Consider the following 102,140-nt stretch of genomic DNA (forward strand, 5'->3'; position numbering starts at 1 on the left):
GTCGACGACACGGCGGCCCGGGAGGTGCCCGGCGTCGTCGAGATCCTCACCCACGTGAACGCGCCTCGCCTGGAGAAGCCGGACGACGCGACGCTCGGCGTGCTGCAGGACGCGCGGGTGCCGCACCGCGGCTGGTACGTCGCGCTGGTCGTCGCCGACAGCCTGGAGGCGGCGCGCGAAGGCGCGGCGGCCGTCCGCGTCACCTACACCGAGGAACCGCACGACGTCACCCTCAAGGCCGACCACCCCGAGGCCTACGTGCCCGAGGACGAGGACGGCACATCGGGAGAGCACGTCCGCGGCGACGCGGAAGGCGCCTTCGACTCCGCGCCCTCCCGCGTCGACGTCACCTACCGGGTGCCGCCGCTGCACAACCACCCCATGGAGCCGCACGCGGCCACCGCGCAGTGGCGTGAGGGGCGGCTGACGGTGCACGACAGCAGCCAGGGCGCCACCACCGTCCGCGATACCCTCGCGTCCCTGTTCGCGCTGCCCAAGGAACAGATCACCGTCATCTCCGAGCACGTCGGCGGCGGTTTCGGCTCCAAGGGCACGCCGCGCCCGCACGTGGTCCTTGCCTCCATGGCCGCCCGCGCGACCGGACGGCCCGTCAAACTCGTCCTGCCGCGGCGCCAGATGGCGGCCGTGGTCGGCCACCGCGCGCCGACCCTGCACCGGCTGCGGCTGGGCGCGGAGCGGGACGGCAGGCTGACGTCCGTGATCCACGAGGTGACCGCGCACACCTCCCGCATCAAGGAGTTCATGGAGACGGCGGCCGCCGCCACGCGCGTCATGTATCCCTCGCCGCACGCCCGCACCACCCACCGCGTGGTGCCCCTGGACGTGCCGAGCCCCTCCTGGATGCGCGCCCCCGGCGAGGCGCCCGGCATGTACGCCCTGGAGTCGGCGATGGACGAACTCGCCGCGACCCTCGACATGGACCCCGTCGAACTGCGCCTGCGCAACGACACCGACACCGAGCCCGACTCCGGCAAGCCCTTCAGCAGCCGCCACCTCGCCGAATGCCTGCGCGAGGGCGCCCGCCGCTTCGGCTGGTCCGAGCGCGACCCGCGCCCCCGCTCACGCACGGAGGGCCCCGTCCTCATGGGCAGCGGGGTCGCCGCGGCCACCTACCCGGTGGTCGTCGCACCGAGCCGGGCGAGCGCGCACGCCTACCCCGACGGCAGCTTCGTGATCCGCGTCAACGCGACCGACATCGGCACAGGTGCCCGCACCGTGCTCGCCCAGGTCGCCGCCGACGTGCTCGGCGTCCCGCTGGACTCCGTACGCACCGACATCGGCAACAGCGACCTTCCCAACGCGCCGCTGGCGGGCGGCTCCTCCGGAACGGCCTCCTGGGGCTGGGCCGTCCACGAGGCCTGTACGCGACTGGCCGCACGCCTGGCCGGACAGCGGGACCAGCAACTGCCCCCGGAGGGCGTCGGCGCCACCGCCGACACCAAGGGCGAGGCCGACGCGGACAGCGACTACGCCCGGCACGCCTTCGGCGCCCACTTCGCCGAGGTCGGCGTGGACACGGTGACCGGGGAGGTCAGGGTGCGCCGCCTCCTCGGGGTCTACGCGGCCGGGCACATCCTCAACTCCCGTACCGCGCGCTCGCAGTTCATCGGGGCGATGACGATGGGTCTCGGCATGGCGCTGACCGAGGGCAGCACCATGGACGCGGCCTTCGGCGACTTCACCGAGGCCGACCTCGCCGCCTACCACGTACCGGCCCACGCGGACGTGCCCGCCATCGAGGCGCACTGGATCGACGAGGACGACCCCCACCTCAACCCCATGGGCAGCAAGGGGATCGGGGAGATCGGCATCGTCGGCACGGCCGCCGCCATCGGCAACGCGGTGCACCACGCGACGGGCCTACGCCTGCGAGAACTGCCCCTCACCCCGGACCGGCTGCTGGCGGGCGGTCTGTAAACCGAAGGCGCCGGGGCCCTCGCGCCCTGCCTCGGCCTACAAGACACCGGGGCCAGCACGCCTGCCTCGGCCTCCAGGACACCGCGGACGACGCGTCCGCCTCGGTCCCCACACACCGGGCCCGACGCGCCCTGCCTCAGCCTCCAACACACCAGGTCCGGCACACCCGCCTCAGCCTCCAAGGCCCCCGGGGAGGCACGCCCCGCTCAGGCCGCCGACCGCTTCTCCCTCGTCCAGGTCAGCAGTTTCTCCGCCGTCCAGGTCGTCACCACGCGTTCGGCGGGCACCCCGCACTCCTCGGCCCGTTCGCAGCCGATCACCTGCCAGTCCAGCTGGCCGGGCGCGTGTGCGTCGGTGTCCACCGCGAACAGCGCTCCGGCGTCCACGGCCCGGCGCAGCAGCCTGCGCGGCGGGTCGAGCCGTTCCGGGCGGCTGTTGATCTCCACCGCCGTGCCCGCGGCCGCGCACGCGGCGAACACCTCGTCCGCGTCGAACTGGGACTCCGGTCTGCCGCGCCCGGTGACCAGGCGGCCGGTGCAGTGACCGAGCACGTCGGCCCGGGGGTTGCTGACGGCGGCGACCATGCGCCGCGTCATCGCGGCGGCGTCCATCCGCAGCTTGGAGTGCACGGAGACGACCACCACGTCGAGGCGGTCGAGCAGCTCCGGCTCCTGGTCGAGCGACCCGTCGTCCAAGATGTCGCACTCGATGCCCGTGAGCAGCCGGAAGGGCGCCCAGCGCTCGTTCAGGTCCGCCACCACCGCAAGCTGCTCGCGCAGCCGCTCCGGCGAGAGACCGCGCGCGATGGTCAGCCGTGGCGAGTGGTCGGTGAGCACGGCCCACTCATGGCCGATCTCCTGGGCCGCACGGCCCATCTCCTCGATCGGGCTGCCGCCGTCGGACCAGTCGGAGTGCAGGTGACAGTCACCGCGCAGGAGGGCCCGCAGCTCGGCGCCACCCCCGGTGAGCGGGGCCTCCGCCTCACCTTCGAGCCGCTGCAGGTACCCCGGCACGTCGCCGCCCAGCGCCTCGCTGATCACACCGGCGGTCTTGGGGCCGATCCCCTTGAGCGACTCGAGGGATCCGTCGGCGACGCGCCGCACGGCCTCGCCGTCGGCAAGACCGCCCACCACGGCGGCCGCGGTGCGAAAGGCCCGCACCCGGTAGGTCGGGGCACGGCCGCGCTCCAGCAGGAAGGCGATCCGTTCCAGCGCCTCGACGGGATCCATCAGCACCTCCGGCCGTCAGGGACCACGACGGCATACGTGTGCTTCCAGCGTCGCCCACAAAGGGCGGCGGGGCATGTGAAGACCCGGGGCCCTGCCCGCCCCGGAGCGACGCCTACGCCGCGGGCTCGGCGGACTGCTCGTCGGGTACGACCGTGACCGGCCCCCGGAAGTCAAGGACGGCCTCGGCTCTCTGCTGGGTCTCCTCGGCGGCCTTGCGGGCTGTCGCGAGGACGTCGCCGTGCTCCTGGACGAGGGTTTCGTAGATCGGCGCCTCAGCGGCGTCATGGGCTGGCATGACCAGCGGCTCCTTGCTCGGGTGGCGGTATGGGTTCAGATCGGCCGCATGCGGCCGGTCCGCGACCTTACGCTGCGCCTGCGGGCCTCCGCGGACCGGGGTCGACCGCTGAGACGGCCTCCCCGGGACACCGGCAAAAGCCCGGGAAGGCCGGAAAATTGGCGGGTGTAGGCGAGATGGGCGCCCCGCACGCCCGAGGCCGGGCGGGATCAGCGGGCCGATGTGAGACTGCTGGTGAGGCGGTGATCACACATGGCGAGCCATTCCAGGGAGCCCGGACCCGGGGACCCGGATGCCGGAAGTCCCGGGCCGGGAAGCCCCGGCCCCGGAGCCCCCGGCTCAGGGAATCCAGGCCCCCGTCAGCCAGGCCCCGGGGAGCAGCTGTTCGAGCAGTTGCTCGCCTCGGCCCATGCGGCGGCGCCCATGGAGCTCCCCGCCCTGGCGCGGCGCTTCGCCGACGCCGTCGGGCTCGACCGGATCGACATCTACCTCGTGGACATCCAGCAGCGGGACCTGGTGCCGCTGGCCGACGGGCCGCCCACGCTCGGCGTGGACGCCTCTGTCGCCGGTTCGGCCTACCGGGCGCACGCGCTGCGCGTCGAGGAACTCGCCCACGGCAGGATCGTCGCCTGGCTGCCGCTGATCGACGGCGCCGAGCGCCTCGGCGTGATCGGCGCCACGGCCTCGGCGCTCGATGTCGCGCTGCTGCGCCGCTGCCGCATGCTGGCTTCCGTCCTGGCCATGACGATCACCTCGAAGCGGGCGTCGAGCGACAGCTTCGCGCGCCGGACCCGGTCCGAGACCATGCAGCTTCCCGCCGAGATGCTCCGCGCCTTCCTGCCGCCGAGGACCATCGGCAACTCCCATGTGATCTCGACGGCCGTCCTCGAGCCGGCGTACGAGATCGGCGGCGACGCCTTCGATCACTCGCTGACCCCGTCGACCCTGCACGTGGCGATCCTGGACGCCATGGGCCACAACCTCGCCTCGGGCCTGACGACCGCCGTGGCCATGGCGGGCTGCCGCAACGCCCGGCGCGCGGGCGTCGAACTGCCCCAGCTCGTCGACACCGTTCAGCACGCCCTTGCCGAGTGGCTGCCCGAGCAGTTCTGCACGGGGATCCTCGCCCAGGTCGACCTGGCCCACGGCATCCTGCGCTGGTGCAACTGCGGCCACCCGCCGCCCCTGCTGATCCGGGACCACCGTGTGCTCGACCGGGCGCTCGAGCGGCCGTCACAGCCGCCCATGGGGACGCCCGCTCAACTGGCCGGCGTGGAGTGGGAGGTCCACGAGCAGGCGCTCGAGCCGGGCGACCGGGTGCTGATGTACACCGACGGCGTCACCGAGCTGCGGGTCGGTGGCGGGTCCCAGTTCGGCCTGGAGCGGTTCACGGACAGCATCATCCGCGCGACCGCGGCGGGGGAACCGGCGCCCGAGGCACTGCGTCAGCTCATCCACTCCATCCTCGACCGGCAGGACAACCAGTTGCGCGACGACGCGACGCTGTTGCTCCTTGAGTGGCGTCCACCGGAAGCGCGCTGACCTGCCGCTCACCCCGCTGTTCTCCCGCGTGCCGGAACGTGTGTTCTGGATCAGGGTGGATACACGGCAGAACACCAGCGACAGTCGCGCATGAAGGAGGACGAGCACCGTGGGAAACGACGAGGTCATGGGCGACGAGGTCTACCAGCCCGACACGGACGAGGCCGAGGTCCGCGAGGACGAGGGCATCCTCGACGCGGAGGACACGCTCAGCGATCGGGCGGCGGATCCCTACGACGAGGGCTGGTCGCCGCCCGAGCGGCCTCTCGGGGTGGGCCACACGGGTACCACCGCTCAGGAGCAGCAGGAGGGCGAGAGCCTGGACGAGCGCCTCTCCGAGGAGCGGCCCGATCCCGCGCTGCAGGTTCCCGACCCCGCCGAGGAGGACGACGGCATCGGTGACACCACCGACACCGACGGCGAGCCGGTCGAGGACGCGGAGGTGGGAGACGCCCGCGCCGGACGCCTCTTCGCCCCGGACGACGGGGCCAGCGTGGACGCGGAGGACGACGCCGAGCAGGACATGATCGGCGAGGACATGGGCGTCGACGGCGGGGCGGCGTCCGCCGAGGAGGCCGCGGTGCACGTCATCGACGAGGACACCGACACGGCGAGGTGACCGCGTCCCGCACGGCTGACCGGCGGGGCGGTCCGGGCACTCAACTGCCCCTCCCCGCCGCAGCCGGTGATGGTTGCCGGCCTCAGCGCAGGTCGAGCCGCATCAGTACGCGGGGGTGACCGGCCAGCACGGAGGTGGTGTCGGCGGCGTGGGTGAACCCGGCACGCTCGAAGTTCTTGCGGAGCCCCGCGTACGCCATCGTCAGGTCGACCTTGGCCTCACCGTTGTCGAGTGGGTACGCCTCGATCGCCGGTGCGCCGTGGGAGCGGGCGAAGTCGACGGCGCCGGCGATGAGGGCGTGCGAGATCCCCTGCTTGCGATGGCCCGGACGGACCCGAATGCACCACAGGGACCAGACCGGCAGTTCGTCGACGTGGGGGATCTTTCGACTGCGCGCGAAGGACGTCTCGGAGCGCGGCGCCACGGCAGCCCACCCCACGGGTTCGTCCCCGTGGTACGCGAGCACTCCCGGCGAGGGCTCCGCCCGGCACAACCCGGCGACGTACTCCCCCCGCTCCGGCCCGCGCAGCGCGTTGTTGAGCTTGGACGGAACGCGATAGCTCAGACACCAGCACACATTGGCGCCGGGCGACTTGGGCCCCACCACGGCACGAACATCCTCGAAGACCGAGGCGGGACGCACTAGAACGACCATGACGCCAGAGTGCCACGCGTGCTGGCGGAGCCGGGGTCATGACGGGCGGCGAAAAAGCGTCGCCCCTCCCTACATCCCCGCCTGCACGCGCAGCCACGGCCCGAGGGCGCCGAAGTCCGCCTGGCGCTTTCACCGCCTAGCCGAGCTCCACCGCGTGCGCGACAGTGGGCGCCGCCAGGCCGGTTCGGTCCTCGGGCGGCTCACCCCTCAGCAAGAACGGGCTCGGCAGCAGGGGTGCCATACAGCTTCATCCATTCGATGGTGCGAATGTGCACACTTCCTTAAACTGGTGTGCATGACCGAGACCACTTATTCCATTGTGGAAGCACGTGCCCGCCTGGGCGCCATCGCACGCGAGGTCAGCGCCACTCGTGAGCCGGTCGCCATCACCGATCACGGACAAACCATCGCAATTTTGGTCAGCCCCGCCGACGCCCTGGAACTGCGGGAAATGCGGGCACTTGCTGCGTACCGCGCCCGGCAGGCCCGGGGTGAAAGTGCCGGCATCCCGCATGAGGAAGCATTCCGCCGTGTTTTCGGCGGAGCTGAGGCGTGAGCTACGAGGTCATCTGGGAGCCCGAGGCCCTCGCCCAGGCTGAGCAGTTCGCCAAGGATGACCCCACCGGGGTGCGTCAGGTTTTTGCCGCCGTCGACCATCTCGCCGTAGACCCTCGCCCCGACGGCGCCTTCGGCGGCACTGACGTGCTGCGCATTCACGTCGGAATCTACCGCGTGATGTACGAGATCAGCGAGCACCAGGTCCGCGTCGCCGTGATCCACCTCGGGCGCGTTCGCTGAACCGGTTCAACTGCTGGTCGTCGTCGGAACCCAAAGTCTTCTCGCCTCCTGCTTCTGCCCGCGCCGGCTGCGAGCGCGCTGGTCTCGAGCTCGTGTACGCCATCCCTAGCAACAGCAGCGACACCGGTACGCGTAGTGGCCATCCACGTCCGAGGATGACTTGAGGGCCTCGTACGTAGGACACCGTCCGGATAGTTCCCCCACGTAGCGCCTGCAACGGAACGTGAACGGAACCAGCGCACGGGCTCCACATGATCTCCACGTGAATCCTTGACCAACGGTTGAGGTTTCGACTAACTCGCAGCTCAGGGGCGCTTATTACTCAATCTTTGGCAGAATTTTGCTCTGTCATCCGAGGTTAATGCGATGGCAAAGTGAGAGACACAGCTGCCGTACAGGCTGTTACCGGGGCGACGTGGTGCCCGCTGTTCTTCAGCGGTCCGCGCCGCCTCACTGTCACCATCGACCCGACCACACCGCGTCCCGGCTCCGCCGCAGCGACGCAGGAGGCAGGCCAGCATGAAGTCCCTGATCGACAACGCCCGTTCCTTCGCCACGACACACGTCGCGGCCCCTCAGAACGCCGCGGCCTTCGAGGCCCTCGGCACCGGGCAGTCGCCCGAAGTCCTGTTCGTCACGTGCTCCGACTCACGCGTCGTACCGTCCCTGATCACCGGCGCACGCCCCGGCGAACTCTTCGAACTCCGTACGGCGGGCAACGTCGTACCGCTCTACCCCTCCGGCAACGGCGCCGGCCGGGACAACCACCCCCTGAGCGAGGCCGCCACGATCGAGTACGCGGTCTGCGTGCTCGGAGTCCGCGACATCGTCGTCTGCGGACACTCGCACTGCGGCGCGGTAGGCGCCCTGGTGCGGGACGAGGACCTGTCGGCCGTACCCGCGGTACGCGACTGGCTCAACCACTCCGTCGCCCCCGACGCCGCCCTGCGCTCCCTCGACGAGGCCTCCCGGGCCGCCGCCGACGTGGCCGAAGCCGTGCAGACCCACGTGCTCGCCCAGGTCCAGAGGCTGCGCGCCTACCCCTGCGTGAGCGAGCGCCTCGCCGACGGCTCACTGAACCTGCACGCCTGGTACTACGAAGTACACACCGGCGCCGTCACCGCGCACGGCCAGTCGTTCGACGACCGGCCGGCATTCGGTCCCTTGTGAGAGCCGCCACGCCCCACCATCCGGCCCGCTCCCACGACAGGACCCCCCACCCTCATGTCCTTTTCTCGTTCCTCCCTCTCTCCCCTCTCCTCCCTCCGCTCCTCCTTCAGCCCGCTACGTGAACCCGGCGTCCGGCGCAAGGACTTCCTCGCCTCGCTCGTCGTCTTCCTCGTCGCCCTGCCGCTGTGCGTCGGCGTGGCCGTCGCCTCCGGAGTGCCCGCCGAACTGGGCCTGGTCACCGGCATCGTCGGCGGCCTGGTCGTCGGCTTCCTGCCGGGCAGTGCCCTGCAGGTGAGCGGGCCCGCCGCCGGACTGACCGTGCTCGTCTTCGAGGCGGTCCAGGAGTTCGGGCTCGGCATGCTCGGCGCCATCGTGCTCCTCACCGGCGCCCTGCAGATCATCCTCGGCCTGCTGCGCTGCGGCCGGTGGTTCCGCGCCATCTCCGTGTCCGTCGTGCAGGGCATGCTGGCAGGCATCGGACTCGTGCTGATCCTCGGCCAGCTCTACACCATGGCCGGGGCCGAACAGCCACGCTCCGGCATCGACAAGATCGCCGGCCTGCCCGGACTGCTCGTCGACGTGCTCGGCGACACCGCAGCACTCACCGCCGCGGCCCTGGGCATCGGCACCATCGCCGTGCTCATGCTCTGGCCGAAGCTGCCCGCCGCTGTACGCGTGGTGCCCGCCCCGCTGGCCGCCGTCGCCCTGGCCACGGCCGTGGCCGCCGGACTGCGTCTGGACGTCGCCAACGTGACCGTACGCGGCCTGGTCGACGCCATTCAGCCGCCGGGGCTCGGTGACCTGGCGGCCCTGGGCAGCGTGGCCGTGCTCGGCACGGTCCTCGCGTTCACCCTCATCGCGTCGGCCGAATCGCTGTTCAGCGCCGCGGCCGTCGACCGCATGCACGACGGGCCCCGCACGCAGTACGACAAGGAGCTCGTCGCCCAGGGCATCGGCAACGCCACGTGCGGCGTCCTCGGCGCGCTGCCGATGACGGCCGTCATCGTCCGCAGCTCCGCCAACGTCGAGGCAGGCGCACGCACTCCGCTCTCCCGCATCCTGCACGGTGCGTGGCTGCTGCTGTTCGCCGTCCTGTTCCCGGCCGCGCTCGGCATCATCCCGCTGGCGGCGCTCGCCGGCGTCCTGGTCCACGCAGGCTTCAAGCTGATACCCGTCAAGGAGATCGTCCCGCTCGCCCGTGCCCACCGGGGCGAAGCCCTGGTCCTTGCCACCACGGCCATCGCCATCGTGGTGACCAACATGTTCGAGGGCGTGGTGCTCGGCCTGGTGCTCGCGGTGGTCAAGTCCGCCTGGGACACCTCGCATGTCAACCTGGACGTACGGGAGTTGACCGGCGGCCGGTTGGTTGTCACCCTCACCGGCAACGCCACGTTCCTGCGGCTGCCGCGCATCCTGGAGACGCTGGAGGCCCTGCCCAAGGACCAGCCCATCGAGCTGGACCTGACGGCCGTACGGCATCTGGACCACGCCTGCCGTACGACGCTGGAGAACTGGGCGATGCGGCACAACGACAGCGGCACGGAGGCGGTCCGCATGAAGACGCCCCCGGTGGCCTCTTCCGGGACCGATGCGGTGGCCGATGCCGGGGCCGAGAGCTCCGACGCACGGGCCCGCACGCGCCTTTGATGCCGGGAGTCCGCCGGCACTGACGCCGGACGCCCACCCCTGAACGCCGTCTGCCGCCCGCCCCGGCGGCAGACGGTGCGGGCCGGTGGGCCCGTCGGCGTGCCCACCACCGCTCAACAGCCGGTCCCGGCATGCCGTTACGCCATCCAGCCACCCCCATTGACACTCCCTTGACCATCTCTTTACGTTCAAGGGGATGGGGCGAAGGCTCATAAACCCATCGATTCGTCAGCTACCGCCAAATAGCCACCACACATGGAGGTTTCACCATGGAGCAGCTCATCAAGCGCATGACCGAGGAGTCCGTGTGGCAGAAGTGGGTCGCCGCCAACTCCGCCCAGGCAGGCTCCGGGCAGGGCTCCAAGGACGGCTGCATCAGCTCGGCGCCCAAGAGCGGCTGCATCAGCGCCACCGGCAAGAGCGGCTGTATCTCCTGAGCCACTGAGGCCGCGGGGCCGCCGCCGCACCCTTCTCGGCGGCGGCCCCGCACCACGCTCCCCCACCCGCACGCCCACCTGCACCGGAGCCGCCGTGAACCGCCTGCCGAGCGCCGACGTCCTGGACCGCGTACGCGACATCCCCCTCTACCGCGCGCACGCCGAGCGCGGTGACTTCCCCGTCCTGGAGAAGCCGGACATCGCCCGGGGTTTCCCCGACAACTGGATGACTCCTGAGCTGGCCCGAGCCCTGGAGACCGGCGAGGCCGAGTTCGTGCTCTCCACCGGGACCAACCACGCCCGCATGCAGATCATCCGGCCGCCGTACTTCCTGCTCCGCTCCTACTACCGTCTGTGGAGCGAGCACCCCGACCTCGGCGCCTCCTGGCACACCGGCGCCCGGCGGGTGTCGCTGACCACCGTCCTCGCCACCGAGCACGTCGCGCGCGTCAACGCCCGCAAGCCGGGAGCGACTTCGGGCGAACGCTGGCTCGACGACCGCACCCTGTACCTCAACCAGCGGCTCGACCCGGCCGGTTGGAAGCGTCCGGAGGTCGAGGCGATGCTCGCCGAGATCCGTGAGGTCAGCGCCGCGCACCCCGACGGTTCGTACCTCCTGGACTGCTCCGGCTACCACCTGGCGCATCTGGTCCGCAAAGTGACCGACTGGGACCTGTGGGACGGCTTTCCGCAGCCGAGCGGCATCGTCCATGCCTACGAGTACACGCCGTTGAACGTCCGCGCCTACCTGCGCGCCCACTTCGACTGCCCCGTGGTCGACCTCTTCGGAAGCACGGAACTCGGTTACCTCTTCTACAGCGATGCCGAGGGCCGCTATCAGCCCTATCTGCACGACATGAGCGTGGAGTTGATCCCGGTGGAGGAGGGCAGCGGCATCCACAGCCTCATCGTCACCAGCGTCCGCAACCCCTACATGCCGCTGGTGCGCTACCGGTCCGGTGACTGCGTCCGCACCCGCGACGGCGGCACCGACCCCCGGCAGATCGTCTCCTTCTGCGGCCGCGAGAAGGAACTCCTGCCCTCGCCCCACGGCCTTGTCGCCCAGGCCGATCTGGACACCCGCATCGCGGCGGTCTGCCCCCGTGTCTTCCTGCACCAACTGCGGCTGATCGGCGAGGACCGGTGCCGGCTGTGGTGCACCACGTTCGACGGCAAGCCCCTGACTCCCGGCGAGGAGAGCGAGTTGGCGGCCTCCGTCAGTGCTCTGACCGGCCGCACCTGTCACGTCGAGCACCGCACCCACGTACCGATCGGCCGCTCGGGCAAGTACGCCTGGCTGGCCACGCCCGACCCCGCCTGACTCTCCTGCTCCCTCACGCCCGCCCGCCCGCAGCGCCACCGCCGACAGGACCACGCCATGCACCCACCTGCCGCCGTACCCTCTTCATCCCCTACCGGCACCGAAGCAGCCCCCACCGCCCGTGAGTTGCTCGGCAGCGTTCTGCACGAGGAGGTGGTGGCGCACTTCGCCGCGAAGCCCGGCGCTCCGGCCGCCTCCGTCGTCACCCACCAGGTGCGCGAGTGTCTGCGGTATCTCTACCTGGTCTCGCGCCATCCCGACCGGCTCGGCGGCCTCTTCCTGCCCGTCGAGCAGGACATCGACGAGATCTGGCACTACCTCATCCTGCAGACCCGCGAGTACCGGCAGCTGTGCGAACAGCGGCTGCCCGGCGGCCACTTCATCGACCATCGCAGCATCTCGTACGACGCCTACCAGGCGGACCCGGGGCGCGAGACGGCCGCCGAGGAGGCCCTGCGGTGGATCCCCCTCTACACCGCCGCGTTCGGGCCTTTCGACGAGGCCGCGCTGCCGCACTGGACGGTCGTACGGTTCCTGCACGAAGAGCTGGAGCTGTCCCTGGCGCAGATCGCGGACCTCGACGCCGGCGAACAGGCGCCCGCCTCCGGCCGTCACCCCCTCAGCACACCGTGACGACCGCCCCGGAAGGGGGAACGCCGGTGCGGGGAACGGCATGACCGCCACCGTGACGCGGACCGGCGACGAGGCCTCGCCCCGCGTGCTGCGGCGCCTGTTGGCCGTACTCGTCCTCTCGCAGGCACTGGGCGGCGCGGGCATGGCGGCCGGCATCACCGTCGGCGCGCTGCTCGCCGAGGATCTGCTCGGCTCCACCGGCCTGGCGGGGCTTCCGGTCGCCTTGTTCACTGCGGGCGCCGCTCTGGGAGCGGCGGTGATCGGGCGTGTCTCGCAGCGCCTGGGCCGACGCCCCGGTCTGGCGCTCGGTCACGCCATCGCCGCGCTGGGCAGCATCGGAGTGGTGGCGGCCGCCGCGGGCGAGTGGGCGGGGCTGCTGCTGTTCTCGCTCTTCGTGTACGGCGCGGGCACGGCCACCGGTCTGCTCGCCCGGTACGCGGGCGCCGACCTCGCCCAGCCCGAGCGGCGGGGCCGCGCCACCGGCACGGTGCTCCTGGCGACGACGCTGGGCGCGGTCGCGGGACCCAACCTCGTCGGCCCGACCGGCGCACTCGCGCAGGCTTACGGCATTCCGCGGCTGGCCGGTCCCTTCCTCCTTGCGGCATGCGCGTACGCGGCGGCGGGACTCGTGCTGCTGGTGTGGCTGCGCCCCGATCCCTTGCACCTGGCCCGCCACCGGTCGGCGCACGGCGCCCCGGTCGCTGCAAGGGAGCCAAAGGAGCGGGAGCGCTTCTCCCCCGGCGTCGTCACCGGCGCCACCGTGATGATCACGGCCCAGCTGGTGATGATCGCCGTGATGACGATGACGCCCCCGCACATGACCGGGCACGGCCACAGCACGCAGGCCGCGGGGTTCGTCATCGCGCTGCACGTGGGCGCGATGTTCCTGCCCTCACCGCTCAGCGGTCTGCTCGCCGACCGGGTCGGACGGCTGCCCGTGGCGGCCGCCTCCGGGGCCGTCCTGCTGAGCGCGGGCGTGCTCGCCGGCCTCGCCCCGCCGGACAGCGTGCCGCTGCTGTCCTGCGCCCTGGTCCTGCTCGGCCTGGGCTGGAACCTCGCGCTGGTCAGCGGCACCGCCCTGATCACGGACGCCGCCCCCGCCGACAGGCGTGCCGCGGTGCAGGGACTGGCCGACGTGGGCATGTCCCTGGCGGGCGCGACGGGCGGCATGGCCTCGGGCCTGGTCGTGGCGGGCGGCGGTTATCCGCTCCTGGCGGTGGCCGCGGGCACGCTGGCCGTCGCGGTGATCCCCGCGGTGGCCCATTGGGAGAATCGGGCAACCATGCGACGATGCCCGCGAGTTGACCTCGATCACAGCGACAGACCGCGAGACGTGTGACGCACATCCGGGCCCTCACGCATGGAGACGTAAATGCCGACCATGGTTGTCATCGGATACAGACCGGATCTCGACCAGGCGCTGCGACGCCGGGGCCTGAGCCCCTATTACCTCGCGCAGGCACCGTCGATTCCGCCCGCGGACCGAAGATGCACGCTCGTCGCCGACATGGAGAACGCCCAGGAGATAGCGCGCGCCGTCCTCGCCGCGCGCATCGATGATGTGGCGGGTGTTCTCACCGTCCACGAGATGGGTGTCTTCGGGGCGGCCTACCTGCGCAAGGAACTCGGCCTTCCCGGGAACGCGGACTCGACGTCCACGCTCTGCTTCCGGGACAAGTTCCTGCAGAAGAGCCGGCTGCCTCCACATGTGCGGCGCGCCCGCTGCAGGTACGCGTCACACGACACGTCCTTCGCGGAGCTCGCCGGTGATCTGGGCGAGGTCTTCGTCGTCAAGCCGGCGACCGGAGCGGGATCCCTGCGCACGAACATCGTCCGTTCCGCGGAGGAGTACGCGCGAGCACTGGAGGTGTTCTCCGGCCGGTCGGATGTCGAGGTCGTCGCCGAGTCCTTCGTCGATGCCCCCGAGGTCTACATGGACGGCATCTGGCAGAACGGCTCGCTTCGATGGTCGTCCATGACCCGCTACCACCTGTCGCCGCTCAGCGCGGCGCATGGCGGCGTCCTGGCCGCGCACTTGCTGGACAGGAGACGCGATCCGGGCCTCTTCGCACGCATGGAGACGCTCACCGGTGAGGTGCTCGCAGGCCTCGGCGCACCCGACTGTGTCTTCCACCTCGAGGCCTTCGTGGAAGAAGCGGGGCTGACCTTCGGCGAGTGCGCCATCCGCCTCCCCGGCGCGCTGTCCCCGCAGATCAATCAACTGACCTTCGGTGTGGACCTGTTCGACGCCGAGATCAGCCTGGCGCTCGGGGAGGAGCTCACCCAGCCCCTGGAGCACGTACCGCCGGAGCGCCTGCACGGCTACATACTTCTGCGCAGGCCTGCGGGCGGGAGGCTGACGCGGGAGGACTTCGAACGCCGCTTCTCCTTCGACGACCTCGCGTACTCCTCGTCGCCCCACACGCTGCCCGGGCCGTACGGCAAGGTGGGGCACGCGATCGTCTCCGACCCGGACGAGCTGGAACTTCAGAAGACGATCGAGGAGATCGTGCGCTTCAACGAGCTGGGCGGCTGATCGTCGGCGAACGCGGCGGAATCCGGATGCGTGACACCCGTTTTCCGGGGCACCCGCCTTCTAGGCCCCGCCGCGTCCCCCCGTCGCGGCGGGGCCGCTGTCCGTCATCGGCGGCTGCGCACCAGCAAGTACACGAAGTACGGCGTGCCGACGGCCGCTGTCATGAGTCCCGCGCCCAGTTGCGCCGGGGCGATCACGGTGCGGCCCAGCAGGTCCGCGAGGCAGACGAGCGTCGCGCCCAGCATCATCGCCACCGGGACCACCCGCAGATGCCGCCTGCCCACCAGCGCACGGGCCGCGTGCGGCGCCACGAGTCCCACGAAGCCGATCGTGCCGGCCGCGGCCACCGCGGTGGCGCTGAGCAACACGCTCAGGACGAGGAAGCCGAGGCGTCCACGGGCCAGATTCAGGCCCAGCAGCCGCGGGGTGTCCTCGTCGAGCGACACCAGGTCGAGTTCCTTGCGGCGCGAGAGCGCCACGACCGTCGCGGCCACGAGCACGGCCGCGACCGGCAGGACGTCGGTGGCGGTGCGTCCGTAGGTGGAGCCCGAGAGCCAGATCAGGGCCTTGGTCGCGCTGAACCGGTCGGTGAGCACGATGACCAGGCTGATCAGCGCCAGGGAGCCCGAGGACACGCCCATGCCGACGAGGACGAGCCTGCTGTTCCGGAAGCCGCCCCTCGCCGCGAGCCCGAAGACGATCAGGGAGCTGACCACGGCGCCGGCGAACGCGGCGCCCGCGATGCCCCACGATCCGGCGCCCGGTGCCGAGGTGACGAGGAGGATGGCGCCGAGTCCCGCCCCTCCGGACACGCCGAGGGTGCCGGGTTCCGCGAGCGGATTGCGGGTCACCGACTGCACGAGTGTGCCGGACAGCGCGAGCGCGGCGCCCGCGAGGAGCGCGGCGTACACGCGTGGCACGCGGGTGTCGAGGACGAAGGTGATGGCCTGACCCGACTGGCCTCGGACCCAGTTGACGACGTCGCCGAGCAGGAACGTGCTGTCGCCGACGAGCACCGCGGCGATCGTGACGCCGACCAGCGTGGCGGCCAGCAGTGTCACGGTGATGACGTAGGCCCTGCGGCTCGGGATGCGCAGCCGGTCGGGCGCGGTGGCGTTGGCGCCGTCGCGGGTGCGCATCGCCATGACGACGAGGAACACGGCGCCGACGACGCTCGTGATGACGCCCGTGGGCACGGTGACTGCGGTCTGGGCGGACGTCACCGTGCGCAGGAGCACGTCCGAACCGAGCACGAGGGCGGCGCCCACGAGACCCGCGACCGGGATGCGGACGCGGTGGCGTACCAGGGCGCGGAAACGGCCGGCCAGCGGCCGCACGAGGGCCGGGGCACACAGTCCCACGAAGGCGATCGGCCCCGCGAGCGTCACCGTCGCGGCAGCGAGCAACGACGCGAGGACGACGGACGTGACGCGCGTTCCGCGGACCGGGACACCGAGTCCGTGCGCGGCGTCGTCGCCGAGGGCCAGGGCGTCGATGCGGCGGGCGATCAGCAGGAGGCCGGCGAGTGCGGCCACGATGACGGGCCCCATCTGGACGACGCCGTCGAAGCCGTTCTGGCTGATGCTTCCCTGGCCCCACTGGTAGAGGCCCTCGGTCCGTTCGGGGAAGAGCAGGAGCAACGCCTCGGTGATGGCGTTGAGTCCGAGGGCGAGCGCGCTGCCGGCCAGGACAAGGCGTACGGTTCCGGCGCCCCGTCCCGACACCGCGAGGACGACGGCGGCCGCCGCGAGACCGCCGAGGAACGCCACTCCCGATGAGGCGAGCAGTGGGGCCGTGGCCCCGCTGGCGACCAGGATGGTCACCGCGAGGTAGGCACCGGTGTTGACGGCGAGGGTGTCCGGTGCGGCGAGCACATTGCGGGTGACGGCCTGCAGGGTGGCGCCCGCCGCGCCGAGCGCGACGCCGATGAGGATCCCGGCGACCATGCGCGGCATGCGTGAGGCGATGACGACGGAGGAGTCGCCCTGATCGGCCTGGCCGGTGAAGGCCTTCCACACCTCGCCGGGGCCGACGGACGCGGTGCCTTGCGTGATGTCGACGACCGCGAGAGCGGCGACCAGAAGAACCAGACCGGCCGTCACCGCGACCGCGCCCGTCGAAGACGACGTGAGGGCGCGCTCGGGTGTGGCTGAGGGTGTTGCGGTGACGGCCACGGTCTCCTACTTCTTCAGGCTGTCGATGAGGGCGTCGATGTACGCCTCCATCGCCTGGGGGCCGCCGAACATCCAGATGCCGTCGGGCAAACGGTGGACCTCGTCGTCCTTGACGAACGGCAGGGACTTCCAGACGGAGTTGTCGGCGAGTTCGTCGGTGAACACGTCGGAGCTGTCGTCGCCCTTGTTGCCGATGTAGACGAACTTCACGTCGTCGTCGAGGGCGGTGAGGCCCTCGACGTCGGTGGTGGCCAGCCCGTAGTCCTTGTCGCCCTTGATCTTCCAGGCGTTCTTCAGGCCCAGGTCCTCGTTGACGGCGCCGAGCAGGGAGTTGCTGGTGTAGCCGCGCAGGGAGACCTGGTTGGAGGCGGCGTAGCCGTCGGCCATGGCGATCTTCGAGCCGTCGAGCTTGGCCTCCTTCAGCGCCTTCTTGCCTTCGGCGACCTTCGCCTCGTACGACTCCTTGGCCTTCTTGGCCTCGGCGGTCGTGCCGGTGGCCTTGGCGATGACGTCGAGCGTGTCCATCATCTGGCCGACCTGGTCGGCGCCGTCGGCGGCCTTGACCTGGAGGACGGGGCCGACCTTCTTCATCTGCTTCACCGCGGAGGCCGACATGTCGGTCGTGGTGACGATGAGGTCCGGGGTGAGGCCGGCGAGCGTGTCCATGCTCGGCTCACCGCGGGTGCCGATGTCCTTGGGGTCGTTCTTGAGCGGAACGGCGGAGTCCCACGCCTTGTAGCCCTTGACGTCGGCGACGCCGACCGGGTCCACGCCGAGCGTGACCATGGACTCGACGACGTTCCACTCGGTGCCGACGACCTTCTTGGCCGGTCCGTCGAGCTTCACCTCGGCGCCGTTGGCGTCGGTGACGGTGATCGGTTCGGCCTTCTTGCCCGAGCTGGTCTTGGCGGGCTCGGAGGTACCGCAGCCGGACAGGACGAGGGCTACGGCGCCGGCGGCCGCCGCGGCGATGAGGGGGCGTCTCATGAGGAGTGGAGCCTTTCACTTCTGCTGTGGTGGCGGCCTATCGCGCGGGTGCGCAGCCGGCCGGTGAGGGGGTCTGTGTCGACCTCGATGCGGATGCCGTACGTCTCGGTGAGGCGCTCGGGACGCAGGACGTCCTCGGGGGCGCCGTCGGCGACGATGCGCCCGGCGTCGAGCAGGGCGATCCGGTCGGCGACGGCTGCCGCCTGGTCGAGGTCGTGCAGGACGACGCCGACGGCGATGCCGCCGTCGTCCGCGAGGTCACGCATGAGGTCGAGGAGTTCGATCTGGTAGCGCAGGTCGAGGTAGGTGGTCGGCTCGTCGAGGAGGAGCACGCCGGTCTCCTGGGCGAGACAGCTGGCGAGCCAGACCCGCTGCAGCTGTCCGCCGGAGAGCTGGTCGACGGCGCGCTCGGCGAGGCCTTCGACGCCGGTCATGGTGAGCACGCGCTCCACCACGGCCGCGCCCCCGGCGTCGGCCTGACCCCAGCGCCCCCGGTAGGGGTAGCGGCCGAACTCCACGACGTCACGGACGGTCAGACCGCCGGGCGTGGGACGTCCTTGGGTCAGGAGCGCGACGCGCCGGGCGAACTGGCGCGCGGTGAGGTCGAAGCCGTCGGCGGCCTCGGTCGTGCCGGAGTCGAGGGTCAGCGTGCCGAGCCGGGCGTCCTGCAGACGGGCGACGCTGCGCAGCAGTGTCGACTTGCCGCTCCCGTTCGGGCCGACGAGCGCGGTCACTTCGCCGGGCCTGAGCTGGAGGGCGGCGTCGTGCACGACATCGACGCCGTCGTACGACACGGTCATGTGCTCGGCGGACAATTCGTGACCGCGCGGACGTGTGGCGCTACCTGCGCGTTCACCTGATCTCACGGCGTGCAGGTTAGCCTAACCTTAGTCTGGCTGGAAGTAGGGGGTCCCAACCCGGGCGAAAAGCACCCGCGGACCTTCTCCGGTGGCGGCCGCGACCCTCGCCCTCATCCGCCCTCAACCGCCTTGCGCAGCAACCCTGTTGCATGGCGATGCCGCCCATCGGTGGAGCTGATGGACGGCATCTTCCGGTGGCGCCGAGGCGCCCTCGCTCGGTCAGTAGAGCTTCGCGACGGCCTTGATGGTCGTGGTCTTGAAGTCGCCCACCTGCGCGTGGGCGAAATTGCCCATCTGTCCCCACTGGACGACCGTCACCGTGTTGCCGTCACGGCCGACCGAGAACATGTTGATGTCGGAGGAGCCCGTCGTGGCCTCGGTGTGGACGCCGTAGACGTGGGCGCCCTCCTCGATGTTCAGCTTTCCGTAGTACTTCTGGGTCGCCGTGACATCGGGGTTCTCCTTCATCACCTTCGCCGAGCAGTCCTGGAGGTTCTTGCGCAGCAGGGCCGCGAAGTCCTTGGCGCGCTGCTCGCTGCGCTCGACCACCGTCACCTGGAGGGCACCGGTGTCGTACTCCGTGCGGAAGGCGCGGTGCACGGAGATCGACGGCAGGGCCTCCCCCACACACATCGGCAGCGGGTCGGGCTGCCCCGCCGTCACCGGCCCCGCGGTCCACGCCGACGACGCGTGCGGCGGCAGTTCGGCCGGAGCCAGAAACCGGGGCGAGCCGGCGGCGGCCGCCGGACTCGTGCCGGCCACCACACCCGCCACGGCCACCGCGGCACCCAGCGCACACAGTCCTCGGTTCATGCGAACACCCATCATCGTCAACTCCCCGTTTCGAGAGGGTCAGCTTGCCTGCCCTCACACCCCATACGACCCGCGACACCCCGTGCTCGTTGCCCCCGCCCACGTCACAGCCCTGTCCGCGATGTCACCGAACGGCTACCTCCGCTAACGGCCCGGCGCGCCCGGACCCGCGGACCCGCCGTGAGCCACGGGTGACGGAAAGGGGAAGATTGCTTTCCGCCCGCTTCCGCGTGACGGACCCGGGCAGCACGTGTCCAAGGGGTCGAACCGGGAAGACGGCGCAGTGCGCCGCCCGCAGGACACAACGAGGAGTAGCCCCATGGACAGTTCCGCTGCGCCCGAAGGCGCGGGGCACACCCCCATATCGGGCGCGCTCGCCGCCCCCACCGGGCCGGCCGGGGCCACCTCGGCGTGGGCGCGGCGGGGTGAGGCGCTGCGGCGCACCCCGGTGGCGATGTGGAACGACGACGTCTCGGACTGGGCCGCGGCCCTGACGTACTACGCGATCCTCGCCCTGCTGCCCGCGCTCCTCGTCACGGTCAGCCTGATCAGTCTGGTCAGCCCCGACACCACGCAGGAGCTCATCGCCGAGGTCACCGACTGGGCGCCCGCGCAGTCGGGCAGCGCCCTGAACGAGGCGCTCACCGAGATGGCCGACGCCCACGCGGCCGCCGTGACGGTGGTGATCGGTGGTGGGGTCAGCGCCCTGTGGTCCGCCTCCAGTTACGCGGCCGTCTTCCGGCGGGCGCTGCACGCGATGCACGGCGTGAAGGACACCCGGCCCGTGTGGCGCAAGGCGCACCGGGTCCTGATGACCGCCCTGGCGCTGCTCGCGCTGCTGGCCGCCAGCGCGCTCCTGCTCGTGGTGAGCGGTCCGCTGGTCCAGGCGGTCGGGCAGCGCATCGGGGTCGGCGACGCGGGACAAACCGCGTGGAGCGTCATGAAATGGCCCGCTCTGGTCTGCCTGGTGGTCCTGCTCGTCCTCGTGCTCTTCCGCAACGCGCCCCCCTCGGAGCGCGGGTGGCGCCGCAGCCTGCCGGGCGGCCTGCTCGCCGCACTCCTGTGGCTCCTGTCCTCGGGCCTCTTCACCTTGTACGCCACGGGGTTCGGCACCTACGGCAAGCTCTACGGCTCACTGGCCGGAGTGGTCGTCTTCCTGGTGTGGCTCTGGGTGTCCAATCTGGCGCTGCTGGCCGGAGCCCAGTTCACGGTGGAGATGGCCCGCGCCCCGGCCACGGTGACCCGGGCCTGAGGCCGCCCGTCCGGCCCGCTACCAGGGCACGATCGGTTCCGGTCGGGGGCCGGCGGGAAGCGGCCGGGGCGGGGCCGCGTTGTGCGCCCCCGGGCGGAAAACCGGGGCGCCGCGCCCGCGTTCATTCTTCCCTGCGCGCCGCGTGCGCTCCCCCCTCGGGGGTTCGGCCACGCCATGCACCGGTGATACGCCTGAAGGACGAACTACTCGTGTGCGTGTCCCCCCACGCGACATCGAAGAGGAGTCAACCCATGGCCTCGTTCGACACGGGACGGTTGTGCGCGATCGTCAAAATCCTGGACCAGGCAAGCACCCACCTCCGACTGGCCGCCCGCGAGCACTCTCTCGCAGGCGCCGCGCCCGGCATCGCGTCGGCCCATCTGACCGAGTCCGGCATCACCGCGCTCCTGAGCGTCTCGGAGCAGGCTTCGGGCAGCGTCCGGCGCGCGCTCGTCCACATCCGCAACGGCGAGGATCAGCGCGCCCAGCACGAACTGGACTGGGCCAGGACCCAGCCCCCGTGCGTGGCAGCCCTCGCCACCCCCGCGGGACTGCCGCGTCCCCTCCCCCGGCGCGTGAGCACGGCGCTGCGCCTGATGCAGGGCATCACGAACTTCTTCCCCTCCGAGACGGAGCAGGTCCTGGTACGGGCGGCCCTGCCGTAGCGAGTCCACGTACCCACAGAGGGGTCACCCGAATGGGCTAGCGCGGGGAGCAGTGGGCCAAATCGCCTCGATCGCCCCAAACAGCCCGTTCAAGGGCCTCGATCGAGCTCTCCGCACACGCTCAGTGACTCTCCTGGTTGCGTCACCCACCGGTCCGGAGCGGGATGGAGGGGACGCGTGCGGCGTCCGTGGCGAGATTCGATTCTGCCCGTCGCGCGCTGCGAGGGAGTGATCACCCATGACTCAGGGCGAGGCCTTCACCAGCGCCGACGGGCTCGCGGGCCTTACGGCCTACGACCGTACCGGCGAGAAGATCGGCAGCGTCGAGCAGGTGTATCTCGACGACCGAACTGGGCGTCCCGAGTGGGTGACCGTCAAGACCGGTCTCTTCGGCATGAAGCAGAGCTTCGTGCCGCTCGCCGGAGCCCGCCGCCAGCAGGACGAGCTGCACGTGACGGCCACCAAGGAGTCCGTCAAGGACGCTCCGCGCGTGGACGCCGACCAGCACCTCGAGCCGGGCGAGGAGCAGGAGCTCTACACCCACTACGGGCTCACCCGGCCCACCGGAACGCCCCGCTCCGCCCCGGCGGCCGGTGGCCGTGCCGGTGCCGCGGGCATGGCCGGAGCCGGCGCGGGTGCCGGCATGGGCGCCGGCGAGGGACGCAACGCGGGCGCACGTGAGTTCGCCACACGCTCCGGCATGGGCGACGACAGCAAGCACGACGAGATGATCCGCTCGGAGGAGCGGCTTCGCGTCGGGACGGAAGAGCAGGAGGTCGGGCACGCCCGACTGCGCAAGGTGGTCGTCAGCGAAGACGTGAAGACCTCCGTCCCCATCTCCCACGAGGAGGTGCGCGTCGTACGCGAGCCCATCCGCGAGGGTGACCGCACGCGGGCCAACATCGGTGAAGAGCAGACCGAGGTGACCCTGCACGCCGAGAAGGCGGTGGTCAGCAAGGAGTCCGTGCCGGTCGAGCGGGTCCGCCTGGAGACCGAGAAGGTCACCGAGACCCAGGAGGTCTCCGACACGGTCCGCAAGGAGCAGATCGAGTTCGACGACGCCAAGGGCGAGCGCGGCGCGAAGGGCGAGAACTGGCGTGACCGGAAGCAGGGTCCGCGCCACTGACACCCCTCAGGGCGCCCCGTTCGCGGGCAACTGACGGTGGAGGGAGGGAGCACTCACCCCGAGTGCTCCCTCCCTCCACATCTGCTTGCGTACCCGACCAGGACGAAGCCCTTGAGTTCTACGTCGGCAAGCTCGGCCTCGAGGTCAGCACCGACGTCGTGGGCCAGATCAGGTCGGAAGGCCCTGACCGCGCCCGGCGCTCTCAACCGCGGTCGGCGTCCTCGCACGCGGGGCAGGCTGGCTTGCCGTCGATCAGTACCCCGTTCTCCGACGCCGCTTCGCAGATGCCGGGGCGGTCGGGGTGGTTGGCCTGGCAGTGACAGGTGCACGTGTCGGTGACGGCGGCCAGGGAGGAGTCACGTTGGGGGGCCAGGCCCATGCGGATGTCGTGGCAGTTGCGGCACATCGGTACGTGCCGGGGTTCGCCGGTGGGCGAGTTGAGAACGCCGGTGAAGCCTGGCTCGGCCTGACCCCCGCATGTCCCGGGGAACTCGGGGTGCGCGTCGCACGGACAGTGGCAGGCGCCGGGCCGGGGGTCTCGGGCGGAGGCGGGGAACTGCTCTGCGTTCGTGGCGGGTGCGGGCTTGGTCATACGTCCATTGTCCGGCCAAGCCGCGACCGATCATCAGGCGAACGTGTGGTGATCCCCCGAAGGGGCTGGCGGTGCGCAATCCCGGCCGGCCCCGTGCGGTGCCCCCGTTCGTTCGGCCGACGAGGGCACCGCACCGGTCAGGCGCCGGTTCCGGACAGGGTGGTGACGCCCGTCCGGCACGCCGCCGCCGCGGTCGTGATGACCTCCTCGTACAACTCGTCGTCGAGCAGGACGGTGAGCCCGCAGGCGATGCCCCACGCGACGTGCGCGGCGTCCTCGCCGAGGGTCTGTTCCCGCTCGTGGAGCTCCCGACCGAGGTAGTGGCTGTGGAGGTCCTTCGGGCCCTGGCCTTCCGCGCGCCGTCGCACGGCTTCGACGGCGCTGTCCGTGAACGTCTCGTAGTCCGCGTCGCCGAGCAGCCTGCGTAGTTGCTCGAGCTGGGCGTGCGCGGCACGCAGCCGCAGCGGCCAGTCCCGGCTGATGCCGAACCGCTCTTCCATGGCCTGCGTCAGATCGATGCGCCGGAACATCTCGTCGAGTGGGTCGTAGGTCATGATCTCTCGGTAGCGGTTGCCGGGTCCCGCGCAGCGAAGGCTCGCGGCGGGCTCCCCCGTGTGGCTGCACATCGACCGGCGGGGAGCCGCGCGCCCGCGGCGCGATCTCCACTTGTTCTCGTCCATGACTAAGAATCATGTACATGACCATTGACGCGTTCGCGGCACGGCAATAGCTTCCACGAAAGCGCTTTCCCCCAGCAGATGCAAGGGCCGGTCGTCCGGCTGATTCATCATGCCGAACCGCCGCATCCTCACTTGATCCGGTCAGACGAGCCAATCAACCTGGAGACCCTCGATGCGAACAAGACCCCTCACCGCGTGCGTCGGCTTACTCGCCGGCACGCTCGTGGCTCTGTCCGGCCACACCGCACAGGCCGCGCCCGTCCTCTACGAGGCCGAGGACTCCCCCGCGGTCTGCACCGGCAGCGTCGACTCCGACTGGTCCGGCTACTCCGGCAGCGGCTTCTGCAACGCCACCAACGCGACAGGCGCCTACGTGCAGTTCACCGTGAACGCACCCGCCGCCGGCACCGCGACACTCAAGGTCCGCTTCGCCAACGGAACAACCGCGGCACGGCCCGCGGACATCACGGTGAACGGATCGGCCGCCGCCTCGGCGTCGTTCGAGAGCACCGGCACGTGGGGGACGTGGGCGACGAAGGCGTTCACCGTGCCGGTGAAGGCCGGCGCCAACACCGTCCGGCTCAACCCCACCTCCTCCGCGGGGCTGCCCAACATCGACCACCTCGACGCCGACGCGGGCGACGACACCACGCCCCCGCCCTCGGCCTCCGCGCTGTACGTGGCGCCGAACGGAACCGACGGCGCGAGCGGCACGCAGGCCGATCCCACCACGCTCACCTCCGCCATCGGCCGCATCACCCCCGGCGGGACCATCTACCTGCGCGGCGGGACCTACAGACACTCGCAGACGGTCACCATCCCGCAGGGCAACAACGGCACCGCGAGCGACCGCACCGAGCTGTCCGCCTACCCGGGTGAGACACCGGTCCTGAACTTCTCGGCCCAGAGCGAGGACCCGGCGAACCGCGGCCTCGCGGTCAACGGGTCGTACTGGCACGTCAAGGGCATCGTCGTCGAGCGGGCCGGTGACAACGGCATCTTCGTCGGCGGCAGCAACAACATCTTCGAGCGCACGGTGACCCGCTACAACCGTGACACCGGGCTGCAGCTCTCCCGCATGCTCTCCAGCACCCCCAGCAGCCAGTGGCCGTCCAACAACCTCGTTCTGAGCGCGGAGTCACACGACAACGCCGACTCCGACGGGGAGGACGCCGACGGCTTCGCCGCGAAGCTCACGTCGGGACCCGGGAACGTCTTCCGCTACGCCGTGGCCCACAACAACATCGACGACGGCTGGGACCTCTACACCAAGTCGGACACCGGACCCATCGGCGCGGTGACCATCGAGGACTCGCTGGCCCACAACAACGGCACCCTGAGCGACGGCTCCCAGGCCGGAAACGGCGACCGCAACGGCTACAAGCTCGGCGGCGAGGACATCAAGGTCAACCACGTCATCCGGCGCAACATCGCCTACGACAACGGCAAGCACGGGTTCACGTACAACAGGAACCTCGGGTCGATGGCGGTGTCGGACAACGTCAGCATCGACAACGACGAACGCAACTACTCGTTCGACGGGGGCACTTCGGTGTTCCGGAACAACACGTCCTGCCGCAGTAGCAGCGGGACGAACGACAAGATCGTCGGCAACACCGACAGCTCGAACCAGTTCTGGTCCGGCTCGAACGGGTCGCGCTGCTCCGCGTACGCCGGGGCGCTCAAGTGGTCCTACGCGGCGGACGGGCGCCTCGTCGTGACCTTCGGCGGCAACGCCATCACCCCGTAACGACGGACGGGTGCCCCGCGTGTGCGACGTGGTCATCGCGCACCCGCGGGGCACCTGCGTGCTCAGGCGCCCGGTACCGCACCGGTGGCGAAGTACGGCTTGCAGACCGAGCCGGACCAGTCCGTCGCGATTTCCAGGAGCCTGTTGCCGTCGGCCGACGGCAGCAGGCTCGAGCTGTAGTTGGGGCAGTAGTCGACGGTCGTCGACTCGACGGCCACCGGCGCCGGGATCTCCCGCCACCTCCCCGCACCGCCCGCGCTGTTGACCCAGACGGTGCGTCCGCTTGCGGCCGCCTTGCTGCCGTCGCGGTTGTACATGACCTGGCCGACGAGGAAGAGCCTGCCCTTGGGGTTGCCCGCCTCCGGCGCCCACGCCAGGTTCGGCGCGTGCTTGAAGTACTTGCCGTCGGCGGTCTCCGGGCGGATGCCCAGGTAGGTGGGAGAGCCCCAGTTCCAGCCGTCGGACGAGGTCCGGTAGTGCACGACGCACTGGAACTGGCCCGCGGCCGCGCAGATCTCGAACGACATGAAGTAGGTCCCGTCGCCCATCTTGCGCACCACGGCCATGCCGGGCCGGTCTGAGGCGAGCGTGCTGGCGACGGTGTCGTGGTGGCCCGACCAGGTCAAGCCGTTCGCGGTGCGGGCGGCCACCAGTTTCTGACTGTGTCCGGCGTCGGTCTCGTCGGAGTAGTGCGCCACGAGCTGACCTGAGGCATCGACGGAGAACTCCGGCTCCCACAGGCCCTTGTCGTTCGACGCCGTGGCGATCGTGGAGAGGTGGCTCCAACTGCGGCCCACGTCCGTGCTCTTGAAGACCCGCAGGGCCATCCGCCGGTTCGGCTCGTCCTGCCCGACCGACGCCGCCCACAGCAGGGTCCCCGCGGGCAGTTTGCCGATGCGCCGCGGGAGTTCGTACAGCGTCGAGCAGCACAGCCCCTGTCCGCCCGCGGCCTCGGGGTCGCGCACCGTGCCGACCTCACGGAACGAAGCGCCCCCGTCCGTGCTCTCGTGGATGGCGCCGAGTCCGTTGTTCGCGTCGAACGTGACCACGGAGGCCAGGATGCGGCCGTTGGCGTCGCCGCTGTGGGCGAGCCTTACGGCGCGTGGGTACAGACCGGTGCCCTCGCGCAGCAAGGTGCCGGTCGCGGCGTCGGCCGGCGTCCCGGACTGCGTGACGAACAGGGCCGCCACGAGGGCGAGCAGCAGGGGGATGAGGGCGGTGGGACGGAGGAGACGTGGTCGTGCGGGGTGGTGCGCTGACATGGGCCTCTCCTGACTCTGCGGGGTGGGGAGCGAACGGCGTGCTGTCGTCAGTGCTGTCGGGGGGCGAGCCGGATGACGTTCCAGGAGACCGGCGGCAGCTCGGCCGTCAGAGCGCCCTCGGCGGTGATGTGTGTTCCGGACGCGGGGCGCGGCACCACGCGGTCCGGCTCCGCCTCGGTGTTGACGGCGTCCGGGTCCTGGTCGGCAAGGACCAGGTGCTCCACGACGCGGTATCCGGCGGCTTCCCCGCGCAGCGCGGCCTCCAGGAGCAGCGGCTGTTCCTGGTCGCGGTTGACGGCCAGGACGGTGAGCGCGCCGGTCTCCTCGTCGTGCGTCACCACGGTGTCGAGGGCGGACACGTCCCCGTACTGGGGTGTGTCGATGCGCGGACCGGTGGCGTCGGTGCGCAGGACGCGGCCGGTCGCGAAGCGGGCCGCCTGGGCGAAGGGGTGGAAGATGGTCTGGCGCCAGCTGGCGCCGCCGGGCTCGGTGCGGATGGGCGCGATGACGTTGACCAGCTGGGCCAGGCAGGCGATGGCCACCCGGTCGGCGTTGCGCAGCAGCGTGATGAGCAGCGAGCCGACCACGGCGGCGTCCGTCACGCTGTACGTGTCCTCGATGAGGCGGGGCGTCTCGTCGGTCTCCAGGTTGCGCTCACCGACGAAGCGGGCGGCGTACCAGACGTTCCACTCGTCGAAGGAGAGCTTGATGTGCTTCTTGGCGCCCCGCACCGCCCGCACGTGGTCGGCGGTCGACACCACGTCGCGGATGTACTGGTCCATGTGCGCGCCCGAGGCGAGGAAGCTGGCGCGGTCGCCGTCGAACTCCTCGTAGTAGGCGTGCAGGGAGAGGTAGTCGACCTCGTCGTAGGTCTGCTCCAGGACCTCGCGCTCCCAGGTGCCGAAGGTCGGCATCCGCGAGTTGGAGCTGCCGCACGCGACGAGCTCGATGGACGGGTCGACCTGGCGCATCGCCTTGCCGGCTTCGGCCGCGAGCCGACCGTACTCGGTGGCCGACTTGTGGCCCGTCTGCCAGGGTCCGTCCATCTCGTTGCCCAGGCACCACAGCTTCACGCCGTGCGGGTCGCTCACGCCGTGCTTGATGCGCAGGTCCGACCAGGCGGTGCCGCCCGGGTGGTTGCAGTACTCGACCAGGGCGCGGGCGGCGTCGATGCCGCGCGTCCCGAGGTTCACCGCCATCATCGGGTCGAGGCCCAACTGGCGTGCCCAGCCGAGGAATTCGTTGGTCCCGACGCGGTTGGTCTCGATGGAGCGCCAGGCCAGGTCCAGGCGGCGCGGACGGTCGGCGACCGGACCGACGCCGTCCTCCCAGTGGTAGCCGGAGACGAAGTTGCCGCCGGGGTAGCGCACCAGGCCGGTGCCCAGTTCGCGGACCAGCTCGGCGACGTCGCCGCGGAATCCGTCGGCGTCGGCGGTGGGGTGCTCGGGGTCGTGGATGCCGGTGTAGACGCAGCGTCCCATGTGCTCGACGAAGGTTCCGTACAGGCGCGGGTCGACGTCTCCGACGCTGAACTCCGGGTCGATGACGAACCGTGCGGTGTGCGGCATGTTCGGGTGCCTCTCTGTGGTGCGGTCTGCTGACTTGGCGGTTGGGAGTGGGGCTATTTGAGGCCGGTGCCTGCGATGCCCTCGACGATGCGGCGCTGGAACAGCGCGAAGACGGCGAGCAGGGGGATCGCGCCGAGCACGGCGGACGCCATGAGCTGGGCGTAGGGCACGCCGAACACGTCCTGGACGGAGGTGAGTCCGACGGGCAGCGTCATCATCTCGGGGTCGGTCACCACGAGCAGGGGCCACAGGAAGTTGTTCCAGACGCCGACGAACACGAAGATCGTGACGGCGGAGACGGCCGGGCGGGAGATCGGCATCACGATCTGCCAGTAGGTGCGCAGCCACCCGGCGCCGTCCGCACGCGCCGCGTCGATCAGCTCCCTCGGAATCCCGTCGAAGAACTGCTTGAAGACGAACACGGCCACCACGTTGGGGACTTGGGGCAGCACGACGCCCCAGTAGGTGTTCAGCAGGCCCGCCGACTGGAGCGCGAGGAACTGCGGGATCATCAGGACCTGGTTCGGAATCATGATCCCGGCGAGCAGCATCACGAACGCGACGCGTCGCAGCCGGAACCGGGTCTGCGACAGCGCGAACGCCGCGAGCGACGCCATGATCACCGTGAGGACCGTGGTGAGGGTCGAGGTGATGAAGCTGTTGGCGTACCAGTAGGGCAGCTTGCCCGCGTCGAAGATCTCTCCGTACGCGTCCAGGGTCGGATGCGCGGTGAACCATCCGGTGGGGTTGGTGACGACCTCCTGTGCGGGGCGCACCGAGGTGGCCAACGCCCACGCGAGCGGCACCAGCCACAGCAGCGCGAGGGCGACGAGCGTGCCGAGCGCCACCCGGTTGAACAGGCGCTCCGAGTCGCGGCGCCGGCCCTGCGGGGCGGTGGTGTCGCGGTGTTCGGTCTCCGGGCGTGTGGCGATCGCGGTCATGGTCAGCTCTCCTTCTCGGCGCGGCGTACGAGGGCGAACCAGACGAGGGAGACGAACAGGATCACCAGGAACAGCAGCAGCGACACGGTCGAGGCGTAACCCACGCGGCCCTCGACGAAGCCGGTGTCGTAGATGAGCTGCAGCGAGGGGCGGGTGCTGCCGTCGGGGCCGCCGCTGGTCATCATGTAGATCTGGTCGAAGACCTTCAGCGAGGCGATGACCTGCAACACCGTCACCAGCGTCGTCGTACGGCCCAGCATCGGCACGACCACGTGCCGGATGCGCTGCCAGGGCCCGGCCCCGTCGATGGCGGCCGCCTCGTGCACCTCGCGCGGCACGTCCTGCAGTCCGGCCAGGTAGAGCACGAAGTTGAAGCCGATCGTCCACCACACCGTGGCCGCCGCGATGGAGATCATCGCCCAGTCCGGGTCGCCGAGCCAGGACGGCGGGGTGTCGACGCCGAACCACGTCACCACCTCCTGGGCCAGGCCCAGTTGGTCGGCGTAGATGAACATGAAGAGCAGCGAGACGACCGCGGACGGCAGGACGAACGGCGCGAAGAACGCGAACCGGAAGAACCAGCGGCCGCGCACGAACCGGTCGGCGAGCAGGGCGAGCGCCAGGCTGAGCAGGACCAGGGGCACGGTCGTCAGGACCGTGAACCACAGGGTGTTGCGCAGGGTCCGCCAGAACTCCGCGTCGCCGAGCACCGCCGTGTAGTTCGACAGGCCGGCGAAGTCACCGAGTCCGCTCTTGAGCAGGCTCGTCTCGAAGAACCCGGCGACCACGGTGTAGATGAGCGGCCCCACCAGGAACACCAGATAGAAGAGGGCGAAGGGCAGCAGCATCCCCGGTCCTGCCCAGCGGTCGCCTCTGCTGGACGTCGGGGTGGGAGCGGTCGTCGTGGCCACGGTTCGGCCTTTCGGTCAAGGCGTACGGGATCCAGGGGCAGGTGGAGCGGGCGGAGCCGAGCGGCGGGCAGGGGCGGGGCGGGTCACACCGGAGCGGGGCGCGAGGCCAGGGTCCGCAGGTCGCGGCGCAGCCGCGCGGCGCCCGCGGTGGGGCTGGTGTCTCCGGTGAAGACGGAGGTCACGGCGTCGCCCACCACGTTCTGCAGGGTGCTTCCCGCGCCGCCGTACCAGGCGGCCGGGTCATAGACCGCGCCGTCGGCGGCCGTGGCGTAGTGCGATTGCGGGACCAGTTCCTTGTACGCGCGTGAACGCTGGGTCGGCAGCCAGGCCGGGACATGGCCGCCCTCCGACCACAGCTTGCTGGAGTGCAGCATCGACGCGACGAACCCGAGCGAGAGGTCGAGACGCCGGGCGCTCTCGGTGGGAGCCTTCGGCAGCACCAGGGCGTGTGAGTCGGCGGCGCAGGCGTAGGGCGCGTCCTTGAAGACGCGCGGCAGCGGCCGCATGTCGAACTTCACCTTCGCCGACTGGACCGCCAGGACCTGCCAGACACCGTCCATCAGGAAGCCGGCCTTGCCGGTGGTCAGCAGCGTGATGGCGCCCTTCCCGTCGGTGTTCGCCGGGATCACCTTCTCCGCGCTGAGCCGGCGGATGTAGGCGAGCGCCTCGGCCGCGGCGGCGGTGTCGATGACCACCCGCTTGCCCTGGTCGGCGACGAGATCCCCGCCGCCGATCTGCCGGTAGAACGACCAGAAGAGACGGAACTGCATCGAGGCCTCCTTCACCGAGGCGACCGAACCGCCCCAGGCGCCGGTGACCTCCTTCGCCGCACGCAGCGCGTCGATGAACGCGTCGGGCCCGTCCACGTCCACCAACTGGCCCTGCCCGTCGAGCAGTCCGGCCTTCTCGGCGATGTCCGTGCGGAAGAAGAGCACGAAGGGGTGCGTGTCCAGCGGCACGGCGTGCGGCGCGCCGCCGAACTGGGACTTCCGCCACGGCCGTGCGTCGAACTTGTCCTCGGTCAGTCCGTGCCGGGCCAGGTCCTCGGTGCGCAACTCGCTGAGCAGGCCCGCCTCGGCGAGCGTGGGCAGCTTCGACAGATGGATGACCGCGACCTGCGGCGGCCGGTCGCCGAGCGTGGCCAGGGTGAGCTTCGTGTAGTACGGGTTGCCCCACAGGAAGGTCGCCGATTTCAGCTCGGTCGAGCGGTGCGCGGCCCGGTAGACGTCCTGCATCGCCAGCATCCGCTCGCCGTCGCCGCCGGTGAACGGATTCCAGAAGTTCAGCCGCGACGGCGAGGGCGCACCGCCGGTGAACCCCTGCGCGAGGGTGCTGCCGCAGCCGCCGACGGTGAGTGCGGCGGCGCCGGTCGCACCGAGCGCGAGCCCTCCGCGCAGCAGACGGCGGCGGGAGGGGGCGGGCGGCGACGGGGTCGGTATGCGGTCCCGCATGGGCATGCGTCCTTCCACGGCGAACAAGGCGAACACGACTGGTACAAGTCCAACGTTGGAATCCACACCGGCAACAACCACGCTTCGTGGCTGCCCGCTGCGTTTACAACGTTGTACTCAGCTGGCAATACGGCGTCAACACCTAGGCACGCATTACCTGTTCACACAGTCGATCTCGTACGCCGCCGACGTCCATCGACACCCCGGGGTTACAACGTTGGACCATGACGTACGCTGCTGCTGTCGGGGGAGGTCAGGGGGAGGGAGAAACACGGTGGCAGGCACTCGCCTGAAGGACGTCGCGGAGCGCGCCGGGGTATCGATCAAGACGGTGTCCAACGTCGTCCGGGGCGAGACCAGAGTCGCCGACCGGACACGCGAGCGCGTCCTGCGCGCCATCGCCGACCTCGACTACCAACCCAATGCCTCCGCACGCCACTTGCGCACGGGACGCAGCGGCATCATCGCCCTCGCCGTGCCCGAACTCGTCGCCCCGTACTTCGCCGAACTGGCCGCTCAGGTCATCGCCGCCGCGAAGAAACGCGGCTGCACGGTCCTCATCGAGGACACCGGCGGCAGCGCGGACGAGGAGCTGCGGATCGCCTCCGGGCTCAGCGATCCGCTCATCGACGGCGTCCTGCTCAGCCCGCTCCGCCTCGACGAACAGGTCCTGGCCGCCCGCGAACGCCGCGTGCCCCTCGTCCTCCTGGGCGAGCAGTCGTACGAGATCCCCGCCGACCACGTCCTGATCGACAACTCGGCTGCGGCACGCGAGGCCACCGACCACCTCCTGTCCCTCGGCCGGCGCCGCGTCGCCGTCATCGGCCAGCCCTCGGGCCCCTCCCACGCGACGACGGTCCAGCGCATGCACGGCTATCTGACCGCGCTGCACGCGGCAGGCGTTCCACATGACCCGCAACTCGCCCCGGACACACGGTCGTTCACCCGCGCCGCGGGAGCCGACGCGATGCGTGCGCTGCTCACCCTGGACGACCCGCCGGACGCCGTCTTCTGCTTCAACGACCTGCTGGCCTCCGGCGCACTGCGGGTGGCGCACGAGCACGGGCTGCGGGTCCCGCACGACCTGGCCGTCGCCGGCTTCGACGACGTGGAGGAATCCCGCTACAGCGTGCCCAGCCTCACCACCGTCGCCCCCGACAAACGAGGCATCGCGGAACTGGCCGTGGACGCGCTGCTCCGCAGGATCGACGCGGGCGCGATGGCCCCGCACACGCGGCTCACCGCGGGATACGAACTGGTGGTGCGGGAGAGCACGCGGGCACGGGAGAGCACGCGTTCACTGGAGAGCACGCGCACGACCGACTGAATCCGCCGACCAGGACTACCGCAGGACGTCCGCAGGACTGCCGCCGCACACCGGTGGCCAGATCCTTGCACCTCCTGGCCATCTGGCCACTCGTCCCCCGTCCGAACGCGGCGGAGGATCGATGGCATGAAGATTCTTTGGGTATTCGCACACCCCGAACCGCAGTCCCTCAACGGCTCCCTGCGCGCCGACGGGATCCAGGAACTGCGCGATCTCGGGCACGAGGTCCGCGAGTCCGATCTCTACGCGATGGACTGGAAACCCGTGGTGGACTCAGCCGACTTCCACCGCGAGACGGTCGGCCGACTGCTGGTTGGAGCCGCACAGGAACATGCCTACGGCGCCGCCAAGCTGACGGACGACATCGCCGCCGAGCAGGAGAAGATCGCCTGGGCCGACGCATTGGTGTTCCAGTTCCCGCTGTGGTGGTTCGGGCCGCCCGCCATCCTCAAGGGCTGGTTCGACCGGGTGCTCGTGCAGGGCTTCGCCTTCGGCCTCCAGGACCAAGAGGGGCGGACCCTGCGCTACGGCGACGGTGGACTCGCCGGCAAGCGCGCCATGGTCATCACCACCGTCGGCGCGAGGGAGTCGGGCTTCGGGCCGCGCGGCATCCACGGACAACTGGACGAGGTGCTGTTCCCCGTACTCCACGGCACCTTCTGGTACACGGGGATGGACGCGCTCCCGCCGTACGTCGTCTACGGAGCCGACCGCCTGGACGAGGCCGGCTACGGCGACCGCGCGGCCGAACTCCGCGAGCGCCTGCGCACACTGCCGGTCACCGAGCCGCTCCCCTACCGCCACGAGCACCGCGGCGACTACGACGACGCACTCGTCCTGCACCCCGATATCGAACCCGGCCTCACCGGAATCGCGGCCCACCGCACACGAACCCAGGAACGCTGACCCCGCCGTCTCATACCCGGATGCGTTCGATCATCTGCCGCATGACGTCAACGGGAAGGGCCGGATGCAGGGCAGCGTCCTGTGCGGTGTCCGTGTCACCGAGGAGCCGAACAAGCACCTGCGCGGGCAGCCCTGGGTGCCGGACGGCAGCGTGCCGTACGGAAGCCTCCGGGTCGTCGAGCAGCCGTATCGCCGACGCCGCCGTCAGCCGGGGGTCGGTGGCCGCTCGGCGGCGCACTTCCTCGCTGGGGTCGCGGGTGAACCGCTCCACCAGCTCAGGCGTCGACTCCGGGTCGTCCAGAGCGAGCTGACGCATGCGGGGGTTCGTGTCATCGGCGTGGCGCAGCAGGTCGCTGCGGGGGAAGTGCGGGTGCCCGCGCGGGCGGTCGGGAGCGCTCAGGCTGCCGGTCCACCACTGCCAGACGCCCAGGAGCATGTCGGCGGGCGCGTCGTCACAGGATTCGGCGAGGAAGAGGTGCACGACACGGTCTTCGTCCTCGGCCAGGGACTCCACGACGTCCGGCGGGAGATGGCGGGCGCGAGCGACACTCCTGCGCACGAGGGGATGGGTGGAGGCCGCGAGGCGGCGCATGGCGGCGGGGTCGTGATGGAGCGCCTTGACCCAGCCGAGCTCGTGGTGGTGGGTGCCCGGGTCGAAGGTGATGGGGATGGCGGCCCGTTGTTCCTCGGTGAGGTCGGCACGCGTGGCCACCACACCGCGCACACCAGCGTCGGGATCCTGGGCGAGAAGAGCGACAAGGTCAGGGTCCAGGCGCGGATTGCATGCGAGGGAGACCCGCTGGTCCGCGTCCCCGTGGTGGAGCAGGTGTGCGGCGAGGTCACGCTCCAGCAAGCAGCTCTCCACCGCGCGGGCCGGGAGTCCCTCTGCTTCGAAGACCGCCCTGGACAGGGGGTGATCCTGGTGGTGGCACAGCAACGCCGTGGCACGGACCTCGCTGTCGGGGTCGCTCAGGAGGTTGCGCCGGGCCGACGCGTCGAGGTGGGGCCACGCCTGACGGCAGGCGGCGGCGCGTACGGCCGGCTCGGGATCGGCGGCCAAGGCGGCTAGGTTGCGTGCGGGAAGCCCGGCGAGACGAGCGGCCTCCTCGCGCACATGGGCGGAGGGATCAGCGGCTAGCGCCTGGTACGCGGCGTCGCCGAGCTCATCGCCCCGATCCGCCGCGATCATGGTGAGAATCCACCGGCGCCGGGAGTTCTCCTCGCCCAGGATCAGGCGGGAGCGTTGATCGGCCGTGAGCCCCGGATGCACCTCGGCCATCCCTTCCCGTACCTTCGGGTCCGGATGGACGAGGGCCGCCTCCACCACCGGGGTCGGCAGCCGACGCCACAGCAGGCGATGCGAGAGTCCGAGCAGGTCACCCAGCAGATCGTCGGGGGTGGCCGCGTTGCGGGCAAGGCCGTGCGCCCACTCCTGCCGCACCTCCGCCGAAAGCTCCGGCGCTCGGAACAGCGAGGCCCAGGCCGCCGCCCGTTCGTGGGGCGTCTCCCGCGCCTGCGCCTCGGCAGCCGCCTCCTGCTGCTCTCGTACGCCGCTCATGGCGATGAACCGGAGACCGGATGTCCCGGGTATCGCCCCGAGCAGGGCGTCGCCGTCCAAGGAGAGCGCGACGAACTCCGGACTCCTCTCCGCCGGACGCACCGCAATCGAGGCGAGGCTCCAGTGCGCGCCGAGCCGTACCCGCGTCCAGCGCCGGGGCGCGCAGCACATGCGCTCCGACGCGACCGCGATCAGGAAGACACCGTACTCGTCCACGATCCCCAGGTCGACGGCGAGCCGATGCCACTGCGCGTCGACCTCGACGCCCACATCAGGGCCATCTCCCCGTACGGCAACAACGTCCCGGGGCTCGCCCGAACCGACCCACCGCCACGCGGACTTAGGTGGCAGCACGTTGATGCCGCTCCCGTCCCCCACGACATCCCACCCGACGTGGCGCAACCACTCCGCGCGTTCGTCTCCCCCACACGTCATGGGCATCATCCTGCCGCACCCACTACGTTCGATGACCGTGCAGCTCTTCGGCCCCGATGTCCTCGCCCTCGCCGACCCCCTCACCGACGCCTACGTCGAGGTCTTCACCGCCCCGCCCTGGGACCACAGGGACCCCGCCGCCACCGGCAAGGCGTTTCGCGAGCGTCTGGAGACCGACACGCGGCGCCCGGGGTTCCGCGCCGCCCTCTCCCTGTCGCCCGACGGCGAGGTCGACGGCTTCGTCACCGGCTGGACCACGCAGGCTCCCTTCCCCGCCGACCGCGCCTACGGCAAGGTGACGCGACTGCTCGGCTCCGCTCGCGTGGACGAGCTGTTGGTGGGGGCTTTCGAGATCGACGAGCTGGGGGTACGAGCGGCTGCCCGCGGCAGGGGTCTGGGGCGGCAGCTGCTGTCCGCCCTCACCACCTCCGCCGCCGTTCCCGGCGGGCGGGCCTGGCTGCTGACGTGGGATCAGGCCCACGAGACGCTCGCGTTCTACCGCCGCCTCGGCTGGCGCGAGCCGAAGCCCCTGCCGAAGCCCCTGCCGGGTCACGACACCGACGTCATCGTGTTCCTGTCGTCGTCGGGACCCGCGGCCAGCACGGCGAGCAGGGCGTAGGCACAGCGCGTCAGCAGGGCCGGGTCGGCCGGGGTCACGTCCCGGAACTCCAGATACGCCGTGCCGAAGGGGTTGCGGTAGAGAGGCTCACCGCTCGGGGAGCTGCCGACGAAGTCCCGCGCGGGGTCGAAGGCGACTGCGGCGGTGAAGTACAGCTCGTCGCCGTCGTACCCGACGGTCATCTGCGCTTCCGCGTAGCCGTCGTCGTAGAGAGTGAAGTCCGGTTCGCCCGAACCCCGTTCGAGGACGTCCAGGATTCCCTCGGCCAGCGCGCGCACATCGGCGGGACGCGCGATGCCCAGCAGGTGGGGGCCCAACTCGACGAGCCAGGTGCCCTGTTGTGTGTCCTGCTGTGTGCCCGGCTGTGTTTCCTGCTGCGTGTCCTGCTGTGTTTCCTGCTGCGTGTCCGGCTGGGGATGGTGCCGCACCGCGAAGCGGACCGGCTCGCCTCTCAGGTCCGCGAGTCCGGGGAATTCCGCGACGACCACGCTCGCCTCCCGCACCGCCTCTTCGGTCCAGCCCTCGGGGGTCACCCGGACACCTCCCTCGCCCCCTGGGCGCCGCCCCCGACCCCCGCCAAGTACGCGTCCACCATGGCGATCTGCCGCTCCGCGGGAAACTCCCGGGGAGCGAACAGTGCCTGGACCACCAGGCCGAGCACGAAGCTCTGGGCCGCGGCAGCGGTGTCCTCGGGCCGTGCGCCGGGCGGCAGTTCGCCCGACTCCTGGGCTTGCGCGATGTGCCCGGCCATCCGTTCGCGCGCACGGCGGTAGCGCTCGGCGTGCTCCTGGGCCAGCTCCGGGTCGGCGAGCGCGACGTCCCAGGAGGCCACCCAGATGCGGTTGCTCGCAGCGCTCTCGGCGTCCAGCGGGAGGATGTCGAGCAGCGTCGCCCGCAGCATCACCAGGCCGGATGCCTGCCCGGCCCGCTCCGCCGCGGGGCGCGGCCGGTCGGCCGAGTGCCGGTCGAGCACCTCGAGGGCATGTCTCAGCAGCGCGCGCTTGCTGGGGAAGTAGTGCGTGAGCAGGCCCGTCGTGGCCCCCATCTCCGCGGCGACGGCACGCAGGGTGAGCCCGCCGAAGCCATGGGCGGCCAGCACCCGCCAGACCGCCTGGGAAACCTCGGTCCTGCGGGCGTCATGATCTGTACGGGCCGGCGGCGTCATAGCCGCTAGAGTACATACCCAACGTTCGTTACGTACCTGGTCGCGCCCGGCCCGACGCCCGCGCGCGGCCGCCCGGACAACCGCATAGGACCAGCCATGTACGCCATATCGCTGACCGAGAACGCCGAGCTCCGCATGCTGGAGCCCTGGCAGGACGCCGAGTTCCTGGCCCACATCGACCGGGCCCGCGCCAACACCGACCCGTGGATCCCCTGGGCCTCGCGCTCCACCGACCTGGAATCCGCCCGCGCCACCCTGCAGAGGTACGCGGACAAGCAGGCCGCCGACGCCGGACGGCTCTACGGGATCTGGCGGGACGGCGTCCTGATCGGCGGCGTGATGTTCGTGCAGTTCGACGCCGAGGCAGGCACCTGCGAGATCGGCGTGTGGGCGGAGCCCGCGGGTGAGGGCCACGGCCTGATCAGCGCCTCGGTCCGGCACTTGATCTCGTACGCGTTCGGCGAGCGCGGCATGCACCGCATCGAGTGGTGGAACAGCGCCGGCAACACGCGCAGCCGGGCGGTCGCCCAGCGCATGGGCATGCACCTGGACGGCACGTTGCGCGAGCAGTCGCTGTACAGGGGCGTCCGCCACGACATGGAGATCTGGTCCCTGCTGGCGCACGAGTGGCGAGGCAAAGAGGGCGAGGTCGACGAGGGCGTGGCCACCCGACAGGGCGCGGCCTGACGCGCGCACCTCAGGCCGCGAGGCGTTCCACGATCAGGAGCACGCCGATCACGATCATGGCGGCGCCCGAGACACGGGTGACGGCACGCGCGGCCGCGGGGCGCGCCCGCAGGATGGTGCGGGCCAGTACGCCCACGCTCAGATAGATCGCGGCGCAACTGAGCGTGTGGACCAGGCCGAGCGTGCCGATCTGTGCCGCCAGTGGCCAGCTGCCGTGCGGGGCGGTGAACTGCGGGAGCAGGGCCAGGAAGAGCAGCAGCGCCTTGGGGTTGAGGCCGCTGATCCCCACCCCCCTGAGGATGCGGGCCCCGACCGCCGCTCCGTCCCCCTCCTCCGACGCGGTCCCGGCGACGGCGGGCCGGGCCAGCGTGGTGGCACCGAGCCACACCAGATAGAGGGCACCGAGCAGGGTCAGGGCGGTGAGGACGGACGGTGTACTCGCCACCACCGCCGCCACCCCGGCGGCGACGACGGCGGTCAGTGCGAGGTAGCCGAGCAGGAGGCCGCCGACGGCCGGCACGACGGACCGATCGCGTAGCCCGGCGTTGATCGCGTAGGCCCAGTCCGCCCCCGGCACGAGGATGAGCAGGACTGAGACCGCCCAGAAGGCGGTGATGGAGCTGACGGCCACGACGTACTTCTCCCTCTCAAACAGGTTGCGAGGAGGAGATTAGTTCCGAAGAGCCCAAAGGTGTTTCCAAGTATTGCCAGCTCAGCCACTTGCAGTGGCAGAATCTTCCCCATGGATGATGTGGACAGGAAGATTCTTGCGGAGCTCCAGGACGACGGCCGTCTGACGGTCACGGAACTGGCGGCCCGCGTGCGGCTGAGCCTCTCCCCCTGCCACCGCCGACTGCGCGAGCTCGAACGCAGCGGTGCCATCCGCGGATACCGCGCGATCCTGGACGCGGGCGCCGTCGGCCTGAGCTTCGAGGCGCTGGTCTTCGTCACCATGCGCCAGGAGGACCGCGACACCGTCTCCGCCTTCGAGCACGCCCTCACCGAGATCCCCGAGATCCTGCAGGCCGAGCGCCTTTTCGGGGATCCCGACTATCTCGTACGCATCGTCAGCAGGGATCTGCCCGCGTTCCAGCGGCTCTACGACGACAAGCTGGCCACCTTGCCGGGCGTACAGCGTCTGAGCTCCACGCTCGTCATGAAGCACGTGGTGAACGAGCGCGCGCTGCCCCTGTGAGCGTCGGCAACGGTTCCGCGGTGGGGGTCACGCCTGGTCCCAGCGCCCCCGGTGTGCAGCCGGCGAAGGCCAGGACATCGCGGTGCAGGTGGGACTGGTCGGCGTAGCCGCACGTCACGGCGACCTCGACCGCGTCACGGCCCGCCGCGAGGCCACGGACGGCACGGTCGAAACGTACGAGCATCGCGGCGCGCTTGGGCGTCAGACCGACCTGGGCGGTGAACCTCGACCACAGGCGCTTGCGGCTCCACCCGCACGCGGCCGCCAGGTCGGCAACCCGCACCTGGCCACGGCGGGAGACGATGCGCTCCCAGCTGGCGACGACCTCCGGATCCATCAACCGGGCGGACGCCTGGCGGCGTGCCAGGAACGCGTGCATCAGGGCGAAGCGGTCGTCCCACGCGACGGCACACGTCAACTGCTCACGCAGGCGCGGCTCATGGCGCCCCCACAGCTCCTCGAGACCGAAGACCCTGCCGTCCAGTTCGGCGGGCGGGACGCCGAGCAGCGAGTAGGCGCTCACCGGAGACATGTGCACCTCCACGCAGTCCACGCGATCGGCGCGGACGCGGGTCTCCCCCGGCGCGAGACCGGCGGCGAGACTCCTCAAGTCCCGGCTGCCGCCCATGTTCTCGACGGCCAGGACACCGTCCCCGAGTTCGACGACCACCGTCACGATGGGCTGCGGGATGACTCGCATGTCCAGTCCACCCGCCGAACGGTCACGGAAACCGGCGAGCAGCACGCCGTCGAGCGGCGCCGCGTGACGCGGGAAGGCGACTTCCCACCCGCGCAGGCGGTCATGCTCGTGCAGAACCGAGTCCACGTCGTCCAAAGTACCGGCTCTCGGCTCACCCGCCGTGGCGCTCATGGAGCCCGCTCGCTCACCACTCGGCGAACGAGCCGTCCTCGTGCCGCCACACGGGGTTGTGCCAGTCGGCCTCGCTGTCGTCGGCTGCACGCACCGCCGCCTCGTCGATCTCGATGCCGAGCCCTGGCCCGGTCGGGCGCCGGATGTGCCCCTCATGGAAGCGGAACACCTCCGTATCGGCGAGATAGGAGAGGACATCGGCACCCTTGTTGTAGTGGATGCCGATCGACTGCTCCTGGATGAGGAAGTTGGGGACGCTGACCGCGATCTGGAGACTGGCGGCCAGCGCCACGGGGCCCAGCGGACAGTGCGGGGCGATGAGGGTGTCGAAGGTCTCGGCGAGGGAGGCGATGCGGCGGACCTCGGAGATGCCGCCCGCGTGGGACAGGTCCGGCTGCAGGACCGCGACGCCCGCCTGGAGGGCGGGCAGCACGTCCTGCCGCGAGTACAGGCGCTCGCCGGTGGCGATCGGCACGGGTGAGGAGTTGACCAGGGCGGGCAGCAGGTGCCCGTACTCGGGCAGGAGCGGTTCCTCGACGAACATCGGCGCGAGCGGGGCCAGGTGCGGCAGCAGCTGACGGGCGTTCGCGGCGTGGAAGCGTCCGTGGAAGTCCAGCGCGAAGTCCCTGCGCGGGCCGAGGACTTCGCGGGCCGCCGCGGCACGGCTGACGATCTCGTCGATGTCGGCGACGGTGGCAAGACGGTTCATGCGCCCGCTCGCGTTCATCTTCACCGCGGTGAAGCCCGCCTCGACCTGCGCCGTCACCTGCTCGGTGATGTGGGCGGGGCTGTCGCCGCCCACCCAGCTGTAGGCCCGTACCCGCTCGCGGACCGGGCCGCCCAGGAGGACGTGCGCGGGTACGCCGAGCCGCTTGCCCGCGATGTCCCACAGCGCCTGGTCGAGCCCGGCCACCGCGCTGGAGAGAACCGGGCCGCCGCGGTAGAACGACCCCTTCGTCATCACCTGCCAGTGGTCCTCGATGCCCGAAGCGTCCTTGCCGATGAGCAGTTCGGCCAGCTCGCCGACGGCCGTACGGACGGTGGCCGCGCGCCCTTCGACCACCGGCTCGCCCCACCCGACCACTCCCTCGTCCGTCTCCACGCGACAGAGCAGCCAGCGCGGCGGCACTGCGAACGTCTCGACACGGGTGATCTTCATCGGATGAACCTCCTTGTGTCCTTTTGCCCTTGTGGCCTTGTGCCCTTGTGCGGCACGGCAGATGACGGCCAGAGAGGGGGTGGCACGGGCGTTGGCCGGCTCAGGCGGACGTCTTGTACACGCTCCAGCCGCCGTCCACCACGAGGCTGGCCCCGGTGACGAAGGACGCCTCGTCGCTCAGCAGGAACGCGGCGCTCGCCGCGACCTCGTCCGGGCGGCCGAGGCGGCCCGCCGGGGTCTGCTCGATGCTGCGCGCCCGGTCGTCCGCGCCGATCGAGTCCCAGGCGCGGGTCAGGATGGGGCCCGGCAGAAGGGCGTTGACCCGTACGACGGGCGCGTACTCCACCGCCAGCTGGCGCGCGAGTCCGGTCAGGCCCGCCTTCGCCGCCGCGTAGGCGGGGCGGCCGGGCAGGCCCATGACGGCGTGCACGGACGAGACGAGGACGATCGCGCCGTGCGTGGCACGCAGGTCGTCCAGACAGGCCCGTACGCCGAAGAACGCGCCGGTCAGCATGACCGACAACTGCAGGTCCCAGTCCGCCGGTTCGATCGCGTCGGCAGCGCCCCCGCGCACGGCGTAGGCATTGCTGAGCAGTCCGGAGACCGGGCCGAAGCGGGCGCGGGCGACCGCCACCGCCCTCCCCCAGGACTCCTCGTCGGCCACATCGCACGCCTCGAACACCGCACGTCCACCGCTCTCGCGGATGGCCCGTGCGGTGCGTTCCCCTTCCTCGACATCCACATCGGCGATGACCACCCCAGCCCCTTCGGCCGCGAGCCGCCGGGCTGTCGCCGCACCGATGCCGTGAGCTCCTCCGCTGACGACGACGCAACGGTCGACGAAGCGCCGACCGGGACTCGGCGCCGCGCTGTCCGACTTCGACGGCTCCCGTGCCTCCGGCTCCGGCTCCGGCGAACCCAGCGACTCAGCACCCACAGGCAACTCAACTCCCGCCCCTCGCACGGCAGACACGCCACAACCACATCAGGCACCTCCCCGCCGACGCCCCCTCCCTAACCCCTCCCAGCGCAGGCCCGGCCGCGGAACGAAAGCCGGTGGACGAGGCCCTGCCACGTGCTGGACGATCACCGGGTGAAGCGACTCATCGACCTCGACCAGGCAGCCGCCCAGATCAGTTGCCGCCGCCGGCGGTGGACCGCCGCGGGCCTCACGGTCAGACCGATCACCTGGCGCGAGGGGGCAGCGGCTTGGCCGCAACGGCTGGAGACGAGCCGCTCAGAGGTACGGGACCCGGACTCCGTCGGCATCCACGTCACCGGCCCCGCGGATGCCGAACTGCTCGTGGTGCTGTACCGGGGCGGCTGGGCTGACGTGGACTTCGTCGCGGCCCTCGACACGAACGAGGAGTTGGTGTGCGAGGGCCCCGAAGTCCTTGCGCCGCAGGTGTTCGGACAGCTCCTCGACGGCTATGTGCTGCGGGCGTTCGGTGTTCAGTGAGGCTCGACTTCCTGGCTGCCCCGGCGCTGTCTAGGCTGCCGGTATGTGGAGAGAACTCGCGGAGCTGGCCTTTCCGGAAGCCGGGTTCAGCGCGCCGGTCGACGCAGCGGGCGTGGCCGCTGCGGAACAGCGGCTGGGGAGCTCACTGCCTGCGGGCCTCGCGGACCTGCTGCGGGAGACCGACGGCATCGTGGGGCACTACGGCACGGACACGGTCTGGCCTCTGGAGCGGATCGTCGAGGACAATCTGCGCTTCTGGTCGGACAGTTCTTTCGCCGACCTCTACATGCCCTTCGACGCGCTCCTCTTCTTCGGCGACAACGGCGGAGGCGATCAATTCGCGTGCGTCCGCAGGCCCGCGCGCGCGGACATCTTCGTATGGCAGCACGAGGACGACAGCCGCCGCTGGGTCGCCCGGGATCTGGCGGACTACCTGAAGCGGTCGCTCACGGACGTCGAGGACGACTGGTACGAGTAGGAGCGCGAGGAGCGCGAGGAGCGCGCACAGGGCCGGGCGAGGATCACTCGGTGGCCGCGCAGTGGTCCTGACGCTCGGCAAGGTCGATTGTGAACGCCACCCGGTCGAGGCCGGGACCGTCGTAGTCCGGCTTCGAGGCGGAGACCGTGAAGCCGAGCCTGGCGTGGAAAGCCTGCGACGCGGAGTTCTGCGGGCTGGTGACGCAGTGCACGTACCGGCGGCCGTATGACCGGGCGAGAGCGAAGAACGCCTGGTAGAGGGCTCGCCCCACGCCTTGCCCGTGCAGTCGCGGGTCGACGCCGACGAAGTGCACGTAGGCGGCGTCGGGTTGGGTCTGGGACAGGAAGCCGACCAGGAAAGCCGCGATCTGTCCCCCGTCGGACGCCTCCGCCCGCCCCCCGGTACGTTCGACCACGAAGCTGGTGGTGGTGAAGTGCTGGAAGTAGAGCCTGGGCAGGAGCAACGAGCGCTCCAGCGCACCCGCGGGTCCTTTCATGCCGCCCCACCACGCGTCCAGCACCGCGAGCACCTGTGCATGGTCGTCCTCGGCAAGGTGCCGAGCCGTCAGGCCATCAGGAAGATCAGCGATCATCGATGCAGTCTGCCACCGGCGCCACGCGCGCCGCTATGGCCGCGACTGCCCAACTCACCCACGAGGCGGGCAGCACCTCGTACGAGACTGGCCACTGAGTGGTCTGGAGGGGAGCGTGGCTGGGATGAACTCGCAGGGACGCGTATACCGGTACGTGGGTCCGGCCGAACTGAAGGCCGCGGTCCGGCCCGGCGGCGGCGGTTGCCGGATCGGTTCGGCGGCTGACTTCGAGAGGTGGGTGGCCGCGCAGCCCGCACGGGAGCTGGCCGAGCCGTTCACCTTCGTGGTCGCTCTGGACGGCGTGCTTCGGCTCGCACCACGACGGAGCGAGCATGTGGCCTGCGCCGGCGGCGAGATGGTCCTGAGCGCGGTTGAGATCGGCTTCGCCCGCGAGGCGGGGCGGTGGGCCGCCGGCGACATCAGCAACCAATCGACCGGGTACTGCCCCGACGTGAGCTCTTGGCAGGCGGTCGACCGGGCTCTCGACCGCACGGGGCTCGGACACCCCGGCCGCTTCACGCACGAGGTGGTGTTCCGGCGCTGCCCCGGCTGCCAGGAACACAACATCGTGGGCGAGGACGACTTCGTCTGCGTCTTCTGCGGCAGCGATCTGCCTGAGGCGTGGAACGTGTCCTACTGAACGCTCCAGCGATGCGGGTGGCCGGGGTCGGCGGGGCACGCGAAGACGTTGGCCTGGCCTGCGCGGCCCACGATGACCTTGGTGGGTGTGCCGAACGGGTGTGGAGGCAGGTCTGCTTCCTCGGTGGGTTTCCAGCTACCGCTGCCGCCGTCCCACTCGGAGCTGGCGATGGTAAGCAGCAAGCGCATGGGTGTGGTGCAGGTCAGGCAGTCCATGGGGGAAGCGTCGGTGGTGTGCCAGGAGGCGAAGCCGCCGACGCGCCAGCCGGGTGGGATGGACAGGTCGTACTGGTAGTACACCTGCTGCCTGTCACCGCCGGTCTTCGCGGGCCCCTCATGTTCACGCTCGTCCGCATCCCACGGCGAGTCCCACTCCTCCTCGGCCTCTTCGTCGAGCGCCTCCTCGCGGGCGTAGATCCTGTCGCACAGGTCCTCGGGCAGGAGGCCCGCGAAGGGGTACGTGACCACCTGTTCCGGATGCAGCACGCAAGGCTCGGGCACATAACCGTCGGCCCCGACGACCTGCGGCTGAGGCGGCTCGGCCAGCACCTCGCCGACCTCGTCCGACCTGCGCCAGCGCAGGTGGAGCAGCATGCCGTAGCGGGTCGGGCCGTGCGCGTCGAAGGGGCAGCAGAAGACCTGGAGCAGGTCGCAGCCGTCCGGTCCGGGCGGCAGGTCGGGGATGTCGCGCCGGTACAGCTGCGCGAGCGCGACCATCGGCAGCGGGTCGGTGTCAGCGATGTCGGGGATCCGGTGCCGCCGGTTCAGCTCGTCCAGGAGCTCCCGTTCCGCTGCCGAGGGGCCCGAATGGGGTGCGCGGGCCCACGCCTCTTCCAGGACCTCGCGCCGTCGGCGGATGTCCGCGGGCCGTCGGCCACTCCTGCGACGGTGGGCCTCGGTGCACACCGGCCACGGCTCGTCCGCCGGCCACAGCAGCGGACCGCCCACGGAGCTGACCGACGCGTCGGGGTTTCCCGGCCTCGGGTGCAGTCGGGTCGTGGTTCCCCGGTATCCGGCGAGCTCAGGGAACAGCCCCTCGACATCGAGCGGCCGCGGCGGAGTGGTCCTCGTCATGGGCACGACCCTATGCATCCGGCGCCCTCGCTCAACCGGCACCCCACCCATGCCCGAGGACATCAACTGACGCCCGCCGTCACCCGATGCCCCCCTTGCCTCCCCCATGACACCACTGGCTAGCGAGGCCGAGCCAGTGCTCCACCAGTCATCTCACCTTGCCCGCCACCCGGCATCTCACCTTGCCCGTCGATCGGCAACGGGGCGGCGTCGCAGCAGCCCGCTTCGGCGTACCGCTCCGCGTCATCGCCGCGCCGGGTTGCGTCAGTTGAGGGCTCCCGGTCCTTGCCCTTCGCCCCGTGGCCCTTCCCCTTTGCCTCTGTCGGCGGCCCAGGCTTCTGCTTACGGGGCGAGGACGGCTCGCAGGTCGAATCGGCGCAGGCTTTGCCCCCGTCTCCACCCCCGCCCCCACTCTTACGAGGCGCGTCACGGCCACCCTTGGCGCCCCGGACGCCCTTGACCTTGTCCTCGCCACCCTCCGCCTCTTCCTCGCCCTCTTCGCCCTCCCCGCCCTTCGCGGACGGCTCGCCCCCGCCCTTGATCGAGCGGGACTTCGGGTCCGCCGACGACGAGTCGAGCATCCATCGCTGCTCCGGAGAGCCGTCGCGGACCTTGACCACGGCCTCCGCGCCCTTGCGCGCGGAGGCGGGCGCGACCGCCAGCCGTTCGTGCCACCGGGGCAGCAACTCCCCCAGCACGGTCAGGTCGTAGCGCACCTCGTCGGCGTGCTCCGCCGAGGGTGCGACACATGCGCCGAGGACGAGCACGCCGTCGTCGCGGTGGGAGTCGAGGCAGAGGTCGGGTCGGGCGACGGTGCTCAGGAGTCCGTTCTTGTCGTACGACCACTGCTGGCTCGCGGCGTCCGAGCACTTCGCCAGCTTCGTCTCGGCACCGGGCTTAGCCTTCCCCCGGATGTCGAGGCACAGATCCGCCGCGGCGTTGCGGAGCCTGCCCTGGTCGGACCGGTCGGGGTAGTCCGCTGACGTGGGCGTGGGAGCACCAGTGGGCGGCGGCGTCTCGGGATCCGCGCTCGGATGAGTGCCGTGGCTTCCGGTCATGCCGGTCGGGGGCATGGCATCGCCGCTGTCGCCGTCGCCGTCGCCCGACGAGAGGGCGATGACGAGCACGGTCGCGAGCAGGGCAGCTGACCCCAGGGCTGCTCCGGTGCGCAGCGCCCTGGAGTGTGCGCGCGCCTGTGCGAGCGGGCCGCCTGCCGAGGGGCTGGGAGACGAGGGGCGGTGGCGTCCGCCGCCGCCCGCGCGCCTGCCGCCCTGCGCGGGGGCTCCCGCGCCGCGCTTCACCACGCCCCCGCGCCCCGGGCGCGACTCCAAGTAGCGACGCGCGCCCCAGCCGAGTACCGCTTCGGCGAGCAGGGTCCCCAACTCGTTGTCCACGTGCACGAGTTGGTCGGTCACGTCGCGACAGTGGCGGCACTCCGACAAGTGGTGTTGCGCATCGGGAAGCAACGTACCGCCGCGGCGAATCGTGACATCGAGGATTCGGTTGTAAAGGGGGCATTCCTTGGTCGGCGCGAGTTCGCGGTGACCGCGAACGATCCCTGCCCGGAATTGTTCACGCGCCTGCGCGAGTGCGTCGGCCGCGAGGTCGGCGCTCAAGCCCGACATACCTGCGGGTATGGATATGTGCTCGGCCTCTACCGCGGTGTGCCACAGCAGACATTGGGCGTCTGCGGGAAGGTCCCAGAAGGAGCGCGCGGCGAGTCGCCGCTTTTCGGGTGTCATGGAGGTCGCCGCCCGCATGCCGCGCCCCCCGGTCGGCTTGCGGAGTTCCGGCATCAGGGTGGATATGCGCTCGTCGACGGTCCACCCCCTGACCGTCTCCCTGACGGTCACCAGGAGGTACGGCCGCAGGGCCCCGCCCGGCTCGTCGCTCGCCATGCGTTCGAGCATCTGATGGAAGGCTGCCGTGGCGACCTTGGAGGCCGAACTCGACCAAGCGGCCAGGCAGATGGCCGCGTAGTCGTACGTGGCCTGCCAGTGCCGTGCGAGCAGCAGCGCGATGGGCTGATCGGACTCACCCTCCGCCCGGCCGCGCAGTCGGGCGGCGAGGTTCATGTCTGATTCTTCGGGGGTCACACCGGGATGAGGGGCGTGGGTCGGTCGTGGGGGGTGAGGGGATTGCACAGAACCTTTTCCTTCCGAGCCGATAGACGGCACACGGAAAACACACCCACCGAAACGGGGCGTCTGATTGGTGCATACCTAAGGCTCACCGGGTCGGGAAAACAGATCGACAAACCGCGGGACCACCCGAATACGGCCGACTGAAGACCTTTTGGGTCTGCGGCACGAATCCCGAACGAGAAACCCGATCGAGAAAGGCGATCCTGATCATTGCCTCAGCGCGCGAGGAAGCTCACCTTGGCACAGCCGACTCGCGGGAAACAAGAAGTTCGAGGGACTTCCATTCGGGAAGCGAGAGGAACCTCGGCGTTACCTGCGGTACTCGCACCTGTTTTCGAAGCCTACGGCGATTCATCCAGCGGAGCTGATACGGCGAAGCCCTCGTCGAGGCTCGCGACCAAGACACCCACGACAGGCGCGAAGCCACAAGAAGCCCACTCCGCAACGGACTTCAGGAAGCCGGCGAGGTAGTCCTGCAGAACCTGCCAGTCACGCCAGTTCTCCAACCCGCAGCTGCAACCGGGCTGCACCGTGACTCCACTGTCGGTGTCCCTGACCCGCAACCCACCGGGCGCGACCACGCACTCGGCGGTCAGCAGCCGGTTCATTGATGCCCGCGACGGCACACGATCCGACATGCTGTAGGGCAGGTGGGGAGGAGACCGCGATGGCAGAGGGGCCGGTGTCGAGGCAGGAACTGATCCGGCGACGGCGCGGCGGTGGCTTCGTCGGGCGGCGGCGCGAGCTGGCGGTGTTCCGGGAAAACCTGGCGCAAGGAACCGGCGCCGACACCTATCAGTTCCTGTTCCACGTGCACGGTCTCGCCGGAGTGGGCAAGTCGACGCTCATCAGACGGTGGGAGACGACGGCACGCGAAGAGGGCGCCGTGACCGCCGTTGTCGGGGACGACGTTCACAGCGCGGTCGAGGCGATGGCGGCGATCAGCGAGCAACTGGGGCGTCAGGGATGCTCGTTGAAGCAGTTCGACAAGTACCTGTCCGCCTACCGGCAGAAGTGCCACGAGGCCGACGCCGCGTTCACGGAACAACTGATGTGCGAAGGAGGCCGCGGTCCGGCGCCCTCGACCCAGGCAGCCCCTTCCCCCTCCAGCACGGTCGCGGCGCAGATCGGCGTGGCCGGGCTCAGCCTCGTGCCGGGGATCGGCGCGTTGAGCAGTGCGGTCCGCCCGGAACACGTCGCCTCCGGCCTCGACCGGGCGCGTACGGCGCTCAGTTCACGACTGCGCAGCCATGAGGACGTACAACTGGTGCTGTCACCGCTCAAGACGCTGACACCACAGTTCCTCGCCGATCTGGGGGACGTCGCAAAACGGCGGCCGTGGGTGGTGCTGTTCTTCGACACCTATGAACGTACGGCGCCCCTGCTGGACGTCTGGCTGCGGGACATGCTGGTCAGCGAGGTGTACGGGGCGGTGCCGGTCAATGTGCAGGCGGCCCTTGCGGGTCAGGGGCCCCTGAACTCCGCGTGCTGGGGCGACAGCCTTGACCTGGTCACCGAGGTCGCGCTCGAGCCGTTCTCCGAGGACGAGGCGCGTGCGCTGCTCGCCGCCCGCGGTGTCACCGACGCCCGCGTGGTGGACGTCGTCCTGCGCCTGTCCGGCCGGCTCCCGGTGCTTCTCGACGCTCTCGCCAGGAGCCGTCCTCAGCAGGTGGACGCGGTCGGCGACCCGTCCGACACGGCCGTCGAGCGCTTCCTCAAGTGGGAGACGGACCCGGCCCGCCGGGACACGATCCTCGCCTGCGCCCTTCCCCTACGCGTCGACGAGGACATCTACCGGGCGCTCGCGCCCACCTCCGATGCCGACGGTTTCGGGTGGCTGCGCGGGCTCCCCTTTCTCACCGGCCAGGCGGGACGCCACCGCTACCACGACGTGATCCGCACTCCCATGCTGCGATTTCAGCGATCCCGCTCCCCCGCGCAATGGCGCCGCAGCCACGCCCACCTCGCCTCGGTCTTCCGCACATGGCGCCGCGAGCAGGAGCAGAGACTGTCGCCCAACGGCTATTGGGACGACTCCACCTGGCGGGATCACCGGCTCGACGAGACGTACCATTTGCTCTGCGCGCAGGGACGCGGCGCCCTGTCCGAAGCGCTGCGGGACGCCGTGCTGGCGTGCGGCCACAGCACCGAATCCCTGCGCCGCTGGGGCCAGTTGCTCGTCCAGGCCGGGACGGACAGCGACGGCTCCGGCGACACCGGCGACCTCGTCCGCACCGGGCAGCGCCTGCTGGCCTTCGCCGGACAGGAGTCCGGTGACGCAGAGGCACTGACCTTCCTTCTGACCACATCTGGTCTCGACACGGAGGGACGGACCCTCGCCCACGTGCTGCGTGGTTGGGTGTACCGGCGTGGCGGCTTACACAGCCAGGCGCTCGCCGACTACACGGCAGCACTGACCCTGGACCCGGATCTACCTCGGGCCTATGTGGGCCGGGGATACACACACCGGGACATGCGTCAGTACGAGGCTGCGCTGGCGGACCACAGCCATGCCGTCCGGCTCGCTCCGCGCTCCCCGGCCCACTGGATCAGCCGCGGCAGCATTTACTTCCGCATGCGCCGTTACGAAGAAGCCGTAGCGGATCTTGACCACGCCCTGGGCCTCGATCGCCACAACACCTGGGCCCTGGAGTTCCGCGGCTTGCTCCACCACCGCATGGGTCACCACGACAAGGCGCTGACGGACCTCACCGACGCGGTCACCATCGACCCGCAGGCGGCGTGGGCCTACGGCGCCCGCGGCGACGTCCATCTCACCCTCGGCCACCTCGAATCCGCCCTCGCGGACCTCGACCACGCCCTCGGCCTGGAGCCACAGGCTCCCTGGCCGCTCTGCTGGCGAGGCGAGGCCTACCGTGCCCTGGGCCGACACGAGGAAGCTCTCGCGGACTTCGACCGTGCCATGGAACTCCTCCCCGACTGCGGCTGGTTCCCCTACCAGAGCGCTCTGGCCATGCGGCTCTCTGGAGCGCCCGGCGAAGCAGCCATGTGGCAACGCGCGACGGACATTTACCAGGCCGAAGTACGCAGTGGGCCCGACTTCGCCGACCTGGCGCGCAACAATCTCCTGGTGCTGTGGTGCGCGCTGCCCGACTGGGGCCGCGCCGAGCAGCAGCTTCGGGACTTCTTGTCGCACGCCCCCTCGCCTCACCAGATTGTGGAGGCGCTGCACGACCTGGCGGATCTTCAGCGGGCCGTGCCAGTCGATCCCGAGAGGTTGGCGCCAATCCTGAGCCACCTGCGGGACGCCTTGGGGCCGCCCTGAGGTGTGGGCGTGGGTGCGGGTCCGCGCGTCGGTCGAGGCCTCCGCTCACGCCAACGTGACCCCCACCCCACCTTCCGCCAAGACGTCGAGCACCTCGGCGAACAGGTCGTAGCGGCGGCCGGACGGTGTCAAGGAACGTGACAGGTGTGTGCGGGCTGTCTCGGCGTTCCGCCAGAGCAGTGTCGCGGGGGCCGTGTAGCCGAAGGCGCCGCGTAGGCAGTCGTCTAGGGCCGCGAGGCAGCCGCCGAAGTAGCCGCCAGGGCCGTTCACCGCCTCGCCGAGCGCCAGGTAGAGGCCCGGTTCGTCGGTGATGTGTCCGCCGTCCAGTGTGTAGGCGTGACCGGACGGCCTGGCGTGGTGGGTGCGTCGGCAGCCCCGCTCCCGGACGAGATCGAGCCAGGCACCTCGGTGCCGGGTGTCAAGGGCGGTCCAGGCGCCCGGAGCCCGCGGAGGCCCGGCATACCACTGCTCCCAGATGCGGCGAACGTAATCGGGCTCGGGCGTGAAGCGCTCCGCGTCGAGTTCCAGGTCGATCAGGTCCGGTCCGTGGGAGGAGGGACGCCAGGCTCTGACCTCGGTCCACAGCAGTCGCTCGGTGAGCAATTCGCCTTGGTCGTCACGTATTTCCAGGGCGGCTTCTTCCAGGTCGAGCGCCCGCCGTGTGCCCTTCGCCAGTGCCGCCCGCAGCTGCTCGCTCTGCGCGAGTCCCCGCAGGACGAGTGGGGGCGCCTCTTGCTCGGGTGGCAGAACCAGGGCGAACTCGCGGCAGGAACCCAGCCACCGGGACCCGTCGTGCACGCGGACGGGGCCCCGATATCCCTCGGGTGGGCCCTCGTAGTCGTCCAGGCCCGTCACCACGAGGCTTTCCGTACCGTGCGGTTGCCTCAGGCTCCGCGCGTCCTCCAGCAGCCAGGGGTCGAGTGTCCGGTCCTCGGGCACCAGCCACACCCTGGCGCCGAGCCAGCCCCGCGGGTCGGCACCCTCGGCGGTCCAGCCGAACAGTTCGTACGTCCCACGCGGGGGCTCCCCGAAAAGACCGTCCACGGCGGCGCACACGCCCCAGGCGCGGTCGTGCTCCGTCTCCGTCAGCGTGTATCGCCCGTACCCGCGGGGTTCTTCGTCCTCATGCACGCTACGCATCATGCCTGGGCGGCGGCGAGCGCCTCGCGCCAGACGGGGCTGTCCACGTAGTGGTTGTCGTAGCGCTCCGAGGACTCCGCGATCTTCTTCGGGTCGCTCTCGCCGCGCATCACGCTGCCGAGCAGGCGCAGGTAGTCGAAGCGGGCCATGCCGGGGGTGAAGACGAAGAGGACGTCTGCCTCGCAGCCCGGGGCGGCGGCGAAGGCGTGCGCGGTGTGCGGGGGAACGGCGAGGAAGTCACCTGCCTGCAAAACGGTGATCTCCTCGCCCACCAGGACCTGGAGCGAGCCGCTGATCACGAAGAAGAGCTCCGTGGCCTTGGTGTGGAAGTGCGCGGGGGCGCCGACAGCTCCTTCGGTGAAGGTGGAGCGGTAGGTGGTGAAGCCGCCGCCCGGCCCGTCCGTGTCGGCCAGCAGAGTCATGACGCTGCTCGGGTCGGCACTGGTCTCGGCCTCCGCGGCGCGGGTGAGGACGGCGGCGAAGTCGGCGTTCTTGCTGTTCTTGGTGGTGCTCATGGCGGTGTTCATGGTGGTGTTCCCCTCGGTTCTGCGGCGCTTTTCCGCGTCGTTGTGATCACCACTCTATGAACCCGAAAGACCTTCGGGAGAGTGCAATTCAGAGCCGAAAGCAGGGGTCAATTGTCGAGCTGGTCGCGTTGGATCACGTGGGCGAGAGCCCGGCGCACGGAGGCCGATCCCGGGGCGGTGCCGCCCGCGGTGACGTAGTCGGGGATGTCGAGCCGGCGAGCGATCTCGTCGTACGTGTCCCGGTGGGCGCCCGGCAGTTGGGCCTGATGCCGCCTCAAGTCCTCTTCGAGGAGCCGCCGCAGCTCGTCGACGCTCTGGGGCGTGAAGCGTTTTCTGCCGCGGCCGAGGGCGTTCACCAGACGTGTGCAGCGGGCGTCCTCGTCCAGGGTCTCCGAGACCACCTCGGCAAGGCCCCACAGGCGCCCTTCGAGCCACGGCGGGTCCCGCTGGTCGAGGTGGAGTTCCATCGGCGGCCGCCGGTCGCCCGTCTTGTGTTTCGCCACCTGCTTGGACACGGCGGGCTGACTCATGTCCGCCAGCTCCGCGATCTTGTCCTGCGTCCAGCCGAGATCGGCGAACAGCTTGATCATCTCGGTGCGGAGCTTGCGCATCTCCTCGCCCGCGCGAATGACCTCGTTCATGCCGGCGAGCATGCGCTCGGCCTGCCCCTCGGTCAGCGACCCGGAGCCCTCGCGAAAGCCGTCGCGAAACCCGTCGCGTGTGCCCTCATGCGTGTTCTCTCCACCTGCCATGCCTCGGTTATACAGCTCAGCACCCTCGTCGGCATAACCGGGTTGTATAACCTGGTTATGCGTGTCAGGATCCGCCCATGCCCACCTACTCCGCATTTGACGGAACCCAGCTCGCCTACCGCGTCCACGGAGACGTCCGTAAAGGCGTCCATGACGGCGTGCGCGAAGACGTCCCCCTCGTGTGCCTCCCCGGCGGCCCCGCGGACTCCCGCTATCTCGGCGATCTCGGCGGTCTGTCCGCGCACCGGCGCCTCATCGTCATGGACAGTCGCGGCACCGGCCGGTCCGCGATCCCCGATGACCCCTCCTCGTACCGGTGTGACCGCCTCGTCGATGACGTCGAGGCTCTCCGCCGCCACCTCGGGCTCCGCAGGATGGACCTGCTCGGCCACTCCGGCGGCGCGAACGTCGCCACGCAGTACGTGGCCCGCCACCTTCAGAACGTCCGCAGGCTCGCCCTGATCGGCCCCGGCACCCGAGCCGTCGGCATCGCCGTCCCCGGCGCGATGCGACGTGAACTCGCGCTGTCGCGGAAGGACGAGCCGTGGTTCACCCCGGCGTTCGCCGCACTGGAAGCGATCACCGAGGGCACCGGCACCGACTGGGAGGCCATCAGCCCCTTCTTCTACGGCAGATGGGACGCCGCCGCCCAGCACCACTGCGCCTCGAGTCAGCCGGACAACAAGGAAGCCGTCGCCGGGTTCGCGGCAGAGGGCGCCTTCGAGGTGGAGGCCACGCATGCGGCGCTCGCGGGATGTGAGATGCCGGTGTTGCTGCTCACCGGAGAGCTCGACATGAACAGCCCGCCGCGTGCGGTGGCCGAGTTCGCGGCCCTGTTCCGCGACGCGCGTCTCGTGGTGCAGCCGGCGGCCGGGCACTACCCCTGGCTCGACGACGCCGGGCGGTTCGTGGCGGCCACGGCGGAGTTCCTCGATCACGAGGAACGTGTGACCAGCTGAAATCAGGTCACACGACGTGCATGACGCGTTTCGTGACAGTGGGCCTGCTGATGGTCTGCGCCGTGGGCGGTGTGCTGCTCGCCCTCCTGGAGTCCCCGTGGTGGTGGATGGCCGCGGCGCCTCTCCTGGGCGTGGCACTGACCGGTGTGTACGACCTGGTGCAGAGGCGGCACTCCGTGCTGCGCAACTACCCCGTGCTCGGCCATCTGCGGTTCCTCATGGAAACACTGCGCCCGGAGCTGCAGCAGTACTTCGTGGAACGCAACTACGACGGCAGGCCCTACGACCGCGACACCCGCAGCATCGTCTACGAGCGGGCCAAGGGCGTCGCCGCCGAGGAACCCTTCGGCAGCGAGCGCGACATGGACGCCCGCGGCTATGAGTTCCTCGTGCCGTCCATGGCCCCGGTGGCCGTGCCCGACGAGCCGCCCCGCGTCCGGATCGGCGGGCCCGACTGCACCCAGCCGTACGACATGGCTCTGCTCAACGTCTCGGCGATGAGCTTCGGCTCGCTCTCCTCCAACGCCGTCGTGGCGCTGAACACGGGTGCGGCGCGCGGCGGTTTCGCCCACGACACCGGCGAGGGCGGCCTCTCCTCCCACCACCTGCGGCCAGGCGGCGACCTCGTCTGGGAGATAGGCACCGGCTACTTCGGCTGCCGCACCCGCGACGGGAACTTCGACGCGCGGCAGTTCGCCGAGAAGGCCGCCCACCCCTCCGTGCGCTGCGTGTCGCTCAAGCTCTCGCAGGGTGCGAAACCGGGGATCGGCGGCGTACTGCCCGGCAGCAAGGTCAACGCCGAGATCGCCTCGGTCCGAGGCGTTCCCGAGGGCAGGACCGTGGTCTCGCCGCCCTACCACCGCGTCTTCTCCACCCCGCGCGAACTGGTCCACTTCCTCGCCCGGATGCGGGAACTGACGCGCGGCAAGCCGGTGGGCTTCAAGCTGTGCCCCGGGTCCCGCACCCAGTTCCTCTCCGTGTGCAAGGCCATGGTCGAGGAAGGCGTCACCCCGGACTTCATCGTCGTGGACGGCGCGGAGGGCGGCACGGGAGCGGCGCCGCTGGAGTTCGCCGACCACCTCGGCATGCCGTTGCGGGAGGGTCTTTTCACCGTGCACAGCGCCCTGACGGGTGCGGGTCTGCGGGACAAGATCCGCATCGGCGCCAGCGGCAAGGTGGCGACGGGCTCCGACATCGTCAAGTGCCTCCTCCTGGGCGCCGACTACACCAACGCGGCCCGCGCGATGATGTTCGCCGTCGGCTGCATCCAGGCCCAGCGCTGCCACACCAACCGCTGTCCGACCGGCGTCACCACCCAGGACCCGCGCCGGGCCCGCGCCCTCGACGTCATCGACAAGGCCGCACGCGTCACGCGCTACCAGCGGGCCACCGTGCAGAGCGCGCTGCAGATCATGGCCGCGATGGGCGTCCGCGACGCGTCGGACCTTGGCCCGCACCTCCTGCGCCGCCGCGAGGACCACGGCGATTTCCGGTCCTACGCCGAACTGTACGAGTGGCTGTCCCCCGGCGAACTGCTCACCGCACCGCCCGCGAGCTGGGCCGCCGACTGGCGGGCGGCGGATCCGGACAGCTTCGCCGTCCGGCGTCCGGCCTGACCGCCGAACCCCGCCTCCACTCCCCCTGACTGCCGTATCGAGAGGAAGACCTGATGTCCCGCACCGTTGCCCGCGTGATGATCGACGCCCTGGAAGAACTCGGGGTGCGCCATGTCTTCGGCGTGGTGGGCGATGCCCTGAACCCCTTCACCGACGCCATCCGCGCCAGCGAGTCCGTCGAATGGGTGGGCTGCCGCCACGAGGAGGCCGCCGCTTTCGCCGCCGGCGCCCAGTCCCAGCTCACCGACACCCTCGGGGTCTGCATGGGCACCGTGGGACCGGGCTCCGTACACCTGCTCAACGGTCTGTACGACGCCGCCAAGAGCGGCACCCCGGTGCTCGCCATCGCGGGTCAGGTGCCCCTCTCGGAGGTCGGCACCGACTACTTCCAGGAGGTCGACAACGACCTCCTCTTCCGTGACGTCGCCGTCTTCCGCGCCACCGTCACCTCGCCCGAGCAGATGCCGGGCCTCCTGGAGATAGCCGTGCGCAACGCGATCGGGCGCCGCGGTGTGGCCGTCCTGACGGTGCCCGGCGACATCGGTGACCTGGAGCTGCCCGCCGACCGGCCGGTCCGGCTCTCCGTCGCGGAGTCCGCCAACCGGCCCGACGACCCGGTCCTCGACGACGCGGCCGCCGCACTGTCCGACGGCGGCAAGGTCACCATGCTGGTCGGCCGCGGCGCGCGCGGGGCCCGCGAGGACGTCCTGGCCCTCGCGGAGCGGCTCGCGGCGCCCATGGTGCTCACGCTCAAGGCCAAGGAGGGCTTCGAGGGCGACAACCCCTACCAGGTCGGCCAGACCGGGCTGATCGGCAACCCGGCCGCCGCGCACGCGATGGACCACGCCGACACCCTGCTGTTGCTCGGCACCGACTTCCCGTACCGGGACTGGTATCCGCAGGGCAAGAAGGTCGTGCAGGTCGACCGGGTCGCCGAGCACATCGGCCGGCGCGTTCCGGTGGACGTGGCCCTGGCCGCCGACGTCGGCCCCACCGTGCGCGGGCTTCTCCGGCGTCTCGAACGGCGCTCCGAGCGCAAGCACCTGGACGAGGCGCGGGAGAAGTTCACCAAGTGGCAGGAGGGACAGCAGCGCCTTGCCACGCCCGGTCACGACCACGGTCTCGTCGGCAAGATGCGCTCGGCCCTCGACAACCGGGATCACCTGGTACGCCCGGAAGCGCTGGCCGCGGCGGTGGACGCGCTGGCGGCCGACGACGCCGTGTTCACCTCGGACACGGGCATGGCCACCGTGTGGCTCTCGCGCTTCGTCGAGATGCGCGGCTCCCGCCGCCTGCTCGGCTCCTACAACCTCGGGTCGATGGCCAACGCGATGCCGCAGGCGATCGGCGCGCAGCTCCTCGATCCCGAGCGGCAGGTCGTCGCCTTCTGCGGGGACGGCGGTCTCGGGATGCTCCTGGGCGACCTCATGACCATCCGCAGCCGACAGCTGCCGGTGAAGCTCGTCGTCTTCGACAACCAGCGGCTCGGGATGGTCAAGCTGGAGCAGGAACAGGCCGGGCTCGCGGAGTTCGGCACCGAACTCGACAACCCGGACTTCGCCGCGGTCGCCGAGGCTCTCGGCATCACCGGCATTCGGGTGACCCGGCCCGAGGACCTCGCCGAGGGGGTCGGCAAGGCCTTCGCCACGCCGGGGCCTGTCCTCCTGGACGTCCTCACCAATCCCGAGGAGATCGCCGTGCCGGGCAAGCCGACGATCCAGCAGGGCTGGGGGTTCGCCATCGCCAAGATCCGCGAGAACCTCACCAGCCCCGGCGGCCACTGACACGTATCGGGGAAATGAAGGCGTCCGCCACGTATTGGCTGCGCCAAGTCGGGCACTCGGAGTCTGTCCGGTGAAAGATCCACAGGCTGAAAGATCCACAGGCGCGAACAAATGGCCACACCGGGAGAAAAGCCGCAAGATGGACTCGACGCCAGCACGCCGCCGAATCCGCCACGCCCAGGACCGACCCTCGACATACAGCCCTTCGCAGCTGCAGGCCCAGGCCGTCGCGGCGCAGAGAACCTCACCCACCGAAAGGCACTCGTACCTCATGAGCGACGTCACAGGTAAGGCGACAACCAACGACGCCGGCGCGCCGGTCGAAAGCGATGAGCACTCGCTCACCGTCGGTGCCGGTGGACCGATCCTCCTGCAGGACTCCTATCTGATCGAACAGATGGCGCAGTTCAACCGGGAGCGGATTCCTGAGCGGCAGCCGCACGCCAAGGGCAGCGGCGCCTTCGGCCACTTCGAGGTCACCGGAGACGTCAGCGCCCACACGAAGGCCGCCCTCTTCCAGCCGGGGACCCGTACGGACCTGCTGATCCGGTTCTCCACCGTCGCCGGTGAGCGCGGCAGCCCGGACACCTGGCGTGACCCGCGCGGATTCGCGGTGAAGTTCTACACCACCGAGGGCAACTACGACATGGTGGGGAACAACACCCCGGTCTTCTTCGTGAAGGACCCGATGAAGTTCCAGCACTTCATCCGGTCCCAGAAACGCAGGGCGGACAACAACCTGCGCGACCACGACATGCAGTGGGACTTCTGGACCCTCTCCCCCGAGTCGGCCCACCAGGTCACCTGGCTGATGGGTGACCGAGGCATCCCGCGCACCTGGCGCCACATGAACGGCTACACCTCGCACACGTACATGTGGATCAACGCCGAGGGCAAGCGCTGCTGGGTGAAGTACCACTTCAAGACCGACCAGGGCGTCGAGAACTTCACGCAGCACGAGGGCGACCAGATGGCCGCCGCCGACACGGACTACCACACCCGTGATCTCTTCGAGCACATCCGCGACGGGGACTACCCCAGCTGGACGCTGTACGTGCAGATCATGCCGTACGAGGACGCGGCGACGTACCGCTTCAACCCGTTCGACCTGACCAAGGTGTGGCCGCACGGCGACTACCCGCTGATCGAGGTCGGCAGGATGACGCTGGACCGCAACCCCACGGACAATCACGCCGAGATCGAGCAGGCGGCCTTCCAGCCGAACAACCTGGTCCCCGGCATCGGCCCCAGCCCCGACCGCATGCTCCTCGCGCGGCTGTTCTCGTACGCCGACTCGCACCGCTACCGCATCGGCGGCAACTACCAGCAGCTGCCCGTCAACGCACCCATCGTGCCCGTCCACACATACTCCAAGGACGGGGCCATGGCGATCCACAAACGCCAGGACCCGGTCTACGCGCCGAACTCCAAGGGCGGCCCGGCGGCCGACACCGCCCGCTACGGCTCCCCGCCCAGTTGGTACGCCGACGGTGACATCACCCGCGCCGCCTACGTCGACCACGCCGAGGACGACGACTGGGGCCAGCCGGGCACGATGGTGCGCGAGGTCCTCAACGACGAAGAGCGCGACCGCCTCGTGGACAACGTCGTCGCTCACCTGCTCAACGGCGTGACCGAACCCGTCCTGGTCAGGGCCTTCGAGTACTGGTCGAACATCGACAAGTCGATCGGTGAGCGCATCGAGCAGGGGGTGCGCGCCAAGGCCAGCGAGAAGGACCCCAAGGCCGCCGAGCAGGCCAACCCGGCGCGCAGCAGCATGCAGGGCAAGGCCTGAGGGACTCTGACCGACCGGCCCGTCGGCCGCTGCCTGTGAGGGGCAGCGGCCGGCGGGCCGGTCGCACGCGTTCAGGCCGGCAGCGTGCAGTCAGGCCGGCGGCACCGCGAACTCGCACCAGACCGCCTTGCCCTCGCCGCGCGGCTCGATGCCCCAGCGCGTGGCGACCGCCTCCACCAGGAGCAGGCCGCGCCCGGAGGTGGCGGTCTCCACCGGGGACCTCTTGTGGGGCCGGGTGCTGGAGCGGTCCTTCACCCACAGACGGACGCGGCGGGGCGGCCCCGTGAGCACCTCCAGGGTGAGGATGGCGCCCCCGTCGGTGTGCACCAGGGCGTTGACGAGGAGTTCGCCCGCCGCCACCTCGACATCGTCGGCGACCGCTCCAAGGCCCCACGACGCGAGGTGTTCCCGCAGCGCCGCACGCGCGTCGGCGAGCCCTTCCGGGTCGGCCTGGTGGACGTACCGGTGGATGCGCGGCTCCTGGAGCGTCCCGGGGTCGGGGAGCCGGCGCAGGACCAGGAGCGCCACGTCGTCGCTGCTGCCCCACTGCTTCCACAGGGCGCGGGAGAGATGGTCCGCGAGGTCCTCCGCGCCCTCGGGGCCGGTGGACAGCACCTCGGCGAGATTCTGCATCCCGGTGTCGAGATCGAGACCGGCGTCCTCCACCAGCCCGTCCGTGCACAGGACCATCGTCTCGCCGGGCACGAGGTCGAGCCGCACCTCGGGATAGTCCTCCATGCCGAACTCGGTGGCAAGGCCGAGCGGCAGCCCGCCACGGACCCGTGGCACGCCCACGCGGCCGTCGACATGCCGCACGAGAGGCGGCAGATGCCCGGCCCGCACGGCGCGCAGGATGCCGGTGGCGGGGTCGAACTGGGCGTAGGTGCACGTGGCGAAGCGCTCGGTGTCCAGTTCGGCAAGGAAGCGGGAGGCGCGCGAGAGCACCGTCGCGGGCGGGTGCCCCTCACCCGCGAAGGCCCGCAGGGCGATGCGGAGCTGCCCCATGATGGCCGCGGCATGGGTGTCGTGTCCCTGTACGTCGCCCACGACCAAGCCGATACGCCCGCGGGGCAGGGTGATGACGTCGTAGAAATCGCCTCCGACGTCGCGACCGCCCCAGGCGGCGTGGTAGCGCACGGCGACCTGGGAGTCCGCGACGTCGGGGACCCCGCGCGGCAGCATCGTGGCCTGCAGGCTCTTGGCGAGGTCCCGTTCCTCGTCGAACAGCATGGCGCGCTGCAGTGACTGGGCGACGATGCCGGAGAGACCGATGCAGAGGTTGCGGTCCGCGTCGGTGAAGTCCTTGCGGCCACGGTAGAAGAGGGCGAGTCCGCCGATGGCCCGGTCCTGCGCCACCAGGGGCAGGAACGCCGCCGAGTCGAGCTTCATCTCCTCGATGTAGGGCCTGAGGCGGGTGAAGCGCTGCCCGAGGTCGGGCAGGGAACCCACGAAGCGGGGCTGCCGCGTCATGACGGCCTCGGCCAGCGGCAGCGATTCGTCGACCTTGTGCAGCTTGAGCTCGTCGAGGGCCTGCATCGTGTGGCCCACCAGGGCGATCATCTTCAGGTTCTCCCCGTCGACCAGGCCGAGGACCAGGCCGTCGGCGGCGAACCGGTCGAGGCCGCTCGCGCCGGAGAGCACGGCCACCACGTCGTCGACCGTCACGGCCCGGGAGAGGGCCTGTGTGGTGCCTTGCACCATCAGGGCGACGCCCTGACGGCGCTCCTCCCTGGGATCGGTGGCGGCGAGCTGGGACCCGTCGTCCGCGGCCGTCCGCAGGACGCCGAGGACGCGCACGGCCCGGCCCGCGTCGTTGCGCAGAATGCGTCCACGGGCGTGGCTGAGGTGCAGGGAGCCGTCGCGATGGCGGACGCGGAAGTAGACGCCGTAGAGGTCCTGCCCCGCGGCGGTCGCCTCCGTGACGGCGAAGGTGATCCGCACCATCTCCTCGGGAGGTACACGCCCCCGCAGGGAAGTCACCGCGCCGTCGAACTCGTCGGGCCGCAGGTCGAGCAGCGCGAGCGCACCGGCGTCGAGTCCGAGCTCACCGCTGTCCAGGTCCCAGTCGAAACTGCCCATGCCGGTGAGGTGCAGTAACTGTTCCGGATCGAAGTGTGACTTCTTGGCTGGGGTCATGGCTGTCTCCGTACGCCGCTCGGTCACCATAAGCGCCACGGGCCCCGGGCGCGCGTCGCTCGCGACCCCCCGAAAGTGGAGATCGACCTTCCGGTGATCTCTCCGGGCAACGGGGTAACCGGGTGTTTCCGCGGCCCCGACGGCCGCCGGACAGCGCACGGGGCGCGGGTGCGTCCTCGGAAGGGAGCAGACGTGGTGAAGGCCAGCAGAAAGATGGCGGCCGTGGTGGCCGGGGCGGCGATGGTGGCCCTGTCGGGATGCGGCGGCGACTCGGGCTCGGACTCGAAATCGGACGACAAGCCGTTCGCGGGCAAGAGCGCCGACCAGATCGCCGACGACGCGGTCAAGGCCACCGAGCAGGCCGACTCGATGCACATGAAGGGCACCGTGCAGCAGTCGGCGGGTTCCACGATGACCGTCGATCTGTCCGTGGACAACAACAAGAACTGTGACGGCAGCATCGAGGCGGACGGCACATCGGCGGACGTGCGGAACACCAAGGGCACGTTCTACCTGCGGGGCGACGAGAAGTACTGGCGGACCGCCCTCAAGGGCCAGGCCGGTGGCGACAAGATCGTGCCGAAGATTGCCGACAAGTGGGTGAAGGCGCCGGCCGACGACCAGACGACGAAGAGCCTGTGCGACAAGAAGGCCCTTATGGCTTCCATGGACAAGAACAAGTCGGAACGCAAGGGCATGAAGAAGGGGTCGACGGCGGACGTCGACGGCACCGAGACGATCAAGCTGACGAAGAAGAAGTCCGGCGGCGAGACCCTGACGCTGTACGTGGCCACGGAGGGCAAGCCGTACATCCTGCGTTCCACGTCCACGGGCGGCAAGGAACCCAACACCGCCACCTTCAGTGACTACGGCAAGGCGGTCAGCCCCGAGGCGCCCGCGCCCGGCGAGACCGTCGACCTGCAGAAGCTCGCCGCGTCCGGCCAGAAGGCGTGACGCCCGCGCAATGAAGGGCCGTGGCGCAGCCGCGGCCACTCCCGTTCAGAAAGAGGTACGTATGTCCGCGTCCCTGCTCGAGTCCGTCGATGTCCGGGCACCGGTTTCCGTCGCCTGGCAGCTGTGGAGCGACGTGGCCCGCTGGCCCTCCTTCCTCAGCCACGTACGGCTGGTCGAGCCGATGGACGAGCGCCGCTTCGCGTGGCAGCTGGAGCTCCCCGGCGCGGAGAAGAACTTCGTGGCCGAGCTCACCGAAGTGGTGCCCGAGAAGCGGATCGCCTGGCACACCGTCGAAGGGGTGGATCACGCCGGTGTGGTGACCTTTCACCGGCTGAGTGACACCACGAGCCGGGTGACGCTCCAGATCGAGTACGACCCCAAGGGCTTCGTCGAACACCTCGGCGCCCTCACCAATCTCGACTCCACTCTGGCCAACTACGACCTGGGTGAATTCCAGAAGCTCGCCGAGAAGACGGCGCACTAGCCCCCGCCGGGCCATCGACGAAAAAGGGTGCCGCGCACGCTGCTGAGCAGCATGCGCGGCACCCTTCGTGGTGCGTCGGACCTGGCTCAGGCCGCGTCGCCGCGACGCTCCGCGGTGGGCGCTCGATGGCGCCGCGCGTGGCGTCGTCCCGCGTGGCCCTGCCCGTGGACGAGGCGCAGGTGACGTACGCGCCGATCGGTTCTCGGCCCGGCTTCCTCGTTCAGGGTGTCCTCGATGCGGTCCATGGCGATGATCAGTAGTCCCATGACCGGCAGGAGCAAAAGAGCGACAACTAGCATCGGCAGCGTCCTCCTCGCGGCTTCTCTTCTCGCCTGCCCCTGACTGACATGCCCACGGCCCCGAAGGTATGGAGAGCCTGCAACGCTCTCTTCACATCTCCTGAGCGGACCGGGCTGCGTCCGGGCGGCGACCAGGCGTCGACCGGGCTGCCTTCACCCGGTCGGCTGGCAGAGGAATGACCTTTGTCCCATGGTTGATGACCTTGGTCCCGAGTGCGATGTCCGCGGATGGACATTGGTCCCAGTATCAGACGGCACAGCACATGCCGCGACACGTACACCAAGGTGCACAAGAGAAAGGACCATGCTCGTGGGCATCATCGCCTGGATCCTGATCGGTCTGATCGCAGGGGCCATCGCCAAGGCCCTCACCCCCGGCAAGGACCCGGGGGGCTGCCTGGTGACGATGCTGATCGGCATCGTGGGAGGGCTGCTCGGCGGCTGGTTGGGGAAGGTGATCTTCGGCGTTCACTCGATCAACGGGTTCTTCCACCTGTCGACATGGATCGCCGCCATCCTCGGCTCCGTGGTCGTCCTGGTCATCTACCGCCTGCTCACGGGAGGGCGCTCCCGCTGAATTAGCTCGAATGTTCGAATCAATGGGTACACTGGTCGCATGGCAACGCACCAGCTCCAGGGATCGCTCTTCGATCAGGGCGACGACGTCCGTCTGGGCTCCCTGGCCGGAATCCGCCGGACCGTCCTCGGTGACGGCGCGTGGATCGACCTCCTGCCGGGGTGGCTCGGCGGCGCCGACGTCCTGTTCGAGCGGCTGGCGACGGACGTCCCCTGGAAGGCCGAGCGCCGCCAGATGTACGAGAGGGTGGTGGACGTCCCGCGCCTGCTCGCCTTCTACCGCGCGGGCGAGCCACTCCCCCACGCCGTGCTCGATGAGGCCCGGCAAGCCCTCTCCGAGCACTACGCCGCCGAGCTCGGCGAGGCCTTCACGACAGCCGGCCTGTGCCACTACCGCGACGGGCGCGACAGTGTGGCCTGGCACGGCGATCGCATCGGACGGGGCGCCCGCGAGGACACGATGGTCGCCATCCTCTCCGTGGGGGCACCCCGCGACCTGGTGCTCCGTCCGCGCCGCGGTGGCGACGTCGTCCGGCGGCCGCTCGGGCACGGCGATCTGATCGTGATGGGCGGCTCCTGCCAGCGCACTTGGGAACACGCCATCCCCAAGTCGACCCGGGCCACCGGTGGTCGCATCAGCATCCAGTTCCGGCCGCACGGGGTGAAGTGACCGATCGCATCGCTAGGGGGCGCGGACGCGATGTGCGTCGAGCCCACCCGATGCGCTACAGTCGATCATGCGCCCACGGCCAGAACTCCGGCCCACGCGCCCCGCGTTGGTCGTCCAAGGAAAGACACCCCGCTTCCTGTGGGGAAATGTAGGTGCAAGGCCTGCCCAGCGCTCGTGACAGCCCCGGTCCCTCTCAGGGACCGGGGCTTTTCTCTGCCCGGACGAACGCGAGGAGACGCACGTGCACCCACTGGCGGTCGAACAGAACTTCCGGGCACGGGCCACCCGGCTGCAGAGCTGGGGAATCGGCCTGCTGGCCTGCGCGCTGCTGCTGTGGCTCTACGCCGCATGGCAGCTCTTCACGTCGTACGACTCCACGTACAACGGCCTGGACTGTCCCGCCCCGGTCAACGCCGAGCCCAGGGACCTCTACTACGAGGACTCCGGTGACGCCCACAGGGACGCACTGCAATGCGCCTCCGACCGCGACTGGCCCCAGCCGCTGGCGGCGCTGGTGGTGTCCATACCGCTGACGGCAGCAGGCACCGTACTGCTCACCGCGGGCATGGTCAGCATCAGGCTGCGCCACCACCACGACGACATGGAAAGCGCTCAGAAGTAGGACCGCGGGGTGGCAGGGCGAACAGTTGCTCGGTGATGACCAGCGCACTCAGGCAGGCAATACTGGAGCCATGGCCGTGCAGTCCTTTTCTCCCGGATTTCCGGTGCCGAACGCATTCGAGCTGCTGTGTGAGCAGTACGCCAAGCGGCTCCCGGCACACTTGGAAGAGCTGTCTGGCCCCGCTGACGGCACGGTAAATCTACCGCTGCATGTCGTCTGGTCGGGACGCCGCTCCTACACCCTGGACCGGCCCAAGTCGCGTATGAGCCTGTACCGCACGGTCCTGGCCGAAGGGCAGCGCCAAGACCTGATCGACTTTTTGGACCGGGACCTGTTGATCAAGCAGTGGCCCGTGCTGCGGACCCTGATCAGCCGCCCCGCCCGCGACGCATGGGAGGCGGCCTTCCCGGACCTGGCCTCCGCCGGCGCCACAGCGGCCACATGAACTTGAGCGACCTCCACCGTCGGCTCCTGGCCGACGTTCTCACCGTCGGGTCTCCCTATCCCCTGGTCATCACGGGCGGTTACGCCGTCCAGGCCCACGGCCTGGTCGATCGCTTCAGTCAGGATCTGGACGTGGCCACCGAGAACCCGGCCCCCATGGAGGAAATCGCCCGTGCGGTCAGCGACGGCCTGGTGCAGCGCGGCTGGACCGTTCGACAGATCGAGACCAGCCCGCTCTCGGGGCGACTCATCGCCGCCGATCCCGCCACGGGCGAGGAGTGCGAGGTCGACATCCTCAAAGAGGCCTTCTGGTCCCGGCCCGCAGCAAGCGAGCACGGGCCGATCCTCGCCCTCGATGACGTGATCGGCACCAAGGTCCGCGCGCTCGCTGACCGCGGCGCGGTGCGCGACCTCATCGACGTCCACGCAGCCTCCCGGCACCGCAGCACGGCCGATCTGGAGATGCTCGGCCGCCGCCACGCCCGCTTCGAATTCAGCCTTCCCGATCTGCGTGACCGTCTCGCCGGCGCCGAATGGTGGGACGACGAGGACTTCAGCGGCTACGGCCTGGGCCCCGAGCAGATCGCCGACCTGCGCACATGGGCACTCGTCTGGATCAGCGACCTCGATACCCGGCTCTTCTCCGACGAGGACCCAGAGGACAGCTGACTCCGGACGTGAGCACCGCCGGTGTCGGGCCATCCGGGCGGACGGTGATGCTGTGGACGGCGCCCTTTGGGGTGGAGCGGAAGGTCGGGGTGTGGGCGGGCAGGAGGAGTTCGAGGAGGGCGGTCGACTCGCGGAGGGCGAACTGCAGGCCCAGGCAGGCGCGGGGGCCGATGCCGAAGGGGAAATAGCTGCCCGGGTGAGTGGGGCGTCGGCCCGGGACCGTGAAGCGTGTCGGGTCGAATCGGGCCGGGTCGTCCCAGAGGTCGGGGTCCCGGTGCGTGAGGTAGGGGCAGACCAGTACGTCGGTGCCGGCTTCGATCTCGTACCCGGCGAGGGTGTCGTCCTGTGCCGCGCTGCGCGGCAGTATCCAGGCGGACGGGTAGAACCGCAGCGCTTCATGGACCAGCGCCTGGATGGCCTGGCGCCGCTCGGGCGAGCCGTCGGCGCCCGCGGCCAGAGCCTGTTCCCGCGCCTGCGGGTTGCTGTCGAGCAGGAGGTAGAGCCAGGTCAGGGTGGTGGCCGTGGTCTCGTGCCCGGCGACGAGGAGGGTGACGAGCTCGTCGCGGATCAGTCCGTCGCCGTACTCGGGGCGCGTCGCGGACGCCTCCAGGAGGACGTGCAGCAGGCCAGGGCCGTCGGGTCCCGGTTCGCTGTCGCGCGCGGCGGCGATGGCGCGGCTCGCCACGGCGTCGATGCGGGCCAGCTCGGCGGCGACCGCCTCCTGGGCCGCGGCACTGTCGGCGGGCAGGCTGGGCAGCGCGGCCACCACTGCGGGCACGGCGGCCAGTTCACGCTCCGTCGCCGGATCGAGAGGGTGCCCGGTCAGCGAACGCCAGATGGTGTCGAGGGCGAAGCGGCGCATCTCGTCGCCCACGTCGAAGACCTCGCCGGTGCGGGCGTACCCGGCCCAGCGCGCCGCCGCGGTCCGCGCGGAGTCCGTGATCCGCTGCTCGAAGCGGCGCATGCCCCGGCCGGTGAACTGGGACTGCAGCAGACGCCGTTGACGCTGCCACGCCTCGCCCGTCGCCGCCAGGACCCCGTCGCCGATCAGCAGCCGCGCCCGGTGTGAACGCTTCACGTACCGGCCCGGCTGGAGCGCGAGCACGTGCTGCACGGCATCAGGGTCGGTGACAAGGACGGTCGGACGCGGCCCCAGCCTGAAGGCGGCGACACCGCCGAGTTGTTCGCGCGCCCGGACGAGGAGATCGACGAGCTCCCCTCCCCCGGCCTGCCACTGGGCCACGAAGGCGGGATCGAGCTCGGGGACGCGGCGGGTGGCCACAGGGCGACTCCTGGTCGGCGGATGTGCGCCGTCATCTCGGTCGGGGCGGGCGCGACGCACTGTAGGTGAGCCGGCAGGGCAGGCAACAGGGCGCCTCGCGCCCGCGATGGGGCGCGGAAAGGGCCGGGCCGCCTGATGGCGGGTCCGGCCCCTTCGGTCGACAGGTGCTCAGACGCGGTCGGCCGCGATCAGGACGTACTGGAACGAGCCGTCCTTGTACGAGTTGATGAACGCCTCCTCGATGCCGGTGACCAGCGAAGACGTGGCCCGCAGCTCCCAATAGGGCAGGGTCTCGGGCGTCAGGTCGATGACGGCCTGCGGCACGAGACGGTTGTCGGCCATGGCGCGCAGATACTCGCGGCGGGAGTGGATGTTGCACTCGAAGTGCGCGTTGATCTGGGAGACCCACCTCGAGGGCTGGCCGTACCGCGGGTTCCAGCAGCCGGTGATGGTCACATAGCGGCCGCCGACCTCGAGGATCCGCGAGTGCTCGGCGAACAGGTCGTGCAGGTCGACGTACATGCTCGACTCGTTGTTCCACGAGCCCGCGGCCTGGCCGGTCTCGAAGGGCATGTCGAGCATGTTGCACACGCGGGCGCGCACATGGTCCTGGATCCGCAGCTCCTGGGCACGCTGGTTGGCGAAGTCGGCCTGCTTGGCCGACAGGGTGACCCCCTCGACCTTGCAGCCGAAGCGCTGGTGGGCCATCACCATCGACCCGCCCCGGCCGCAGCCGGCGTCCACGAGCGTGCCGTCGCTTCCCGGGGAGCCGAGGTTGTCCAGGAGCACTTCGGCCTGCGCCGACTCCAGGCGGTGCAGTTCGGCGATCAGCCTCTTCTCGCGCTCGCTGTCGTCGGCGTCTCCCAGGGCCTCGTGGTCGATGTCACCGATGCCGTAGTGGTGGTGGTAGAGCCCGTCGACGTCACCGAGGCGCAGGTTCACCGGACGTGCCTCGTTGTTCCAGTAGCGCGCGATGTCGCCTTGGTAGGGCGTCGCCGGGGCGGGGACGAACGCGGAGGCACCGCTGAGGGTGGTGATTTCAGTGCTGGTCACAGATGATTCCGTCCTTACCAGAAATCGGGCAGGCTGTAGCGGTAGGTGTTGGACTGGTGCCAGTAGTGGTTGCCGTCGACCCACACGGCCACGCCCCGCAGGAAGCGCAGCACACTGGGGACGGGACAGGCCGCGGCCACGGCGGCGGCTTCGGCCTCGAAGTCGCGCATGAGGTCGTTGTGGACCTCGACCGCCTTGAGGTAGCCCTCCTGGTCGGAGACGTCCTCGCGGTCGGCGATCACCACGGGCAGGTTCAAGTGCCGCCCTGGACTGGCGAGTTCCTTGGTGTACGAGTACAGGTCGTTGACGATGGTGCTGGCGTTGCCGGCGAGTGCCAGGACCCGCTGCACGTCGGGCCGGGCGTGCAGGTCCGCCGGCAGTTCATAGCCCCCGATGGTGTCGGTGATGGCGGGGCACGGGCGGAAGTTGTTGAACTGCCGCATCGCCAGGTACTCCCACACCTCGGGGGTGTGGTCCGTCTGGGCCCAGGCGCCCTCCGCGAGATATCCCAGGTGCAGGCGGGCCATGTCGTGCCGGAAGCGGTCGGCCTGGGAGGGGGTGGCCTGGTGGACGAAGTACTCCATCGCGGAGCGGTAGGCGCGCCGCGGGGCGTCCGCGTGGAGCGACTCCGCCCACTGCGGTTGGTACTCCTTCGTCGCGTGGAGGGGGTCGAGTGCCGTGTGTGCCAGAAGAAGACGTCCTCCGAGGCCGATGGGCGAGCCGCCGTGGTCCTCGCAGTAGCAGTCGTCGACCGCGTTCTCGGCGACCATGAGCCGGGTGGCGACCATCAGGTGGTCGATGGTCGGGGCGTCCGGGTGGCAGGCGACCATGTAGCGCCCGACGGAGAACCCGTCGAACTGCCCCTCCCACTCTTCGGGGTACAGCTCGACCTCCTCGACCGCCCAGTCCTTGATCCTGCGGCTGACCTCCTCCACCCGCACCGGGTCGGGCTCCGCCACCGGGTGGTAGTAGAGGCCGGGGATCTGCAGGCACTCCGCCGGCGCCTCGGTCTCCGGAGGGGTCGGCGGCTCCGCGCGCCGGCCCAGGTGCAGACCCGCCGTGCCCAGGCCGCTGGGGCCGCGCAGGATGCGTTCCAGCGCCGGGCTCGCCTGTCTCACCACGTCGGCTGCCGGGGTGGCAGGGGTCCCGAGGTGGGCCACGACGGCGGGCGGGCTCGGCAGCAGAGGGGAAGACCCGGGTTCGGGCATCCGTGACTCCTTGATGAGATGAGTGGGCAGCGGAATCCGGAACCTGGCTCTGCTAGGACCTGCGGGCGATTTGCACGTTCTCCAGCACACCCAGGGCGTTGGGCACCAGGATGGCGGCGGAGTAATAGGTGCTGACCAGGTACGAGGTGATGGCCTGCTCGCTGATGCCCATGAAGCGCACCGACAGGCCCGGCTCGTACTCGTCCGGCAGGCCGGTCTGATGCAGACCGACGACGCCTTGGTTGTCCTCGCCGACGCGCATGGCGAGGATCGAGCTCGTCTGTTCCTTCGTGATGGGAATCTTGTTGCAGGGCAGGATCGGGACGCCTCGCCAGGCCGGAACCTGCTGGCCGCCGAGGTCGACGTGATCGGGGTAGATCCCGCGGGAGTTGAGCTCGCGCCCGATCGCCGCGATCGTCCTGGGGTGGGCCAGGAGGAGCCTGGTGCCGCGGCGGCGGCAGAGCAGCTCGTCGAGGTCGTCCGGGGTCGGCGGGCCCGAGTGGGGCTGGATCCGCTGCTTGAAGTCGGCGTTGTGCAAAAGGCCGAACTCTCGGTTGTTGATGAGCTCATGCTCCTGGCGCTCGCGCAACGCCTCGATGGTGAGCCGGAGTTGCTCCTCCATCTGGTTCATCGGACCGTTGTAGAGGTCGGTGACCCTGGTGTGGATCCGCAGAATGGTCTGGGCGGCGGAGAGTTCGTACTCGCGCGGCTTGAGTTCGTAGTCGACGAAGGCGCCGGGCAGTGCGACCTCGCCGGTGTGGCCGGCCGACATCGCGATCTCGGCCTCGCCGTGCTTGTTCTGGCGTTGCTGCGGAATTCTGCTGAACGCGTCCAGGTGGGTCCGCAGGCTCGGGGCGGTGGACAGCACGGTGGCGAAGTCGGCGCGGGAGAGGGTGAGCAGGGTGCCGGCGGTCTCGGCGGTGGCGGTGCAGTCCCATCTGGCGTCGGTGTCCAGAAGGGCGCTTTCCCCGAACCGGTCGCCGTCGGCGAGCACGGCGACGCCGACCTCGTCCCCGTACTTGCCCACGGACTTCTGGCTGATCCTGCCGTGGGCGATCAGGTGGAGCTCCCCGGCGGGGGTGCCGCGCTCGACGAGGACCTCGCCGGCACGGAAGTCGCGCTGGACGCACCGGCCGGCGATCGCCGTCAGCACCTCCACGTCGTCGAAGCCGCGCAGCAGGGCCAGTTCGCCGAGTTCCCGGGGGATCACGCGGACGTCGCCGCCGTCTTGGACGAACTCGATGCGCCCGTCGCCGACGGTGTAACTCAGGCGGCGGTTCACTCGGTAGGCGCCGCCCTTGGTCTCCACCCAGGGGAGCATCCGCAGCAGCCAGCGAGAGGTGATCTCCTGCATCTGCGGGGCGGACTTGGTCGTGTTGGCGAGGTTCCTGGCAGCCGCGGTGCCCAGGCTGGTCTGCCGGGGCGACTCCAGTCGTGCTTCCGGGCCGGTCTCAACGGTCATCGGGCGAGCTCTCCTTCACTGGGGCGGTAACCGGCATAGGCGTGTCAACCGGCGAAAGTGGAAGTAGAGGCGTAATCCCAGGGATTTCGTCCAGATCCGCAGACCATTTAACGGCTGCTGCGCCCGCCTTGCCCGATAAGGCCGTCGGCAGCACTCGAAGCAGTGATCTTGTTCGGTGTGGGGTTTATCCGAACAACCCACCGGGTTCTGGCCACTCCAGGTGGTTTCGGTCAACTCGCCCTGGTCGTACGGCTGTCCGAGCTTCCCGCACGCGTCCCAGAGATGGGGTCAGACCCTTCGCACGGTGACGCCCGCGGCGGCCAGCGCGTCGGTCTCGTCCTGCTGCGCGTCCTCGTCGGTGACGACGGCGTGCAGGGCGGCGGCGGGGGCGACGAAGGCGAGAGCCGTGCGGGAGAGCTTGGCCGCCTCCGCGACGGCGATGACGCGGCGGGCCGAGGCGATCGCGGCGCGCTTGACCGCGGCGTCGTCCAGGTCGTACGCGGTCAGACCGTGTGTCGCGTTCAGACCGCAGCAGCCGATGACGGCGGTGTCGAAGCGCAGGGCGGCCAGCGACGCCTCGGTCAGGGGGCCGGTCAGGGCCAGTTCACCGGGGCGCGGCCGGCCGCCGGGGACCAGGAGCGTCAGCCGCGGCGCTCCGGTCAGGGCGTTCACCGCGTGCAGGGACAGCGGCATCACGGTCAGGCGGCGGTCGTCGAGCGCGCGTGCCACTTCCAGGCAGGTGGTGCCGCTGTCGAGCACGACGGACTCGCCGTCCGCGATCAGGCCGGCGACCTCGGCGGCGATGCGTCGCTTGACCTCCAGGCCCTCCTGGGCCCGGAGCGCGAAGGGCGGTTCCTCGCCGCGCAGCAGCAGGCTTCGCGCGCCCCCGCGGAAGCGTTCCAGGACACCTTGGTCTGCGAGGCTCTCCAGGTCACGCCGGATGGTCATTTCCGAGGCGCCGGTCAGTTCCGCGAGCTCCGCGACGCCCATGCGGCCCGCCGCGCGTACGGCTTCGGTGATCTGCCTCAGTCTGTCTGTGCTCGCCATGCCGCAATGGAACATGATTCATGTGTGAGAAGCAATCTTCCGAACATTGGACTTGTTCGTTATGTTCGTTAGCATGGAAAGATCGCTGCGTCTCGGCCGCCTGGCCACCTTCGTCTACTTCACTCTCAACGGCTTCCTCATGGGGATGTGGATCGTCCACATCCCGGCCGTGGAGGACCACGTCGGCATCAGCCATGCCGTACTCGGTTGGCTCCTGCTGCTCCTCGGCGCCGGAGCCTTCGCCGGCATGCAACTGGTCGGCCCGCTCACCGACCGCTTCGGCGCCCGCACCGTCGTACCGGTCAGCGCGGCGCTGTGCAGCGCGGCGGTCATCCTGCCGGGCCTTGCTTCGAGCACCTGGACCCTGGGCGCCGCCCTGCTGGTGCTCGGCTTCGGCAACGGCTGCCTGGACGTCAGCATGAACGCCCACGCCGTCCAGGTCGAGCGCGGCTACGACCGGCCCGTCATGTCCGCCTTCCACGCGACGTTCTCCATCGGCGGCGTCCTGGCCGCACTGGTCGGGGCCCGCACCCTCAGCTGGGATCTCAGCCCGGCACTGACCCTCGGCGTGGTGGCGCTGTTCGGGCTCGCCGTGGCCGCGCTCGCCGCACCCGCGCTGCTGCGGCCCGACGCGCGCCCCACCGGGCAGCCCGTCGCCACCGAGACCGCGGTCCGGCGCGGGACACCCCGGCGCATCTGGATCCTGGCCGCGCTCGCCCTGATGCTCATGCTCTGCGAGGGCGTCGCCAACGACTGGAGCGTGCTGCATCTACGGGACACCCTCGATGCCCCCGCCGCCACCGCCGCCCTGGCCTACGGCGCCTTCGCCGCGGCCATGACCGTCGGCCGGCTGCTCGCCGACCGGGTCGCCGCGCGCCACGGATCGGTGGCCGTACTCCGGCACGGTGCGTCGGCGGCAGCCGTCGGCATGACGGTGGCGGCGCTCTCCCCCTGGATACCCCTCGCCCTGATCGGCTGGACCGTGTTCGGCATCGGACTCTCCGGCTGTATCCCGCAGCTCTTCAGCGCCGCGGGCCACGCCGATCAGGACGCCGCGGGAGCCAACGTCTCCCGTGTCGCGGGCCTCGGCTACCTCGGCATGCTCGCAGGTCCCGCCGTCATCGGACCGCTCACCCACGTCGTCCCGCTCAACCTCACGTTCTTCCTGCCCGTGGCGTTCTGCGTCCTGGCCGCCTGCACCGCCGGAATCCTGCGCACCCGGCCCGCCCCCCAACCCCTCAGGGAGACCGAGGCCGCATGACCGAAAGGCCTCGCCCGCCCCGGCGACAGCGGTGGGCGAGCGAGGCGAGCGGGAGCGGGGGATCAGGACAAGTAGGCCTCCACCTCGCTGAACTGCGCCGCGGGCCAGCCGGTGTTGGCCGTGACCCGCAGCCGCAGGTGACGGACGTCGGGCGCGGAGGCGGGCAGGGTGATGGTCACCTTGTTGCCGCTCGCGGGGTCGAAGCGGTAGCCCTTCGAGTCGGCCAGCGTGCTGAAGGCCGTGCCGTCGGTGCTGCCCTGGACGGAGAGGGTCTGGGTCCTCGCCCCCCAGACAGCGGGCGGCGGCAGCTTCAGGACGACCCTGCGCACCGGTTCCGCCTTGCCGAGGTCGACGGTGATCGACTGCGGGAAGGCGTTGTTGGTGGATTCCCAGTACGTCGCCGCGTCACCGTCGACCGCCTTGGCGGGCGTGTAGACGTCGACGGAGCCGGTCGCGGTGGCCGGTCGGCCCTTGGCGAGGTTGCGGTCCGGGTCGGGGTCCGGGTTGCCGCCGCCGGGCTTCGGCCACGTCGAGCAGTCCTCCCAGGTGCTGTTCCAGCCGGAGTTGCCGCCGCCGTCGGTGAGGGTGAAGGTGCCGGAGCCGGTGGGGTAGGGGCAGTTGTAGATGCCGGCCGCGCCGACCCCGGTGGCCTTGACGTTCGACATCTTCACCGCGCCGGGTGTCTCCGCCTGGACGACGACCGTGCCCACCTTGTCGATGGTCGAGCGGTCGACGCTGACGTTCTTCACGGCCTTGCCGGTGCCGCTGCCCGACACGAATTCGTATGCGCTCCAGGGGCTGTCGGTGATGGTCGTGTCGGTGATGTTCACCGTGGCCTCGATGGCACTGTCGTACGCGTCCACGCGCAACGCGCCCATCGGGTGCTGCCAGTTGGGGTTCATGGCCCCGGTGCGTACGAGGGTGTTGCCGGAGACGGTGATGGTGCCGGCCAGCGGGAAGAACGGGTCGAGGAACTTCTGGTTGGAGATGGCGATGCCGCTGCCCAGGGCGTTGGTGTCGAGGATCAGGTTGTCCTTGACGGTGATGTCACGGCCGCCGTAGATCGCGATGCCGTTGGCGAGGTTGGGCTGCGAGATGGTGTTGCCCTCGAAGGTCGATTCGCTGTTGGTGGCGTTCAGGGACCACATGGCCAGGGCGTCGTCGCCGGTGTTGCGCAGGAAGTTGTTGCGTACGTCGACGCCCTTGGCCGTGCCGTTGAGGTTGAGGCCGTCGGCGGTCATGTCGAGGATGCGGTTGTTCTCCACGACGAGGTTGTCGTTGTTGCCCGTCAGCCACAGACCGACCTTGAGGTGCTGGATCCACATGCCGGAGACGGTGGAGTTCGGGCCGAGTGATCCGTTGACGAAGTTGTCCGGGTTGTTGTCGACCCGTTCGGTGACCTCGCCGATCACCGCGAAGTCGCGCAGTCCCACCTTGCCGGTCGGCGCGCTCGACTGGTCGATGAAGCGTGAACCGCGCACGACCGAATGCCAGTTGCCCGCGCCGCGGATCGTGACGTTGTCGACGTTGTTGAGCGACTGGGTGAGCTTGTACTCGCCCGGCGGGATCCAGACCGTGCCGCCCTTGGCCGCCGCGATGGTCTCGCGGAAGGCCTGGGTGGAGTCGCCCTGGCCGGTGGGGTCGGCGCCCTTGTCGGTGACCGAGAGCGCGCCCGACGGTTTGGCCGCGGCAGCCGCGACCTGCTCGAAGTCGGCCACGTCGACGGTGACCTGGGTGGAGACGGCCTCCAGTTTCACCTTGTCGCCCGACTGGAGGTTCTGGCCGAGCTGCAGCCGGGCGTTGTCGAAGAGGTGGTGGGTCTTGGAGCCCGCGATCCAGGGAGTGTCGACATAGCTGTACTTCGACGTGACGGCGAGCGTCCTGGAGATCTTCTGGCCGTTGACGTACACGGCCATCGAGCCGGACTGGCCGTCGGGCACGTTGTAGGCGACGTTGAGCGCGTTCGCCGCCTTGGGGAGGGTGAACTCGACGCTCTGGCCCGCCGCGAGCCGTACCGCTTGCCGGCCCGAGGCCTCGGAGGCGACCGTGCCCTGGGTGTGGTCGGGCCCGATCTTGGTGCCGTTCGAGGCCGCGCTCTCCGCCTCTACAGAGGTGAAGGGCAGGGTGGCGCCCGCGGCTGCCTCTGCGGCTTGCGCGCCGGGGGCCGCGAGGCCGGTGACGAGGGTGCCGACGAGGCCCGCGGCGGCCACGGCGGCGTACCACTTGCGGACGGTTCTTGTAGTGCTCCTGTCAGGTCTGGTCATGGGGTGGTGCACCTTCCTTGTGAGTGGGGAGGTCAGTGCTCGGTCTGGGGAGAGGGGCCCGGGGAGGCGGGCCGGGTGTTCAGATGCGCAGCCAGGCCGCCGTGTCCTGCGGCAGTCGGCCCGACTCGTCCAGGGGGCCGCTGGCCAGCAGGAGGCGGGTGTGCTCGGGAAGTCGGCAGGGCGTGGGGGCGAGGTTGACGACGCAAGCCAGACCCGGTTCGCGTACGAAGGCCAGCACACCGTCATCCGCAGGCAGCCAGGTCAACGGGCCGTCGCCGAAGCCCGGTTCGATGCGGCGCAGACGCAGGGCGGCCCGGTAGAGCGTGAGCATGGAACCGGCGTTCGCCGCCTGGAGGTCGGCGGCGTACGAGGGCCAGCCCGCGGGCTGGGGCAGCCAGGGGCCGGTCATCGAACCGAAACCCGCGTGCGGTTCGGCGGCCGTCCAGGGCAGCGGCACCCGGCAGCCGTCGCGGCCCGGGTCGGTGCCGCCGGAACGGAAGTGCATGGGGTCCTGGATGTGCTCCCGGGGGATGTCGGCCTCGGGCAGGCCGAGTTCGTCGCCCTGGTAGATGTAGACGGCCCCGGGCAGGGCGAGGGCCAGCAGGGCCGCGGCGCGGGCACGGCGGGTGCCGAGCGCCAGGTCGGTGGGGGTGCCGAACACCTTCGTGGCGAAGTCGAAGCCGGTGTCCGCGCGGCCGTAGCGGGTGACCGTGCGGGTCACGTCGTGGTTGCACAGGACCCAGGTCGCGGGGGCGCCGACCGGGGCGTGCTCGGCGAGCGTGTCCTCGATGGATTTCCGCAGCTTCGCGGGGTCCCAGGGGCAGGACAGGAAGCTGAAGTTGAAGGCGGTGTGCATTTCGTCGGGGCGCAGATAGCGGGCGAAGCGTTCGGCGTCGGGGAGCCAGACCTCGCCGACGAAGACGCCGTCGTACTCGTCGGCGACGGCCCGCCAGGAGCGGTAGATGTCGTGCAGTTCGTCGCGGTCGATGAAGGGATGGGGATCGACGCCCTCGGTGAAGTCGGGCAGGGCGGGGTCCTTGGCGGGCAGCGCGGCGGAGTCGATGCGTACGCCCGCCACTCCCCTGTCGAACCAGAACCGCAGGACGTCCTCGTGCTCCTGGCGCACCGCCGGGTGGGCCCAGTTGAGGTCGGGCTGCTCGGGGGCGAAGAGATGGAGGTACCACTCGCCGTCCTCGACGCGGGTCCAGGTCGACGCGGTCGCCGAGAACTGCGAGGGCCAGTCGTTGGGCGGAAGTTCGCCGTCGGCGCCGCGGCCGGGACGGAAGTGGAAGAGCTCGCGTTCGGGCGCGCCGGGTCCTGCGGCCAGCGCCGCCTTGAACCAGACGTGCTGGTCGGAGACGTGGTTGGGGACGATGTCGACGATGGTGCGGATGCCGAGCGCGCGGGCCTCGGCGATCAGTTTCTCGGCTTCGGCGACGGTGCCGAAGGCCGGGTCGATGACGCGGTAGTCGGCGACGTCATAGCCGCCGTCGACCATGGGCGAGAGGTACCAGGGGCTGAACCACAGGGCGTCCACGCCGAGTTCGGCGAGGTAGGGCAGCTTGGCCCGGACGCCCGCGAGGTCGCCGGTGCCGTCGCCGTCACCGTCCGCGAAGCTGCGTACGTACACCTGGTAGATGGCGGCCGAGCGCCACCAGGAGGCATCGGTCGGGGAGGTGACTGCCACGTGAGGGTTCCTTTCGGGCAGGTGGGACCCCGCCGCCGTGGCTTGGAGCGGTGGCGGGGTGGGTGCGTGGGACGGGCGCGGGGGTCAGCCCTTGAGGCTGCCGGCGGTCAGGCCGCTCATGATGTTGCGCTGGAAGATCAGGAAGATGATCAGGGTCGGCAGCGAGGCGATGGCCAGGGCGGCCAGGAGCCAGTTCTCGGAGACGCTGGCGGCCAGGGAGTAGATGCCGACGTTGACGGTCTGCTTGCCGGGGTCGGGCAGGGTGAGCATCGGCCAGAGGAAGTCCTTCCAGACCGCGACCACCGCGAAGATGGACACGACGCCGAGGATCGGCCGGGACAGCGGCAGGACCACGGAACGCAGGGTGCGCAGGGTCGAGGCGCCGTCGATGGCGGCGGCGTCCAGGAGCTCGCGCGGGATGGAGTCGAAGAACCGCTTGAGCAGGAAGATGTTGAAGGCGTTGGTGACCGAGGGAAGCCAGATCGCCCAGGGCGAGTTGATGAGGTTGCGCTCCACGACGGGCACGTCCAGGACGGTCAGATACTGCGGTACGACCAGGACGGTGGCCGGGATCATCAGGGTGAGCAGCATCGCCCCGAGGATGGCCTTGCCGAACACGGGCCGCAGCTTGGAGAGCGAGTAGGCGGCGGCCACATCGAAGATCAGCTGGAAGGCGAGCGCGCCGAACGCGTAGTACAGGGTGTTGAACAGAAGCCTGGCCAGGTCCATCACACCCCAGGCGTCCGCGTAGTTCTGCGGGTGGACGGCGTCGGGGACCAGGGTGGGCGGTGTCTGGGCGAACTCCTGCGGGGACTTGAGGCCGCTGGTGACCATCCAGTACAGCGGGCCGATGAAGACCAGGGTGAAGAGGACCGTCACCACGGTGAAGGCCGTCCAGTACAGGAACTTGCCGCGGGGCCGGGCCAGTTGGGCCGGAGAGATCAGGGTGCGTGTGCTCATGTCCGTCGTCTCCCCCGGCTAGTCTTCGCTGCCGGCGCGGCTCAGTCGTGCGTACGCCGCCGAGAATCCGGCGAGCAGTACGAGCAGGACCAGGCCGAGTGCCGCCGCGCTGCCGTAGTTGTTGAAGGTGAACGCGTACTGGTAGATGAGGTGGACGACGGTCAGCGTCGCGCCCTCGGGGCCCGCGCCGCCGGTGAGCAGGAACGGCTCCACGAACACCTGCATGGTGGCGATGATCTGCATGAGCAGCATCAGCGAGAGGATCAGGCGGGTCTGCGGGATGGTGACGTGCCAGATGCGACGGAAGATGCCCGCGCCGTCCAGCTCGGCCGCCTCGTACAGCTCGCCGGGGATCGACTGCAGCGCGGCCAGGTAGATCAGGGTCGCGCCGCCCATGTTCATCCAGGTGGCGGCGATGACCACGGAGAGCATCGCGGTGTCGGTGTCCTGCAGCCATGCCTGTCCGGGCAGGCCGACGGCTTCCAGGATGCGGTTGAAGAGGCCGTATCCGGGGTCGTAGAAGTACTTGAAGAGCAGGACCGACGCGACCGGCGGCAACATCACCGGGAGGTAGACGAGCAGTCTCAGGTAGCCGCGTCCGTGCCGGAACTCATTGAGGATCAGGGCGATGGCGAAGGGCACGGCGAAGCCGAGGAGCAGCGCGAGACCGGTGAACACGAAGGTGTTGCGCCACGCCTGCCAGAACGCCGGGTCGTTGAAGATGTAGGTGAGGTTGGACCAGCCGGCCCAGACCGTCTCGCCGTTCTCGGTCTTCTGGAAGGCCAGGATGAACTCCCTGACCATCGGATACCAGGAGAAGATCGAGAAGCACAGGAGAGCGCCGATCAGGAAGGCGTGGGCGGTGAGGTTGCGCTTCAACGCCCGGCGGAACGCGCCGTGTTCGGGTCCGGAGGCCCGGCCGCCCGTCGGGAGGGACGGCCGGGCCTTGTTCTCGGAGAGGGTGGGAGCGGACATCACTGGTTGGCCAGGACCTGGTTGACCTGCTGTTCGGCGGTCTTGAGGAGCTTGTCCGCGTCGGCGTCCTTGTTGGTGAGGACGGCCGACATCAGCGTGTCGAGGACCTTGTAGACCTCTTGCGCCTTGGGCGGCTCGGCCTTGCCCGTGACGGGCTTGTCGGTGAACGCCTGGAAGTTCTCGACGGGCATCGTCGAACTCTCCTTGCGGGCCTTGTCGTCCTTGGCCCTGCTGTCACCGGTCCAGAAGTTCGGCTGCGGCAGGCCGACGGGCAGGCCGTCCGCCTTCGTGCGGGCCCAGTCGAACTGGCCCTTTCCGACGCTGAGGAACTTGAAGTTGATCCACGCGACGGCGGCCTTGATCTGGTCGGGCGAGCTGCCCTTCTTGATCATGTAGTCGTTGCCGCCGAAGAGCGTGGCCTTCTGGCCGGGTATCGGACCCATCCCGAAGTCGTCGTACTTCGCGCCGAGGTTCTGCACCATGTACGTGATGTCGTCGGGCGCGGCGAGGAACATGCCGAGTTTGTCGGCGGCCATCTGCTTCTGCAGGTCGCCCCACTTGAGCAGCTGGGTCTTGCCCATGCTGTTGTCTTCCCAGCGCATGGCCTTGAGGTTGTCGACGATTCGTTTGCCGGTGTCGTTGTTGAAGGCGGCCTTGGTGCCGTCCTTGGTCACGATGTCCCCGCCGAGGCCATAGGTGGTGGCGGTGAAGTGCCAGCCGCCGTTGTTGCCCGCGCTGTACTCGCCGAAGCCCGAGACACCGTCGCCCAGGGCGGCGATCTTCTTGGCGGCGGAGCGCACCTCGGCCCAGGTCTGCGGGGGCGAGTTGGGGTCGAGTCCGGCCTTCTCGAAGAGCTTGCGGTTGATCAGCAGGCCCATGGTGTAGTTGCTGAAGGGCAGGCCGTAGAGCTTGTCGTCCTTCTTCATGACGCCCAGAACGTTCGGGTCCATGTCCTTCAGCGCCGGTACGGATTTCTCGTTCACGTACGCGCTGATGTCCTGGGCGCCGTCGTTGTCCAGGACCTGCTGCAGATCGGTGAAGTAGGTGTAGAAGACGTCCGGTTGGGACTTCGCCTTCAGCATCGCCGTGAAGCGGGGAGGCTCCAGGCAGGGGTCGGTCTGCTTCCCCTGGATCGTGACGTTCGGGTACTTCTCGTTGAACGCCTTGACGTCCTCCTTCCACTGCTTGAGCTCGGCCTTCTCGGCGGCCGGCGGCATGCAGTCGATGGTGAGCGTCACCTTGGTCTTCGGGTCCAGCGGGGCCGCGGCGTTGGCCGCGTCGGCACCGGTGTCCCCGTCGGAGTCGCCGTCACTGCTGCTGCTGGTGCCACAGGCGGCCAGGGCGGTGAGGGCGAGCGCGGAGGCTACGGCGATCGTGCCCGTACGGCGGCGGGCGCCGGTCGTACGGAGGGTGGTGCGGCGGCGGATACGGCGAAGTGGCATCCGGGAGCTGCTCATCGGTGGACCCCTTTGGACAGCGCCGCCTGCCCGTGGAGGCAGGGACGGCATGGCAGGAGCTGGGAAGCCCACAGCTGCGCGGACTGTGTGGCGGCGCTTACTCAAGCACCGTCGACAGAACAGCGCAATATCTCGCGCGATGATTGAAATAAATTGACAGAGGAAAGACGGTGATCTCCCGGCGGCCGACCCGGCCCTCCTGCGGCCGGTCCGGGCCTACCCCTGCGGCGGCTGCCCCGTCGAGCCCCGCACCACTAGCTCCGGCTCGAAGAGCAACTCCTCGGTGGGCACCGCGCTTTCGGCGATCTGCAGCGTGAGCAGCTCGACCGCCGCGCGGCCCATGGCCTCGATCGGCTGACGCACCGTGGTCAGCGGGGGGGCGGTGCAGGTCATGAACGCGGAGTCGTCGTACCCCACCACCGAGACGTCTTGCGGGACGCCCAGGCCGCGGCGGCGGGCGGCGCGCACCGCACCGAGCGCGAGAGGGTCGCTCGCGCAGACGATGCCGGTGACCCCCTCGTCCAGCAGCCGCGCGGCGGCGGCCTGGCCGCCCTCGATCGAGAACATCCCCCGCGAGACATGCCGCTCGGGCAGCTCTTCGCCGACCTGCTCCGCGAGCGCGCGGGCGGCGGCGAGCTTGCGCTGCGAGGGCATGTGGTCGGCGGGACCGAGCACCAGGCCGATCCGCCGGTGGCCGAGCGTGGACAGATGCCGCCAGGCCTGCTCGATCGCGACCGCGTCGTCACAGGAGACCGCCGGGAAGCCGAGCCGCTCGATCGCCGCGTTCACGAGGACCACCGGGATCTTGCGCGCGGCGAGCCGCTTGTAGTGCTCGTGCGGGGCGTCCGCCTGCGCGTACAGCCCGCCGGCGAACACGACGCCGGACACCTGCTGCTGCAGCAGCAACTCGACGTAGTCCGCCTCGGAGACCCCGCCCTTGGTCTGCGTGCACAGCACGGGGGTCAGCCCCTGCTGGGCGAGCGCACCGCCGATCACCTCCGCGAACGCCGGGAAGATCGGGTTCTGCAGCTCGGGGAGCACCAGGCCCACGAGCCGGGCCCGCTCACCGCGCAGCTGCGTGGGACGCTCGTACCCCAGGACGTCCAGGGCCGAGAGCACGGACTGCCGGGTCGCGTCGGAGACCCCCGGCTTGTTGTTGAGCACCCGGCTGACCGTGGCCTCGCTGACCCCGACCTTCCGCGCCACCTGAGCAAGTCGTCGCGTCATGCGCGCAAGAATACTGCAATTCTTGCGTTCTGTTTGCGTGCTTGCTGAATCCGTTTGAGGGCCGCGCGTGACGTGCGTCGAACGCCGACGAGACCGTTCGGGTGAGGGCGGATCGTTTCGGCGGCCCATCTTTGCCGATTCAGGTATCACTGCTGGTCAGCACGGGAATGCCGGGATGCGTTCCCGTGCCGGTCGATGTTCCGTTCCGGCATGTACAGCACGTCCGGCACGTCCGGCAGTTCAACCGACACGTACAGCAAAGGAAACGATCCATGCGCCTACGTCACTCACTGGCCGCCGCGGCCGGTGCCGCCGCCCTTCTCCTGACCGTGCCCGCCGCCGCCCACGCCGCCGAGGGCGACTTCACCTACACGTACGTCGACAGCACCGGCGAAGAGGGGCAGGCCACGCTCCACGACCCGAGCAGCGGCGAGTGTGTCACGTTCGACGAGGCGGCCCGGGAGTACGACCAGCCGCCGGCCCACTCCCCCAGGAACCGCACCGCTTCGTACGCGATCGCCTTCACGAACGCCGACTGCACCGGCGAACAGTTCACCATGCGCCCCCACACGGGCGGCGCGAGCGAACGGCTGCAGATGCGGTCGGTGCTGTTCTCCTGACCTGACCTGGCCTTGCCTGCCCTGACCGGTCCGCACGCCACCCTCAGGGCACGCGGGCGACCCCTACGTAGAAACCGCTCAACTCGGCCTCCGGTGCCGGCGATCCCCTGTACCAGTGCGTCGCCGTCACCAGGCCGGGCTCGACCAGTTCCAGTCCCTCGAAGAAGCGCTCGACCTCCGCGCGGCGCCGCATCCGCAGCGGCACCTGACCCTTCTTGTAGGTGTCGGTGACGGAGTCCGCCAGCTCGGGGTGCTCGTCGGTGGTGCCGTGGGACAGCACCAGATAACTCCCGGACGGCAGAGCGTCCACCAGGGTGCGCGTGAGGCCGTAGGGGTCCTCTTCATCGGTGATGAAGTGCATCAGGGCGATGAGCGAGAGCGCGATGGGCTGCTCGAAGTCCAGGAGCTCACGCGCGCGGTCGAGGATCGCCTCGGGCCTGCGCACATCCGCCTGGACATAGTCCGTGGCGCCCTCCGGGCTGCTGACCAGCAAGGCCTCGGCGTGCCGCAGCACGATGGGGTCGTTGTCGGCGTACACGACCCGGGAGCTGGGCGCGATCGTCTGGACGATCTGGTGCAGGTTCGGCGCGGTGGGAATACCGGTGCCTATGTCGAGAAACTGCCTGACACCGTTGTCAGCGAGCCAGGCCGCGGCCCGCTGCATGAACGCCCTGTTCCGCGCCGCGTTCGCGCGTGCCTCGGGCGGCAGCTTCTGACCCATCTCCTGATCGACCAGGTAGTTGTCCTTGCCGCCCAGAAGCCAGTCGTAGACACGCGCGGGGTGCGGCTTGCTGGTGTCGATGGGGACGCCGGCGTCGATGGAGACGGCGGGGTCGGTGGGGACGTTGGTGTCGTCTGCAGTCATCCGTGACTCCCCTACGGGTCTGACCGGTCGGCAAAGATCTTCCGACCCTACAGGTCACGAGGACAACTGTTGTGCCTGGTGAGGGAGTTACCCGCGGCGGGTGAGGGCATCACTCACGGTGGCGGTCAGAGCTGCCGGAGATGGTCGCGCAGGCTGCGCGCGACCTGTGCCATGAGGGCGTCGGCGCCGGGCTGCGCGCCGGCCGGCACGAGGGACTCGGTCAGGGCCGCGACCGCGAAGGTCTGGCCGTCGGAGTGCTCGACGACGCCGATCTCGTGACGCAGGTTGAGGAGACTGCCGGTCTTGGAGGACCAAGTACTCGCGTCGGAGCTGAAGTCCGGGGTGAGCCGGTGCCTCAGTACGTTGTGGGCCATGAGGTCGCGCAGCCGCTGGGCCACATCGGGGTGAACCTTCGACGGCGTCCACAGGGCCTGCAGCAGATCGACGAAGGTGCGGGCGCTGCCCGTGTTGGCCCGGGTGGTGTCGAGTTGGGGCACCCGGTGGCCGCGGCCGCTGGTGCCCGCGTCGATGGCGAGGGCGTGGGCGAGGTGGACCTGGTCGGCGTCGAAGCGTTCCACCGGGGTGTCGGACAACTCGTCCACGCGGTGTCGCACGGCGATGCCGCGGATGTCGAACTCGTGCAGCATGGCGGCGACTTGGGCAGGCGGGGTCAGCTCGAACAGCGCGTCGGCTGCCATCCCGTCGCTGAGGCAGGTGCTCAGGTAGAGCAGATCGTCGATCGCGACGCGGGCGGGGTGACGGAATCGGCTCAACCCGGTGGGGCCGGGCGTGGTGACCCGCCCCGGTTGCACCTCGATCATCGTCGCCCCGTCGAGCTCGCCCCGCCGGATCCGCTCGAGCGTCGCGAGCGCGAGCGGGACCTTGACCAGGGAGGCCGACGGCAGGTGGGTGTCCGCGTCGATCCCGAGCTCGTCCCCCGTGTGCAGATCCCGCACGAGCAGACAGCCGCGCAGGCCGCCGTCGCGCAACTGCACGCGCAGTTCACGCAGCAAAGCCTCGGTGCTCACACCCCCGCGCAGGTAACCACTCATGCCTCCCCCACCTCCATGCCGAGATTGTCGCCCCCGGTCATCGCGCCGCTCCCGCCAGGGCCCCGGCCTGGGCGCTCGCGCCCAGGCAGCGGGCGATGGCGTCGCCCAGGCGCGCTTCGATGTGCTGCGGGTTGCCGTCCGCCGCGGCGGCCAGGGCGAAACCCCGGCCGAGCGCGACCTCGCCGATGGGCCGCCAGGTGAGGGCGAGTTCCTCGGCCTGCGCGAGAGAGCACAGCAACAGATCGTCCGAGTACAGGACTTCGGCCGCGGCGCTCGTCAGGTCGGGCGCCGCGACGAGCTGCGCGGGCCGCAGGCCGAGCGCGTCGCGCAGGCGCGTCAGGGGGTCACGGATGTGCGGCACGTCGTCCTCCGGCTGGATCCAGACTCGCCGGACCGGGCCCGGAGAGGCACGGCCGACCCGCAACGTCTCCAGGTAGACACGCCGCACGCCGGGATCCCGGGCAGCGGCGAGCCCCAGCGGCACGGACCACGTCGCCTCGTCCGCGGGCACCGCGAGCAGCGCGGCGCGCACCTGCTGGGCGTGCAGGAGCTCCCTGCGCTGGGTCGGCGCGGCCACCCGCAGGTCGAGCGTGACGCCGTGACCGCGCGCCTCGGCGACGAGTCGGGCGAGACCGACCGTGGAGCAGATGCCGGGGACCGCGAGCCGCCAGGGCTTGCGCTTGACGACCTCGGCCTCGTCGACGAGCACGTCCGCCGCCTGCACCAGCTGGCGGGCCGTGGGCAGCATGTCCCGCCCGAAGGGGGTGAGGACGGCGCGCCGTGACGTGCGCTCGAACAACGGCTCGCCGAAGCGTTCCTCCAGCGCGGCGACGCGACGGCTGGCCACCGACTGGGACATCCGCGCCGCGGCCGCTCCGTCGGTGAAACTGCCGTACTCGCTGACGCTGACGAACGCGCGACACGCTCCCACCAGATCCACGCCCCGGATCCTATGCCAGATCAGCATGGAACCGCGCATGAGCGTATTGGACCGCATACGCAGCCGACGGCGAGGGTGGCTGCGGCACGCACGACCACGTACCGGGACGGAGCCGTGCCGCCCGTCCCCTACGCGCCCCTGCCCTCGGGGCGCCCGGAGGTTTGGCCCATGCAGCACACCCGAGCCCGTCTGCGGCGCACCCGCGCCCGTCGCTCCGTTCTCGGAGCACTCGCCACGCTCTGCGTCGTCCCGCTCGTGGCCTGCGCGGACGGTGAATCCCCGGCGTCGTCGTCACCCTCGTCGGCACCGTCCACGGCGACCCCGAGGTCCGCCGGAACCACGCAACCCGCAGGCGCCTCGAAGTCGGCCACCCGCGCTTTCAAGGCCCTCGAGCGCACCTACGACGCCCGCCTCGGCGTCTACGCCGTCGACACCGGCACCGGACGCGAGGTGGCCCACAACGCCAGGGAGCGTTTCGCCTTCAACTCCACGTTCAAGGCACTGGAGGCCGGGGCCGTGCTGCGCAAGTACGCGCTCAGCGGCCTCGACCGGAAGGTCACGTACTCCAAGGACGATCTGGTCGCCAACTCGCCCGTGTCCGAGAAGCACGTCGACACCGGGATGACGCTGGGCGAACTGTGCGACGCCGCCGTCCGCTACAGCGACAACACCGCGGCCAACCTGCTGTTCGACCGGCTCGGCGGCCCCAAGGGCCTGGAGGCCGTACTGGAGAAGATGGGCGACGACGTGACGCGGATGGACCGTGTCGAGCCCGACCTGAGCACCTGGGTCCCCGGCGAGAAGCGGGACACCTCCACGCCGCGGGCGCTGGCCAAGGACCTGCGGGCGTTCGTGCTCGGGGACGTGCTGCGCAAGGGCGAACGCGCGCAGCTCACGAAGTGGCTGAAGACCAACACCACCGGCGACCACACGATCAGGGCCGGTGTGCCCGAGAACTGGGTCGTGGGTGACAAGACCGGGACCGGCAGCTATTACGGCGCCCGCAACGACATCGCCGTGGTGTGGCCCCCCGACGGCGCCCCCATCGTCATGGCCATCCTGTCGAACCGCGGCACGAAGGACGCCGAGCCCTCCGACAAGCTGATCGCGGAAGCGGCCTCGGTGGCCGTCGACGCACTGCGGTAGCGGGACGTACGCCTCGGGGTCGTCAGCGGAGACACGCCTCGCAGTCGCAGGCGAGGTACGGCGTCGGCGCGTGCCCCGGCGCCGAACACCGGACCGGCCGGACGGCGGCAGTCCGCGCGAACCGCCGCCCCGGCCTTGTCCCCCTCCCCGCCCTCTTCCGAACGCACTGCCGCCCGCAGCGGAAAGCCCTGACAAGGAGCCCTCGATGACGGATATCGCACCCCTCGCCGACCACGGCCGCAGACCCTCCGGCCCCCGCCGCGGTCCCGCCGGGAAGACCACCCGCGTGGTGGTCGTGGCGGGCCTGACGCTCGCGCTGGCCGCGGGCATCGGGTACGCCGCGGAGCTCGGCCCCTTCGACCCGGGGCCCGCGATACCCGACCCGGAGGCGACCAGGCAGGCGCATGCGTTCCTCGCCGACTGGGAGGCGGGCCGCATGGCGCGGGCGGCGGCGTTGACCTCGCGCCCCGAGCAGGCGGAGCGCGTCCTGAACAGTTTCACCGCCGGGCTCGACATCAGTGAGCCGGACCTGACCCCGGGTGCGGCCACGGCCGGTGAGGACGGCACCGTGACCGTGGCCTTCACCGCGAAGATGCCCGTCACCGGCCTCGGCACCTGGCGCTACGACTCCGCCCTGCCCCTGCGCAAGCAGGACGACGGCACCTGGAAGGTGGAGTGGGCGCTGTCCCTCGTGCACCCGAAGCTGAGCAGCACGGCGAAGTTCCGTCTGGAGCGGGAGGACACCGCCGGGCCCGAGATCAACGACCGGGACGGAAACGCCCTGTCGGCCACGACACACCCCTCCCTCGGCCCGCTCCTCCCCCAGATCGCCGGGGGTGCCGGCAGGGGTCCGCGCGGCGCGGTGCGGCTCGTCGACCGGGCCTCCGGCGAGGTCAAGGGCACGGAGGCCTCCTTCGGCGAGAAGTCCGACCGTCCCGCCGACCGGCCCGTGTCCACCACTCTCGACGCCACGTGGCAGGCCGCCGCGGAGAAGGCCCTCGCCGACGGGGCCGACGGCAAGGACGCCGCGCTCGTCGCCCTGCGGATCGACGACGGTGAGATCCTGGCCGTCGCCAACTCTCCCTCGTCCGGGTTCAATCGCGCCGTCTCGGGCACCTACGCGCCGGGCTCCACCTGGAAGATCGTCACCACCAGTGCCCTGCTCCTCAAGGACGCGGTCGCACCCGACGACGTGGTGGACTGCCCCAAGTACCTCACCGTCGGCAAGCGGTTCCAGAACGTGGAGACCTCCGAACACCGGGGTGCCACCTTCCGCAAGGACTTCACCACCTCGTGCAACACCGCCTTCATCAGCCTGCGCGACAAGGTCGGTGACGAGGAGCTGGGCGCTGTCGCCGGAAAGTACTTCGGGGTCGGGCAGAAGTGGGGCGTCGGCATCCCCTCGTACGACGGGTCGGTCCCGGCCCCACGGGATCAGACCGAGAAGGCCGCCTCGATGATCGGTCAGGGCAGGGTGCAGGCCAACCCGCTGATCATGGCGTCCGTCACCGCGACGGCTGTGTCCGGCACCTTCCACCAGCCCACCCTGACGGACGGCGCCAAGGACACCACGAGGACCACCCCGCTGCCGCGCGAAGTCGTCACGCAGCTGCGCGAGTTGATGCGCACCACGGTCACCGACGGCACGGCCTCCGTGCTTGCCGACCTGCCCGGCGATGTGGGGGCGAAGACGGGCACGGCCGAGGTCTCCGACGACGCCCCCAACAACGGGTGGTTCGTCGCGTACCGCGGCAATGTCGCCGTGGCCTGCGTCGTCGAGAAGGGCGTCACGGGCGGCGCGTCGGCCGGGCCCGTCGTGCGCGACCTCCTCGGCGCCGTGCCCGACGATCCGTCCTGACGATCCGTCCTGACGAGCGACGCGTCCGGCTGCCGGGACGGTGCCACGATGGCCCGCGTCCACCGTCGCGGCCGCGCCGGCGGCAGCGGTTGGCGACTGGCGGCGTGATGACGGCGACGGTCCTCGCGCCTCGCGGGGGCCGGCGACGGGCTCGCCGACCTGGGCGGCCACACGGCCGTCGTCGGCCGACGGTTCGGGCCGGGCGTTTCGGCCGCCCGGCCGGCCGTCCGCGCCCACGGCACGCAACCGCCCGCTGAGGGCCTCAGGACTCCCGGCACTCCACGTGGCCCCAGCCGTGCGCGTTCTTCGCGATCTTCTCACCGGCGGCGTAGGGCTTCTGGCAGTGGCAGCGGCCGGGGAACTTGGCCTTGATGACGCCGCCCGCGCCGCCCTTGCCCGCCTTCGCGCCGGAGCTCTTGCCCGCGCCGGTGCTCTTGCGCGGCCGGGTGGCGGGCGAGGCCGTCATGCGCTCGGCCCGCGGTTCCGGGATCGTGACCGCTCCGTGGACGGTTCCCGCGGGCTGCTGCGTCGTGGCGGCGTCGCTGGCCGCGACGTCGGCGATCGCGTTGAGGTGGTCGCCGTCCGCCTGATGGGCCGCGACGTGCCGGAAGGTGACCGCGCGGCCCTGCAGGAGTGCGTCGATGCGCACGACGAGGTCCTTGTTGGCGACCGGCTTCTTCGCGGCGGTCAGCCAGCCGTTGCGCTTCCAGGACGCGATCCACTTGGTGACGGCGTTCATCGCGTACTGGCTGTCCATGCGGACCTCCAGCGGCACGGCCGGGTCCGTGGACTCCAACAGCTCGGCCAGCGCGGTCAGTTCGGCCACGTTGTTGGTCGTGTCGCCGAGCGGCCCCGCCTCCCACCGCTGCGGGCGCTCGTCGGCGTCGGCGACCACCCAGGCCCAGGCGGCGGGCCCGGGATTCTTCTTCGCGGCTCCGTCACAGGCGGCGATGATCAAGTCAGACATCCCTCGATGATGCCAGCTTCCAGGAGACGCGAACGTCACCGCCCCTCCGGCCCCGGGCCCTGAACCTCGGGGGCGTCCAGCGCCGGGGCGATGATCGCGAAGGCCCGGTCGGTCAGTTCGGCCGGGTCCTCGACGCCGTCGCTGTCGCTCCAGCGCCGCAGCACGGCGTCGAAGGCGGACAGCGCCATGCTCGCGGCCAGCCGCGGGTACAGGTCCGCGCCCGCGTCGCGCCCCACACGGCGCGCCACCTCTCCCGTCAGGTCGTCGCCCCACTGCGCCTGGTGCTCCAGGAAGCGTGCGCGCAGCGCCGGCGTACGCAGGATCAGCCGCACCACGGGCAGGACCCGCTCGGAGTGATCACCGCAGGCGGCCAGCGGAACCCACACCGCGTACCGCAGCGCCACCGAAGGCGGTTCGTCGGCGGGGCGAGCAGCGAGCTCCGCGTGAATGCCGACACCCATGTCGGCCAGGAACTGGACGACCACGTCCTCCTTGGACGCGAAGTACCGGAAGAACGTCCGCCGGGAGACCCCCGCGGTGGTCACGATCTCGTCGATGGTGACCGCGTCGAACCCCTTTCGCGCGAGGAGTTGCAGCGCCGCTTCGGTCAACTCGTTCGAGACGAGCTGTCGTTTGCGCTCGGCCATGGTCACTTCGGGGCGGGAACTCACCGGTCCATGGTACACGCCATGCCTTCTATGACACTCAGAATCACTCTTGACACTGAGTGCCACGAGCGACAACATGTGCCGCATGACGCAGCAACAGCGCTGGACAGCCGACCAGATCCCCGACCAGAGCAAGCGGGTCTTCGTCGTCACCGGGGCCAACAGCGGCCTCGGCCTGGCGACCACCCGGGCCCTCGCCCGGCGGGGCGGGCACGTGATCCTCGCGGTGCGCGACGAGGAGAAGGGCCGCCGGGCAGTCGCGGAGATCACCGCCGCACACCCGGCTGCGAGCCTGGAGATACGCCGCCTCGACCTGGCCGATCTCGACTCGGTCCGCGGCTTCGCCGACGGACTGCGCGCCGACCATCCACGCCTCGACGTGCTCATCAACAACGCGGGGGTGATGGCGCCGCCACGTACGCTCAGCAAGCAGGGCCACGAGCTGCAGTTCGCCTGCAACCACCTCGGCCACTTCGCGCTCACCGGCCTGCTCCTCGGCCAGCTGACCGCCGGGAGTGACCCCCGCGTGGTGACGGTGAGTTCGATCAACCACCGCCAGGCGCGCCTCCGCTTCGACGACCTGCACGGCGAGCGCGGCTACAAGCCCATGGGCAACTACAACCAGTCGAAGCTCGCCAACGCCGTCTTCGGCAAGGAACTCCACCGCCGCCTCGCCGCGTCCCGCAGCCCGGTGCGCAGCGTGCTCGCCCACCCCGGCTACACCGCCACCAACCTCCAGATGGGTACGCCGACCGGTCTGTGGCGGGTGGTGCTCGGGCGCATCGGCAACCCTCTGTTCGCCCAGCGTCCGGCCGACGGCGCGCTGCCCCAGCTGTACGCGGCGACCGAACCGGGCGTGGAGAGCGGCCAGTTCATCGGCCCCGGCGGCCTGGCCGAGCTGCGCGGCGCGCCGACCCGGGTGCAGCTGGCCCCCGTGGCGGCGGACGAGGAGACCGGGCGGCGCCTGTGGGAGGTCTCGGAGCAACTCACCGACGTACGGTTCACGTTCCCGGCCGCCGTGTAGACGTCCAGGGGCAGCCTCTGGGCGACCCGGGGGGGCTCAGCGCTGGCTGGGGCGGATCAACTCCCAGGCCTGGAGGGCGAAGTCGCGGGTCATGCCGTGGCGCTCGTACAGGGCCAGCGCGCCGCTGCTGTTGTCGGTGTCCACGCCGAGGCCGATCCGCTCACGCCCCAGCGCCGCGTAATGGCCGAAGGCATGCCGCAGGAGGTAGCTGCCCAGGCCGTGGCCGCGGGCCTGGCGCAGCACGCCGATGTGGCCGATCCAGGCCATCGCCGTGCGGTCGTTGCGCGTGCGCAGCACCGCCGCGTCACCCAGGCCCTCGACGTGGGCGATCCAGACAAGGGCCCAGTCGGCGCGCTCGGCGTCGATGTCGTCGAGCCACTGCTCGTATGTGCGCGGGTGGAAGTCGAAGTGGTCGGTGAAGCTTTCCTGCACCAGTGCGTGGGCGCGCCTGCGGTCCGCATCGGCCAGGCACGGACGCAGGGTCACACCGGGCGGCGGCTCGGGCACCTGGACCGTGTCCTTGGACAGGGGGCGGACCATCGAGTTGTAGCGCCGGACCGGCGTCCAGCCTCGTCCGCGCAGCGCGCGCAGGTCCACCGTGGGGGCGATGTTGAGGTGCAGGCGCACCACCGCCCGGTCGGCTCCGTTGGCTGCGGCCCGCTCGGCGGCGCGCGCCTCCATCAGCTCGAGCAGATGCTGGGAGGCCTGGGGCCGGCCGGGCAGCGTGAAGTACTCCGTGTCGATGTGTTCGCCGCCCGACTCATCCCACAGCAGGCCGTACGCGACCAGCCTGCCGTCGTCGAACAGCAGCCAGGAGTCGTGCTCCAGGTCGACTTCCGGGTGCTTCAAGTCGGCCTCGACCTCGGAGAGTTCGGCGTCGGCACGGCCGATCTCCAGCAGGTCGATCTCATGGAGCAGCGCGCACACCGCCGCCGCGTCATCGAACGTCGCGGGGCGGACGGTCACGCCGGGAGGGAGGGTGGCGGAAGTGGTCATGGAGCCACTCTCCGATGCCCGGGAGCGGGACCGCAACGGACTTTCGGAGCTGCCGGAACCGTGCCGCGGCCGTGCCGGGACCGCGCGGGGCCCGGCGCGGCCGGTTCCGGTCAGGTGCTAGATGCCGAACGGCGCGGCGTAGCGGACCATGCCGCCGGGCAGCGGGTGACCGGCGTCGAGGGCGAGGGCCATCATGGCCTCGTCCGGGACGTCGATGCTGATGCCGATGCCGTGCGTCGAGGCCCGGGTGAAGCCGAAGCGCGGGTAGTACGCCGGGTGCCCGAGGACGGTGACGAAGCGCTCGCGCCGGTCCGTGGCCACGTCGAGCGCGGCTCGGATCGCGGCGGAACCGGCACCGGTCTTCTGGTACTCGGGGAGTACGGCGACGGGGGCCAGGCACAGCGCCGGGGTGTCCCCGATGTGACAGCGGGTCAGGAGCGCGTGGCCGACCAGCTTGCCGTCCTGGTCGGTGGTCACGACGGACAGTCCGTCGATCCACGCGGGGTCGGCACGCAGCGCGTCCACGAGGTCGGCTTCCGCCGGGGTGTCGAACGCGGCGACGATGACGGCGCGAACGGCGGGGATGTCGGCGCTGGTCTCGGCGCGCGTGATCCAGGTGTTGCTCACGTTGTTGCGCATGATGGAAGAAGATCCATTTCATGGTGGGTTCGTGTGGGCGGGCGCCCCTCGAGCTCACGCTCCCGGCGGGGCGAATCCGGCTGAGATCAGGCCACGGCCCGGGACGTGAGAGCGGTTCGGGCGGCGCGCACGGCGGTGGCCTCGAGCGCGGTCATCAACCCCAACTCCCTGCATCCTCGATCCGGAACACACGAACGCCGACGATTTTATCATCCGGGCGCCTACGGACAGGTGGCGCGCGGGACGCGAGGCGGGGGGCGGAGGAGCGGCCAAGACCGCCCCACCCCCGGCTCACGTACTCAGGAGAAGATCGCGTGGACCTGGTCGACCGCTTCGGGCCCGTAGCCGACGACACCCACCGGCACCGCGCCGTCGATCGCCTCGATGATGCGGCCGGCCCACACGGGCCCGAATCCACCGCAGAGTTCGATCAACTGAACCCCTTCGTCGACCAGGCGACGCGCCGCCGCGATGCCCTCCTCCGGCTTGGCCACGCCCACCAACACCGTGCGGCACTGCCCCGTGTCGACGACGTTCACGTCGCCCTTCGCATCGCTGCCTGCCGCGGTGTAGATGAAGCCCCAGCTGGTGAGCGCCATGAGCGCTGCCCCCTCACTTCCGGCCGCCCGGAATCGGTCATCGGCGTCGAGGCCGCGCGAACGGTGCGACCCCTTGAATGTTCTATGCCATGCCCCATAAGTTACCGATCAGTATCGGCGGTCGCCCGGTTCGCGGCCCCCTCTTCGCCGCCTCACAAGCGGTGCTTGTCGGCCCCATCAACCCCAAAAAGCGATCATGCCCACACTCAACCGCCAGGACGACGTCTTCATCCTCGACCTCGGAGACGGCGAGAACCGCTTCCACCCCGACTGGCTCGCCTCCGTCAATGCGGCGCTCGACGAGGTGGAGAAGGCGGACGGGCCCCGCGCCCTGGTGACCGCCGCGACGGGCAAGTTCTTCTCCAACGGCCTCGACCTGGACTGGCTCCTCGCCCACGCCGACCAGCGCCAGGACTACGTCACCAGCGTCCAGGACCTGCTGGCGCGGGTGCTGTCCCTGCCGGTCGTCACCGTGGCCGCGCTGCAGGGGCACACCTTCGCGGCCGGGGCGATGCTCTCCCTGGCCCACGACTTCCGCGTGATGCGCGCCGACCGTGGCTTCTGGTGCCTGCCGGAGGCCGACATCAACATCCCCTTCACCCCGGGCATGTCCGCGCTCATCCAGGCCAGGCTGACCCCGCAGACCGCGCACGAGGCCATGACGACCGCCCGACGCTACGGCGGCCACGACGCCCTGGCCGCCGCGCTGGTCGACCGGGCGGTGGAGGAGGACGCCGTACGCCGGACCGCCGTGGAGATGGCTCACGCCCTGGTCGGCAAGGCCGGCCCCACGCTCGGCACCATCAAGACCCGTATGTACGCGCCCGCCCTGACCGCCCTGCGCGACACGGACAACCCTCTCGGCTGACCCGAAAGCCGCTGCGCGAAGATGCGTGCATGAATCTCGACGGCTCCCTTGTCGGCCACTGGAGCAGCCTCCCGTTCTCCTACGGCGTCATGGAAGCCTCTGAACTCGGCCTGCTCGGCGACGGCCGGGGCTGGAGCACGTGGTTCACCTTCGACGCGCTGTGTGTCACTCGCCTTGTCTGGAGATGCCCGGAGCCGGGAGTCGTCGAGCTGCGCGCGCAGTGGATGGTGGAGGGAACACTCGCCGACGGCCCCGGGCCCCCGGCGTTCTCCCTGGTGGAGTCGATCACGCAGGTGGACGACGTCACCCGCCACCCTTTCGTCATCGGACCGGCCACACCTCTGCCGGGAGCGGATGCCGTGACGGCGCTCAACTTCGACGAGCCGGTCGAATTCTGCTCCCGGTACGCCAGGATGCCCGGACTGATCCGGCCCGAGGACGACCCCTCTCACCACGTACTCGACACGGCCCGGAAGGCACAGCCGTGAACACCGACGCCGCCACCGGCCTGCTCCACCTGATCGCCGCCGAGCCGACCCTGCTCGCCGCCGCGCCGCCCGGCTCCCCCGACGAGATCCTGCTGCACCGCGCCCGCGACGAACACCACCCCTGCCTGGCCTGCGGCCGCCCCGCGAACTGCGCCGTCATCGTCCACTCCCCCGTGGACGACCGTGTACTCGACCTGTGCTCGCCCTGCTGGGACCTGGTCCGGCAGGCCAATGAGGCGGGCAGCCAGGCGTAGAGAGGGAGGGACGGGGGACTCGGGAACGAGGCAGACTGCGTGCCGCTCGGGACCGAGGCAGATTGCGTGCCGGCATGCACACGGGCTTCCGCGACGACCACAGGGAGGCGCGATGTCGACGCAGACCCATCGCCTCATCATCCACGAGCTCGCCCGGTGCGAAGAGTGTGCCGTGCTGCGTGTGAGCGGTGAACTCGACCGGAGCGGCGAGAAGTTCTTCTTGCGCACCCTCGGCGCCTCCGTGATGGCGGGTCATCGACATCTCGTGCTCGATGTGACGGCCCTGGTGTTCTGCGATTCCCGCGGGCTCAACTGCCTGCTCGGGGTGCGGTGGCTGCTGCGGCGCCGCGAGGGGCAGTTGCTCCTGGCCGGAGCGGGGCGGCATCTCGCCGAACTCCTGACGGCGACCGGCAGCACGGAGATCTTCCCCCGCTACCTCACGGTGGGCCAGGCCCTGTTGACCCTGCCGCCCGCGCACCGCCCGACGTGGCCGCCCAAGCCCTCACCCCGCTCGGACGGAGCGCCGACCGATTCCCCGCCGCTCGGTTCCTGAGGACCGCAGCCTGAACTCCTCGGTTCCTGAGGCTCTCGGTTCCTGAGGCTTTCGGTTGCTGAGGACCATGCAGCAGAACCCTTGACGTGCCCGCGAGGCCCCCGAACAATGATCGCACTCTGACAACGTTGTCGACGGGAAGGTCGCGCACGATGCCGCAGCACGCCTGGGGAACCACACGCCGTCAAGCTCTGCAGCTGCTCGGGGTGTCCGGTGCCGTGGCGGCTTTCCCGCTCGCCCTCGGCACGGGTCCGGCAGCGGCTGCCGCGGAGGCGCGGGCAGAGACGAAGGCAGAGGCGGACGTCGTCGCGGACACGTACTACCGTGTCCTGCTCTCCCACACGCGCTGGTCGGAGACCCAGTGGGACGCCGCCCAAGGTCACTACACCAACAAGGACTTCGGCTTCGCCGTCGTGCTCGGCAACGCGGTGCTGCTGACCCGCGGCGTCTACGACGCCGAGCGCGCCGGTGTCTCCAGGGACACGCTGCGCACGCGTACGCTCGCCACGCTCAAGCACTTCGCGGCCTCGAACCGGCTGACGGGCGGCACCCAGTGGGGCCGCAAGCTCTTCTTCGACACCACCTTCCAGTCCTACTTCGTGCTGGCGGCGCGGCTGCTCTGGGCCGACCTCGACGAGGCGACGCGGCGGAACGTCGACACCATCGTCCGCGAACAGGCCCAGTACACCGAGGCGTTGGGCACGGACGACGACCCCGACTCCGGCGAATGGTCTCCGCACGGGCTCACCGGCGGCTTCAAGGGCGACACCAAACTCGAGGAGATGGGCATCTACGCCCAGGCGCTGGCCCCGGCCCTGGCCTGGGCGCGCGACGACCGGCGGCAGGACGCCTGGCGCGCCGCCTTCGGCCGGTGGAGCCGCAACGAGGCAGGGCTGCCCGCGGCCGACCTCGCGAACCCCGCCCGGGTGGACGGCGTCGCCGTCAGCGAGAACACCGCGCAGAACCTGTACGACACCTTCATCGTCGAGAACCACGGGTCCTTCGGCCCGCACTACCAGGAAGAGCTCTGGCGCACGTCCGGCCGCAACTCCGCCCACTTCCTCGCGGCGGGTCAGCCCCTGCCCGACGTGCTGACCGCCCAGCCCAACGCGGCCCCGTTGTGGCGCACGTTGCTCGGCGTGATGAGTGACGCGGGCGAGCCCCTGATGCCGATGGTCGCGGACCGCGAGCACCTCTACGGCCGCGACATCATTCCCCTCGCCTTCCTGGCCCAGGTCGTCGGCGACCGGGCCGCGGCCGCCTGCGAGCGCGCGCTCGCCGAACGTCTTGAGGGGTATCAGCAGTATCCGCCGCAGTACCGCATCGCGAAGTTCTCCGGCGAGCCCAAGTACGAGCCGGAGGCGCGTGCCGAGCTGGCGATCAGCTACCTCCTGCACGAGTGGCGTGACCGGTCCGGGCAGCGACGCGTCCGCCCCCTTTCCCAGGGCGAGCTCTTCGAGCAGGCCAGTGGCGTCACCGACCACGGCGTGGGCCCCGGCCTCGTCTCCCACCAGTCCCCCGGCGCCTGGGCCGGCGCCGTCACCAAGCCGGGCTTCGTGAAGTTCGCCTGGCAACCGGCGCACGACGACTGGCTGTTCGCGCTCAGCGGTCCGACGCCGATGTTCCTGCCGAGCACGCGGGCGAAGGTCGTCGAGCGGTCCGCGCTCACGTATACGCGGCCGCGGGACGGCTTCGACGGAAGCGCGAGCCTGCTGACCCTGGAGCACGGCTTCGCGGGGTTCACCACGCTGCCGTCGGGCGCCGTGGTCTACGCGACGTCCGGAACGGCGGACGGCGAGGGCCACCTGGAGGTACGCAACCTGTCCATGGACGGCGTACCGGGTCTTGACGGCAGCCGTACCTATCGCACCGCCGAGGGAAGTACCACCGTCAAGGCGAAGACCGGGGACCAGTCGCCGGCGGGGGCGCGTACCGACGAACTCAGCTTCCCGCGCGGCCAGTTCCGGCACCTGCGCATGCTGGGGGTGCGCCCCGATCCGTCGTACGGCTACTCGCTGTACGCCTTCGAGATACGTGACGGCGCCTCGGGCGACGACCTGGCCCGCGATGGTGGGGCGAAGGCGTCCGCCTCCTCCTTCGAGCCGGGCAGAGAGCCCGCCCTCACGATCGACGGCAACGGTTCGAGCCGCTGGGCGGTGTCGCGCGCGGACCGGCCGCGGGCCGACAGCTGGATCGCCGTCGACCTCGGTGCCGCCCGGTCCGTGGACCGCGTGACGCTGCGCTGGGAGGCCGCGGCGGGGCGCGCCTACCGGCTCCAGGGGTCGGCCGACGGGCAGGAGTGGAGTGACCTGGTCTCCTGGCCGCGACCGGATCTGACCAGCCGCGGGCAGTGGCTGGACATCGACGGTCGCGCCGGTCTCGTCGTGCGCGGCGGGGCCCATCCGATCGCGGTGTACGGCGACACGGTCGTCCTTTCGGACGGCCCGGCCGAGAGTCTGCTGATCGAAGGGCTCCCCGGCGCGACGACCGACGAACTGCGCGCGGCAGCTGCCCGCAAGACGCCCTCGACGGACTCCCGGAGCGTCAAGGCCGCCCTCACCGAGCACCACCTGAGCCTCTTCAACCTCTCCGCCGAGGCCGTGACCACGACGGTGACGATCCCTCGCGGCCCCTCGTCCCGGGAGGTCCGGCTCTACGAGGGAACGCAGACCCTTACAGCGTCCGCCTCGGCCTTGCGCATCGAACTCCCGGCTGCCTCAGCCGTGTTGGCGCCACCGCGCATCACCCTGTCCGCGCACCGCCTGCCCGTGGGCCTGCGGGCCGAGGTCGTCGACGGCGGCACCGTGCGGCTGAGCGGTCCCGCCTGCCGGGTCACGGTCTCGGCGCAGGGCAGAAGGGTCGGCGCCACGGTACGCGCCGGCCGCGCGACCACTGTCACCGTGCCCCGCGCCACGCCCTACCCCAGCTCCGACCTGGCGCTGGGCCGCAACACCTTCCCGACGTCGCCGCTGCCGCCCGGCATGACGGACCCGCGGGCCGCCGTGGACGGCGACGAGACCACCGCGTGGCAGGCCGGGCAGGACGACCGCATGGTCGTCGACCTCGGCAGCGAGCAGCACATCAGCGAGATCCGCACCCGGTGGCGCGGAGGCCACGCCGCGTCCTCTCAGGTGGAGTTCAGCCTGGACGGCCGCACGTACGACGGCTCCGCCCGGATGTCGTCGCGCGGCACTCTGCGCGTCGACCGCACCGCACGCTATGTCGCGCTGCGTGTGACCGCCCGCTCCGGGGGTTCCCTGACGGCGTTGACCGTCACCTCGCGGTGAGGCCTGGCGGCTGAGAGATGCCGTACGTTGCCGGGCCAGAGGGTCGGAGGGGTCGGAGGGGTCGGAGGGTCAGATCACGATGACCCGTCGGCCCCGCGAGTGACCCGCACGGCTGTCGATGTGCGCCGCCGCGGCGTCGGCGAGCGTGTACGACTTCTCGACCGGGATGTGCAGCTTGTTTCCCGCGATGAGGGCGGCGGCTTCGGCCAGCGCGTCCGGCACGCTGCCTGCCACGCCGGAGAAGCGGACACCGAAGTCGGGCGCACCGAGATCCGCGATGGAGATCACCTTGCTCGGGTCCCCGGTCAACTCGACGAGTTCCCGGAGCACGCCGGAGCCCGCCAGGTCGAGGGCCGCGTCGACCTGGCCGAGCTCCCGCACCCGCTCGACCCAGCCGTCCCCGTACGTCGTGGCGTGCGCACTCAGGCCACGTAGATAGTCCTGGTTCGCTGCCCCGGCCGTGCCGATCACCGTGATGCCGCGGTCGCGGGCGATCTGCAGGACCGCCGATCCGACTCCCCCGGACGCGCCACTGACCAGCAGCGTCTGCCCGGGCCGCACGCCGACCTCGTGGATGACGCGCAGCGCGGTCTCCACGACGGAGGGGTAGCCGGCCGCTTCCTCGAAGGTCAGGCCCTCGGGCATGCGGGCCCAGGCCGACAGGACCGCGAACTCGGCGTACGTGCTCGATCCCTCGCCGAACACGTGGTCGCCGGCCGCGACCCCTTCGACGCCCTCGCCGACCTCGTCCACCACTCCCGCGGCGTCCAGCCCGACCCCGGAGGGCAACACGGTCGGGTGCGCCCCCAGGATCTGGCCTTCGCGAATCCTCCAGTCGACGGGGTTCACCCCCGCCGCCCGTACGGCGATGCGTATCTGGCCGGGGCCCGCGTGGGGCTCCTCGGCATCCAGGAGTTGCAGGACCTCGGGACCGCCGAACTCGGCGAAGCTCACTTTCTTCATGCGGCAGACCGTAGCACTAACGGTTAGGGTTTTGGAACGGTTAGCTTTCGCGAGCCATTACGGCTTTGTATTTGATAGCGTCAGGCCATGACCGAGCCGTCCGGACGCCGCGAGCGCAAGAAGGCAGCGACCCGTCAGAAGATCGCTGACGCCGCCCTGCGGCTCTTCATGGAGCGCGGGTACGACGCGGTGGGCATCCGTGACGTGGCCGCCGAGGCCGACGTGGCCGTCACCACGCTCTTCTCCCACTTCGCCTCGAAAGAGGCCCTGGTGTTCGAGCAGGACGAGGACTTCGAGCACCGCCTCACGCGCGCGGTCACCGACCGGGAGCCGCACGACCCGCTCATGCCCGCGCTGCGCCGCGAGATCCTGGCCCTGGTGCAGCACTGCACGGCGCCGGGCTCCGCCCCGATGTGGCGCATGATCGAGGGCTCGCCCGCGCTGCGGGAGTACGAGGACTCGATGAGGCTGCGCCACGCGGAATCGCTGGCAGCGGCCATCGCCGCCGATCCCGGCCTGGCACGGACCACGACGGCCTGCAGGGCCATCGCGAGGTTCGTGATCGACGCCTATGCGGTGGCCCGCGAAGCGGCTGAGCCGGAGGCCGCGGTGGACGAGATCTTCTTGATGATCGAGGCGGCCTGGAAGGTCACCTGACCGCAGGACCGGACCATCGCCCGATACCGATCGGACAGGCCGCGCCTCAGGGGTGCGAGGTGGCGACCTTGACCCCGAAACCGATCAGGACGACCCCGGTGACGCGATCCATGCCGCGCCTCACGGCAGGCCTCTCGAAGAACGCCCGGGCCTTGGCGAGCACCAGCACGTAGCTGCCGAGCCAGACGAGCGTCAGGGCCGCGTGGATCAGGACCAGCACAACCATCCCGAGGTGCGGCGAGACGCCGGACGGCGCGAGGGTGGGCAACAGGCCGGTGTAGAAGACCGCGATCTTCGGATTGAAGACGTTGCTGACCAGCCCGGTGCGCCACGGATTGCCGGACGAGGACGAGGACGGAGAGTCCGTCGCCGAACCCGCCGAACGGCTCCGCCGGCTCTGCAGCAGCGCCTGGATGCCCAGGAACCCGAGGTAGAGGGCGCCGGCGAGCTTGACGACCGTGTACGCCGTGGTGGACGCCGCGAGGACCGCCGCCAGGCCGACCACGGTCAGCACGCCCCACACGAGCAGCCCCGCGGTGATGCCCCCGACCGTACGCAGGCCGTCCCGCCACCCGGCGGCGATGGATCGCTTGGTCACCACGGCCATGTCCGGGCCGGGAACCATGGTCAGGACGGCGAGCACACCGGTGGCCGCGAGAAGCTGAACGAACATCGCCCCAGCCTCGCACCGGCCCCACCCGGGCGTCGCCGGAGCGAAGTACCGCCGGTACACCCCTCATCCGTAACTCGCTGCGCGCCGGAATGAGAGGTTCCCTGGAAGGCGTGGCACACCCCGGCGACCCGGGGTCCGCCCGGCCGACCGCACACGGGCTCGACCAGCCCGCGCCCCGGCCCCCGTTATGTTTTCCGCGGCTCCGCAACGGGGTCGCTGGCTTCCGGGCCCGGCATGACTGTGTCCCCCTGTCGAAGGCATGACCTG

The 102,140-nt window shown here is 70.4% G+C and carries 99 protein-coding genes (1 of these 99 cut by a window edge); 48 read left to right on the forward strand and 51 right to left on the reverse strand.

Features of this window, described 5'->3' with window-relative positions; all coding sequences use genetic code 11:
* Positions 1-1,938: the 3' portion of a xanthine dehydrogenase family protein molybdopterin-binding subunit gene (locus tag AB0M70_RS34610; RefSeq protein WP_365826449.1), read on the forward strand. It extends 159 nt beyond the left edge of the window; the window shows 1,938 of its 2,097 coding nt (coding positions 160-2,097); its start codon lies beyond the left edge, outside the window; it ends in the stop codon at positions 1,936-1,938.
* Between the two features lie 206 nt (positions 1,939-2,144).
* Here AB0M70_RS34610 and AB0M70_RS34615 read toward each other — a convergent pair whose 3' ends face one another.
* Both AB0M70_RS34615 and AB0M70_RS34620 read right to left on the reverse strand, forming a co-directional pair.
* Positions 2,145-3,167: a PHP domain-containing protein gene (locus tag AB0M70_RS34615; RefSeq protein WP_365826452.1), complete on the reverse strand. Its 1,023-nt coding sequence runs from the start codon at positions 3,165-3,167 to the stop codon at positions 2,145-2,147.
* A 112-nt stretch (positions 3,168-3,279) separates the two neighbouring features.
* Positions 3,280-3,462 (reverse strand): hypothetical protein, encoded by a 183-nt coding sequence (locus tag AB0M70_RS34620; protein ID WP_365826455.1) that lies wholly within the window; start codon positions 3,460-3,462, stop codon positions 3,280-3,282.
* A 423-nt stretch (positions 3,463-3,885) separates the two neighbouring features.
* Here AB0M70_RS34620 and AB0M70_RS34625 point away from each other — a divergent pair, with 423 nt between their 5' ends.
* Both AB0M70_RS34625 and AB0M70_RS34630 read left to right on the forward strand, forming a co-directional pair.
* Positions 3,886-5,004: a PP2C family protein-serine/threonine phosphatase gene (locus AB0M70_RS34625; RefSeq protein ID WP_365826457.1), complete on the forward strand. Its 1,119-nt coding sequence runs from the start codon at positions 3,886-3,888 to the stop codon at positions 5,002-5,004.
* Between the two features lie 127 nt (positions 5,005-5,131).
* Positions 5,132-5,623 (forward strand): DUF5709 domain-containing protein, encoded by a 492-nt coding sequence (locus AB0M70_RS34630; RefSeq protein ID WP_365826645.1) that lies wholly within the window; start codon positions 5,132-5,134, stop codon positions 5,621-5,623.
* Positions 5,624-5,705: 82 nt separating this feature from the next.
* Here AB0M70_RS34630 and AB0M70_RS34635 read toward each other — a convergent pair whose 3' ends face one another.
* Entirely contained in the window at positions 5,706-6,278 is a 573-nt protein-coding gene (locus AB0M70_RS34635) for a GNAT family N-acetyltransferase (protein ID WP_365826459.1), read from the reverse strand.
* 295 nt (positions 6,279-6,573) lie between these two features.
* On the opposite strand from AB0M70_RS34635, the gene AB0M70_RS34640 reads away from it, so the two are divergent.
* The 9 genes from AB0M70_RS34640 (at position 6,574) to AB0M70_RS34680 (ending at position 14,820) form a co-directional block, all read left to right on the forward strand.
* The gene (locus tag AB0M70_RS34640; RefSeq protein ID WP_365826461.1) at positions 6,574-6,834 is read left to right on the forward strand and encodes a type II toxin-antitoxin system Phd/YefM family antitoxin; all 261 of its coding nucleotides are present in this window, start codon (positions 6,574-6,576) and stop codon (positions 6,832-6,834) included.
* The gene (locus AB0M70_RS34645) at positions 6,831-7,076 is read left to right on the forward strand and encodes a type II toxin-antitoxin system RelE/ParE family toxin (RefSeq protein ID WP_365826463.1); all 246 of its coding nucleotides are present in this window, start codon (positions 6,831-6,833) and stop codon (positions 7,074-7,076) included. Before AB0M70_RS34640 ends, AB0M70_RS34645 begins: the two co-directional genes overlap by 4 nt.
* A gap of 519 nt (positions 7,077-7,595) precedes the next feature.
* Entirely contained in the window at positions 7,596-8,246 is a 651-nt protein-coding gene (locus AB0M70_RS34650) for a carbonic anhydrase (protein ID WP_365826465.1), read from the forward strand.
* Between the two features lie 54 nt (positions 8,247-8,300).
* Positions 8,301-9,893: a SulP family inorganic anion transporter gene (locus AB0M70_RS34655; RefSeq protein WP_365826467.1), complete on the forward strand. Its 1,593-nt coding sequence runs from the start codon at positions 8,301-8,303 to the stop codon at positions 9,891-9,893.
* Positions 9,894-10,162: 269 nt separating this feature from the next.
* Complete coding sequence (locus tag AB0M70_RS34660) at positions 10,163-10,330, forward strand: hypothetical protein (RefSeq protein WP_363206838.1); 168 nt, start codon at positions 10,163-10,165, stop codon at positions 10,328-10,330.
* 94 nt (positions 10,331-10,424) lie between these two features.
* Positions 10,425-11,651, forward strand: a complete 1,227-nt coding sequence (locus AB0M70_RS34665) for a hypothetical protein (protein ID WP_365826470.1) — start codon at positions 10,425-10,427, stop codon at positions 11,649-11,651.
* Positions 11,652-11,708: 57 nt separating this feature from the next.
* Positions 11,709-12,284: a hypothetical protein gene (locus AB0M70_RS34670; RefSeq protein ID WP_365826472.1), complete on the forward strand. Its 576-nt coding sequence runs from the start codon at positions 11,709-11,711 to the stop codon at positions 12,282-12,284.
* Positions 12,285-12,324: 40 nt separating this feature from the next.
* The gene (locus AB0M70_RS34675; protein ID WP_365826474.1) at positions 12,325-13,623 is read left to right on the forward strand and encodes an MFS transporter; all 1,299 of its coding nucleotides are present in this window, start codon (positions 12,325-12,327) and stop codon (positions 13,621-13,623) included.
* 33 nt (positions 13,624-13,656) lie between these two features.
* On the forward strand, positions 13,657-14,820 hold the full coding sequence (locus tag AB0M70_RS34680; protein ID WP_365826476.1) for an ATP-grasp domain-containing protein: 1,164 nt from the start codon (positions 13,657-13,659) through the stop codon (positions 14,818-14,820).
* Between the two features lie 104 nt (positions 14,821-14,924).
* On the opposite strand, the gene AB0M70_RS34685 is transcribed toward AB0M70_RS34680, so the two are convergent.
* The 4 genes from AB0M70_RS34685 to AB0M70_RS34700 all read right to left on the reverse strand — a co-directional run bounded on the left by AB0M70_RS34685 (position 14,925) and on the right by AB0M70_RS34700 (position 19,654).
* A complete protein-coding gene (locus AB0M70_RS34685) occupies positions 14,925-16,994 on the reverse strand; it encodes an iron ABC transporter permease (RefSeq protein WP_365826478.1) in 2,070 nt (689 codons plus the stop codon).
* A 6-nt stretch (positions 16,995-17,000) separates the two neighbouring features.
* Entirely contained in the window at positions 17,001-17,981 is a 981-nt protein-coding gene (locus AB0M70_RS34690; RefSeq protein WP_365826480.1) for an iron-siderophore ABC transporter substrate-binding protein, read from the reverse strand.
* Positions 17,978-18,847, reverse strand: coding sequence for an ABC transporter ATP-binding protein (locus tag AB0M70_RS34695; protein ID WP_365826482.1), 870 nt, complete (start codon positions 18,845-18,847; stop codon positions 17,978-17,980). The genes AB0M70_RS34690 and AB0M70_RS34695 overlap by 4 nt, the downstream gene beginning before the upstream one ends.
* 213 nt (positions 18,848-19,060) lie before the next feature.
* Positions 19,061-19,654 (reverse strand): hypothetical protein, encoded by a 594-nt coding sequence (locus AB0M70_RS34700; protein ID WP_365826484.1) that lies wholly within the window; start codon positions 19,652-19,654, stop codon positions 19,061-19,063.
* A gap of 319 nt (positions 19,655-19,973) precedes the next feature.
* On the opposite strand from AB0M70_RS34700, the gene AB0M70_RS34705 reads away from it, so the two are divergent.
* The 4 genes from AB0M70_RS34705 to AB0M70_RS34720 all read left to right on the forward strand — a co-directional run bounded on the left by AB0M70_RS34705 (position 19,974) and on the right by AB0M70_RS34720 (position 23,017).
* Positions 19,974-20,906: a YihY/virulence factor BrkB family protein gene (locus tag AB0M70_RS34705; protein ID WP_365826486.1), complete on the forward strand. Its 933-nt coding sequence runs from the start codon at positions 19,974-19,976 to the stop codon at positions 20,904-20,906.
* A gap of 251 nt (positions 20,907-21,157) precedes the next feature.
* Positions 21,158-21,571 (forward strand): hypothetical protein, encoded by a 414-nt coding sequence (locus AB0M70_RS34710; protein ID WP_365826488.1) that lies wholly within the window; start codon positions 21,158-21,160, stop codon positions 21,569-21,571.
* A 238-nt stretch (positions 21,572-21,809) separates the two neighbouring features.
* On the forward strand, positions 21,810-22,697 hold the full coding sequence (locus tag AB0M70_RS34715; protein WP_365826490.1) for a PRC and DUF2382 domain-containing protein: 888 nt from the start codon (positions 21,810-21,812) through the stop codon (positions 22,695-22,697).
* A gap of 62 nt (positions 22,698-22,759) precedes the next feature.
* On the forward strand, positions 22,760-23,017 hold the full coding sequence (locus AB0M70_RS34720; protein ID WP_365826492.1) for a VOC family protein: 258 nt from the start codon (positions 22,760-22,762) through the stop codon (positions 23,015-23,017).
* Here the strand turns inward: AB0M70_RS34720 and AB0M70_RS34725 are convergent.
* Positions 22,900-23,289 carry a hypothetical protein gene (locus AB0M70_RS34725; protein WP_365826656.1) on the reverse strand — a complete coding sequence of 130 codons (390 nt, stop codon included), beginning with the start codon at positions 23,287-23,289 and terminating at the stop codon, positions 22,900-22,902. The genes AB0M70_RS34720 and AB0M70_RS34725 overlap by 118 nt on opposite strands.
* A gap of 137 nt (positions 23,290-23,426) precedes the next feature.
* The gene (locus AB0M70_RS34730) at positions 23,427-23,843 is read right to left on the reverse strand and encodes a hypothetical protein (RefSeq protein ID WP_365826494.1); all 417 of its coding nucleotides are present in this window, start codon (positions 23,841-23,843) and stop codon (positions 23,427-23,429) included.
* A gap of 298 nt (positions 23,844-24,141) precedes the next feature.
* Here AB0M70_RS34730 and AB0M70_RS34735 point away from each other — a divergent pair, with 298 nt between their 5' ends.
* Entirely contained in the window at positions 24,142-25,719 is a 1,578-nt protein-coding gene (locus tag AB0M70_RS34735) for a carbohydrate-binding protein (RefSeq protein WP_365826496.1), read from the forward strand.
* 62 nt (positions 25,720-25,781) lie between these two features.
* Here the strand turns inward: AB0M70_RS34735 and AB0M70_RS34740 are convergent, their stop codons facing one another.
* From AB0M70_RS34740 to AB0M70_RS34760, 5 genes are all read right to left on the reverse strand, one after another.
* Positions 25,782-26,981, reverse strand: a complete 1,200-nt coding sequence (locus AB0M70_RS34740; RefSeq protein ID WP_365826498.1) for a sialidase family protein — start codon at positions 26,979-26,981, stop codon at positions 25,782-25,784.
* 47 nt (positions 26,982-27,028) lie between these two features.
* Positions 27,029-28,549 (reverse strand): alpha-N-arabinofuranosidase, encoded by a 1,521-nt coding sequence (locus AB0M70_RS34745; RefSeq protein ID WP_365826500.1) that lies wholly within the window; start codon positions 28,547-28,549, stop codon positions 27,029-27,031.
* Positions 28,550-28,602: 53 nt separating this feature from the next.
* Positions 28,603-29,490 carry a carbohydrate ABC transporter permease gene (locus AB0M70_RS34750; RefSeq protein ID WP_365826502.1) on the reverse strand — a complete coding sequence of 296 codons (888 nt, stop codon included), beginning with the start codon at positions 29,488-29,490 and terminating at the stop codon, positions 28,603-28,605.
* Positions 29,491-29,492: 2 nt separating this feature from the next.
* Entirely contained in the window at positions 29,493-30,401 is a 909-nt protein-coding gene (locus AB0M70_RS34755; protein ID WP_365826504.1) for a sugar ABC transporter permease, read from the reverse strand.
* 83 nt (positions 30,402-30,484) lie between these two features.
* Entirely contained in the window at positions 30,485-31,852 is a 1,368-nt protein-coding gene (locus AB0M70_RS34760; protein WP_365826506.1) for an extracellular solute-binding protein, read from the reverse strand.
* Positions 31,853-32,126: 274 nt separating this feature from the next.
* Between AB0M70_RS34760 and AB0M70_RS34765 the strand changes: the two genes are divergently transcribed.
* Both AB0M70_RS34765 and AB0M70_RS34770 read left to right on the forward strand, forming a co-directional pair.
* Positions 32,127-33,179: a LacI family DNA-binding transcriptional regulator gene (locus AB0M70_RS34765; RefSeq protein WP_365826508.1), complete on the forward strand. Its 1,053-nt coding sequence runs from the start codon at positions 32,127-32,129 to the stop codon at positions 33,177-33,179.
* A 126-nt stretch (positions 33,180-33,305) separates the two neighbouring features.
* A complete protein-coding gene (locus AB0M70_RS34770; protein WP_365826510.1) occupies positions 33,306-34,085 on the forward strand; it encodes an NAD(P)H-dependent oxidoreductase in 780 nt (259 codons plus the stop codon).
* 10 nt (positions 34,086-34,095) lie between these two features.
* Here the strand turns inward: AB0M70_RS34770 and AB0M70_RS34775 are convergent, their stop codons facing one another.
* A complete protein-coding gene (locus AB0M70_RS34775; protein ID WP_365826512.1) occupies positions 34,096-36,078 on the reverse strand; it encodes a PE-PGRS family protein in 1,983 nt (660 codons plus the stop codon).
* 31 nt (positions 36,079-36,109) lie between these two features.
* Between AB0M70_RS34775 and AB0M70_RS34780 the strand changes: the two genes are divergently transcribed.
* Positions 36,110-36,697: a GNAT family N-acetyltransferase gene (locus AB0M70_RS34780; RefSeq protein ID WP_365826514.1), complete on the forward strand. Its 588-nt coding sequence runs from the start codon at positions 36,110-36,112 to the stop codon at positions 36,695-36,697.
* Here AB0M70_RS34780 and AB0M70_RS34785 read toward each other — a convergent pair.
* On the reverse strand, positions 36,628-37,230 hold the full coding sequence (locus tag AB0M70_RS34785) for a hypothetical protein (protein ID WP_365826516.1): 603 nt from the start codon (positions 37,228-37,230) through the stop codon (positions 36,628-36,630). The genes AB0M70_RS34780 and AB0M70_RS34785 overlap by 70 nt on opposite strands.
* Complete coding sequence (locus tag AB0M70_RS34790) at positions 37,227-37,862, reverse strand: TetR family transcriptional regulator C-terminal domain-containing protein (RefSeq protein WP_365826518.1); 636 nt, start codon at positions 37,860-37,862, stop codon at positions 37,227-37,229. The genes AB0M70_RS34785 and AB0M70_RS34790 overlap by 4 nt, the downstream gene beginning before the upstream one ends.
* Before the next feature lie 96 nt (positions 37,863-37,958).
* Here AB0M70_RS34790 and AB0M70_RS34795 point away from each other — a divergent pair, with 96 nt between their 5' ends.
* Positions 37,959-38,549, forward strand: coding sequence for a GNAT family protein (locus AB0M70_RS34795; protein WP_365826520.1), 591 nt, complete (start codon positions 37,959-37,961; stop codon positions 38,547-38,549).
* 10 nt (positions 38,550-38,559) lie between these two features.
* Here AB0M70_RS34795 and AB0M70_RS34800 read toward each other — a convergent pair whose 3' ends face one another.
* Complete coding sequence (locus AB0M70_RS34800) at positions 38,560-39,180, reverse strand: LysE family transporter (RefSeq protein ID WP_365826522.1); 621 nt, start codon at positions 39,178-39,180, stop codon at positions 38,560-38,562.
* A gap of 111 nt (positions 39,181-39,291) precedes the next feature.
* On the opposite strand from AB0M70_RS34800, the gene AB0M70_RS34805 reads away from it, so the two are divergent.
* Complete coding sequence (locus AB0M70_RS34805; RefSeq protein WP_365826524.1) at positions 39,292-39,744, forward strand: Lrp/AsnC family transcriptional regulator; 453 nt, start codon at positions 39,292-39,294, stop codon at positions 39,742-39,744.
* Here the strand turns inward: AB0M70_RS34805 and AB0M70_RS34810 are convergent.
* From AB0M70_RS34810 to AB0M70_RS34820, 3 genes are all read right to left on the reverse strand, one after another.
* Entirely contained in the window at positions 39,704-40,570 is an 867-nt protein-coding gene (locus AB0M70_RS34810) for a helix-turn-helix domain-containing protein (protein ID WP_365826526.1), read from the reverse strand. The two genes, AB0M70_RS34805 and AB0M70_RS34810, sit on opposite strands and share 41 nt — an antisense overlap.
* A gap of 58 nt (positions 40,571-40,628) precedes the next feature.
* Positions 40,629-41,774 carry a galactonate dehydratase gene (dgoD, locus tag AB0M70_RS34815; protein ID WP_365826528.1) on the reverse strand — a complete coding sequence of 382 codons (1,146 nt, stop codon included), beginning with the start codon at positions 41,772-41,774 and terminating at the stop codon, positions 40,629-40,631.
* A 100-nt stretch (positions 41,775-41,874) separates the two neighbouring features.
* Entirely contained in the window at positions 41,875-42,711 is an 837-nt protein-coding gene (locus tag AB0M70_RS34820; protein WP_365826530.1) for an SDR family NAD(P)-dependent oxidoreductase, read from the reverse strand.
* 156 nt (positions 42,712-42,867) lie between these two features.
* Between AB0M70_RS34820 and AB0M70_RS34825 the strand changes: the two genes are divergently transcribed.
* Entirely contained in the window at positions 42,868-43,233 is a 366-nt protein-coding gene (locus tag AB0M70_RS34825; protein ID WP_365826532.1) for a hypothetical protein, read from the forward strand.
* 43 nt (positions 43,234-43,276) lie between these two features.
* Positions 43,277-43,711, forward strand: coding sequence for an SMI1/KNR4 family protein (locus tag AB0M70_RS34830; RefSeq protein WP_365826534.1), 435 nt, complete (start codon positions 43,277-43,279; stop codon positions 43,709-43,711).
* Positions 43,712-43,754: 43 nt separating this feature from the next.
* Here AB0M70_RS34830 and AB0M70_RS34835 read toward each other — a convergent pair whose 3' ends face one another.
* Positions 43,755-44,303, reverse strand: a complete 549-nt coding sequence (locus tag AB0M70_RS34835) for a GNAT family N-acetyltransferase (RefSeq protein WP_365826536.1) — start codon at positions 44,301-44,303, stop codon at positions 43,755-43,757.
* Positions 44,304-44,427: 124 nt separating this feature from the next.
* On the opposite strand from AB0M70_RS34835, the gene AB0M70_RS34840 reads away from it, so the two are divergent.
* Positions 44,428-44,943: a hypothetical protein gene (locus tag AB0M70_RS34840; RefSeq protein WP_365826538.1), complete on the forward strand. Its 516-nt coding sequence runs from the start codon at positions 44,428-44,430 to the stop codon at positions 44,941-44,943.
* Here AB0M70_RS34840 and AB0M70_RS34845 read toward each other — a convergent pair.
* The 3 genes from AB0M70_RS34845 to AB0M70_RS34855 form a co-directional block, all read right to left on the reverse strand.
* A complete protein-coding gene (locus AB0M70_RS34845; protein ID WP_365826540.1) occupies positions 44,937-46,016 on the reverse strand; it encodes a hypothetical protein in 1,080 nt (359 codons plus the stop codon). The two genes, AB0M70_RS34840 and AB0M70_RS34845, sit on opposite strands and share 7 nt — an antisense overlap.
* A 119-nt stretch (positions 46,017-46,135) precedes the next feature.
* Positions 46,136-48,091 (reverse strand): RICIN domain-containing protein, encoded by a 1,956-nt coding sequence (locus tag AB0M70_RS34850; RefSeq protein WP_365826542.1) that lies wholly within the window; start codon positions 48,089-48,091, stop codon positions 46,136-46,138.
* 410 nt (positions 48,092-48,501) lie between these two features.
* The gene (locus AB0M70_RS34855) at positions 48,502-48,768 is read right to left on the reverse strand and encodes a hypothetical protein (RefSeq protein ID WP_365826544.1); all 267 of its coding nucleotides are present in this window, start codon (positions 48,766-48,768) and stop codon (positions 48,502-48,504) included.
* A 59-nt stretch (positions 48,769-48,827) separates the two neighbouring features.
* Between AB0M70_RS34855 and AB0M70_RS34860 the strand changes: the two genes are divergently transcribed.
* Positions 48,828-51,446, forward strand: coding sequence for a tetratricopeptide repeat protein (locus AB0M70_RS34860; RefSeq protein ID WP_365826546.1), 2,619 nt, complete (start codon positions 48,828-48,830; stop codon positions 51,444-51,446).
* Between the two features lie 45 nt (positions 51,447-51,491).
* Here the strand turns inward: AB0M70_RS34860 and AB0M70_RS34865 are convergent, their stop codons facing one another.
* The 3 genes from AB0M70_RS34865 to AB0M70_RS34875 form a co-directional block, all read right to left on the reverse strand.
* On the reverse strand, positions 51,492-52,589 hold the full coding sequence (locus tag AB0M70_RS34865) for a barstar family protein (RefSeq protein ID WP_365826548.1): 1,098 nt from the start codon (positions 52,587-52,589) through the stop codon (positions 51,492-51,494).
* A complete protein-coding gene (locus AB0M70_RS34870; RefSeq protein WP_365826550.1) occupies positions 52,586-53,101 on the reverse strand; it encodes a cupin domain-containing protein in 516 nt (171 codons plus the stop codon). The genes AB0M70_RS34865 and AB0M70_RS34870 overlap by 4 nt, the downstream gene beginning before the upstream one ends.
* Before the next feature lie 119 nt (positions 53,102-53,220).
* Positions 53,221-53,865, reverse strand: coding sequence for a sigma-70 family RNA polymerase sigma factor (locus AB0M70_RS34875; RefSeq protein WP_365826552.1), 645 nt, complete (start codon positions 53,863-53,865; stop codon positions 53,221-53,223).
* A 77-nt stretch (positions 53,866-53,942) separates the two neighbouring features.
* Here AB0M70_RS34875 and AB0M70_RS34880 point away from each other — a divergent pair, with 77 nt between their 5' ends.
* From AB0M70_RS34880 to AB0M70_RS34895, 4 genes are all read left to right on the forward strand, one after another.
* Positions 53,943-54,824 (forward strand): alpha/beta hydrolase, encoded by an 882-nt coding sequence (locus AB0M70_RS34880; protein ID WP_365826554.1) that lies wholly within the window; start codon positions 53,943-53,945, stop codon positions 54,822-54,824.
* 20 nt (positions 54,825-54,844) lie between these two features.
* Entirely contained in the window at positions 54,845-56,440 is a 1,596-nt protein-coding gene (locus tag AB0M70_RS34885) for an FMN-binding glutamate synthase family protein (protein ID WP_365826556.1), read from the forward strand.
* A gap of 53 nt (positions 56,441-56,493) precedes the next feature.
* Positions 56,494-58,224 (forward strand): thiamine pyrophosphate-dependent enzyme, encoded by a 1,731-nt coding sequence (locus AB0M70_RS34890; RefSeq protein WP_365826558.1) that lies wholly within the window; start codon positions 56,494-56,496, stop codon positions 58,222-58,224.
* A gap of 271 nt (positions 58,225-58,495) precedes the next feature.
* Positions 58,496-60,019, forward strand: coding sequence for a catalase (locus tag AB0M70_RS34895; protein WP_365826560.1), 1,524 nt, complete (start codon positions 58,496-58,498; stop codon positions 60,017-60,019).
* A gap of 90 nt (positions 60,020-60,109) precedes the next feature.
* Here the strand turns inward: AB0M70_RS34895 and AB0M70_RS34900 are convergent, their stop codons facing one another.
* Positions 60,110-62,155 carry a SpoIIE family protein phosphatase gene (locus AB0M70_RS34900; RefSeq protein ID WP_365826562.1) on the reverse strand — a complete coding sequence of 682 codons (2,046 nt, stop codon included), beginning with the start codon at positions 62,153-62,155 and terminating at the stop codon, positions 60,110-60,112.
* A 195-nt stretch (positions 62,156-62,350) separates the two neighbouring features.
* Between AB0M70_RS34900 and AB0M70_RS34905 the strand changes: the two genes are divergently transcribed.
* Positions 62,351-63,109, forward strand: coding sequence for a hypothetical protein (locus AB0M70_RS34905; protein WP_365826564.1), 759 nt, complete (start codon positions 62,351-62,353; stop codon positions 63,107-63,109).
* 61 nt (positions 63,110-63,170) lie between these two features.
* Positions 63,171-63,593 (forward strand): SRPBCC family protein, encoded by a 423-nt coding sequence (locus tag AB0M70_RS34910; protein ID WP_365826566.1) that lies wholly within the window; start codon positions 63,171-63,173, stop codon positions 63,591-63,593.
* An 86-nt stretch (positions 63,594-63,679) separates the two neighbouring features.
* On the opposite strand, the gene AB0M70_RS34915 is transcribed toward AB0M70_RS34910, so the two are convergent.
* Positions 63,680-63,859, reverse strand: a complete 180-nt coding sequence (locus tag AB0M70_RS34915) for a hypothetical protein (RefSeq protein WP_365826568.1) — start codon at positions 63,857-63,859, stop codon at positions 63,680-63,682.
* 343 nt (positions 63,860-64,202) lie between these two features.
* On the opposite strand from AB0M70_RS34915, the gene AB0M70_RS34920 reads away from it, so the two are divergent.
* From AB0M70_RS34920 to AB0M70_RS34940, 5 genes are all read left to right on the forward strand, one after another.
* Positions 64,203-64,469, forward strand: a complete 267-nt coding sequence (locus tag AB0M70_RS34920) for a GlsB/YeaQ/YmgE family stress response membrane protein (RefSeq protein WP_363207835.1) — start codon at positions 64,203-64,205, stop codon at positions 64,467-64,469.
* Between the two features lie 39 nt (positions 64,470-64,508).
* Positions 64,509-65,138 (forward strand): alpha-ketoglutarate-dependent dioxygenase AlkB, encoded by a 630-nt coding sequence (locus AB0M70_RS34925; protein ID WP_365826570.1) that lies wholly within the window; start codon positions 64,509-64,511, stop codon positions 65,136-65,138.
* A gap of 241 nt (positions 65,139-65,379) precedes the next feature.
* Positions 65,380-65,760 (forward strand): hypothetical protein, encoded by a 381-nt coding sequence (locus AB0M70_RS34930; RefSeq protein ID WP_365826572.1) that lies wholly within the window; start codon positions 65,380-65,382, stop codon positions 65,758-65,760.
* Between the two features lie 70 nt (positions 65,761-65,830).
* Entirely contained in the window at positions 65,831-66,205 is a 375-nt protein-coding gene (locus AB0M70_RS34935) for a hypothetical protein (RefSeq protein ID WP_365826574.1), read from the forward strand.
* Positions 66,202-66,873: a nucleotidyl transferase AbiEii/AbiGii toxin family protein gene (locus AB0M70_RS34940; protein WP_365826576.1), complete on the forward strand. Its 672-nt coding sequence runs from the start codon at positions 66,202-66,204 to the stop codon at positions 66,871-66,873. The genes AB0M70_RS34935 and AB0M70_RS34940 overlap by 4 nt, the downstream gene beginning before the upstream one ends.
* On the opposite strand, the gene AB0M70_RS34945 is transcribed toward AB0M70_RS34940, so the two are convergent.
* From AB0M70_RS34945 to AB0M70_RS34965, 5 genes are all read right to left on the reverse strand, one after another.
* Positions 66,821-68,155, reverse strand: coding sequence for a cytochrome P450 (locus AB0M70_RS34945; protein WP_365826578.1), 1,335 nt, complete (start codon positions 68,153-68,155; stop codon positions 66,821-66,823). The genes AB0M70_RS34940 and AB0M70_RS34945 overlap by 53 nt on opposite strands.
* Positions 68,156-68,323: 168 nt before the next feature.
* Positions 68,324-69,208, reverse strand: coding sequence for a geranyl diphosphate 2-C-methyltransferase (locus tag AB0M70_RS34950; protein WP_365826580.1), 885 nt, complete (start codon positions 69,206-69,208; stop codon positions 68,324-68,326).
* Between the two features lie 14 nt (positions 69,209-69,222).
* On the reverse strand, positions 69,223-70,416 hold the full coding sequence (locus AB0M70_RS34955) for a family 2 encapsulin nanocompartment cargo protein terpene cyclase (protein WP_365826582.1): 1,194 nt from the start codon (positions 70,414-70,416) through the stop codon (positions 69,223-69,225).
* A gap of 52 nt (positions 70,417-70,468) precedes the next feature.
* A complete protein-coding gene (locus AB0M70_RS34960; RefSeq protein ID WP_365826584.1) occupies positions 70,469-71,878 on the reverse strand; it encodes a family 2B encapsulin nanocompartment shell protein in 1,410 nt (469 codons plus the stop codon).
* Between the two features lie 288 nt (positions 71,879-72,166).
* The gene (locus AB0M70_RS34965; protein WP_365826586.1) at positions 72,167-72,925 is read right to left on the reverse strand and encodes a DeoR/GlpR family DNA-binding transcription regulator; all 759 of its coding nucleotides are present in this window, start codon (positions 72,923-72,925) and stop codon (positions 72,167-72,169) included.
* A 73-nt stretch (positions 72,926-72,998) separates the two neighbouring features.
* On the opposite strand from AB0M70_RS34965, the gene AB0M70_RS34970 reads away from it, so the two are divergent.
* Positions 72,999-74,186 (forward strand): MFS transporter, encoded by a 1,188-nt coding sequence (locus tag AB0M70_RS34970; protein ID WP_365826588.1) that lies wholly within the window; start codon positions 72,999-73,001, stop codon positions 74,184-74,186.
* 62 nt (positions 74,187-74,248) lie between these two features.
* Here the strand turns inward: AB0M70_RS34970 and AB0M70_RS34975 are convergent, their stop codons facing one another.
* The 6 genes from AB0M70_RS34975 to AB0M70_RS35000 form a co-directional block, all read right to left on the reverse strand.
* Positions 74,249-76,450, reverse strand: a complete 2,202-nt coding sequence (locus tag AB0M70_RS34975; protein ID WP_365826590.1) for a discoidin domain-containing protein — start codon at positions 76,448-76,450, stop codon at positions 74,249-74,251.
* Positions 76,451-76,529: 79 nt separating this feature from the next.
* Entirely contained in the window at positions 76,530-78,137 is a 1,608-nt protein-coding gene (locus AB0M70_RS34980) for a glycoside hydrolase family 13 protein (protein WP_365826592.1), read from the reverse strand.
* Positions 78,138-78,221: 84 nt separating this feature from the next.
* Positions 78,222-79,097: a carbohydrate ABC transporter permease gene (locus AB0M70_RS34985; protein ID WP_365826594.1), complete on the reverse strand. Its 876-nt coding sequence runs from the start codon at positions 79,095-79,097 to the stop codon at positions 78,222-78,224.
* Between the two features lie 18 nt (positions 79,098-79,115).
* Complete coding sequence (locus tag AB0M70_RS34990) at positions 79,116-80,072, reverse strand: sugar ABC transporter permease (RefSeq protein WP_365826596.1); 957 nt, start codon at positions 80,070-80,072, stop codon at positions 79,116-79,118.
* Entirely contained in the window at positions 80,072-81,514 is a 1,443-nt protein-coding gene (locus AB0M70_RS34995; RefSeq protein WP_365826648.1) for an extracellular solute-binding protein, read from the reverse strand. Before AB0M70_RS34995 ends, AB0M70_RS34990 begins: the two co-directional genes overlap by 1 nt.
* A 231-nt stretch (positions 81,515-81,745) precedes the next feature.
* On the reverse strand, positions 81,746-82,756 hold the full coding sequence (locus AB0M70_RS35000) for a LacI family DNA-binding transcriptional regulator (RefSeq protein ID WP_365826598.1): 1,011 nt from the start codon (positions 82,754-82,756) through the stop codon (positions 81,746-81,748).
* 272 nt (positions 82,757-83,028) lie between these two features.
* Between AB0M70_RS35000 and AB0M70_RS35005 the strand changes: the two genes are divergently transcribed.
* A complete protein-coding gene (locus tag AB0M70_RS35005) occupies positions 83,029-83,376 on the forward strand; it encodes a hypothetical protein (RefSeq protein ID WP_365826600.1) in 348 nt (115 codons plus the stop codon).
* Positions 83,377-83,419: 43 nt separating this feature from the next.
* On the opposite strand, the gene AB0M70_RS35010 is transcribed toward AB0M70_RS35005, so the two are convergent.
* The 3 genes from AB0M70_RS35010 to AB0M70_RS35020 form a co-directional block, all read right to left on the reverse strand.
* Complete coding sequence (locus tag AB0M70_RS35010) at positions 83,420-84,241, reverse strand: SAM-dependent methyltransferase (RefSeq protein WP_365826602.1); 822 nt, start codon at positions 84,239-84,241, stop codon at positions 83,420-83,422.
* A 125-nt stretch (positions 84,242-84,366) separates the two neighbouring features.
* Positions 84,367-85,269 (reverse strand): serine hydrolase, encoded by a 903-nt coding sequence (locus tag AB0M70_RS35015; protein WP_365826650.1) that lies wholly within the window; start codon positions 85,267-85,269, stop codon positions 84,367-84,369.
* Positions 85,270-85,330: 61 nt separating this feature from the next.
* Positions 85,331-86,233, reverse strand: a complete 903-nt coding sequence (locus tag AB0M70_RS35020; RefSeq protein ID WP_365826604.1) for a LysR family transcriptional regulator — start codon at positions 86,231-86,233, stop codon at positions 85,331-85,333.
* A 189-nt stretch (positions 86,234-86,422) separates the two neighbouring features.
* Here AB0M70_RS35020 and bla point away from each other — a divergent pair, with 189 nt between their 5' ends.
* Positions 86,423-87,379 (forward strand): class A beta-lactamase, encoded by a 957-nt coding sequence (gene bla / locus AB0M70_RS35025; protein WP_365826652.1) that lies wholly within the window; start codon positions 86,423-86,425, stop codon positions 87,377-87,379.
* 205 nt (positions 87,380-87,584) lie between these two features.
* A complete protein-coding gene (locus AB0M70_RS35030; RefSeq protein ID WP_365826606.1) occupies positions 87,585-89,237 on the forward strand; it encodes a penicillin-binding transpeptidase domain-containing protein in 1,653 nt (550 codons plus the stop codon).
* Positions 89,238-89,499: 262 nt separating this feature from the next.
* On the opposite strand, the gene AB0M70_RS35035 is transcribed toward AB0M70_RS35030, so the two are convergent.
* Entirely contained in the window at positions 89,500-90,204 is a 705-nt protein-coding gene (locus AB0M70_RS35035) for a ribonuclease H (RefSeq protein ID WP_365826608.1), read from the reverse strand.
* Positions 90,205-90,239: 35 nt separating this feature from the next.
* Positions 90,240-90,851: a TetR family transcriptional regulator gene (locus AB0M70_RS35040; RefSeq protein WP_365826654.1), complete on the reverse strand. Its 612-nt coding sequence runs from the start codon at positions 90,849-90,851 to the stop codon at positions 90,240-90,242.
* Between the two features lie 106 nt (positions 90,852-90,957).
* Here AB0M70_RS35040 and AB0M70_RS35045 point away from each other — a divergent pair, with 106 nt between their 5' ends.
* Positions 90,958-91,896, forward strand: coding sequence for an oxidoreductase (locus AB0M70_RS35045; RefSeq protein ID WP_365826610.1), 939 nt, complete (start codon positions 90,958-90,960; stop codon positions 91,894-91,896).
* Between the two features lie 36 nt (positions 91,897-91,932).
* Here AB0M70_RS35045 and AB0M70_RS35050 read toward each other — a convergent pair whose 3' ends face one another.
* The 3 genes from AB0M70_RS35050 to AB0M70_RS35060 all read right to left on the reverse strand — a co-directional run bounded on the left by AB0M70_RS35050 (position 91,933) and on the right by AB0M70_RS35060 (position 94,130).
* Positions 91,933-92,892, reverse strand: coding sequence for a GNAT family N-acetyltransferase (locus AB0M70_RS35050; RefSeq protein ID WP_365826612.1), 960 nt, complete (start codon positions 92,890-92,892; stop codon positions 91,933-91,935).
* Between the two features lie 117 nt (positions 92,893-93,009).
* Positions 93,010-93,531: an N-acetyltransferase gene (locus AB0M70_RS35055; RefSeq protein ID WP_365826614.1), complete on the reverse strand. Its 522-nt coding sequence runs from the start codon at positions 93,529-93,531 to the stop codon at positions 93,010-93,012.
* A 299-nt stretch (positions 93,532-93,830) separates the two neighbouring features.
* Positions 93,831-94,130: a DUF6506 family protein gene (locus tag AB0M70_RS35060; protein ID WP_363206917.1), complete on the reverse strand. Its 300-nt coding sequence runs from the start codon at positions 94,128-94,130 to the stop codon at positions 93,831-93,833.
* A 196-nt stretch (positions 94,131-94,326) separates the two neighbouring features.
* Between AB0M70_RS35060 and AB0M70_RS35065 the strand changes: the two genes are divergently transcribed.
* From AB0M70_RS35065 to AB0M70_RS35085, 5 genes are all read left to right on the forward strand, one after another.
* Positions 94,327-94,998, forward strand: a complete 672-nt coding sequence (locus AB0M70_RS35065; protein WP_365826617.1) for an enoyl-CoA hydratase-related protein — start codon at positions 94,327-94,329, stop codon at positions 94,996-94,998.
* A gap of 29 nt (positions 94,999-95,027) precedes the next feature.
* Entirely contained in the window at positions 95,028-95,486 is a 459-nt protein-coding gene (locus AB0M70_RS35070) for a hypothetical protein (RefSeq protein ID WP_365826619.1), read from the forward strand.
* On the forward strand, positions 95,483-95,740 hold the full coding sequence (locus AB0M70_RS35075; protein WP_365826621.1) for a hypothetical protein: 258 nt from the start codon (positions 95,483-95,485) through the stop codon (positions 95,738-95,740). The genes AB0M70_RS35070 and AB0M70_RS35075 overlap by 4 nt, the downstream gene beginning before the upstream one ends.
* Positions 95,741-95,852: 112 nt before the next feature.
* Positions 95,853-96,293: an STAS domain-containing protein gene (locus tag AB0M70_RS35080; RefSeq protein ID WP_365826623.1), complete on the forward strand. Its 441-nt coding sequence runs from the start codon at positions 95,853-95,855 to the stop codon at positions 96,291-96,293.
* Between the two features lie 152 nt (positions 96,294-96,445).
* The gene (locus tag AB0M70_RS35085) at positions 96,446-99,580 is read left to right on the forward strand and encodes a discoidin domain-containing protein (RefSeq protein WP_365826625.1); all 3,135 of its coding nucleotides are present in this window, start codon (positions 96,446-96,448) and stop codon (positions 99,578-99,580) included.
* A gap of 69 nt (positions 99,581-99,649) precedes the next feature.
* On the opposite strand, the gene AB0M70_RS35090 is transcribed toward AB0M70_RS35085, so the two are convergent.
* Positions 99,650-100,543, reverse strand: a complete 894-nt coding sequence (locus AB0M70_RS35090) for an NADP-dependent oxidoreductase (protein WP_365826627.1) — start codon at positions 100,541-100,543, stop codon at positions 99,650-99,652.
* An 87-nt stretch (positions 100,544-100,630) separates the two neighbouring features.
* Here AB0M70_RS35090 and AB0M70_RS35095 point away from each other — a divergent pair, with 87 nt between their 5' ends.
* Positions 100,631-101,200, forward strand: coding sequence for a helix-turn-helix domain-containing protein (locus AB0M70_RS35095; protein WP_365826629.1), 570 nt, complete (start codon positions 100,631-100,633; stop codon positions 101,198-101,200).
* Positions 101,201-101,246: 46 nt separating this feature from the next.
* Here AB0M70_RS35095 and AB0M70_RS35100 read toward each other — a convergent pair whose 3' ends face one another.
* A complete protein-coding gene (locus AB0M70_RS35100; protein WP_365826631.1) occupies positions 101,247-101,873 on the reverse strand; it encodes a LysE family translocator in 627 nt (208 codons plus the stop codon).
* Positions 101,874-102,140: the final 267 nt, after the last annotated feature.

Origin of the sequence: Streptomyces sp. NPDC051214 (assembly GCF_040682375.1) — a bacterium.
Lineage (GTDB): Bacteria > Actinomycetota > Actinomycetes > Streptomycetales > Streptomycetaceae > Streptomyces.

Bases quoted from the DNA above. Each gene is read 5' to 3' on its own strand.
- AB0M70_RS34615 (WP_365826452.1), bottom strand. From the start codon at position 3,167: ATGGATCCCGTCGAGGCGCTGGAACGGATCGCCTTCCTGCTGGAGCGC.
- AB0M70_RS34620 (WP_365826455.1), bottom strand. From the start codon at position 3,462: ATGCCAGCCCATGACGCCGCTGAGGCGCCGATCTACGAAACCCTCGTC.
- AB0M70_RS34625 (WP_365826457.1), top strand. From the start codon at position 3,886: ATGGAGCTCCCCGCCCTGGCGCGGCGCTTCGCCGACGCCGTCGGGCTC.
- AB0M70_RS34630 (WP_365826645.1), top strand. From the start codon at position 5,132: ATGGGCGACGAGGTCTACCAGCCCGACACGGACGAGGCCGAGGTCCGC.
- AB0M70_RS34635 (WP_365826459.1), bottom strand. From the start codon at position 6,278: ATGGTCGTTCTAGTGCGTCCCGCCTCGGTCTTCGAGGATGTTCGTGCC.
- AB0M70_RS34640 (WP_365826461.1), top strand. From the start codon at position 6,574: ATGACCGAGACCACTTATTCCATTGTGGAAGCACGTGCCCGCCTGGGC.
- AB0M70_RS34650 (WP_365826465.1), top strand. From the start codon at position 7,596: ATGAAGTCCCTGATCGACAACGCCCGTTCCTTCGCCACGACACACGTC.
- AB0M70_RS34655 (WP_365826467.1), top strand. From the start codon at position 8,301: ATGTCCTTTTCTCGTTCCTCCCTCTCTCCCCTCTCCTCCCTCCGCTCC.
- AB0M70_RS34660 (WP_363206838.1), top strand. From the start codon at position 10,163: ATGGAGCAGCTCATCAAGCGCATGACCGAGGAGTCCGTGTGGCAGAAG.
- AB0M70_RS34670 (WP_365826472.1), top strand. From the start codon at position 11,709: ATGCACCCACCTGCCGCCGTACCCTCTTCATCCCCTACCGGCACCGAA.
- AB0M70_RS34675 (WP_365826474.1), top strand. From the start codon at position 12,325: ATGACCGCCACCGTGACGCGGACCGGCGACGAGGCCTCGCCCCGCGTG.
- AB0M70_RS34680 (WP_365826476.1), top strand. From the start codon at position 13,657: ATGCCGACCATGGTTGTCATCGGATACAGACCGGATCTCGACCAGGCG.
- AB0M70_RS34690 (WP_365826480.1), bottom strand. From the start codon at position 17,981: ATGAGACGCCCCCTCATCGCCGCGGCGGCCGCCGGCGCCGTAGCCCTC.
- AB0M70_RS34700 (WP_365826484.1), bottom strand. From the start codon at position 19,654: ATGAACCGAGGACTGTGTGCGCTGGGTGCCGCGGTGGCCGTGGCGGGT.
- AB0M70_RS34705 (WP_365826486.1), top strand. From the start codon at position 19,974: ATGGACAGTTCCGCTGCGCCCGAAGGCGCGGGGCACACCCCCATATCG.
- AB0M70_RS34710 (WP_365826488.1), top strand. From the start codon at position 21,158: ATGGCCTCGTTCGACACGGGACGGTTGTGCGCGATCGTCAAAATCCTG.
- AB0M70_RS34715 (WP_365826490.1), top strand. From the start codon at position 21,810: ATGACTCAGGGCGAGGCCTTCACCAGCGCCGACGGGCTCGCGGGCCTT.
- AB0M70_RS34725 (WP_365826656.1), bottom strand. From the start codon at position 23,289: ATGACCAAGCCCGCACCCGCCACGAACGCAGAGCAGTTCCCCGCCTCC.
- AB0M70_RS34730 (WP_365826494.1), bottom strand. From the start codon at position 23,843: ATGACCTACGACCCACTCGACGAGATGTTCCGGCGCATCGATCTGACG.
- AB0M70_RS34735 (WP_365826496.1), top strand. From the start codon at position 24,142: ATGCGAACAAGACCCCTCACCGCGTGCGTCGGCTTACTCGCCGGCACG.
- AB0M70_RS34740 (WP_365826498.1), bottom strand. From the start codon at position 26,981: ATGTCAGCGCACCACCCCGCACGACCACGTCTCCTCCGTCCCACCGCC.
- AB0M70_RS34745 (WP_365826500.1), bottom strand. From the start codon at position 28,549: ATGCCGCACACCGCACGGTTCGTCATCGACCCGGAGTTCAGCGTCGGA.
- AB0M70_RS34750 (WP_365826502.1), bottom strand. From the start codon at position 29,490: ATGACCGCGATCGCCACACGCCCGGAGACCGAACACCGCGACACCACC.
- AB0M70_RS34760 (WP_365826506.1), bottom strand. From the start codon at position 31,852: ATGCGGGACCGCATACCGACCCCGTCGCCGCCCGCCCCCTCCCGCCGC.
- AB0M70_RS34770 (WP_365826510.1), top strand. From the start codon at position 33,306: ATGAAGATTCTTTGGGTATTCGCACACCCCGAACCGCAGTCCCTCAAC.
- AB0M70_RS34775 (WP_365826512.1), bottom strand. From the start codon at position 36,078: ATGACGTGTGGGGGAGACGAACGCGCGGAGTGGTTGCGCCACGTCGGG.
- AB0M70_RS34780 (WP_365826514.1), top strand. From the start codon at position 36,110: ATGACCGTGCAGCTCTTCGGCCCCGATGTCCTCGCCCTCGCCGACCCC.
- AB0M70_RS34790 (WP_365826518.1), bottom strand. From the start codon at position 37,862: ATGACGCCGCCGGCCCGTACAGATCATGACGCCCGCAGGACCGAGGTT.
- AB0M70_RS34795 (WP_365826520.1), top strand. From the start codon at position 37,959: ATGTACGCCATATCGCTGACCGAGAACGCCGAGCTCCGCATGCTGGAG.
- AB0M70_RS34805 (WP_365826524.1), top strand. From the start codon at position 39,292: ATGGATGATGTGGACAGGAAGATTCTTGCGGAGCTCCAGGACGACGGC.
- dgoD (WP_365826528.1), bottom strand. From the start codon at position 41,774: ATGAAGATCACCCGTGTCGAGACGTTCGCAGTGCCGCCGCGCTGGCTG.
- AB0M70_RS34830 (WP_365826534.1), top strand. From the start codon at position 43,277: ATGTGGAGAGAACTCGCGGAGCTGGCCTTTCCGGAAGCCGGGTTCAGC.
- AB0M70_RS34835 (WP_365826536.1), bottom strand. From the start codon at position 44,303: ATGATCGCTGATCTTCCTGATGGCCTGACGGCTCGGCACCTTGCCGAG.
- AB0M70_RS34840 (WP_365826538.1), top strand. From the start codon at position 44,428: ATGAACTCGCAGGGACGCGTATACCGGTACGTGGGTCCGGCCGAACTG.
- AB0M70_RS34845 (WP_365826540.1), bottom strand. From the start codon at position 46,016: ATGACGAGGACCACTCCGCCGCGGCCGCTCGATGTCGAGGGGCTGTTC.
- AB0M70_RS34850 (WP_365826542.1), bottom strand. From the start codon at position 48,091: ATGAACCTCGCCGCCCGACTGCGCGGCCGGGCGGAGGGTGAGTCCGAT.
- AB0M70_RS34855 (WP_365826544.1), bottom strand. From the start codon at position 48,768: ATGAACCGGCTGCTGACCGCCGAGTGCGTGGTCGCGCCCGGTGGGTTG.
- AB0M70_RS34860 (WP_365826546.1), top strand. From the start codon at position 48,828: ATGGCAGAGGGGCCGGTGTCGAGGCAGGAACTGATCCGGCGACGGCGC.
- AB0M70_RS34865 (WP_365826548.1), bottom strand. From the start codon at position 52,589: ATGATGCGTAGCGTGCATGAGGACGAAGAACCCCGCGGGTACGGGCGA.
- AB0M70_RS34870 (WP_365826550.1), bottom strand. From the start codon at position 53,101: ATGAGCACCACCAAGAACAGCAAGAACGCCGACTTCGCCGCCGTCCTC.
- AB0M70_RS34875 (WP_365826552.1), bottom strand. From the start codon at position 53,865: ATGGCAGGTGGAGAGAACACGCATGAGGGCACACGCGACGGGTTTCGC.
- AB0M70_RS34880 (WP_365826554.1), top strand. From the start codon at position 53,943: ATGCCCACCTACTCCGCATTTGACGGAACCCAGCTCGCCTACCGCGTC.
- AB0M70_RS34885 (WP_365826556.1), top strand. From the start codon at position 54,845: ATGACGCGTTTCGTGACAGTGGGCCTGCTGATGGTCTGCGCCGTGGGC.
- AB0M70_RS34890 (WP_365826558.1), top strand. From the start codon at position 56,494: ATGTCCCGCACCGTTGCCCGCGTGATGATCGACGCCCTGGAAGAACTC.
- AB0M70_RS34895 (WP_365826560.1), top strand. From the start codon at position 58,496: ATGAGCGACGTCACAGGTAAGGCGACAACCAACGACGCCGGCGCGCCG.
- AB0M70_RS34900 (WP_365826562.1), bottom strand. From the start codon at position 62,155: ATGACCCCAGCCAAGAAGTCACACTTCGATCCGGAACAGTTACTGCAC.
- AB0M70_RS34910 (WP_365826566.1), top strand. From the start codon at position 63,171: ATGTCCGCGTCCCTGCTCGAGTCCGTCGATGTCCGGGCACCGGTTTCC.
- AB0M70_RS34915 (WP_365826568.1), bottom strand. From the start codon at position 63,859: ATGGGACTACTGATCATCGCCATGGACCGCATCGAGGACACCCTGAAC.
- AB0M70_RS34925 (WP_365826570.1), top strand. From the start codon at position 64,509: ATGGCAACGCACCAGCTCCAGGGATCGCTCTTCGATCAGGGCGACGAC.
- AB0M70_RS34935 (WP_365826574.1), top strand. From the start codon at position 65,831: ATGGCCGTGCAGTCCTTTTCTCCCGGATTTCCGGTGCCGAACGCATTC.
- AB0M70_RS34940 (WP_365826576.1), top strand. From the start codon at position 66,202: ATGAACTTGAGCGACCTCCACCGTCGGCTCCTGGCCGACGTTCTCACC.
- AB0M70_RS34955 (WP_365826582.1), bottom strand. From the start codon at position 70,416: ATGCCCGAACCCGGGTCTTCCCCTCTGCTGCCGAGCCCGCCCGCCGTC.
- AB0M70_RS34960 (WP_365826584.1), bottom strand. From the start codon at position 71,878: ATGACCGTTGAGACCGGCCCGGAAGCACGACTGGAGTCGCCCCGGCAG.
- AB0M70_RS34965 (WP_365826586.1), bottom strand. From the start codon at position 72,925: ATGGCGAGCACAGACAGACTGAGGCAGATCACCGAAGCCGTACGCGCG.
- AB0M70_RS34970 (WP_365826588.1), top strand. From the start codon at position 72,999: ATGGAAAGATCGCTGCGTCTCGGCCGCCTGGCCACCTTCGTCTACTTC.
- AB0M70_RS34975 (WP_365826590.1), bottom strand. From the start codon at position 76,450: ATGACCAGACCTGACAGGAGCACTACAAGAACCGTCCGCAAGTGGTAC.
- AB0M70_RS34985 (WP_365826594.1), bottom strand. From the start codon at position 79,097: ATGAGCACACGCACCCTGATCTCTCCGGCCCAACTGGCCCGGCCCCGC.
- AB0M70_RS34990 (WP_365826596.1), bottom strand. From the start codon at position 80,072: ATGTCCGCTCCCACCCTCTCCGAGAACAAGGCCCGGCCGTCCCTCCCG.
- AB0M70_RS34995 (WP_365826648.1), bottom strand. From the start codon at position 81,514: ATGCCACTTCGCCGTATCCGCCGCCGCACCACCCTCCGTACGACCGGC.
- AB0M70_RS35000 (WP_365826598.1), bottom strand. From the start codon at position 82,756: ATGACGCGACGACTTGCTCAGGTGGCGCGGAAGGTCGGGGTCAGCGAG.
- AB0M70_RS35005 (WP_365826600.1), top strand. From the start codon at position 83,029: ATGCGCCTACGTCACTCACTGGCCGCCGCGGCCGGTGCCGCCGCCCTT.
- AB0M70_RS35010 (WP_365826602.1), bottom strand. From the start codon at position 84,241: ATGACTGCAGACGACACCAACGTCCCCACCGACCCCGCCGTCTCCATC.
- AB0M70_RS35030 (WP_365826606.1), top strand. From the start codon at position 87,585: ATGACGGATATCGCACCCCTCGCCGACCACGGCCGCAGACCCTCCGGC.
- AB0M70_RS35035 (WP_365826608.1), bottom strand. From the start codon at position 90,204: ATGTCTGACTTGATCATCGCCGCCTGTGACGGAGCCGCGAAGAAGAAT.
- AB0M70_RS35040 (WP_365826654.1), bottom strand. From the start codon at position 90,851: ATGGCCGAGCGCAAACGACAGCTCGTCTCGAACGAGTTGACCGAAGCG.
- AB0M70_RS35045 (WP_365826610.1), top strand. From the start codon at position 90,958: ATGACGCAGCAACAGCGCTGGACAGCCGACCAGATCCCCGACCAGAGC.
- AB0M70_RS35050 (WP_365826612.1), bottom strand. From the start codon at position 92,892: ATGACCACTTCCGCCACCCTCCCTCCCGGCGTGACCGTCCGCCCCGCG.
- AB0M70_RS35055 (WP_365826614.1), bottom strand. From the start codon at position 93,531: ATGCGCAACAACGTGAGCAACACCTGGATCACGCGCGCCGAGACCAGC.
- AB0M70_RS35060 (WP_363206917.1), bottom strand. From the start codon at position 94,130: ATGGCGCTCACCAGCTGGGGCTTCATCTACACCGCGGCAGGCAGCGAT.
- AB0M70_RS35065 (WP_365826617.1), top strand. From the start codon at position 94,327: ATGCCCACACTCAACCGCCAGGACGACGTCTTCATCCTCGACCTCGGA.
- AB0M70_RS35070 (WP_365826619.1), top strand. From the start codon at position 95,028: ATGAATCTCGACGGCTCCCTTGTCGGCCACTGGAGCAGCCTCCCGTTC.
- AB0M70_RS35080 (WP_365826623.1), top strand. From the start codon at position 95,853: ATGTCGACGCAGACCCATCGCCTCATCATCCACGAGCTCGCCCGGTGC.
- AB0M70_RS35085 (WP_365826625.1), top strand. From the start codon at position 96,446: ATGCCGCAGCACGCCTGGGGAACCACACGCCGTCAAGCTCTGCAGCTG.
- AB0M70_RS35090 (WP_365826627.1), bottom strand. From the start codon at position 100,543: ATGAAGAAAGTGAGCTTCGCCGAGTTCGGCGGTCCCGAGGTCCTGCAA.
- AB0M70_RS35095 (WP_365826629.1), top strand. From the start codon at position 100,631: ATGACCGAGCCGTCCGGACGCCGCGAGCGCAAGAAGGCAGCGACCCGT.
- AB0M70_RS35100 (WP_365826631.1), bottom strand. From the start codon at position 101,873: ATGTTCGTTCAGCTTCTCGCGGCCACCGGTGTGCTCGCCGTCCTGACC.